Here is a 114,823-nt window from a genome sequence, read left to right as displayed (position 1 = left end):
GCCATGGGTGGCGTCATCAACATTATCACCCGTAAGGTCAGTCCACAGTGGACGTCCTCGTTAACCGCGGAAACCACGTTCAATGAAGACCGCGATTACGGTGACAGCCGCGCCTACAGCGCCTACACCACGGGGCCTCTGGTGGACAACCTGATCGGCTTGCAGTTGCGCGGGCGATGGTTTGAACGCGACGAATCCGCGCTGGAATACCTGGATCTGAATGGTGACCCGATGACGATCAGTACCCGGGGACCCAGCCCGGTCGAGTCGGAGCAATACACCGTGGGCGGTCGCTTGACGGTCACCCCCGGAGAGTCCAACGATTTCTGGCTGGATATTGAAAGCAGTCGCCAGGATTACGATAACTCAGAAGGCCAGCTGGGGACGCTCGGGGTCAAGGGTTATGGTCCCGAGCTGGCGTTTGACCGTGACCAGATTGCCGTGGGGCACACCGGTCGGTTGGCCATTGGCACACTGGAAACCTCCGTCATGAGGAATATCACCGAAACCAGTGGCCGGCTGATTCCAAAAGGCGTACCCGGGAAAACGGCCGGTTCCGACAGAGAATTGCTGGCCGAGAACCGGGTGATCGACAGCAAGCTGGTGATGCCCGTGGATAACCATATGGTGACTGTGGGTGGTCAGTGGTTCGAGGCCAGCATGACCGATGGTGTGGCCAGTGAGGAATTCAAACAGAAAACCCAGGCGCTGTTTGTGGAGGACGAATGGTTTGTTGCCGAAGATCTTGCCCTGACCCTGGGAGGGCGATACGACCATCATGATGCCTTTGGCGGCCAGTTCAGCCCCCGTGCCTATCTGGTCTGGAATTCCACCCCGGAGCTGACGATCAAAGGGGGCGTCAGTCGAGGCTATAAAACCCCGGGTCTGGAACAGCTGGCACCCGGAATCGTCGGCTTTACCGGTCAGGGCACCATCCCCATGTTTGGCAACCCGGCGCTGCAGCCGGAGAAGAGCACGTCCACCGAGCTGGCCCTGATATACGACAAGCCGGGCGTGTTTCGGGTGGGTGCCACCGTTTTCTATAATGACTTTACCGATAAGATTGCCAACGGTCCGGATCTGTTGAACTGCCGGTTTGCAGACGCCCCCAATCGTCCCGGTTGTGTCGACAAGGGCGACTGGCCCAAGGCGAATACCTTCGCGCAAAAGTTGAATATTGACGATGCGATCACCCGGGGCGTGGAGTTGCACGGCATGGTGCCGGTGGCCCGGCACTGGCGTCTGGGCATGAACTACACCTACACCGACAGCGAGCAGCAGTCCGGAGAAAACAAAGGGCAGCCGCTGACCGATACGCCCGCGCACATGGCGAATGTCTCGCTGAACTGGACGCCGTCCGTGCGCTGGTCGGCTTTTCTGAAAGCGGAGTACGAGAGCGAGCGTTACCGGGCCCGTGACCGTGTCCGTGGGGCGCCTTCGTACCACGACCTGGGAGATTTCAAGGCGTTCACCCTGGTGCATCTGGGGGGGCGCCTGCAGGCTACGCAAAACCTGGCGTTCAGCGCTGCGATCTACAACCTGCTGGACAAGGACTTCATTGATTATCAGGCCTATGAAAACGGCACGCTGTATGGCAACCGTTACGCCAACCCGGAAGAAGGCCGCCGGCTCTGGCTGTCGGCCAATCTGACCTTCTGAACCTTGCGCCACTCTGGCGCTATACTCTTTGAACACTGATCAAGGAGTATGCGCCATGAGTGATACCCCCCAGGATTCCCGTCGCCGTTACTCCGCCCCGGTGGTGGATGGCGTCAACAAGTCCGCCGGTCGCGCCATGCTGCGGGCGGTGGGCTTTACCGATGACGACTTCCGCAAGCCCCAGGTCGGTATTGCCTCCACCTGGAGTCAGGTCACACCCTGTAACAGCCACATCGATGAATTGGCCGAGGTTGCCTGTCAGGGCGCGGATCAGGCCGGTGGCAAGGGCGTCATATTCAACACCATCACCATTTCCGACGGCATCGCCAACGGCACCGAGGGCATGAAGTATTCGCTGGTGTCCCGGGAAGTGATCGCCGATTCCATTGAAACCGTGGCCGCTTGTGAGGGCTTTGACGGCCTGGTGGCCATTGGCGGCTGCGACAAGAATATGCCCGGTTGTCTGATGGGCATGGCCCGCCTGAACCGCCCCAGTGTGTTCGTCTACGGCGGTACCATTTTGCCCGGTGACGGCCACACCGATATTGTCTCGGTGTTCGAGGCGGTCGGCGCCCATGCCAAGGGCGAACTGTCGCTGATTGAAGTGAAGCAGATCGAAGAAACCGCCATCCCCGGCCCCGGTGCCTGCGGTGGCATGTACACCGCCAACACCATGGCGTCGGCGATCGAGGCTCTGGGCATGAGTCTGCCGGGCAGCTCGGCGCAGAATGCCGTGTCCAACGACAAACGCGCCGACTGTGCGGCCGCAGGTGCGGCGGTGCTGGAGTTGCTGGCCCAGGACATCAAACCCTCCGACATCATGACCCGGGCGGCGTTTGAAAATGCCATCACCCTGGTGATCGCCCTCGGCGGTTCCACCAACGCGGTGCTCCATCTGATCGCCATGGCCAATACGGTGGGCGTTGCGCTGACCCTGGAGGACTTTACCCGCCTCGGCAAAGGGGTACCGGTACTGGCAGACCTGCGCCCCAGCGGTCATTACATGATGAGCGAACTGGTGGCCATCGGCGGCATCCAGCCGTTGATGAAAACCCTGCTTGAGGCCGGCCTGCTGCACGGCGAGTGTCTGACCGTGACCGGCCAGACGCTGGCGGACAATCTGGCGGGCGTGGCACCTTATGCCGCCGGGCAGGACATCATCCGGCCGCTGGACAACCCCATCAAACCCGAAAGCCACCTGCGTATTTTGTATGGCAATCTGGCCCCCGAGGGGGCCGTTGCCAAAATCACCGGCAAGGAAGGTACCCGCTTCGCCGGCACCGCCCGGGTGTTCGGGTCGGAAGAGGAGGCGCAGGCGCGGATTCTGGATGGCACCGTGGTGGCCGGGGATGTGCTGGTGATCCGCTACGAAGGCCCGCGGGGTGGTCCCGGGATGCGCGAAATGCTGTCGCCCACCTCGGCCATTATGGGCCGCGGCCTGGGCAACGACGTGGCGTTGATCACCGATGGTCGTTTTTCCGGGGGCAGCCACGGATTCGTGGTCGGTCACATCACCCCGGAAGCCTTCGACGGCGGCCCGTTGGCGCTGGTGCAGGACGGCGACCCGATTGTGATCGACGCGGTCGCGGACCGCATCGAGCTCCAGGTGGATGATCAGGAGCTGGAGCGCCGTCGCCGCGCCTGGCAACAGCCGCCGCCCCGGTATCGGCGGGGGGTGTTGGCCAAATACGCGCGCACCGTCAGCTCCGCCTCCACCGGGGCGGTCACCGACCTCCCGGATACCGACTGACGGCGCGGACAGTGGTCCGCAGCCGGGTGTTTCACAGCGGTTCAAGGCCCTGATTTTACAAAAAAACACACCATTGGGGGGCAAACACTATTGACCTTGTGCGGCATTCGCTCAATGATCTGACTACGCTTTGGCCAGGTACAGGCCAAAAGTAGTCTTTTCAAGGAGTTGTTCCATGGGTTTTGTTTTGCCATTGCTGTTGGCCGTGCTGACAGTCGTCAACCCAGCTGCCGCGGTGGCCTCAGAAAAACTGTACGTGTACACGGAAAATTTTCCGCCCTACAACATGAGCACCCAGGGGCGGGAATACGAGCACGGCCGCGATTCCATCGATGGCATCTGCGCCGAAATGGTCAAAGCCCTGTTTGCCCACACCGGCTTTGACTACGCCATGAAGCTGCGCAACTGGGATTATGGCTATAACCGGGCGAAAAACCGGGCCAATCACGGCATATTTTGCACCACCTACACCGACAGCCGCGCGTCCGAGTTCAAGTGGGTGGGCCCCTTGACCCAAAACCTGTGGACAATTTTTGCGCCTGCGGGCAGCACCTTCACCATGGACACGCTGGAGGATGCCCGCGGCAAGACCATCGGCGGGTTCCGTAACGATGTTATGACCGAATTTCTGCTGGAGCGTGGCTACACGGTCTCGGCTCTGGAAAGCGACGATCTTAATCCGAAACGACTGGAGTTGGGGCAGATAGATCTGTGGATATCCGACGGTCTGGCCGGACCGTATTTTGCGGCTCAGCAGAATGTAGAAGGACTGGTACCGGTGTATTCATTCAATGATGTCGACCTGTACCTGGCCATGAGTCTGGAAACTTCAGACGACGTTGTCAACACGCTCAACCGCGCGCTGAACACAATAAAAACAACTGGCATGTACGACGCGATCGGAACCAAATATGGACTCTGATGGCTCGTCATGCGTTCACGCTCGGGTACGGTTCATGCCTGATGCCCGGGCATACTGTTGCAAGGAGCTGTTCCCATGGTTTTCATTCCACGACTGATACTGGCCCTGCTGGCGTTCGTCACCACCTCGGTTGTCGGTGCCTCAGAAAGACTCTACGTGTACACGGAGAACTACCCCCCTTACAACATGAGCACCCAGGGGCGGGCATTCGAGCACAGCGCCGATCAGATTGACGGCATCTGTGCCGAGCGGGCGAAAGCGGTGATCGAGCAGGCGGGCATCGACTATGTGATGAAGCTGCGCAACTGGGACTATGGCTACACCCGCGCCCAGCAAAAAATCAATCACGGCATCATCTGCACCACCTATACCGAAGCCCGGGCCCCCCTGTTCAAGTGGGTGGGACCCCTGGCCCAGAACGAATGGACGATTTTTGCGCCCCCGGGCAGCACCTTCAAAATGAACAGGCTGGAAGACGCCAAGGGCAAGACCATTGGCGGCTATCGCAATGACGTACGCAGCGAGTATTTGTTGGAACGGGGGTATAAGGTCTCCGCTCTGGAGAGCGACGACCTCAATCCGAAACGATTGGAGCTGGGACAGATTGATCTGTGGATTGCCGAGCGCTTGGGAGGGCCTTACTATGCCTCGCAGCAGAATGTGGAAGGCCTGGTGCCGGTCTACTCGTTCAACAACGTGGGCCTGTATCTTGCCATGAATCTGGACACGCCCGATGCCGTGGTTGAAAGACTCAACCAGGCGTTGGAAGCGATCAAAATCAATGGCATGTACGACGCCATTGGCACAAAATACGGGCTCTAACCAGGCCCGGTGAATACACCCCGGACAGGGTCCTGGTGCCTTGTCCGGCTTTTCTGTTTCAAGGAGTTGTTTTCATGGGTTTCATTCCACCGCTGGTGCTGGCACTGCTGGCACTGGTCAATACCTCGGCCGTTGCTGCTCCCGAGCGACTGTATGTGTACACCGAAAATGGTCCTCCCTATAACATGAGTACCCAGGGGCGGGCGTTCGAGCACAGCGCCGATCAGATTGACGGCATCTGTGCCGAGCGGGCAAAAGCGGTGATCGAGCAGGCGGGCATCGACTATGTGATGAAACTGCGTAACTGGGACTATGGCTATAACCGGGCCCAGACCAAGGTCAACCACGGCATCATCTGCACCACCTATACCGAAGCCCGGGCCCCCTGTTCAAGTGGGTGGGCCCCCTGGCGCCGTTCGAGTGGGCGATTTTTGCGCCCCCGGGCAGCACCTTCAAGATGAACAGACTGGAGGACGCCAAGGGTAAGGTCATCGGTGGGTACCGTAACGATGTGAGAAGCGAATACCTGCTGGAACAGGGCTACAACGTCTCCCTGCTGGATAGTGACGACCTCAACCCCAAGCGACTGGAACTGGGACAGATCGACCTGTGGCTGGCGGATCGCCTGGCGGGCCCCTACATTGCCTCCCAGCAGAATGTGGAGGGACTGGTGCCGGTGTTTACCTTCAACAGTGTGGACCTGTACCTGGCCATGAACCTGGACACCCCGGATGAAACCATCAACAAGCTCAACCGGGCGCTGGAAGAGATCAAGGCCAATGGCATCTATGACGCCATCGGCACCAAATACGGGCTCTGAGCGGGTCTGAATTCCCCACCCCGGGCAGGGTCACGGGACCTTGCCCACTCACACTGTTACAAGGAGTTGTCGTTATGGGTTTCATCCCGCCGCTGATGCTGGCACTGCTGGCACTGGTCAATACCTCGGTTGCCGTTGCCGCGGAAAAATTATACGTGTACACGGAGAACTACCCCCCGTTTAACATGAGCACCCAGGGGCGGGGTTTTGAACACAGTGCCGGCAATATTGATGGCATCTGCGCCGAACGGGCAAAAGCGGTGATCGAGCAGGCGGGCATCGACTACGTGATGAAACTGCGCAACTGGGACTACGGGTACACCCGGGCCCAGACCCGGGTCAATCACGGCATCTTCTGCACCACCTACACAGACGATCGCGCGCCCCTGTTCAAGTGGGTGGGCCCCCTGGCCCAGAACGAATGGACGATTTTTGCGCCCCCGGGCAGCACCTTCAAGATGAACAGACTGGCGGACGCCAAAGGCAAGACCATCGGCGGCTATCGCAACGATGTGGGCGCCGACTATCTGCAAGCGCGTGGCCACACGGTATCCCTGCTGGAGAGCGACGACCTCAACCCGAAGCGCCTCGAACTGGGACAGATCGATCTGTGGCTGGCGGAGCGCCTGGGGGGGCCCTATCTGGCGTCCCAGCAGGACGTCGAAGGTCTGGTGCCGGTATTCTCGTTCAACAGTGTCGATCTCTATCTGGCCATGAATCCGGACACGCCGGACCACCTTATCGCGACACTCAATCAGGCACTGGAAACCATCAGGGCCAATGGTCTGTATGACGCCATCGGCACCAAATACGGGCTCTGAGTCCGCCACCGCTGATACGGGAGAAACCTGATGGCGCTTGAGCCGGACCCGGCTGGATCACCGGTAACCACCCGTTACGCCCGTCTGGGGCTGTATCTGGTGCCGGTGCTGTTTGTCTGGCTGTGGAGTACCGGCTTCATCGGTGCCAAATACGGTTTGCCCTACGCCGAACCGTTTACCCTGCTGCTCTACCGCATGGGGTGTACCCTGGTATTGTTGCTGGTGCTGGTCTGGGTGTTACCGGTCAAATGGCCCTCCGCAAAAGGGGCGATGCACACCGCGGTCACCGGCTTGCTGGTGCACGGTTTGTATCTGGGAGGGGTCTATTACGCCATCTATGGCAACATGCCCTCCGGCGTGGTATCGCTGATTGTCGGCCTGCAACCGCTGGTGATGGCGGTGGCGGCGGTGCTGCTGTTGCGGGAAGCGATTAACCTGCGGCAGTGGGCAGGTTTGTTGCTGGGGCTGCTGGGTATTGGACTGGTGTTGCTGGAAAAAATGGGCGGCAGCGCGCAGGTCGACCGCTTCCCCGGGTGGGCCCTGCTGTGGGCGGTGATCGCGCTGGTGGGTATTTCCATCGGCACCGTCTATCAGAAACGCCACGGCGAAAGCATCGACCTGGTGGCCGGCACCTTCATTCAATACTGTGCCGCCAGTGTGTTTTTTGCCATCGGGGCCTTTGCCTTTGAAACCCGCGAGGTGGTCTGGCACATGCAACTGGTCCTCTCCATGGCCTGGCTGGTGCTGGGGGTATCCATCGGCGCCATCCTGTTGCTGATGATGCTGATCCGCCGCGGTGCCGCGTCCCAGGTGGCCAGCCTGTTTTATCTGGTGCCGCCGGTGACCGCTCTGGAAGCCTTTATCCTGTTCGATGAACGCCTGGGCTTGCTGGCGATTGCCGGGGGGCTGGTGTCGGTCACCGGCGTGGCGCTGGTGGTGATTAAAAATCAGCCCCGTCCGTCCGCCAAAGCGTAAATTTCAGGTTAAGCCTGCGGGCGCCCGGTGGCGCATTAATCCTGCCCTGGGGTATGGTGGCCTGATATCCTCAAGAAGTGATTGGACAGAGACAGCACTATGGTAAAGCAGTGGCTGGTAGCACTGGCTATCCTGGCATGCGTGGTTGCAGCGGCGTTGGTGTATCCCTATATCGGGGCGCCCGGGGCGGAGCCGTCAGCCCGGCAGCGTCCAGCCGCCATGGTCAACATTGTGCTGGCGCAAGCGCAGCCGGTGAACGACAGCCTGACTGCGGTGGGCAGTCTGCAATCCCGCAGGGCGGTGGCTTTGACCACGGAGGTCAGTGGCAAGGTGGTCGAGCTGAACCTGGCGCCCGGCGCTCAGGTCGCCCGCGGGCAATTGCTGGTGCGCCTGGACGACCGCCAGGCCCGGGCCGAATTGCAGGTGGCGGAAGCCGAGTTTGACGATGCCCGGCGCCAGTATGAACGGGCGTCCCGGTTGCACCAGAATAACAGCATCGCCCAATCCCAACTGGACCAGCTCAGAACCAATCTGGAGGTGGCCCGGGCCCGGCGAGTGGCCGCCCGGACCCAACTTGACCATCATCGCATCACCGCGCCTTTCGCCGGCATCACCGGCCTGAACAGCCTGACGGTCGGCAGTTACCTCAGTGCGGCCGAGGTGATCACCACACTGGACGATATTGCCCAGATGGAGCTGGAGTTTGCGGTGCCGGAGCGCTTTATCGGTCAGCTCCACGCAGGCCAGCAGGTGCAGGCGCGTACTCAGGCCTACCCGGACGAGGTGTTTACCGGTGAACTGGCCGCGTTGGGGGTGCGCATCAACGAACTGAACCGATCGCTGGCGGTGCGGGCGTTGATGGATAACCGCGATGGACGTCTGCGTCCCGGCCAGTTCATGTCGGTCGCCCTCATTCTGCAGACCCGCGAGGCCCTGGTCATCCCCGAGCAAGCGGTGCTGTTTCGCGGTAACGATGCCTATGTGTTTGTAGAAAGAGACGGCAAGGCGGTGCGGCTTTCGGTGACCCTGGGCAGTCGCCAGCCCGGTTCGGTCGAAGTGACCACCGGTCTGGCCGCACAGGAGCGGGTCATCATTACCGGCCAGGACCGGCTCTCGACCGGCGATGCGGTGCAGGTGATGGCTGATGATGCAGCCATTCCGGCCAGCAAATTCGCGTTGCGCCGGGAAGACTGACCATGGTGTTGTCCGATGTGTCGATCAAACGGCCGGTGTTTGCCACCGTGGTCAGTCTGCTGATCCTGGTGTTCGGGCTCGCGGCCTTGCTGGGGTTGCCGGTGCGGGAATACCCCGACATCGATCCGCCGATTGTGTCCATCACCACCACCTACACCGGGGCCGCCGCGGATGTGGTCGATACCCAGATCACCCAGGTGCTGGAAGGCGCCATCAGCGCGCTTGAGGGGATCCGCTCGCTGGAATCCAGCAGCGAACAGGGCCGCTCCCGCACCGCCATTGAGTTCAGAACCTCCCGGGATATCGACATCGCCGCCAACGATGTACGCGATGCGGTGTCGCGGGTGCTGAACCGCTTGCCGGCAGAGGCCGATGCACCGGTGGTGCGCAAGGCGGATTCCGACGCCCGGCCGATGATGTGGGTGACCCTGCGCAGCGACACCTGGGACCGGGCCGAACTCAGTGATTACGCCAGCCGGGTCCTGGTCGACCGCCTGTCGGTGGTCGACGGGGTGGCTGATGTGATTATCGGGGGCGAGCGCCGGTATGCCATCCGGGTATGGCTGGACCGGGAGCGTCTGGCCGCGCGGGGAGTGACCGTGGCGGAGGTGGAGCGGGCCTTGCGGGCCAATAACGTGGAGTTGCCGGCGGGTTCGGTGGGCGCCGTCAGTCGGGCCTTCGACGTGCGTACCGAGGGGCGGCTGCAGTCGGTGGAGGAGTTCCGTAATCTGGTGGTGCGCCGCGACGGCAATGATTTTCTGCGCCTGGGGGAGGTCGCCAACGTGCAGCTGGGGGTGGAGTCGGACACCGGGCGATTGCGGGCCAATGGCCAGACCGGGATAGGTCTGGGGATCATCCGCCAGTCCAAGTCCAACACCGTGGCGGTGTCCAATCAGGTGCAGGCGGAGATCGACAAGATTCGCCGCACCCTGCCGCCGGAAGTGACCATCACCGAAAGCTACGACGAATCGGTGTTCATCCGGGCCTCCATCAGCGAAGTCATGATCACCCTGGCAATCGCGGTGGCGTTGGTGATTCTGGTGATCTTCGCGTTTTTGCGTTCGTGGCGGGCCACGTTGATTCCGGCGGTCACCATTCCGGTCTCGGTGATTGGTGCCTTTATCGGTCTGGGGTTGCTCGGCTTTTCCATCAATGTGCTCACCTTGCTGGCGGTGATTCTGGCCATAGGGCTGGTGGTGGACGACGCCATTGTGGTGCTGGAAAACATCCAGCGCCGCATCGATGAGGGTGAGCCGCCGTTGCTGGCGGCCTATCGGGGTGCCCGACAGGTGGCGTTTGCGGTGATTGCCACCACCCTGACCCTGGTGGCGGTGTTCGTGCCCATCTCGTTCATGGGGGGCAACGTCGGCCGGCTGTTTGCCGAATTTGGTTTTACCCTGGCGGCGGCGGTCATCGTGTCCAGTCTGGTGGCGCTCACCCTCACCCCAATGTTGTGCTCCAAGTGGCTCCGGCGCTCTCCCGGCGGGGCTTCGGAGGGCGGGGGCGGGCGGGTCAGTGAGCGTCTGCTGACCGGCCTCAACCGGGGGTACGAGCGGTTGCTGGGACTGGCCTTGCGTCAGCCCGGGGCGGTGCTGGGAACCGGTCTGGCGGGGGTGGTGCTGGCCGCGGTGATCTTTCCCCAATTGCCCCAGGAGCTGGCCCCCATCGAAGACCGCAGCGTGGTGATCATGCCGGTGAAAGCGCCGCGGGGTGCGACCGTCGAGTACACCGACCATCACGTGGCCAAGGTGGAACAGCTGTTATTGCCTTATATAGAACAAGGTACCGCCCAGCGTCTGTTGGCGATTGTCGGCTTCCGCAACCGGGAAGACACCGCGTTCCTGATCATGGGGCTGACCCCCTGGGACACCCGGGACATCAAGCAACAGAGCGTTACCGCTGAACTCTGGCCGAAACTGGCGACCGTACCGGGAGTGCGCACCGTCGCCATTAACCCGCCGGGGCTGGGGCAGCGAGGATTCAGCCAGCCGTTGGCACTGGTGATCGGCGGTCCCGATTACGAGACCGTGCAGGCCTGGAGCGAGGAACTTTTGGAACGGGCCAAGGCCAATCCCAAGTTACTGAATCTGGACACCGACTTTGAGCTGACCCGCCCCGAACTGCGGGTGCAGGTGGATCGGGACCGCGCCGCCGATCTGGATATCACTCTGGAGGACATCGGGCTGACCCTGCAGACCCTGCTGGCGTCCCGCAAAGTGACCAGCTACCTGGACCGGGGCCGGGAATACGATGTGATCATGCAGGCCAACGACGCGGAACGGGCCACACCGGAGGATCTGGGCAAGGTGTTCCTTCGCCCCCGCAGCGGCGGGGAGTTGACCCCCCTGCAAGCCCTGGTGAGTCTGGAAGAGCTGGGTGCCAACCCCAGCTTGCGCCGGGTCGACCGCTTGCCCGCAGTTACCATCACCGGTTCCCTGGCGGAAGGTTACGATCTGGGGACCGCGTTGCAGGACCTGACCAATCTGGCCATGGACACCCTGCCGCCGGAAGCCCGGGTCAGCTACACCGGGTTGAGTCGTGAATTTGCCGAATCCACCGCGGCGGTCTACCTCACCTTCGGGCTGGCGTTTGTCATAGTGTTTCTGGTGTTGGCGGCCCAGTTTGAGAGCTGGATACACCCCCTGATTGTGATGCTGTCAGTGCCTCTGGCGGTGACCGGTGCCCTGGTCGCCCTGTGGGCCACGGGCATCAGTCTCAACATCTACAGTCAGATTGGCATGATCGTACTGCTCGGATTGATGGCCAAAAATGGCATTCTCATCGTTGAATTTGCCAATCAGTTGCGGGATCGGGGCTACCCGGTGCAGACGGCGATCTTGCAAGGGGCCATTCTGCGTTTCCGGCCGGTGCTGATGACCACTGTGTCCACCGTGTTCGGGGCCATCCCGCTGGTGATCGCCAGTGGCGCCGGTGCCGAGAGCCGGGCCGCCATCGGCGTGGTGATCATCGGCGGGCTGCTGTTTGCCACCACCCTGACGCTGTTCATCATCCCGGTGCTCTACAATCTGCTGGCGCGTTTTGCCAAACCGGCGAGTGCGGTGGCCCGGGAGCTGGGGCGGCTGAGCGCGGCCGAGACCGACAAGAGTTGACCACAATAACACCCAAAGGATATTTCCATGGCCGAACACAGCCAGCTCCGGTTATTGCAGCAACGCCGGTTTATGCCGTTTTTTCTGACCCAGTTTTCCGGCGCCTTCAACGATAATCTGTTTAAAAATGCTTTGTTGCTGCTGGTGACCTACACCGCCGGCGGATTGCTGGGGTTGTCGGTGGATGTGGTGGTTAACTTTGCCGCTTTTTTGTTCATCTTGCCGTTTTTCCTGTTTTCCGGGATCGCCGGGCAAGTCGCCGATAAATACGAAAAATCCCTGGTGATCCGGCGGGTCAAACTGATCGAGATCGGCATCATGCTGGTGGCTGCGGTGGGCTTGTGGTTCAGCTGGTACCCCCTGTTGCTGGTGTTGTTGTTCCTGATGGGCACCCAGTCCACCTTCTTTGGCCCGGTCAAGTACGCCATCCTGCCGCAGATCCTGTCGGACCGGGAGCTGGTCGGAGGCAATGCGCTGGTGGAAATGGGCACCTTCGTGGCCATATTGCTGGGCACCATTGCCGCCGGTGTGCTGATGGGCAGTGCTCATCCGCAACGGGTGGCCGCGGTGGCGGTAGTGGTGATGGCGCTGCTGGGCTACCTGGCGGCCCGGCAGGTACCGGTGACCCCGGCCGGTAACGCTGCCCTGAACGTCAGGCTGCGGCCGCTGCAGGAGACCTGGCGACTGATGGCGCTGGCCCGGGAACAGCACTCGGTGTTACTGAGCATCATGGCGGTGTCCTGGTTCTGGTTCATGGGCGCGGCCTATCTGACCCAGTTTCCCAACTTTGCCAAAACCGAACTGCTGGGTGATGAAACCGTGGTGACCCTGCTGCTGGCGATCTTCACCATCGGCATCGCGCTCGGGTCGCTGCTGTGTGAACGCTTGTCGGGCCATCGGGTGGAGCTGGGCATAGTGCCCCTGGGCTCGCTGGGGCTCAGCGTGTGTGGCCTCGACTTGTATCTGAGCATGCCGGCGCAGCCGGTGGCCGCAGATTGGCTGTTTGTGCTGACGGACGCGGGTTACCGGCGCATCGCCCTGGACCTGCTGGGAATAGGGGTGTTCGGGGGGCTGTTCATCGTGCCCTTGTACGCGTTTATCCAGCAACAGACAGCGAAAGACAAGCGTGCCCGCATTATTGCCGCCCTGAACGTGTTCAATGCGCTGTTCATGGTGATCAGTGCGTTACTGGCAATCCTGTTTCTGGGGGTTTTCGGATTGAGTATCCCCGAGTTTTTCCTGGTGCTGGCGATCATGAATCTGGTGGTGGCCGGGTTTGTGTATCAGCAGGTGCCGCTGTTCGCCCTGCGATTGGTGATCTGGATCCTGTCGCACACCATTTACCGGGTCCGGCATCGGGGGTTGGAAAACATCCCGGAAGCAGGACCGGTGTTGCTGGTGTGCAACCATGTGACCTATATGGATGCGCTGGTGATGGCGGGCGCGGTGCGCCGTCCGATCCGCTTTGTTATGGATTACCACATTTTCAAGACGCCGCTGCTGGGGTTCTTTTTCCGGCAGGTGCAGGCCATTCCGATCGGTCCCTACCGCAAGGTGCCCGACGTCTATCAGGCCGCCTTCGAGCGGATTGACCAGGCCCTGGATGCGGGCGAGGTGGTGTGCATTTTCCCCGAAGGCCGGCTGACCCAGGACGGTGAGATTGCGCCGTTTCGCAATGGGGTAGAGACCATCCTGAGGCGTCGCCCGGTACCGGTGGTGCCCATGGCGTTGCGGGGCCTGTGGGGCAGTTTCTTCAGCCATCGCGGCGGCCCGGCGCTGACCCGGCTACCGCGGCGGTTCTGGTCCCGGATCGAGCTGCTTGCGGCCGCGCCCATTCCCCCCGACCAGGCCAGCGCGCGAACCCTCGAGGAGGTTGTGAGCAAACTGCGGGGCGCGCGGGCCTGACCGGGATTGCAGGCCGCGCGGGGTGTGGATAAGTGCATGGATAATTATCGGATAAGGGTCGGGCGCACTTTTCTTTTAAACGACAAAACAATGACTTGCGTGCTGTTGGCAGGCCCGAAAAGCGGCTGAAATCTGTGGATAACTTTATTCAAAAGTTATTTCAATAGAGTGTCCCAAGCACCTGATATGCTTGTGTGTTTCATGGATTGGCATGTCCGGAATCGCAGACACCCGCCGCCCTGATCCGGGCAATTTGCCGGTTGGTCAAAAAATGCACATTCGGACTGCAATTTGCCGCCCGAAAGGGTATACTCGCCCGCCTGAATTTACCCTTTTCCCGAGGTGACGTGTGGATTTTCCAACCCGTTTCGATGTTATTGTGATTGGTGGCGGCCATGCCGGTACAGAAGCCGCTCTCGCGGCCGCGCGCATGGGCTCGGCCACGTTGCTGTTGACCCACAACATCGAAACCCTGGGCCAGATGTCGTGCAACCCCGCCATCGGTGGCATTGGCAAAAGCCATCTGGTGAAAGAGATCGACGCCCTGGGTGGCGCCATGGCGCTGGCCACCGACAAAGCCGCGATCCAGCTGCGCACCCTGAATGCCCGCAAAGGGCCCGCGGTGCGGGCCACCCGCGCCCAGGCAGACCGGGTATTGTACAAGGCGGCGGTTCGCAGCCTGTTGGAAAACCAGCCCAATCTGACCCTGTTCCAGCAGGCCGCCGATGACCTGATTGTGGAAGGGGAGCGGGTCACCGGGGTGGTGACCCAAACCGGTATCCGCTTTCATGCCCGCACCGTGGTGCTGACCACCGGTACGTTTCTGGGCGGCGTGATCCATATCGGCATGCAGCACCACGCCGGTGGCCGTGCCGGCGATGCGCCGGCCAACGCGCTGGCCCAGCGCCTGCGGGAGCTGCCGTTCAACATTGGCCGGCTGAAAACCGGGACCCCGCCGCGCATCGACGCCCGCACCGTGGATTTCTCGGTGATGCAGGAACAGTGGGGCGACCAGCCTGCGCCGGTCATGTCGTTTGTCGGCTCCCGGGATATGCACCCGCGACAGGTGTGCTGCTACATCACCCGCACCACCGAACAAACCCACGACATCATCCGCAGCGGATTTGACCGTTCGCCCATGTTCGCCGGCCATATTGAGGGCGTCGGCCCACGGTATTGCCCCTCCATCGAGGACAAGGTCAGCCGGTTTGCCGACAAAGACTCCCATCAGGTGTTTGTCGAGCCGGAAGGTCTGACCACCCATGAGCTCTACCCGAACGGTATTTCCACCAGCCTGCCGTTTGATATCCAGTTGGCGGCGGTGCGCTCGATTCCGGGCTTTGAAAACGCCCATATTACCCGGCCCGGTTACGCCATTGAGTACGATTACCTGAACCCACAGGATTTGCGCCACACTCTGGAAACCAAGTTTATCCAGGGGTTGTATTTTGCCGGCCAGATCAATGGCACCACCGGTTACGAAGAGGCCGGCGCTCAAGGCTTGCTGGCGGGCCTCAACGCCGCCCTGCAGGCGCAGGGTAAAGAAGCCTGGTACCCGCGTCGGGATGAAGCCTACATCGGCGTGCTGGTGGACGATCTGATCACCATGGGCACCACCGAGCCCTACCGGATGTTCACCAGTCGTGCGGAATACCGGCTGATTTTGCGGGAAGACAACGCCGACCTGCGGCTGACGGAAACCGGCCGCACGCTGGGTCTGGTGGACGACGACCGCTGGGCCCGGTTCAATCACAAGCGCGACAGCATTGCCCGGGAGCGCAACCGCCTGGACACCACCCGCATTCACCCGGGCACGGAGGCTGCCACCATCGCCAACGGTTACCTCAAGCAGCCGCTGGGGCGGGACGCCACCCTTGCCGATTTGCTGCGGCGGCCGGAAATCGGCTACGACCAGATTGCCGCCATCAGCGGCGCCCGTGCCGATGACCCGGTGGTGGCGGACCAGGTGGAGATCGAAATCAAATACGAAGGTTATATCTCGCGGCAGGAAGCCGATATCGAGCGGTTGCGCCGCAACGAGAACACCCGCCTGCCGGCCGATCTGAATCTCGATGGCATCGGCGGCCTGTCCAATGAAATCAAGCAAAAGCTGGAGGCGGTGCGCCCCGAGACCATCGCCCAGGCGTCGCGCATACCGGGGGTCACCCCCGCGGCCATTTCACAGCTGCTTATCCATCTGAAAAAGCGGGACCTGCTGCGTAATACACCGGCTTGATTCACGCTCCACCGACCCATGACGACGACCGTAATGACCGAAACCCTTTGGCGCGAGCAGCTCGGCGCCGGCCTCCAGCAGTTGGGGGTCACCCTCACGGCGCAGCAGCAAACGCGGCTGCTCGATTTTCTTGCCCTGCTGAACAAGTGGAACAGGGCCTATAATCTGACTGCGGTGCGTGAGCCCGCCGAGATGGTGTCACGGCAGTTGCTGGACAGTCTCAGTATCCTGCCCCGCGTGACCGCGCCCCATCTGCTGGATGTGGGCGCCGGGGGCGGTCTGCCAGGGATTCCGCTGGCTATTGCATGTCCGGACCGGCGCTTTACACTACTGGACAGCAACAGCAAGAAAACCCGGTTCCTGACCCAGTGTGTGCTTGAGCTGAACCTGGCCAATGTCGACATCATCCATGGGCGCGCCGAGCAGTGCCCGGCAGACGTTTTGTACCAGCAGATCAGCAGCCGTGCGTTCACCGCGCTGCGCAACCTGGTGGACTGGTGCGGGCATTTACTGGCGGAAGACGGTGAGTTTCTTGCTATGAAAGGCCAGTTTCCGGATGATGAAGTGGCGGCGCTGCCCGCGGGCTGGCGGATGCGCAGTCATCAGGCACTGGCGGTACCGGGGTGCTCCGGCGAACGGCACCTCCTTGTTATTGATCGTGATTCGAACCATTAAGAGCCCAGGGCAGGAGACCAACCATGGCGCGTGTGATAGCGGTGACCAACCAGAAGGGGGGTGTTGGTAAAACCACCACCTGCGTCAACCTGGCGGCCTCGCTGGCTGCCACCAAGCGCCGGGTGTTGCTGATCGACATGGACCCCCAGGGAAACGCGACCATGGGCAGCGGACTGGACAAAAACACCCTGACCCTGTCCGGGTACGACCTGCTGACCAAGCGCGCCAGCGCGGCGGAAGTGATCCAGCACCTGGAGGTGCCCGGCTTCGATATCCTCCCCGCCAACGGCGATCTGACCGCCGCCGAAGTGGAGCTGATGAATGAAATCGGGCGTGAACACCGCTTGCGGGTGGCGTTGGGCGCGGTGCGCAACAATTACGATTACATCCTGATCGACTGTCCGCCATCCCTCAGCCTGTTGACGGTGAACGCCCTGTCTTCAGCGGACAGCGTGCTGATTCCGATGCAGTGCGAGTACTATGCGCTGGAAGGGCTGGCCGCCCTGATGAACACCATCGAGCAGATTCAGGAGGTGGTCAATCCCAATCTGCAGGTTGAAGGAATTCTGCGCACCATGTACGACCCGCGCAACAGTCTGACCCTGGACGTGTCCGCCCAGCTGACTGAGTACTTTGGCGATAAACTGTATAAAGTCGTCATCCCCCGCAACGTCCGGCTGGCTGAAGCACCCAGCTACGGCTTGCCGGCGCTGGCGTATGACCGGACTTCCAAGGGAGCCATTGCCTATCTGGCACTGGCCGGTGAAATGGTGAGGCGTCACGGCACTCAAAAGACATCGTCAGCCGTGGCCGTGTAAGATGGCCTGCACACCGACTGATACACATAGGGACAGATGACTAGCAACATGGCGGCAAAAAAACGAGGATTGGGTGAGCGTGGCCTGGGCGCTTTGCTGGCTGGCTCGAAAGTGGATCTGGGGCAGGAGAGTAGCGCGCGGGACGGCGAATTGCGGGACGTGCCCGTGGACCTGATTCAACGTGGCAAGTATCAGCCCCGCCGTGACATGGATCCCGCGGCCCTGCAGGAACTGGCTGATTCCATCCGCCAACAGGGGGTGATGCAGCCGGTGGTGTTGCGGCCGCTCGCGGAAGGCCGATACGAGCTGATCGCTGGCGAACGGCGCTGGCGGGCCGCGCAAATGGCGGAGCTGGACCGTATCCCCGCCATTATCCGCACCGTGCCCGATGAAGCCGCCATTGCCATGGCGCTGATCGAAAACATCCAGCGGGAAAACCTCAACCCCATCGAAGAGGCGTTTGCCCTGCAGCGGCTTCAGGATGAGTTCGGGCTGACCCAGGCGCAGGTGGCCGAAGCGGTGGGCAAGTCCCGCACCACCATCACCAATCTGTTGCGCCTGATCGGGCTGACCGAGGACGTGCGCATCATGCTGGAGCACGGCGATCTGGAAATGGGCCATGGCCGGGCCATGCTCACCCTGCCACCGGAGCAGCAATTGCAGGTGGCCCGGCAGGTGGTGGCCAGGTCTTTGTCGGTGCGCCAGACTGAAGCGCTGGTGCGCAATCTGCAGCAGCAAGCCACTGCGCCAAAGCCCGAGCCGCGGGCGCTGGACCCGAACATCCGTGCCTTGCAGGACGACCTGGCCGAGCGACTCGGGGCCCGGGTGTCCATTGCCCACAACCAGCGCGGCAAAGGCAAGCTGGTGATCGAATACAGCTCGTTGGACGAGTTGGACGGCATTCTCGGCCACATCCGCTAACCGCGGGGAAAAAAATATTTGCGACGGCGGATGCCAGCCAACCACCACATGTCGTTACGGTAATCTGTCGCCAACACAAGTTGTGATAAACGAACCCGGCCGAGCGTAATTTTGGTCGATTTTTATCCAGAAATTCTGAACCATCCGGTTGAACACCTTCCGCTTAACACATATAATTCCGCGCGCTTGGAATGATGGCTGATGATATGAAATTGCAGCAACATAGAATCACCCGGCCACCGATAGCACAATGGTTTGCTGTTGACCTGCTGGTGTTGATCATTCTGAGCCTGGTGTGGGTGTTGGACGGACGTTTGGCCGGTTATTCCGCATTTTTGGGCGGTCTTATTGTGGTGGTGCCAAACGCGTATTTTGCGCATCAGGTTTATCGTTACGAAGGCGCCCGTCACGTGCGTCTGATGGTGGGGAATTTGTTTCGGGCGGAGTCCACCAAAATCGCCCTTACCGCAGCGTCTTTTGCGGCAGTTTTCACTTTAATGGAGCCGGTACATGTGCCGGCTCTGTTATTCACTTTTGCCGTGATGGTTGTAACGGGCAGCGCGGTGCGCTGGCTGATACGGCCGCAACCACGGCGATAACTGAATGAGAGCGGTATGGCTGATACTCCAGTAGAGTACATTAAGCATCACCTTCAGAACCTGACCTATGGAAAGCTTCCTGAAGGTTATGAGCGCGTCGCCACAGACGGCACGGTAACCCAACTTCAGGAAGCCACCTGGACCTTCGCGCACACCGCGCAGGAAGCGTCCGACATGGGCTTCATGGCGTTTCACGTGGACACCCTTGGCTGGTCCATCGCCATGGGGGTGTTGTTCCTGGGCCTGTTCCGGTTTGTGGCCACGCGGGCGACCACCGGGGTGCCTGGTGGGTTGCAGAACGTGGTTGAAGTGTGCATCGAGTTCATCGAAAGCATCGTGCGCGACGGTTTCCACGCCCGTAACCCGATCATTGCGCCCCTGGCCCTGACCATTTTCATGTGGATCCTGCTGATGAACGCGCTCAAGTTCATCCCGGTGGATTTCATCCCGGTACTGGCCCAGGCGCTGGGTCTGGAATATTTCAAGATCGTACCGACCACCGATCCCAACGCCACCTTTGGGATCTCCATTGGTGTGTTCATCCTGATTCTGTACTACAGCCTGAAAGTAAAGGGTGTGGGCGGCTTTGCCAAAGAGCTGAGTCTGCAGCCCTTCAACCACTGGGCCCTGATCCCGGTCAACCTGGTGCTGGAAGTCCTGGTACTGATCGTTAAACCCATCAGTCTGGCACTGCGTCTGTTCGGGAACATGTACGCCGGCGAGGTGGTGTTTATCCTGATCGCGTTGCTGCCCTTCTGGATTCAGTGGACGCTGAACCTGCCGTGGGCCATCTTCCACATTCTGGTGGTACCGCTGCAGGCCTTTATCTTTACCATGCTGACCATCGTATATCTGGCATCAGCGCACGAAGATCACTGATTTACGCTTTAAAAAACAAACCCTTAACCAAATGAAAAACTGAGGAGTTCTTGATGGATATGTCAATGGTGTACATGGCAGCAGCGGTCATTATCGGCTTGGGCGCACTGGCTACCGGTATCGGCTTTGGTATTCTGGGTGGCAAACTGCTGGAAGCAACCGCTCGCCAGCCCGAAATGGCTAACCAGCTGCAGGTTAAAACCTTCATCATGGCCGGTCTGCTGGATGCGGTACCCATGATCGGTGTTGGTATCGCGATGTACCTGATCTTTGTTGTTGCTGGCTAACACTGCCAAAAAACACGGGTGCTGTTCTGATCCTCAGAACCGGGCGCCCGGCTTTTTGGTTTCCAGCATGCAACGAATAGCAAGAGGTATATTGCCGTGAATATAAACCTTACGTTGATAGGGCAATCGATTGCCTTCGCTATTTTCGTCTGGTTCTGCGTGAAGTTTGTCTGGCCGCCGGTTACCGCAGCCATGGCAGCACGCCAGAAGAAAATTGCCGATGGTCTCTCCGCTGCTGACCGGGCTTCTCTGGACCTTGAGCTTGCTCAGGAGAACGCCGCCGCAAAAATGCGCACGGCCAAAGAAGAAGCTGCTGTCCTCATTGAACAGGCCAACAAACGCGCCGCTCAAATTGTGGAAGCGTCTAAAGACGAAGCCCGCAAAGAAGCCGAAAAGCTCATCGAGCAGGCCCGGGCGGAAATTCACCAGGAGCGTGTTCAGGCTCGGGATGCACTCAGGGCCGAAGTGGCGACACTTGCCATCGCGGGTGCTGAGAAAATCCTGGAAACCTCTGTCGATGCCAACAAGCACAGCGAAATGCTGGACAAGCTGGCGGCAGAACTCTAAACGACGAGGTTTATCATGGCAGAACCGAGAACGTTGGCACGCCCGTATGCAAAGGCCGCTTTTCAGGCCGCTCGAGACCAGCAGCAGCTGGCGGAGTGGTCTGAGCTGTTGACCTATGCAGGCTTTGTCGCCGCGAACGACGTAATAGAAAAGCTTCTCGCGAATCCGGGTATGGAAGAGGTGAAGAAGGCCGAGTTGATTCTGGACGTGACGGAGCAAACCGTCTCTGAGCACCAGCGCAACTTCTTCGAACTCCTTGCTGAGAATCGCAGACTGGCTCTGCTTCCCGAGATAGCAGCGCTGTTCAACACGTATCGGGCTGATCTGGAGCGTACGGTTGATCTAGAGGTAACCGCCGCTTACGAGCTGACGGCCGAACAACAGCAGAAGCTAACCCAGGTATTGTCAGCCAAGCTTGAGCGCAAAGTGTCAATCACGGCATCTTTGGACAAATCCATCATCGGTGGTGTGATTGTCCGCACCGGTGATCTTGTCATTGATGCGTCTGTACGTGGAAAGCTGGCCAAGATGGCCGACGCCATGGGCTCCTGATTTCAGCACAAGGTTTGAGGATAAAGGCATGCAGCAACTGAATCCATCCGAGATCAGTGACATCATCAAGAAGAGAATTGAAAAACTCGATCTCTCTTCCGAAACGAGAAATGAAGGCACCATCCTGTCCGTCTATGACGGCATTGTAGAGGTGCACGGTCTTGCCGACGTCATGTACGGTGAGATGATTGAATTTGCCAACGGTACCTTCGGCATGGCGCTCAACCTCGAGCGCGACTCCGTCGGTGCGGTTGTTCTGGGTGACTACGAAGATCTGGCGGAAGGTCAGAAAGTCCGGTGCACCGGCCGCATTCTGGAAGTACCCATCGGTCCGGAACTGCTGGGCCGGGTGGTCGACGGTCTGGGTAACCCGATCGACGGTAAAGGCGATCTGGGCACCAGCCTGACCTCCCCCATCGAAAAAGTCGCGCCCGGTGTAATCGAGCGTCAGTCGGTTGATGAGCCGGTCCAGACCGGTCAGAAAGCCATCGATACCATGGTACCCATCGGCCGTGGCCAGCGTGAGCTGATCATCGGTGACCGTCAGATCGGTAAGACGGCGGTGGCCATCGATGCAATCATCAACCAGAAGAACACCGGCATCAAGTGTATCTACGTAGCCGTCGGCCAGAAGCAGTCGTCGATTGCGGCGGTGGTGCGCAAGCTGGAAGAGCACGGTGCTCTGGATCACACCATCATCGTCGCCGCCGGCGCCGCCGATCCGGCCGCCATGCAGTTCCTGGCGCCGTACTCCGGCACCTCCATGGGTGAATATTTCCGTGACCGCGGTGAAGATGCCCTGATTGTTTACGATGACCTGTCCAAACAGGCCGTTGCTTACCGTCAGATTTCCCTGCTGTTGCGTCGTCCACCCGGTCGTGAGGCCTACCCCGGTGACGTGTTCTATCTCCACTCCCGTCTGCTGGAGCGTTCATCCCGCGTCAACGCCGACTACGTTGAGAAGTTCACCAACGGTGAAGTGAAAGGTAAAACCGGTTCTCTGACCGCCTTGCCGATCATCGAAACCCAGGCCGGTGACGTATCCGCATTCGTACCGACCAACGTGATCTCCATCACCGACGGTCAGATCTTCCTGGAGAGCAACCTGTTTAACTCCGGCATCCGTCCGGCGATGAACGCAGGTGTGTCGGTCTCCCGGGTAGGTGGTGCCGCGCAGACCAAGATCATGAAAAAGCTGGGTGGTAACATCCGTCTGGCATTGGCCCAGTACCGCGAACTGGCGGCGTTTGCGCAGTTTGCGTCTGACCTTGACGAAGCCACGCGCAAGCAGCTGGAGCACGGGCAGCGGGTTACCGAGCTGATGAAGCAGAACCAGTACAGCCCGATGACCGTGGCTGAAATGGGTACCGTGCTGTACGCAGCCAACGAAGGCTTCCTGGATGACGTTGATGTGGACAAAGTTGTGGCCTTTGAAGCCCAGCTGATTGACTGGATGCGCGCAGAGCAATCTGAGCTTCTGGCCAAGATCAACGAAAACGGCGATTACAACGATGACATCGCCGCCGGCCTGAAAGCTGCACTTGAGACATTCAAGACCACTCAGAGCTGGTAACAAGTCGGCCTGCGATCCGTCGCAGGCCGGTTTCGTCACAGCGGGTGTCTAACTTGAAAGGGCAGTGAGTTATGGCCATCGGAAAAGAAATACGTAACCAGATTTCGAGCATCAAGAACACGCAGAAAATCACCAGCGCCATGGAAATGGTGGCGGCGAGTAAAATGCGTAAAGCTCAGGAGCGCATGCAGGCCACGCGTCCCTATGCAGAAAAGATGCTGCAGGTTATCGGACACATTGCGAAGGCAAACTCTGAGTACCGGCATCCCTTTATGATCGAACGCGAGGTCAAGCGTGTCGGTTATATCGTGGTATCGACGGACCGGGGTCTGTGTGGTGGTCTGAACCATAACCTGTTTAAAACCCTCGCCGGTGAAATGGCGGTGTGGAACCAGAAAGGCGCAGGCATCGATCTCTGTGCAATCGGGCAGAAAGGCGCGTCCTTTTTCCGCAACTACGGCGGTAATGTGGTGGCTGCGTTGACCCAGTTGGGTGACAACCCGAGCGCCGAGCATCTGATCGGTAACGTCAAAGTCATGCTGGATGCCTTCACCGAAGGCAAAATCGACCGCTTGTATCTGGTGCACAACGAGTTTGTGAACACCATGACGCAGACCCCCCGGGTAGAGCAGCTGTTGCCGCTTCCCTCCGGTGACAAGGCCGATGCGGAGCTGAATGTCCGACAGCCGGACTATCTGTACGAGCCCGAGCCCCGGGAGATCCTCGATGGTCTTCTGCCACGCTTTATCGAATCCCAGGTATACCAGGGTGTGGTGGAGAACCTGGCGTGCGAACAGGCCGCCAGAATGATCGCCATGAAGAGCGCGACCGATAACGCGGGTGACATCATCGACGAACTGCAGTTGGTCTACAACAAGGCGCGTCAGGCGGCGATTACCCAAGAGATTTCCGAGATCGTAAGCGGCGCTACCGCGGTCTGATCCAGACCCACGATCCAACAGGTTTTAGAGACTATTAGATAACGAGGAACCGAGCATGAGTAGCGGACAAATCGTTCAGATCATTGGCGCGGTTATCGACGTGGAATTTCCACGTGACTCCGTACCCAACGTTTATGACGCCCTGCTGCTTGAGGGTGGTGAAACAACACTGGAAGTTCAGCAGCAGCTGGGCGACGGCGTTGTACGCACCATCGCCATGGGCAGCACCGAAGGCCTGAAGCGTGGCCTGAAAGCAGAAAACACCAACAAACCCATTTCCGTACCGGTCGGAGTGAAGACTCTGGGCCGCATCATGGATGTTCTGGGTCGTCCCATCGACGAACAGGGCCCGATTGGTGAAGACGAGCGCTGGGGTATTCACCGCAAGGCACCCAGTTACGCGGAGCAGGCCGCCTCATCCGACCTGCTGGAAACCGGAATCAAGGTTATTGACCTGCTGTGCCCGTTCGCCAAGGGCGGTAAAGTCGGCCTGTTCGGTGGTGCCGGTGTTGGTAAGACCGTCAACATGATGGAGCTGATCAACAACATCGCCAAAGAGCACTCCGGTCTGTCGGTTTTCGCCGGTGTCGGTGAGCGTACCCGGGAAGGGAACGACTTCTACTACGAAATGAAGGACTCCAACGTCCTCGACAAAGTAGCGATGGTCTACGGGCAGATGAACGAGCCCCCCGGAAACCGGTTGCGTGTGGCGCTGACCGGTCTGACCATGGCGGAGAAGTTCCGTGACGAAGGTCGTGACGTACTGTTGTTCGTTGACAACATCTACCGTTACACCCTGGCCGGTACCGAAGTATCCGCCCTGTTGGGCCGTATGCCTTCTGCGGTAGGTTACCAGCCGACGCTGGCCCAGGAAATGGGTGAGCTGCAGGAGCGGATCACCTCCACCAAAGACGGTTCGATCACGTCGATCCAGGCGGTCTACGTACCGGCGGATGACTTGACTGACCCCTCGCCAGCCACCACGTTCTCGCATCTGGATGCCACCGTGGTACTGAGCCGTGACATCGCCTCCAAGGGTATCTACCCGGCGATCGATCCGCTGGATTCCACCTCTCGTCAGCTGGACCCGCTGATCATCGGTCAGGAACATTACGACATCGCCCGTGGCGTGCAGAACAACCTGCAGCGCTACAAGGAACTGCAGGACATCATCGCCATTCTGGGTATGGATGAGCTGTCAGAAGAAGACAAACTGACCGTCTTCCGCGCCCGTAAGATTGAGCGTTTCCTGTCGCAGCCGTTCCACGTTGCTGAAGTCTTCACCGGTGCCCCCGGTAAGTACGTGCCGTTGAAGGAGACCATCAGCAGCTTCCAGGGCATTCTTAACGGCGACTACGATGATATGCCCGAACAGGCGTTTTACATGGTAGGATCCATTGAGGAAGCGGTCGAGAAAGCGAAGGCAATGAAGAGCAAGGGCGATAAGTAACCCCAAGCCACCATTACCGGATCGACCAGAGAGGCAACCGACATGGGTATAACCGTGCATTGTGATGTGGTAAGTGCCGAAGAGAAAATCTATTCCGGACTGATCGAAATGCTGATCGCGGCCGGTTCACAGGGAGACCTGGGGATAGCCCCGGGTCACACTCCGCTGTTGACCGAACTGAAGCCCGGCCCCGTGCGGGTGATCAAGCAGGGCGGTGAGGAAGAGATTCTCTACGTTTCCGGCGGTTATCTGGAGGTTCAGCCGAACCTCGTCACGCTGCTGGCTGACACGGCTGTTCGCGCCAAGGATGTGGACGAAGCGGCTGCGTTGGAGGCCCAGCGTGAGGCCGAGAAGGCGCTTGCCGACAAGACCGGTGAATTTGAATACTCACGGGCCGCTGCTGAACTGGCCGAAGCTGCTGCCCAGCTTCGCACCATTCAACAGCTGCGTCGCAAAATGCGATAAACCCTAACGGGTGACGGGTATTCTCACCACAACCGCATCTTTTGTGAGTCAGGTACGCCAGCCGATGAATGTCAGGCTGCCTGAATCACAAAGGCTGCGGTTTTTTTTGGGTAACTCCAGAGCGCAGGAGCACTGTACTGATATGAGTTCTTTACACGTTGTGGTTCTGGCCGCCGGCCAGGGCTCCAGAATGAAATCCTTGCAGCCGAAAGTGCTCCACGCCGTTGCCGGAAAACCGATGTTGCACCATGTGATCGATACCGCCCGGGCCCTGGGGGCGGCAGGCATCCACGGAGTGATCGGTCACGGCGCCGAGCAGGTGCAACAGGCCACCCCGGCGGCGGATGTCACCTGGGCGCTGCAGGAGCAGCAATTGGGCACCGGCCACGCGGTGGCACAGGCGTTACCGGCAATTCCCGACGACGCCCGGGTGCTGGTGCTGTACGGTGATGTCCCGTTGATCAAAGCGGACACCCTGCAACGGCTGGTGTCGCAAGTCAGTGACCACTCGCTGGCCTTATTGACGGTCACTCTGGATAACCCGGACGGCTACGGCCGCATTGTGCGCGCTGAAGACGGTGCGGTGGTGGCCATTGTGGAGCAGAAGGACGCCAGCCCCGAGCAACTGCGCATCACCGAAGTAAACACCGGCATTCTGGCGGTAAACGCGCGCCTGTTGAAATCCTGGCTGCCTCAGCTGGGTAACAACAACGCTCAGGGGGAGTACTACCTCACCGATGTGATCGCCATGGCCGCGGCCCATGAGGTCGCCATTCAGGTGGCCCAGCCGGACACCGGCTTCGAAGTGCAGGGGGTGAACAACCGGGTGCAACTGGCGGAGCTGGAGCGCTGGTATCAACGCCAGCAAGCCCAGCGGCTGATGCTGGAGGGTGCCACCCTGGCCGATCCTGAACGGGTCGATGTGCGCGGTCAGGTCACCGTGGGTGCCGATGTGTACATTGACGTCAACGCGGTGTTTGAAGGCGAGGTCACCCTGGCCGACGGTGTCAGCATCGGCCCGGGGTGTGTGATCCGCAACGCCCGGCTTGGCAGTGGGACCCGGGTTCATGCACACTCGGTCATTGACGGGGCCAGCGTGGGCCGTGACGCCCAGATCGGGCCCTTTGCGCGGTTGCGCCCCGGCACCCAATTGGCGGATCGCACCAAGATCGGTAATTTTGTCGAGACCAAGCAAGCGGTGGTGGGCGCGGGCAGCAAAATCAATCACCTCAGTTACGTGGGTGACGCCACCCTGGGCACCGAGGTGAACGTGGGTGCCGGCACCATTACCTGCAACTACGACGGTGTGAACAAGTATCAGACCCGGCTGGGCGATGGCAGTTTCATTGGTTCCAATACCGCGCTGGTGGCACCGGTAAGTGTGGGTGAACGGGCGGTGGTGGGGGCCGGATCCACAGTGACCCGTGACGTTGAGGCGGAAGAACTGGCCGTGGCCCGCAGCCGCCAGCGCAACATACAGCACTGGCAGCGTCCTGAAAAACAGAGCTGACCGTCCGTTACCGGGCAGCGGGCTCAGGAACCGGCTAATTTACAGACGAAATTGCAGCAATAGGTGACCAGCACATGTGTGGAATTGTAGGCGCAGTCTCGGAACGGGATGTGGAAGGAATCTTGCTGGAAGGCCTGCGGCGGCTGGAATACCGCGGGTACGACTCCGCCGGTATGGCGGTGCTCGGCAACAATGGCGCCATCCAGCGGGCCCGGGAAGTGGGCAAAGTGGCGGCCCTGGCCGACGCGGTGGCGCAATCGCCCTGCAGCGGCACGGTCGGCATCGCCCATACCCGCTGGGCCACCCACGGGGAGCCTTCCCGGGTGAACGCCCACCCACACATGTCCGGCGAGCGCCTGGCGATTGTCCACAACGGCATCATTGAGAACTACCAGGAACTGCGGGAGACCCTGCGGGCGGCGGGCTATGAGTTCAGCTCGCAGACCGACACCGAAGTGGTCGTCCATCTGATTCATCAACAACTGCAGACTGCGACCTCCTTGCTGGAAGCCGTCAAGGCCGCCATCAGCCAGCTGCGGGGCGCCTACGCCCTGGCGGTGATGCACGCCGACGAACCCGAACACCTGATTGTCTGCCGGGAGGGCAGCCCGCTGGTGATCGGTGTGGGCATCGGCGAGCACTTCATTGCCTCCGACCAGCTGGCGCTGTTGCCGGTGACCGACCGTTTCATGGTGCTGGAGGAAGGCGATGTCGCCGAGATCCGCAAGGACCGGGTCACCGTGTGGGATCGGGATGGCCGCCCCGGTGAGCGTCCGGTCAACCGCTTCGAGCATGGCACTGAAGCGGCCGACAAGGGTGAATACCGCCACTTCATGTTGAAGGAGATCTACGAACAGCCGCAGGTGATTCAGGCCACCATGGCCGGCCGTCTGACCCACAACCGCGTGCTGGAACAGGCCTTGGGGACCGCTGCGGAGCGCCTGCTGGAACAGGTTCGGCACGTGCAGATCATCGCCTGCGGCACCAGCTACCACGCCGGCATGGTGGCCCGTTACTGGATCGAAGAGCTGGCCGGCATCCCCTGTTCGGTGGAAGTGGCGTCCGAGTTCCGCTATCGCAAACACGTGATCCAGCCGGACACCCTGTTCCTGTGCATTTCCCAGTCCGGCGAAACCGCCGACACCCTGGCCGCGTTGCGGCAGGCCAAACAGGCCGGGTTCCGCGCGGCCTTGGCAATCTGTAACGTGCCCGGCAGTTCGTTGGTGCGCGAATCCGATCTGGTGATCATGACCCAGGCCGGTCCGGAAATCGGCGTGGCGTCCACCAAAGCGTTCACCACCCAGCTCACCGCCTTGCTGATCTTTACCCTGGCGCTGGCCCGCCATAACGGCCTGTCCGAGGACACCGAAGCCGATATCGTTGCGGCGCTGCATGAACTGCCCGGTCAGGTCGCCGCCGCTCTGGCGCTGGACGGTCGCATCGCCGAGATGAGCCGGGCGTTTATGGACAAGGTGCACAGTCTGTTTCTGGGCCGGGGCAGCATGTACCCGGTGGCCCAGGAAGGCGCGCTGAAACTCAAGGAGATTTCCTACATTCACGCCGAAGCCTACCCCGCCGGTGAACTCAAACACGGCCCGCTGGCGCTGGTTGACAGCGACATGCCGGTGGTCACCGTGGCGCCCAACAACGAGATGCTGGAAAAGCTGAAGTCCAACATGGAAGAAGTGCGCGCCCGCGGCGGCGAGCTGTTCGTGTTCGCCGATCAGGCCGCCGAGGTGAAGGCGGAGCCCGGCCTGCACGTGCTGGAAATCCCCTCGGTGCACCCCATCACCGCACCGATCGTGTACACCCTGCCGCTGCAGCTGCTGTCCTACCACGTCGCCGTATTGAAAGGCACCGATGTGGACCAGCCGCGCAATCTGGCCAAGAGTGTGACGGTGGAGTAACGCTCACCCCCGCCGGCCATCGCTCAGGTTGAACCTGTCAACCGTCGGTGGCTGGTGTTCGCACTGCCTGCCCGGCCCCGGGACTTCCATTAGTCTCTTTTCCTTTCCGATCCGGAACTGTTTTCGCTTCTCGACCCCCTTGTCAAGTTCAGGGATCAGGCCAGCTTGGCCCTGTTCTCTGGCCGTGCCATTGGCCGCTCGCAGGCCTGCCAGTATCCGTGGCGTCGTCTGCACTGTTGTAATCGAAAAAAAATATATTCGTTTTATTGCATATCTCGTTTTCGGTATGTATTGTCACCGAAAAGTGGCTTGGAGAGGGTGCAATGCAACGGGTACTGTTTGTGTGTACGGCCAATTCGGCTCGTTCGCAGATGGCGGAAGCCTTGCTGCGCCACCTGGCCAGTGACCGTTTCGAGGTGTTCAGCGCCGGCACCGAACCTTCCGTTATCGATCCGCGTACCCTGAAGGCGTTGCAGGATTACGGGCTGGCAACTACGGGACTGGCGTCCAAGTCCATCGGGAGTCTTGCGGATCAGCATTTCGACTTCGTGATCAGCTTGTGCGACAAGGCGCACATGGAGTGCCGGCACTGGCCTGGCCGCGGTGTGGTGATGGCGTGGGACTTCCCCGACCCCAAAATCAGTAGCGATCCCAAGGCGTTTGCGCGCACCCTGGAGGACATTGGTGAACGGATACGCCTGTTTGTGCGGGTCAACAGCAAGGACGTCAAGTCAGAGCTGAAGTCGATACAACCGGTGGATTTTTTTAAATCCCTGGCCGATGACACCCGTCTGCTGAGTTTGTTGCTAATCGAGCAGGAAGGGGAGTTGTGTGTCTGTGAACTGATGGCGGCACTGGAGTTGCCACAGCCCAGGATTTCAAGGCATCTGGGTCAACTGCGCAAAGTGGGCCTGTTGCTGGATCGACGCCAGGGGCAATGGGTGTTTTATCGCATTCATCCGCTGCTGAACGACTGGATGCGGGACATCCTGCGAACCACGCTGGAGCACAGTACGCCATTGCTGGAACTCCCCCGGGCCCGCCTGAGCGCCATGCCTGGCCGCCCCTCACCTCAGGGCAGCATCTGCGACCAGGAGCCGGTGCATGACCTTTGATACAAACGCTCAACCGACACGGCCGTCAAGCCGTTTCCTGCACAGAGGGAGTATGAAGTAAATGGGGATTTTTGAACGTTACCTCACCCTTTGGGTGGGCCTGTGTATGCTTGCCGGGGTGACATTGGGCAATCTGGTTCCCGGGCTCTTTGGGGGGATTGCCCGGCTGGAGTTTGCCCACGTCAATCTGGCGGTGGCGGTGCTTATCTGGGTAATGATCTACCCGATGATGGTGCAGATCGACTTCAGCTCGATCAAGGATGTCGGCAAGAAGCCGAAGGGGTTGGTGCTGACCCTGGTTATTAACTGGCTGATCAAGCCATTTACCATGGCCGCGCTGGGCTGGCTGTTCTTCCGCGTGATTTTTGCCGACTGGGTGGATCCGCAAACCGCCGGCGAGTACATCGCCGGCATGATCCTGCTGGGTGTGGCGCCCTGTACCGCCATGGTGTTCGTCTGGAGCCAGCTGACCCGGGGGGATGCCAACTACACTCTGGTGCAGGTCTCGGTGAACGACGTCATCATGATTTTCGCGTTTGCACCGATTGCCGCCTTTCTGTTGGGCGTCAGCGATATCCATGTGCCCTGGGAAACCCTGTTGCTGTCGGTGGTGCTCTATGTGGTGCTGCCGCTGGTCGCCGGGGTCTGGACGCGACACCGGATGGAGCGCAACGGCGATGGCGCCAGACTCGACGGACTTCTGCGTACCCTGAAGCCCTGGTCGATTCTGGGCCTGCTGGCTACGGTGGTGCTGCTGTTCGGTTTTCAGGCGGAAACCATTCTGGCCCAGCCGCAGACCATCGGCATGATCGCCATCCCACTGCTGATCCAGACCTACGGTATTTTCATGATCGCCTACGCGGCCGCCTGGTGGTTGCGCCTGCCCCATAAGGTGGCGGCTCCCGCCTGCATGATCGGCACCTCCAACTTCTTCGAGCTGGCGGTGGCGGTGGCAATCTCGCTGTTCGGCTTGCACTCGGGTGCGGCCCTGGCGACTGTGGTCGGCGTGTTGGTGGAGGTGCCAGTCATGCTGTCGCTGGTGTATTTCGTCAATAAAACGCGCCCCTGGTATGCCCATTAAGAGGATCGCTTATGACCGTCACCTCTCACTCACCTGAAGAGTGGGCTGCGGCCATGCAGGCGTTGCCGCCGAAGGCGTGCAGCCACTGGGCCAAGGTTTCTGTATTCTGAACTCAGCCCATCATCAACCGGAGCAATATCATGACCATTAAAATCGGAATCAACGGTTTCGGCCGCATGGGGCGTTTGACCCTGCGTGCGCTCTATGAACAAAAGGACGTCGAGCTGGTACACATCAACGACCCCGCCGGCGATGCGGCCACCCTGGCACACCTGCTGAATTTCGATTCGGTGCATGGACGCTGGCAATACGAGGCCACGGCCGACGGCGAAGTAATGCAGATCGGTGACCGGCGGGCCACGGTCAGCCGCAACACGGCCATCGCAGCAACCGATTGGTCCGGCTGCGATCTGGTGATTGAGGCCTCCGGCAAGATGAAGACACAAGAGGTGCTCCAGGCCTATCTGGATCAGGGGGTGAAACGGGTGGTGGTCACCGCACCGGTGAAGGAAGAGGGGGTGCTCGATGTGGTCATGGGGGTCAACGATCATCTGTATGACCCGGCAGTGCATTCGATCGTCACCGCGGCCTCCTGCACCACCAACTGTCTGGCACCGGTGGTCAAGGTGATCCACGAGCAGCTGGGCATCAGGCATGGCTCCATGACCACCATACACAGTATCACCAACACCCAGACCATTCTGGATGCGCCCCACAAGGATCTGCGCCGGGCCCGTGCCTGTGGCCTGAGTCTGATCCCCACCACCACCGGCTCGGCCACCGCGATCACCCGGATTTTTCCGGAACTGCAGGGCAAGTTGGACGGTCACGCTATCCGTGTGCCGCTGGCTAACGCCTCGATCACCGACTGTGTGTTTGAAGTCGAACGAACCACCACCGCGGAAGAGGTCAACGCCCTGCTGAAAGCTGCGGCCGGGGGGGAGCTGCGTGGCATTCTGGGCTATGAAGAACGCCCGCTGGTGTCGATCGACTACCAGACGGATCCGCGCTCCAGCATCATCGATGCGCTCTCCACCCTGGTGGTGCATGGCACCCAGGTAAAAATCTACGCCTGGTACGACAACGAATGGGGCTACGCCAACCGTACCGCGGAGCTGGCACTGAAGGTGGGACGCGCGTAAATGCTGAGCCAGCTCACCCCCGCCATCCGTCAGTATCTGGTGGTGACCGGCAATTACTGGGCCTTTACCCTGACCGACGGCGCGCTGCGCATGCTGGTGGTGCTGCACTTTCATGGTTTGGGCTATGCACCGCTGGAAATCGCGCTGTTGTTTCTGTTCTACGAAATCTTCGGGGTGATCACCAATCTGCTGGGGGGCTGGTTGGGGGCTCATCTGGGCCTCAACCGCACCATGAACGCGGGGTTGCTGCTGCAGGTGGCTGCCCTGGCCATGTTGCTGGTGCCCGCCGCCTGGCTGACCGTGCCCTGGGTGATGGCGGCGCAGGCGCTGTCCGGCATCGCCAAAGACCTGAACAAGATGAGCGCCAAAAGCTCGATCAAGCTGCTGGTACCGGCGGATGCGCAGGGCAAACTCTATCAGTGGGTGGCGATTCTGACCGGCTCCAAGAACGCGCTCAAGGGCGCGGGCTTTTTTCTTGGTGGGGCCTTGTTGATGGGGTTGGGGTTTGCCGGTGCCGTGGCATCCATGGCCACGGCCCTGGCGCTGGTGTGGCTGTTGAGTCTGGTGCTGCTGAAAGCGGAGCTGGGTAAGGCCCAACACAAACCCAAATTCCGCGACATTCTCTCCAAAAGCCCCGCCATCAACATTCTGTCGGCGGCGCGGATGTTCCTGTTCGGTGCCCGGGATGTCTGGTTTGTGGTGGCCTTGCCGGTGTTTCTGGCGCAGACCTTGGGCTGGAACCACAGCCAGACCGGTGGCTTTCTCGCCCTGTGGGTGATCGGCTACGGCCTGGTGCAGGCGCTGGCACCGAAATTGACCGGCAAGGCGGCGGGCAAGGTTCCCGACGGCCGTGCTGCGACCGGCTGGGCGGCGTTGCTGACCCTGTTACCGGGGCTGATCGCGCTGGGACTGCTGTTTGAGCTGGACCCCGCCACCGTGCTGATCGGCGGCCTGCTGTTGTTTGGCGCGGTGTTTGCCGTTAACTCCTCGCTGCACAGCTACCTGATTGTCAGCTATGCCGGCCGGGACGGGGTCTCGCTGGACGTGGGTTTCTACTACATGTCCAATGCCATGGGGCGCCTGCTCGGAACCTTGCTGTCGGGCTGGGTGTTTCAGCTGGCCGGTCAGGGCAGTGCCGGGTTGCAGGCGTGTTTGTGGATCTCCCTGGTGTTCCTGCTGCTGGCGACCCTGATTTCGATCAAGCTGCCGCGCCTGCAACCAGCGGTTTGATCGGTCGCCCGCGGTGCCTGACCCGCAACAGGGCGTCAATTGAATAAAGGGGGGGATTCGGCGGTAAGCAGATCCGACCGACTGCCTGCGTATTTCATAACAGCCAGCCTTTCCCTGAGTTGTGCCGCAAAGCGCGCGCTGGCGGCCTGGGGGATGGCGGCGGCGGTGGGAATCTCGGCGGTCAGGGGATCAACCGGGCGACCGTTGATGTGGAATTCAAAATGCAGGTGAGGGCCGGTGCTGCGTCCGGTATTACCCGACAGTGCAATGCGCTGACCGCGTTGTACCTGCACGCCTCTGCGGACCAGAATCTTGTGGAGATGGAGGTAGCGGGTGGTGTAGGTGCCGCCATGGTCAATGTCGATGTACTTCCCTGCATACGGATGGTTGCCAACACGCCGGACAATGCCGTCGCCGGTGCTGAGGATCGGGGTGCCTACCGGTGTGGCGAAGTCGACACCGTTATGGGGCGCCCGGCGCCCGGTGATCGGGTGTAACCGGTTCAGGTTGAAGTGTGAACTCACGCGGTAGGGCTTTTGGGTGGGCCAGCGCAGGAAAGCGGGGGTCACGCTCTCACCGTGTTCATTGTAGTAGTTGCCGTCATCAAACCGGAAGGCGTTGTGGGTTCTGGAGCTGCGCACCAGCGAGATGGCGTCGATCCGGGTGTTACCGGTACTGTGCTCGCCGGTCATTTCATGACCAAGGATTACGCTGAACTGGTCGCCGGCGCGCAGGTCTTTGCGAAAATTGAGCCCGTGCCCCAGCAATTGATCGATCAACAGAATCTGTGCCCGGCTCAGGCCCGCCCGCAGGGCTGATGCGTAAAAGCTGCCATTGATCGTGCCCCGCAGCACCTCGGTTACCCAATAGGTGTCGGCCTCGATGGCCTGGTGCACAAAGGATCCGTCCTGTTGCCGCGTATAAACGACTTTTCGCGCCGGGTCCAGGTGCAGGGTCAGCGCCGTGAATCGATCCTCTCCATCAAAGGTCAGGTCGAGCCGGGTTCCGGGCCTCAGGGTTTCCAGCGACAGGTATTCGGTGTCTGCCAATAAAATTTGCTGCAGATCCTCCAGGGGTGCCTGGTGGGCACGGAAGATGCGACTCAGAGCATCTCCGGGCCGCACCTGCCACGCCACGGTTTTATCCGCCGCGTGATCCGCTGTCTGACGGTTTTCTTCGACACGTGCCTCTTGGGCTGGCGGTTTTCCTGAATCCGGGTGCTCCCCGTCTGCCACTCCCGGTGCCGCCGGGCCTGACAGAGTTGATCGGGCTTTTGAGGGGGTCAGGCTGGTTACCAGCAGGACGGCCGCGCAGACTGCAAGCGTGAGTGTATGGAGCGCTGTAAAGGCGCGATATCGGTTCATCTTGGGGATCAATCCTGACGGTCCAAACAAGGTGTTGGGTGCTCGTGAGCCGCCCTCATGCGCCGGGTGACGGCATGGGCCGCATTCAAAACGACGAACAACAAGGCTACAACACAGACAATCGTCGGGCCAGTCGGCGAGTCGAAGTGGTAGGACAGCGTCAAACCGGACACGCTCGCACAGGCGCCAATGACGGCGGCCATCAGGGCCATGGCTTCCGGCGTTCGGCTGAAGCGGCGGGCGCTGGCGGCCGGTATGATCAGCATGGAGGCAATAAGGAGTACGCCCACCACCTTAATAGACACCGCCACCACAATGGCCAGCGCGATGGTCAGCACCAGCTGTTCCCGGCGCGGCGAAATACCGCTGGCCAGCGCCAGATCCGGGCTCAGGGTCGACAGCAGCAGGGCGGACCAGCGATAACCGACCAGCACAAGCACCAGCAAGGCGCCGCCCCAGATGATGGCCAGGTCGGTCCTGCCAACCGCAAGGATATCGCCGAACAGATAGGCCATCAGATTGATGCGCACGCCAGACAGAAACGACACGGCGACCAGCCCCACGGCCAGCGCAGAGTGGGCCATGACACCCAGCAGCGTATCCATGGCATAGCCCCGCCCGCTCAGGGTCGAGACGGTCACCGCCATCAGCAGGGAGATGAGCAGCACCCCGGCAAAAATGGGCGTGGACAAGGTCAGCGACAGGGCCACGCCCAGCATGGCCGCGTGGGCGGTGGCGTCGCCGAAATAGGCCATGCGCCGCCACACAATGAAGCAGCCCAGAGGCGCGGCGGCCAGTGACACCCCAACGCCGGCCAGCGCCGCCCTGATCAGGAAGTCATCCAGCATCACCCGGCCTCCCGCATGGCACCAGCGCAGTGGCTGTGCTCCCGGTGGTTATACAGCGCCAGTGCGTCCTCATCGTCTTCAATCCCGAACAACGCACGAAACTCCGCAGAGCGGCCGACCTCGGCCGGTTGACCCTGGCAACGGATATGGCCGTTCAGGCAGATCACCCGCTCGGACCGGCGCATCACCACCTGCAAGTCATGGCTGACCATGATCACCGCGCAATTCAACGCCTGCCTGAGCCGGTCTATTTGCCGATAGAAATCGGCCGAGCCGCGCCGATCCAACCCCTGGGTCGGTTCATCAAGCAGCAGCAGATTGGGCTCGGCCAGCAGCGCTCTGGCCAGCAAGAGTCTCTGCAGCTGGCCCCCCGACAAGGACATCAGTTGCTGGTCCTGCAGGTCGGGCACGCCGGCATTGGCCAGGCTGGACTGGATGGCGGCGGCCGGTGCCCGCTGGGGCAATTGCAGAAAACGCTTGACCGTCATGGGCAGGGTGTCGTCGATGTACAGTCGTTGGGGCACATACCCGATCGACAGTCCGGGCGCACGGATGATCTGGCCCGTGGACGGGGTCAGGGCGCCGATGAGCGTCCTCAGCAAGGTGGACTTGCCCGACCCGTTGGGGCCAATGATGGTCACGATTTCGCCGCACTGCACCTGAAGGTCAATATTGCGCAAGATCGGCACCTTGCCAATCTGCACGCACAGGTTGCGGGTTTGAATCAGCATTTAAAGCTCCTGTATCGACGGCGGTCACCCGCTTGGCCGCCGGCCGCTGGGTTAAGGCCTGGCCGCCGACGGGTTCTCAAAATACGAAGTATGTTATAACATAACGATTCTTGCGTCACCTACACCGACGCTGCAACCCCCAAAACCGTCCAGGAGATTCCGATGGTCCGTCCGATCTTGTTCGCAGGATTAACGCTCTGCCTTTTACCCGTTTACAGCTGGGCTGCCGCGCCCCGAGTGGTGGTCGATATCGCGCCGCTGCACTCCATCGTGAGCGAAGTGATGAGTGGCGTTGGCGAGCCCAAACTGTTGATTCAGCCGGAGGCGTCGCCACACAGTTATTCACTCAGGCCGTCTGAAGCCGGAGCCCTTGCTGAGGCTGAGGTGGTGTTCTGGATCAGCGAAGAACTGACACCCTGGCTGGAGAACCCGCTGGCCAATCTTGCCGGTTCGGCAACCAAGGTGGAGATGCTGGAGCTGTCGGCGACGGTCAAGCACGAATACCGGGAAGGTGCCAACTTCGAGGAGCACGACCACGGTGATGATGAACATCACCACCATGGAGACTATGACCCCCATGCCTGGCTGGACCCCATGAATGCAAAAGTATGGGCCGCGCAGATTGCCCAGGTGCTTTCCGGGGCGGACTCAGCCAATGCCAACGTCTACCGCCAGAACGCCCGGGCTTTTGCTGACGCCATGGATGAGCTGACGGCCTCACTGAACGAGCGTGCCCAGCGCCTCGAGGGCATCCGGGTGATCGTTTTCCATGATGCCTACCAATACTTTGAGCGTCGTTTTGGGTTGCCAGTCGCCGGCGCGATTTCGCTGTCGGATGCCTCTGATCCGAGCCCGGCCCGCATTCGGGAGATTCAGACCATGGCAAAAGAACTCGAGGTGACCTGCGCCTACAGCGAGCCGCAGTTCAATCCCGGTCTGATCAAAACCGTCTTTGAAGGTTCCGAGGTGACCACCACCGGCATTCTGGATCCGCTGGGTGTGGCCATCGAGCCTGGCAAGGGCTTTTACCCGCAGTTGCTGAACAGCTTGATGGCCAGCCTTGAGCAATGCCGCTCGTAAGTAACAGGTGAGTCAGTCGCTGGGGTCTGTGCGGGCCGTGGAAGAGGTATGCACAGCCCCTGGCCTGACCAGAAAACGTGAGAGTGGCTCTACTTTGAACCAACCAAAGCAGGCTTAGCATGAACCAAGACCTACCGGATGTAGCCCGTAATGAAACCCCGCACATCCACGCCCCGCTGGAGTGGGTCGGGATGAGCCGGATTGATATGCCCCTTCATCTGCACGAACCCGGTTGCGCGGGGCCTGTGCATGCCATTGTGGACGCTCAGGTTAATTTGCCTGCGGTGACGGTCAAGGGCATTCACATGTCGCGGATCTATACGATGCTCGATGACCTGTCTCGCCGGGAGGCGACAGGCCCCGGGGATCTCAACAGGCTTCTGGCACAGATGGTTGACAGTCACCGCGACTGTGACACCGATGGTGCGAGGGTGGTGATGAATTTCAGTCTCCTCGCCAGGCGCCCGGCACTGCGCTCACCGGAGCTGGCAGGCTGGAAGGCCTACCCGGTCCGGCTGGAGGCAAGGTTGGAGCGGCAGTTGTTCTCTTTGCGAGCGTCGGTTCAGGTGGAGTATTCCTCGACCTGTCCCTGCTCGGCCGCCTTGTCCCGGCAATTGGTGGCTGATGGATTCAGGAAGGCTTTCCCTGCAGGTCGCGGGCTGATGAGTGCGGATGTGGCCGCTTGGCTGGAACAGAATGCCACGCTTGCCACCCCCCACAGCCAGCGCAGTGAAGCCTCGGTCAGTGTCGATATTCCCGTCACCAAGGGGAATTTCGGCCTGATGACGCTCATTGAACAGGTGGAGAGGGTTCTGGCAACACCGGTGCAGACCGCCGTCAAGCGAGCGGATGAGCAGGAATTTGCCCGGCTGAACGGTCAGAATCTGATGTACGTGGAGGACGCCGCGCGGCGCATCCAGCACGCCCTTGCGGGCTGTTACGACAACCTCCATACCCACGTCCGCCATCTGGAAAGCCTGCACTCCCATGATGCCGTGGCATCCGCCGGTGCATGTTCTGTCGTTGCAATGTAACGCTCAGGAGAGCCAGTCAAGCCCCAACACCCGGCATGGCAAGTCGTCAGGCGCCGGCGAACAATGGACGAGGCCCTCATTATCTGCGCACCGAGGTCGAGCAGTCCTTTTCTAACACCATCAGTGACACGGACCTGATTATTGGTACCCGCAGTGGCCAACTCAATTTGCTGTTGTACACGGTGTTTCATATCGGCGACGCTACCAACAACCTTCGGTGGCCGACTTTCCAGGCGCTCCAAAAGGACAAGCGCATCGACTGGTTGATTCCCATCTCACGGGGTGACAGTTACAAGGGCTATCGGGTAGTCGCCACCGAGCAGGCATTCATCGCGCATTTCCGCTATGGCCGGGGGGAGCCTCTGAATCTGGCCGGTGGCCGCACCAGTATTTCGAACCACACAGACACTCCCGTTACGGTCACCGGCATTTTGGAGGCCACGGGCACGCCGGTGTATCCGCCAGAGCTACTGGGTTGTTCTGGCGGTCACGTTACGATCACAGCGGGTTGTTGCTATGCCCGCCGTCCACCACGATGACCGAGCCGGTCATGTACGAACCGGCGTCACTGGCTAGCAGCAGCAACGGCCCGCTCAGCTCGTCCAGAGTGCCTAATCGGCGCATGGGCACTTGCTGTTTGATATAGTTTTTACCGGCGTCGGCATCAAAGAACTCGCTGTTCATTTCGGTCTTGAAATACCCCGGCGCTATGCTGTTGACCCGTATCTTGTAGCGCGCCAACTCGATGCTGAGCGCCTTGGTCAGCTGTACGACACCGGCTTTGGCCACCGCGTAGTGACTGAGCCGGGCGGCCACCCGCAGCCCCAGAATGGAGGCAATATTGATGATGCAGCCGGGCTGGTCCTTTGCAATCAGTCGCTTGCTGGCCTCCTGAGCAATCCGCCAGGCGCTTTTCAGATTGGTGTCCATCATCGTATCCCAGGCCGCTTCGCTGGTGTCGAGAAAGGCCCGGGGATCGCCAATACCCGCATTATTGACAATGACGTCCACCGTGCCCAGCTGCGCCTCTGCCCGGTCAAAAGCGGCGACGATGGATGCGGCATCGGTGACGTCCATCGGTACGGCGAGTGCGGTACCGCCGTCCGCGGCGATGTCTGCCACCAGGGCGTCCAGCCGGTCCTGACGGCGAGCCGCCACCACTACCGCGGCCCCCCCTCTGGCCAGTACCCTGGCAAAGTGTTGGCCCAGCCCGCTGGACGCCCCGGTGACCAGCGCGACCTTGTTGTGCAGTGAAAAACAGTTGTCCATGTTCGGTACCCTTTTGTCTGGCTCACAGGTGGTTAACAGACGTCAAACAACCCGGCGGCGCCCATGCCGCCACCCACCCACATGGTCACCACCACGTACCTGACCTTACGGCGTTGACCTTCCGGGAGCGCGTGCCCGACCATCCGTGCGCCACTCATTCCGTAAGGGTGGCCAATGGAGATGGCACCGCCGTTGACGTTGAGGCGATCGTTATCGATGCCGAGGGTGTCGCGGCAATAGCTGATCTGGCACGTAAACGCCTCATTGAGTTCCCACAGTCCAGCGTCATCCACTTAGAGGCCATGCTGTTTAAGCAGCTTGGGCGCAGCAAGCACCGGGCCTATCCCCGTTTCTTCAGGGGCCAGGCCGGCGACGGCTATGCCCCGGTAAACGCCCAGTGGTTGCAAGCCCCGCTGTTCCGCGAGTGTCCGTTCCATGATGACACAGGCAGAGGCCCCGTCGGACAACTGACTGGCATTACCAGCGGTGATAGAACCTCCCTCAATCACCGGCCGGCGCGGTAACCAGCGTAACCCGTTTGCGCGGTGCCTCAGCCGCCAGTTCCGTGAGGAGTGGTCGCTCAATCGCCGTCTGAGCGGGTGTCGGGCAGGTAGGTTTGGATTTAATGGTCAGCATACCAGCCATCGAATGGCCTGCGGGCGGTGCAGCTTTGCCGGTAATAACGAGCCTAGGCACTCCGGCTACGCCAGTGCCATGGGACACCGTGCGTCAATATAATATCTGCGGACGAACAGACGTCCTTCCCCGGGTATCTTGCGATTAAAGAACGTCTGGCTTCTATCATGCGCTGGAATGCGCTTGCCATGGTAGTTCGTGCCAACAAGGTTTACGACGAGCTGGGTAAAGGGCAACGTCAATGAGGCCATCATCAAGGGCATGTACCACTTCAGCTCCCGTGTACCGGATCAGCCCCGCGGTAAAGCCCGTTTGTTAGGCTCCGGCACGATCATGCTGGAAGTGCTTGCGGCTGCCGAGCTGTTAGCCAACGACTGGGAGATTGAGTCTGAAATCTGGAGTGTGACCAGCTACACCGAGCTGGCACGGGACGCGCGCGACGTTGAGCGCTGGAATCGCTTGCACCCGGTCGGGGAGCAGCGGCGGAGTCATGTCAGCGAATGCCTCAACGGTGACATCCCGGTTGTGGCCGCTTCAGATTAAGTGCGCGCACTTCCTCAGCTGATCGCGTCCTATATCCAGCCCGGTTATACCGTGCTCGGCACCGACGGCTACGGTCGCAGCGATACGCGGGCCGCACTGCGGGACTTTTTTGAAGTGGATCAGCGACATATTGCTATCGCGACCCTTGCTGCCCTCGCGCAACAGGGGGTGGTCGGCCCCCAGATGTGTGCGGAGGCGATCGAAAAATACGGCGTGGATGTCGACGCGACACCATCCTGGGAGGCGTGAAAATGAGTGCAATGATAAACGTGCGGGTTCCTGATATCGGTGGTGCCGAAAATGTTGAAGTCATCGAGTTGATGGTTCAGCCGGGGGAGTCGGTAAAAACGGAACAGGGGCTTATCACGGTGGAGACCGACAAGGCGACCATGGAGATTCCCGCACCTCAAGCTGGACTGATAAAAGAAATCAAGGTCGAAATGGGTAGCAGAATCAGCCAAGGCGATCTGATTGCAATGTTGGCGATTGCGGAGGAAGCCCCCGTCCCCATCTCCGAGATCGATATGGGTGTGTCCGAAGAACCCTCGGTACCCAAGCGACAGTCCCGTGACCAGTCCCCACTGCAACCGGACATTATCAGCCAACCGGATTCAGGCGCGGCTGGCGCGGCCAAAGGATTGCCCTATGCGTCCCCTTCCATTCGCAAACTGGCGCGCGAACTGGAGGTGCCCTTGGCCAATGTCACTGGAACCGGCGTCAAGGGTCGCATCACCAAAGACGATGTCTTTGCCTACGTCAAAGAGTTGATGTCGGGCCGGGCGCCGGCTCCAGCGACGGAGCATGCCAGCACTGGATTTCCGGGGCTGCTGCCCTGGCCGAAAGTGGATTTTGAGCAATTCGGTCCGATTGAGCGGCGGGAATTGCCGCGTATTCGCAAAATCAGCGGGGCAAATCTGCATCGCAACTGGGTGACCATCCCTCACGTTACCAACCATGAAGATGCCGATATCACGGAGCTGGAAGACTTTCGTGTGCAGTTGAACGGGGAGCATGCGCAGGACGGGGTAAAGGTCACCCTGCTGGCCATGTTGATTAAAGCCAGCGTGGTGGCCTTGCAGAAATTTCGGAATTCAATGCAAGTCTGGATGGCGAGGAAGTCATCCTGAAAGGTTACTACCATATCGGCTTCGCCGCCGACACCCCCCAAGGCCTCGTGGTGCCTGTGGTCAAGAATGCAGATAGAAAGGGAATTCTCGCCATTGCCCAGGAGGTTCGTGAGCTCGCCGCACAGGCGCGGGAGGGCAAACTGAGTTCTGCCGACATGAACGGCGGTTGTTTCACCGTTTCTTCTCTGGGAGGTATCGGTGGCACGTATTTTACGCCGATTATCAATGCACCCGAAGTTGCCATCCTAGGCGTTTCACAAGCCCGGCACCAACTGGTCTGGAATGGCGAAGCCGCGGAGCCACGGTTGATCTTGCCCATGAGCCTGAGTTGGGATCATCGTGTTTTGGATGGTGCCGCCGCCGGGTGCGATAACCCTTTGCTTTTCAGACGCCAATCCATCAATGTCCGCGCTGGCATTCTTGGCTTAGCGTTGCTGTCCCTTGGGCTCTCGTTGTACTAATTTTTCAAGCTTCTGGTTTTAAATGGTTTTCTGAGTCTGTATGTAAGGACGTGTGGGCGTGACGCAGGTGCAGGCAAACAGACGCAGGTCAGGGTGTCTCTTGTTCCAGGCTGGGCCATAGAGGGCGGTTAATGGCCTGTTCCGCGAGCGTATTGGCGGTTTCACGGGGGACGTGCATGGGCTGGCGCGCGAAAGCGTGTGGAAGATCAGTTCGGCGCAGGAATATTGGCGCTGATTGGTCACCTTCGATTTTTAGCAGATCATTAGCATTGGGATCATGTCGTTTAAGAACCGGTCGGTGAACGCCAGCAAAGCGTTGCCGCACCATCGTGATCAACTGATCCCGCGCATGGAAGCACGGATTCGTGCTCAGCTCTCGCAGTTCTGGCTGGAGTCGCTGGAGCGCTGAGGGGTGCGCCGTATCGGTCCTCTTACCTATCAGTTTCCCTTTAAAAAATGATCATCAGTCCGCCGTAAAAATTGTAAATTCTCGATTTCCAGGGCAGTGCGATCGGAGGTGCCACAAGACAGTTTGAATCCAATTTGTATCCTGTGCATCCAATATCTCCTTTTTTGGCAATTATATGTTGAACTAGTGGTCGTTTTGGATACTATAGCCACAGAATAAATTCAAAAAGGGTTGATTTATGAGTGTAGTCGTACTGGTTACCGGTGCTGCCGGGGGAATTGGGCGAGCGGTATGTGAGCGTCTGGCTGCCGATGGGTTTGGCGTTCTGGCGGCTGACCTTGATATGGATGCGGTGCAAGACGTTGTCAGTCAGCTTCCCGGGGAAGGCCATCGTGCGACGACGCTGGACATCACCCAGGAAGAATCGGTTCAGGCGACGTTTTCCGACGCAGAGTCTTTGGGCGCGCCCATTGCCCACGTGGTGGCCGCAGCGGGCATTCTGCTCTTTGGTCCTGACGGCGACCGTCCCCCGCTCACCAGCATCACCCTGGGCGACTGGCAGTTGACCCAGAATGTAAACTCAACCGGCACTTTTCTCCTGCTGCGGGAATACCTTCGCAGTGCAACCCGCCACCCGATCAGCAACGGCCGTTTCATTGGCTTTTCGTCCGTCGCCGCGCAGCTGGGTGGCTACCGTTCCAGTTCCGCCTACATTGCCTCCAAAGGTGCCGTCATGGCACTGATCAAGGCCGGCGCCCGTGAAGCTGCGCCCCTTGGTATCACCGTCAACGCCGTCGCTCCCGGGCTCATCGATGCGCCCATGCTGAGGCAATCCTTAGACACCCGCAACGACGCTCAAGTCAGCGCCAACATTCCTTTGAACCGGATCGGCACACCGGAAGACGTGGCCGGCGCCATTTCGTTTCTCATTGGACCGGACGCCAGTTACATCACGGGCGCGGTGGTCGACGTGAACGGTGGCTATCGGATGCAATAGGGCCAAGCGCTCATTCTGCTGTGTGAACGGGAGAAACAACTATGAACGGCATTAGATATCTTACGCATGTGCTGGGTGTGTTGGCCGGAACGGCGGTGGCGCTGATGATGGTCCACATCATGGCCGACGTTTTGGGGAAATACCTCTTTAACCAGCCAGTTCCAAGCACCGCCGAGGTGGTCGCGAATTATTACATGATTGCGACAGTGTTCCTTTCGCTGGCTTACGTGGAGGCGCGCGGCACCGCGATCTCCGTAGACCTGGTTTACGACCATGTGGGCCCCGTCGCACAGCGATTGATGCGCAAGATCGGACAGATCGTGACCCTGGTGTTTTATGTTGGTTTCGGGTGGTTGTCATGGGAAATGGCCCAGCGCGCGTACCGGGTCAGCGAGACGGTGGACGGCCTGTGGCGAATCACGATTTGGCCTGCCAAATTTCTCCTGCCCCTAGGGTTGGCCGTCGCATGCCTGGTCCTGATTTTCAAAATTTTTGGCCGCGACCCAAATAGTAACGGTCACGAACAATCGCACGAACTGTGAAGGGCGTATCATGGAACGCATCGAAATAGGTTTTATTGGTATCGCCATTGTCCTCGGGTTAATCGGAATTCGTGTGCCGATCGGCGCGGCGATGGGTGCTACGGCGTTTTTCGGCATTTGGGTCATGATGGGCTGGAATGTCGCCGCGGGGGTGACCCGCGCAATCCCCTACAACCTGATCGGGGATTGGAATCTGTCGGCTATCCCCATGTTTTTGTTGATGAGCTTCATCGCCGTCGAGGCCGGACTGTCGCGGGGGCTGTTTGGGGCCGCACGCGTGTTGTTGAACTGGTTGCCGGGAGGGCTCGCCTCCTCCACTGTGGTCGGGGCCGGTTTGTTTGCTTCGGCCTCGGGGTCGTCCGTGGCTACGGCCGCAGCGTTTTCCCGCATCTCCTCTCCGGAGATGCTGAACGCGGGCTACAACAAGGGACTGGCGACCGGCAGTGTCGCTGCCGCGGGCACGCTGGGCGCGTTGATTCCGCCGTCGGTGCTGATGATCGTATTCGGGATCATCCTCAATACTCCGATTAATGCGCTGTTCATTGCCGGCATTATTCCCGGTATTCTGACCGCGGTTATGTTCATCGCGTTGATCACTGTCCGCTGCATCATCAACCCTGATCTCGCCCCCAAGACCAAGTTCGATGTCAGCGCAGAGGAAAAACGCGCGCTGATCGCCGATGCGTGGCCCTTGCCCCTGCTCATTGCAGCGGTCATGGGAGGCATCTTTACGGGTATCGTCACGCCCACTGAGGCGGGTGCCGCCGGCGCGTTCCTCGCCCTGTTGCTTGCGCTGCTGCGTCGGCAGATGAGCTTCGCCATCCTCAAAAAAACTGCGATCAGCACGGCAGCGGCATCCGCTGAGATTTTCATCGTGGTGTTGGGGGCGGCGCTGTTTTCCCGCTTTATCGGCCTGGCCACCATCCCGGACTGGGTGATCGGTGCCTTCGTCGGGTTTGAAACCTGGCAATTGTTGCTGCTGATCTGTGTGCTGCTGGTGGTTCTGGGCGCGTTTCTGGAGTCGATCTCCATCATGCTGTTGACCCTGCCTATTCTAGGGCCACTGCTGGGGGCTCACGACGTCAACTTGATCTGGTTCGCCATCATTGTGGTGAAACTGCTGGAAATCGGATTGATGACCCCGCCCATGGGCATGAACGTTTTCGTCATCAAGTCCGCTTTGGGTAATCAGGTCCGGCTGGGCGAAATTTTCAGAGGCGTCAGCTGGTTTGTGGTGATTGATCTGATCACTCTCGCTCTCCTGCTGATGTTCCCGATGATTACCCTGTGGCTACCCGGTTTGATGTAACGACAGATTCGTTACCCAACAATTCGAAATCGCATACTGCTTACTAACCAGAGGAGTCAAACAATGAAAACAAAACTGTTGTCCGCCATCTCGTTGCTCGCGATCACAACGTTTTCTCAGGCCGCCACCTACCAAGCCACTACCTGGCTGACGCCCGGCCATGTGCTCACCGAATACGGTTATGTCCCCTATCTAGAGGACATCCAAACCGCCACCGAAAACGATGTGAATTTCGAATTGTACACTTCGGGGGCTCTGGTGCCCGCGCGCACCACTCTGGGCAGCGTGGGCGATGGTGTGGCCCAGCTCGGCCTGGTGGCTGCGGCTTACACCCCGTCTGAATTGCCCTTGTCGGGGATGGTTATGGATCTTGCATTCGCGGCCACCGATGCCCTGGCGACGGCCATCGCCTTCACCGAATTGTCCATGACCAACGAACGTTTCCAGCGAGAATACACCCAGCATAATACGGTAACGCTGGGGGCCTACTCGACGCCGGTGTACCTGATTGCCTGTATGTCGGATGTGCTCAGCACCGACGACATTCGTGGTAAGAAAGTGCGCACCGCAGGGACGGCACAAAACGAATGGATAAGTTCGCTGGACGCGGTGCCCGTGGCAGTGCCCAGCACCGACATCTACTCCGGTCTCGAGCGTGGCTCGGTAGACTGCACCCTGCTGGACGCGACCAATCTGGAAAATGGCCCCAAACTCGGCGAGGTAGTTCGCAGCCTGACCATGCTGGATCAGGGCACAGCGATTGGCATGTCCTACGTGTTCAATCAGGATTTCTGGAGAGACATCGGCGCCGAGAATCGTCGCCGGATTCTGGATGTCACCGCCAAAGCGATTGCGGTGAAGCAAATCAACTATGAGACGCAGGTCGAGGCGTCCCTGAAGAAGACCCGGGCTCGCGGCGTGAGCGTCAACCAGCCGGACCAGAGTCTGGTCGATGCGTTGGACGCGTTCCGCACCCAAACCCTGGCAACAACACCTCAGCGCACGGCCAAAGAACGTCGCATCGCTGACCCGAGTGACGTGGCGCAGGAGTACCTGACACTGGAACAAAAGTGGAAGGACCTGCTGGACGATGTTGACCGCAATGACGTCGAGGCGGTCGCGAACCTGATGCATCGAGAAATATTCGACAAAATTGACGAACACAGCTACGGACTTTGAGCCACCGGGCTCCGTGGGTACGCTCACGCCCAAGGGGGACCGATTTAGACTCCAGATTCAGCCCCAGCTCTCCTTTTGCCCCCCCGGACACGGTGTTCGCGGGCCAGCGGGAGCGACAACGACAATCAAAGGCGAAGACATCATGCCAGATTTACCCCCATCGACCGCCATTGTGACCGGCGCAGGCTCCGGCATTGGCCGTGCGGTCGCCCAGCGATTGGCCCTGGAGGGCCATGACATAGTTGTGGTCGACCGGACCGCCGAATGCGCTCAGGAAACGGTGCGCCTGCTGACCGACGCCGGTTACACCGCACGTGCAGTCGTCATGGACATCACCAACGAAGCGGACACACAGGCACTCATCAGCGAAACGGAAAATCTGCGCGTGCTGGTGAACAACGCGGGCATTTTCAACACCCGTGATTTCGACGAACTGACCACCGATGACCTGCGCACCATGAACGAGGTCAATCTGGTGGCCATGTTCACCCTTTGTCAGCAGGCGTCGCGGGTTTTGCCGGAGGGGGGACGCATCGTGAATCTGGCCTCCCGCGCTGCGTTCGGGGCCCGCAACTGCGCCCATTACGTGGCGTCAAAAGCCGGTGTGGTGGGCCTCACCAAAGCTCTGGCCCTTGAACTGGCGGAGAACCACATCACCGTGAACGCTATTGCCCCCGGTGTCATTGCGACCGACATGCTGCTGGAGCGCGCGGAGGGACTTGAGGGGCTGCGCGTTCAACAACCAACCGGAAAGCTCGGAACCCCTGAGCATATTGCGCACGCGGTTGCCTTTTTTGTCGATGCTCGTGCTGACTACATCACCGGCCAGATTCTGGTGGTGGATGGTGGCCGTTCGGTAGGCGGTTCTGCAACCTTTTAAGGAGATTGTGATGAAGCTTCAACTCAAAGACCTGTCGGACCGTACCGCCATTGTGACCGGCGCGGGACAAGGCATAGGCGCGGCCATCAGTGAAGCCCTGCTGGCGGTAGGTGCCCGCGTTGTCGCAGTGGACCGGGACAACACGGGGATCGATGCGATGGCTGAGGCCCACCCGGGAGTGATCGCCGTCCAAGGGGATGTGACGGACGAAACCCTGCCGCAGCAGATCGAAGCCGCCCTCGACGAAATAGGGTTGCAGGTCGATATTCTGGTCAACAACGCGGGTGTGGCACGGGGTGCCCACGCCGTGGATACCAGCGACGAAGATTTCACCCGCTTTTACGAGATCAACGTGTTGGGTCTGTTTCGGCTGTCCCGTTGGGCGGTTACTCGCATGATGCAGTCGGGCGGGGGCTCCATCGTCAACACTGCGTCCATCTTCGGAGAGATCGGCGCCCAGAATTCGTGTGGCTATTCCGCCTCCAAGGCGGCCGTCATCGGGCTGACCCGGCAGATGGCCAATGACTTCGGCCCCAACGGCATCCGTGTGAACGCCGTGGCCCCCGGGCTCATCGAAACCCCGCTAACAGCCGAGCGTATTCGCACCGAGGCCTGGCGTCGCCAAGTGATGATCGAAGGCGCGCCCCTGCGACGGGCCGGTCAACCCGATGATGTTGCGCGCGCGGTGCGCTTCCTGGCGTCGGAAGAAGCCGCCTTTATCACCGGTCAGGTGTTGGCGGTAGACGGTGGCTGGGCGATGGGTCGATATCCACGTGAAGAGGCCATTCATGCGTCGAATTGATCGCCCCGACCTGCCCGAGCGCTGCGACCTTCTGGTCGTTGGCTCAGGCGCGGCCGGCATGGCCGCCGCCATATCCGCTCACCATCATGGGCTCAAACCGGTCATTATTGAAAAAGCCGGGGTGTTCGGAGGCTCCACCGCCGTCTCCGGGGGCGCCATCTGGGTGCCTTGCAACCCGATTGCCGCCGCCGACGGGGTGCAGGACACCCCCGAATCCGCCCGGCAGTACCTGCAGAATATGATCGGCGACGGGTTCAATGCCGAACTGGTGGATGCGTTTCTCGCCAAGGGCCCGGAGGCGATCGGTTTCTTCCATGAGAAGACAGCGCTGAAAATGTCCTACCGCGAACTGTCTCCCGATTACCATTCGGACGCCGAGGGCGCGGCCGAAGGGGGCCGGGTCCTGGACGCGCTGGATTATGACGGCAAAAAACTGGGCAAAGAACTCTACCGGATGCGCCCGCCCATCGCCGACTTCACCATTCTGGGGGGCATGCCTTTGGGGCGGCCGGACATTTTCCACTTTCTGCGCTTGACGAAGTCGCTGGAATCGGCGGTCTATGCCACCAAAACCATTGCCAAGTACGTCCTAGATCGCTTGACCTGGCGTCGCAATACGCGTCTGGTGATGGGCGCGGCAGTCTCCGGCTGTCTGGCCGAAACCGTATTTACACTGAACATCCCGGTGCTGACCGACCATGAGCTGATCAAACTGGATCAGGACGAGAACGGTCGGGTGCACGCCGCTGAGGTCAAGACGCCCAAGGGGCTACGGCGCATCGAGGCAAGCCACGGGGTGGTGCTGTCCGCAGGCGGCTACCCACAAAATGCCGCCCGCCGCGCTGTCACTTTCGAACACGCCCGCCACGGGCTGCCGCATTACTCGATGTCGCCGTCCGCGTCCACCGGAGGCGCCATCAACGCGGCCGAAGCGGTGGGTGCGGCCTTCGTCGACAGCAACACCAACGGCGGCTTCTGGACGCCGGTGTCGCTGCTGCGCAATAAAGACGACTCGGTGCGGCCATTCCCGCATCTGTTTTTGGATCGAGCCAAACCCGGGGTCATAGCGGTCGGTCATGACGGCCAGCGCTTCGTGAATGAAGCGTCCAGCTACCATGACTTTGGGCAGGGCCTGATCGCTAAATTGATGGACAGTGGCCAACACTCGGCCTGGCTGATTGCCGATCAGCGCGCTATGCGTCTCTACGGGCTGGGGGCCGCGCATGCCTATCCGGCGCGGATTGGCAAGCATATCGACAGCGGTTATCTGAAACGCGATACCACTCTGGAAGGACTGGCGAGCCAGTGCGGGATTGCCCCCCAAGGACTGGCCACTACGGTGGCCGAGTTCAACGCCGCCGCGGTGCGGGGCGAGGACCCGGCGTTCGGCAAAGGCTCGACCAGCTATCAGCGCTATCTCGGCGACCCAGAGAACACCCCCAACCCCTGTTTGAGAGCCCTGGAAGGTCCCTTCTATGCGATCGAAATTTTTGCGGGGGATATCGGCACCTCCATGGGACTCGATGTCACGGCACAGGGCGAGGTGAAGGACTATCAGGGTCAGGTCATTCCCGGGCTGTACGCCTGTGGCAACGACGCGAACTCGATCATGTCGGGTTCGTATCCCGGGCCGGGAATTACGCTGGGCCCCGCACTGACGTTTGGCTATATCGTCGGTCAGACGGCGGCAAAGGAGCGCAATTAACGCAGAAACGGGGATACCAAGCGGACCTACTGAGCTATGACGCGTCTGACGCGCCATAGCGGTAGCATTTCGCTAATCAAAAATGATTAAAACAACTACGTGCTTACTCTAAAAAAGGCATCATATAATGAGAAAAACAGTGTTTTCCGCCGTCTCACTACTGGCATTCGCCACCGCCACTCAAGCGACTAACTATCAGGCAACCACCTGGCTTGAGCCCAGTCATGTACTGACCGAATACGCGTATGTGCCCTACTTGGAGGCGATCAAATCAGCGACCGACGGCCGCGTAGATTTTGAACTGTATACGTCTGGGGCGCTGGTGCCCGCAAAAACCACACTGAGCGGCGTGGGAGATGGTGTGGCCCAGCTGGGTCTAGTGGCCGCGGCCTATACGCCCTCCGCCTTGCCTCTGTCGGGTCTGATCAACGATCTGGCCTTCACCGCCACGGACCCAATGGCGACGGCGCTGGCGTTCACCGAATTGGCGATGACTAACCCGCGATTCCAGAGCGAGTATGCGCAGCATAACACCGTCACCCTTGGTGCCTATTCGACCCCGGTTTATCTGGCCGCGTGTATGTCGGATGTGGTCAGCACCAACGATATTCGCGGTATAAAAGTGCGCACAGCGGGGACGGCGCAAAATGAATGGATCAGTTCGCTGGGGGCGGTGCCCGTTTCAGTCCCCAGTACCGACATCTATTCGGGGCTTGAGCGGGGCTCGATTGAGTGCACCTTGGGGGACGCGACTAATCTTGAGAATGGCCCCAAACTCGGGGAAGTTGCGCGCAGTTTGACCCTGCTCGATCAGGGCACCTCGCTGGGCATGACCTATGTCTACAACCAGGATTTTTGGCGTGATATAGGTCCCGACAATCGTCGTCTGATTCTGGACGTGACCGCCCGGGCGATTGCCGTGAAGCAAATTAACTACGAGGCTGAGGTTAACGATTCACTGGCTAAAACCCGGGCTCGTGGTACCCGATTCAATGAGCCGGATCAGAGTCTAGTCGATGCCCTCGCCGAGTTTCGCGCCAACATTGTCGAAACCTACCCGAAACGGACCGAGGTCGAGCGCCGTATCCCTGACCCTACCGACGTGGCACAGGAATACCTGAAGTTGATGGAAAAGTGGCAGGGGCTGCTGGTCGACATCGACCGCAGTAACGTTGATGCGCTAACGAAACTGATTCATGACGAAATTTTCGTCCAGATCGACGAAAAGACCTACGGCATCTGAGGTGCCATACCCCCGAAGACGCTGAGTCATCTTCGGGGTGTTTCCCTTTCCTGTTTCCCTTCCGTTTGACCCGGTTCGTGCGTCGCTTTCCGGGACCGTAGTATCCAAAAAAAAGGGCACGGTCTCCCGGCTTAGTGCCAGGAATCCGTGCCCGCTTCCTTAAAGCGTTTTTACTGGGGCGCGTCTGTCTGCGCCTCCGGTGCCGCCTGCGCAAAAGCGGGCAACGCCCGACAATTGGTCGCAATTTCCTGGATGCGCGGGTAGGGCGTCAGGTCACACTCGAAACGTTCCGCGTTATAGACCTGGGGCACCAGACAGAGGTCTGCCAGGGTAGGGGTATCCCCATGGCAGAAGTCACCACTGCCGGCCTCACGGGACAGCATCGCCTCGAGGGCGGTGAATCCCTCGGCGATCCAGTGACGATACCAGGCCAGCTTGGCCTCTTCGGTCGCGTTCATTTCCCCCACCAGGTACTTAAGCACCCGCAGGTTATTGAGAGGGTGAATTTCACAGGCCACGATCTGGGCCAATGACCGCACCCGGACCCGCCCTTCGGCGTCGGCCGGTAGCAGGGGCTTTTCAGGGTGCTTCTCGTTCAGGTACTCGCAGATCGCCAGCGACTGGTTGAGCACCTGGCCGTCCTCGACGACCAGGCTGGGCACCAGGCCCTGGGGGTTGCGCGCCCGGTTGGCGTCGCCGTGTTGCTCGCCCTTTACAAGATTCACCGGAACCTGATCGTAGCTCAGGCCCTTGAGGTTAAGGGCGATACGCACCCGATACGCCGCCGACGAACGGAAGTAACCGTAGAGTGTGGTCATCTTGCCTCCCTTACTTGGGCTCGTATTTGACGACTTGCTGGTCGATGGTACCGAACACGTTGTTGCCGTCGCGGTCAAACATCTCGATACGCACCCGGTCGCCGAAACGCATAAACGGCGTCTTGAATTCGCCGTGTAGAATTTTCTCAACCATACGCACCTCGGCCAGGCAGCTGTAGCCTACGCCGCCATCGACCACGGGCTTGCCGGGGCCGCCGTCGGGGTCCGGGTTGGAGACCGTACCGGAACCAACGATGGCGCCAGCACCCAGGTAACGGGTCCGCGCTGCGTGAGCCACCAGCTGCGGAAAGTTGAACACCATGTCGGGGGCAGCTTCGAGCTCACCGAATTTTTCGCCGTTGAGGTGCACAGTCAGGGGCAGGTCAACCTTACCGTCGGTCCAGGCGTCGCCCAGCTCGTCCGGAGTCACCGCGATGGGCGAGAAGGAAGATGCCGGCTTAGCCTGGAAAAAACCAAAGCCCTTGGCCAGTTCGCCCGGAATCAGACCGCGCAGACTGACGTCGTTCACCAGCATCACCAGCTTGATGTGCTTGGCCGCCTCTTCGGGGGTCACCGCCATGGGCACGTCGTCGGTGATCACGGCAATTTCACCCTCGAAATCGATGCCGTGGTCCTCGCTGACTGCTTCGATGTCTTCAGTCGGTGCCAGGAACCGGTCGCCACCGCCCTGATACATCAGTGGGTCGGTCCAGAAGGACTCGGGGACTTCGGCGTTACGGGCCTGGCGCACCAGCTTAACGTGGTTGAGGTAGGCGGAACCGTCGGCCCAATTGTAGGTGCGGGGCAGGGGGGAATGTAGAGTGCTATGGTCCAGATCGAACGCCTCGTCGGCATTGCCCTCGTTGAGCTGGGCGTAAAGCGCCTCCAGCTTCGGGGCGAGGGCGTCCCAGTTTTCAATGGCCTGCTGCAGGGTGGCAGCGATGCCGGTGGCACGCACCGCGCGGGTCAGATCTCTGGAAACGACGAGAAGTTCGCCGTCGCGGCCGGTGTTGAGGGTTGCTAGTTTCATGCTTGATCCATCCTTCTTTTCATGGGAAACAGGTTACGGACAAGGAGCTGCGGAGGAGCAGAACCCCTCCGGTGCACGTTGCCGGCGTGTTCTTTACGGTGTGCTCGGGTCAAAATGGGCGCTCAGGGAGGCCCAGACATCCACGTAATCGCGCTGGCGATATTCCGCCTCAAGCGCCGCCTCGGAGGGGTGGAAGACGTAACGGCTCTCAAACATGAATGCCAGGGTATCGCCCTGATACTGTGGAGTGAGCTCGGAATTGGAAGCCTTCTCAAAGGTGTCGGCGTCCGGGCCGTGGGGCGACATGCAGTTATGCAGACTGGCACCACCGGGTAAGAAACCATCGGCTTTGGCGTCGTACACCCCATGCACCAGCCCCATGAACTCGCTCATCAGGTTGCGGTGGAACCAGGGGGGGCGGAAGGTGTTCTCGGCCACCATCCAGCGCGGCGGGAAGATGACAAAGTCCAGGTTGGCCATCCCTGGGGTGTCGGACTGTGACGTCAGCACGGTAAAGATCGACGGATCCGGGTGGTCGAAGCTCACCGTGTTGACGGAATTGAAGTGGGCCAGGTTGTATTTGTAGGGCGCGTAGTTGCCGTGCCAGGCCACCACGTCCAGCGGTGAGTGTCGCAGGCGGGCTGTCCAGAAGCGACCGGAGAATTTGGCCACCAGTTCGAAGTCACCGTCAAGTTTTTCGTAAGTAGCCACTGGGCTCTGGAAATCGCGGGGGTTGGCCAGACCGTTGGCGCCGATGGGCCCCAGTCCCGGCAGTTCGAGGGGGGCGCCATAGTTTTCACAAATATAACCGCGGGCGGCGTCGACACCGGCGGCGCGGCGCGCCTGGAATTTGACCCCGCGCGGTATCACCGCAATCTCGCCATTGGCCACGTCCAGTTCACCAAACTCGGTGCGCAGTCGCAGAGTACCCAGCTGAGGAACGAATAACATCTCACCGTCGGCGTTATAAAAGAAGCGTTCGGTCATGTCTAGGTTGAACGCGTAGACATGCACACCCACACCTTTCTGGGTGTGCGCGTCGCCGTTGACGGCAATGGTTTGCAGGCCGTCGATGAAGTCGGTGGGCGTGGTTGGCAGTGGTGCCGGGCCCCAACGCATCTGGTTGGGGTCGGCGGCGGGGCTGGCCAGAGGTGAGGTGTGTACCCGATGGTTCTCAACCGGTTGGTAATTGCTCTGAACCACTGACGGGCGGATCCGGTAGAGCCAGCTTCTCAGATTCTGATGACGGGGTGCAGTAAAGGCCGAACCGCTCAGCTGCTCTGCGTATAAACCATAAGCACACTTTTGCGGAGAGTTCTGACCCTCAGGAAGCGCACCGGGCAAAGCCTCGGTGGCAAAATGATTGCGAAAGCCACTCTGGTAGTCGAGTGTTTCGGTTGTCATGGATGTGTCCCCTTTTTCTGAATTCTTTGTCGTGGTTATTGCGGTGCAGGGCTGGCCGCCGAGTCGGCCTGGCGCTAATCGCAGATGGCCGACCCTTCCCTAATTGTTTCAGCGAGCCTCGCATTGTAGTTTCAAATGAAACAGTATGTCTAGCGGGGACTGCTTGAAATGGACGGTCGGGTGGTTGGTAAATTGTGCTTGGTAGGCTGCATTGGTGACAGTTTGCTGACTTTGAACTGGCGCTTCACGTTTTTATGGTTGGTTGTTAATGAGAGTAGTTGTGGCGCAGGTGGCTTTGGATGCTGTGATTGGACGTTTTTTCAGGAGTTGAGTTGTGCGTGCCACAATGACTCAAACAATGGCTGTAAAAATCAAGAGGTGGAATGTGAGTGCAGATGACGCGGGCACGATAAAAGCTGATGACCAAGATGAGAGCGCTGCTGTGCCTCAGGCTGAGTTGGATCTCGACCAGTTCTTACCTTACCGACTCAATCGCCTGGCCGATAGCATCAGTCAGGCCATGGCAGATTTTTACGCCCAGCGATACCAGATCAACATCGCCCAGTGGCGTATTCTTGCCTGGCTCAGCCACAGCGACGATCTGACCGCGAAGAAAATCTGTACCTACACGAATATGGACAAGGCCAGGGTTTCCCGAGCCTTACAGGCATTGGAAGAGCGAGGATTGCTTGACCGCTTTCCCTCTTCTCACGATCAGCGACAACACCATCTGACGCTGACAGGGAAAGGAAGAAAGGTCCTCGCAAAACTGATACCTGAGGCCCAGGATTGGGAGGCGAAGCTTGTGGCTTCACTGAGCGCCAGCGAATACAGGGATCTCTTCAACTTGATGCGCAAACTGGAAAGGCAGGTGGAGCGGATTGGGGTAGAGCAGGCTGCTGGTTCCTGATTAAGGTTAAGCAGCCAGTGGACATTTACATTTTGCATCCAAACCAGGGGTAGTACAGCGTAAATCAGAGGGTAGCGGGCAAATAAACAATTAGTTGGATGCAATATTGCGGTTCCGGTAGGTCTGTGCAATGATTCGCAGCAGGCTTTTCGGGAGGGTTCACGGTGTCGACAACGAGCACTGAGGAAGTAACAACGATCCTGCGGGAGCGTATTATGTCGGGTGAGATTCACTCCGGTGTGAAGCTCCAGCAACAACGTCTATCGCAAATGCTGGGCGTGTCGCGCACTCCGCTGCGCACGGCCTTGGCTAATTTAGCCAAAGAGGGACTCCTGCGATACGAATCTAATCGTGGGTACACCGTGCGCGAGTTCAGTCGCCAAGATGTGGTGAATGCCTATGCCGCCCGGGCGGTGCTGGAGGGGTTGGCGGCCGCAACTGTGGCGCGCCATGGCCTATCAGACGAGATCTTAAATGAGCTGAACGCGATGCTGGAGATCGGCGATCGGGCGTTGAGCAAGGGGCGCCTGGATCCAGACGATTTGGACGACTATCGCTCCATGAACGTCGATTTTCACAATCGGATCGTCGCAGAAGCACAGAACCGCTGGGTCGAGGATCTGGTGCGCCAGACGCAAATGATCCCCTTCGCCTCGAATCGTATGATCGTGTGGCAGGATTACCCGGTTATGGTGCGCAGCCATGACGACCATCATCGCTTAGTGGATGCCATTAGCAAGCGAGATGTCACACGTGCCGATTTCTTGCTTCGAGAGCACATTTACTTCGCGGGCGAATATTTGGCGGAGTGCCTCGAAGACGGTCGCATTCCGACAAATTCTTCAAATACAAACAAGGAATAAATAATGATGAAAGTGTTTTTTTCGCCGGCCTCTCCCTATGTGAGAAAAGTCATGATGATCGCCCACGAAACCGGGCAGTCGGTCGACAAACTGGACAGCGCTGCCAGCCCAATCACTCACGACGCAACTATTGTGGAACATAACCCGACCGGTAAAGTACCCACCGCGATCCTTCCAGACGGCTCGGCTCTCTATGACAGTCGGGTGATTTGCTGTTGGCTGGATGCTCAGCACGAGGGTACCAAGATGTACCCTGAAGGGGACTGGGACGTGCTGCGGCGCGAAGCACTGGCGGATGGTTTGTTGGATGCGGCTTTGCTGGCACGCTACGAGACCGTGATGCGCCCTGAAGACAAGCGTTGGCCAGAGTGGTTGCAGGGGCAGATGGACAAGATTGCCCGTACCCTAGACCTGATGGAGACGGAATCAAGCCAATATACGACTGTGGATGCAGGTGCCGTGGCGATTAGCTGTGCGCTGGCTTATCTGGACTTCCGTTTCGCCGACTACGACTGGCGCGAAGGTCGAGCTAATCTGGCGAGCTGGTTCGAAGGCTTTTCGCAGCGCGCATCCTTCCAGCACAGTCTGCCCGAGGGTTAGGGGCGTTTGTCAGCCCCCCTGCTCATTTGGCCGCCGGTCGCTTACACTGCATTACTGGCCAGTATTTTCTTGAGGAAATCCCGGGTGCGGGGGTCCCGGGGGTGGGAGAAGATTTCACCGGGTGGCCCCTGTTCCACAATCCGGCCGCCGTCGATGAAGATCACCCGGTCGGCCACATCCCGGGCGAATGACATTTCATGGGTGACCACCAGCATGGTCTGGCGCTCGGCCGCCAGTTGTTTCATCAACCCCAGCACTTCTTCCACCCACTCGGGGTCCAGGGATGAGGTGGGCTCATCGAACAGGATCACCTCGGCCCCGGCGGCCATGGCGCGGCCGATACCCACCCGTTGTTGCTGGCCACCGGACATGGAGGCGGGGTAGGCGTCGGCCTTGTCGGTCAGGCCGATCTGCGCGAGGATCTCGCCGGCCCGACGGTGGGCCTTGTCTTTGGGCCACCTGTCCACCACCAGCAGACGTTCGGCGATGTTCTGCAGCGCGGTCTTGTTGGTAAACAGCGCGTAGTTCTGGAACACAAACGCGGTGCGCCGGCGCATCGCCAGGATCTCCGCCCGGCTGGCACGGGTGGCGTCCACCGTCAGATCGCCCACGGTGAGCGTACCGGCCGTGGGTTGTTCGAGGAAGTTGATGCAGCGCAACAGGGTGGACTTACCCGTGCCCGAAGGACCGATGATGACCACGATTTCGCCCTTCTCGATGGTCAGGTCGATGCGGTCGAGCACCACAGTGTCGCCGAAATGCTTGCTCAGGGAGGTCAGTTTGATCATCGGTTATAGGCCTTGTTCAGGCGGGTTTCCAGGTGGTTCTGCAGCTTGGAGAGCAGTTCCACCACAATCCAGTAAATGATCGCGGCCACGATGAAGGCCTCAAAGTACAGGAAACTGCCGGCCGCTTCTTTCTGGGTGGCCCCCATCAGTTCGGTCACCCCGAGGGTGAACGCCAGGGAGGTGGCTTTGATCATGTCGATGAAGTAGTTCATCAGCGTGGGCAGCGCCACCCGGGTGGCCTGGGGCAGCACGATGCGCCGCATCAACTGGCTGTTGGTCATGCCGATCGACAGCGCGGCTTCGGTCTGGCTGCGGTCCACCCCCACGATGGCGGCGCGGATGGATTCGGCCATGTAAGCGGAAAAATGCAGGGTCAGCCCCATGACGGTGGCGGTGATGCCATCGATCACCGTCAGCGCACTGAACAGCTGGGGCAGGCCGTAATAGAACAGAAACAATTGCACCAGCAACGGCGTACCCCGGAAGAACGAGATGAACACGATGGTCAGTTGATTGAGCACCGGTATGCGCAGCACCCGGACGACGGCAAACAGGCAGGCAAGGACCAGCGCAAACAGCATGCCGGCGCCCGCCAGTTGCAGGGTGAGGGGCAGGTAGCGGAGCAGCACCGGTACCAGCCCGAGCATGTAATCAACGTTCAATACATCCATAGCGCTTCAGACCTTGGCGTGCCCCTCAGGGCTGGGTGATATCCGTGCCGAACCACTTCTCGGAAATGGACGCCAGGGTGCCGTTGTCGCGCAGGGCGGCCAGGGCCTGGTTGATCTGGTCCCGCAGGGCTCGTCCGGCTTCCGTGTCACGGAACGGGTAGGCATTGGTGATTTGTGAGAAGGGAGGCCCCGCCAGTGCCAGCGGCAGAGGTTTTTCCTTGATGATCTGGCTGGCGCTGACCCGGTCCATCACGAAGGCGTCCACGCGCCCGAGGGCGGTGTCCCGTTCCAGATTGCTTTCATACGTCTTGATATTGATCTGGTCTGCATAGGGCAGCTCCCTCAGCAGGGCTTCGAAATTGGAGCCCAGATTCACGGCCACGGTTTTCCCCTTCAGGTCTTCCACACCCTGCACCTCGGTGTTGCCTTTTTTGATCACCACCTGGGCGCCGTCATAGACGTAGGGCTCACTGAACACATAGGCTTGCTGGCGCTCGGCGGTGATGGTGATCTGATTGGCGACCGTGTCGATACGACCCGCCTCCAGCATGCCAAACAGCCCGGAAAAATTGGCGGTTTCGTACTGGATACTGCGCCCCAGTTGGTCGCCCAGGGCGTTCATGACATCGACCTCGAAACCTTTCAGCTCATCCTGTTCGACAAAGGTAAACGGGAAGTACTGGCCAGACATGCCCACCCTCAGCGGCTCGTCCTGGGCCAGCACCGGTGCGCTTGCGAACAGGGACAGGATTAACAATGCGTTGATCAACAGGGTTTTCATATAGCCTCCATCCGGCGTGCGTTCTACCTGAAGCATAGTCGGGGGAGGCGATTGGGCAATGAGCCCCTCACCTCTCAGACTTTGAGGTGGGCCAATAATTGCTCGGTCATGTCCCGGGCGTCGCCAAACAGCATCCGGGCGTTGTCTTTGTGGAACAGCGGGTTTTCGACCCCGGAATAGCCGGCGGCCAGACCCCGCTTGAGGATGACCACCCGGCGGGCTTTCCACACCTCCAGCACCGGCATGCCGGCAATCGGGCTGTGGGGGTCTTCGGCGGCGCTGGGGTTGACGGTGTCGTTGGCCCCGATCACCAGCACCACATCGGTCTGCGCAAAGTCGGCGTTGATTTCCGCCATCTCGAACACGATGTCGTAGGGTACCCGGGCTTCCGCCAGCAGCACGTTCATGTGGCCCGGCAGGCGGCCGGCCACCGGGTGAATGGCAAAGCGCACCGGCACACCCTTGTCCCGCAGCAGCGCACAGATTTCACTGACCGCGTTCTGAGCCTGGGCCACCGCCATCCCGTAGCCCGGCGTGATGATCACCGACTGGGCGCTGAGCAATTCCTCGCTGACCTGCGCGGCACTGGTTTCCTGTATCGGGCGCTCGGTCGCCGCGCTGGCGTTGGGGGCGGACTGGCCAAAACCGCCCAGAATCACCCGCACAAAGGAGCGGTTCATGGCTTTGCACATGATGTAGCTGAGAATGGCGCCGCTGCTGCCCACCAGCGCACCGGTGACAATCAGCAGGTCGTTCTGCAACAAGAAGCCAATAGCCGCCGCAGACCAGCCGGAATAGCTGTTGAGCATGGACACCACCACTGGCATGTCGGCGCCGCCGATGGCCAGAATCAGGTGCACGCCCAGCAGAAGCGCCAACAGGGTCATGACGATCAGCAGGGTGACCCCGAGGGCGGTGCTGGCGGTGGCCAAAAAGAATGCCCCGAGCACCAAAATGAGCAGCAAAATGCCCAGATTGAGCCAGTGGCGACCGGGTAACATCACCGGTTTGCTGGTGAGGCTGCCGTGCAACTTGCCACAGGCCACCACCGAACCGGTGAAGGTTACCGCACCGATGAATATGCCCAGGTACACCTCCACCAGTTTGATGGTGTGTTCGGCACCGGCGGTGGCCACCAGCGGTTCCAGGTAGCCGGCAAAGCCCACCAGCACCGCCGCCAGACCGACAAAGCTGTGCAGCATGGCCACCAGCTGCGGCATTTGCGTCATCACGACTTTTTGCGCAATGATCAGACCGGCAAGCGCACCAAGAACGATCGCCACCACCGTGGCAGTGACGTTGCTGCGGCCGAGATGAAACAGGGTGGCGGCCATGGCAATGACAATCCCGGCGATCCCGTACAGGTTGCCGCGCCGGGCGGTTTCCTGATGGGCGAGTCCGCCCAGGCTGAGAATAAACAGGATGCTTGCGGTGACATAGGCGACGGTGACCAGACCTGAGTACACGGTGGCGGCTCCCTATTTGCGAAACATGTTGAGCATGCGCTGGGTGACGCGGAAACCGCCGGCCAGGTTGATGCTGGCAATCAGCACGGCGACAAAGGACATCACCGTGATCAGTGCACTGTCACTGCGCGCCAGGTGCAGCATGGCGCCAATCACAATGATGCCACTGATGGCGTTGGTGACACTCATCAGCGGGGTATGCAGCGCCGGTGTTACCTTCCACACCACCTGCCAGCCGATGAAACAGGCCAGTACGAACACGGTGAAATGGGCCAGAAAACTCGGCGGCGCATAGGCGCCCACTCCGATCAGGGCGGCCGCGGCCAGCAGGACCAGCAGGGCGCGGCCGAGGTGCTTGCGCGCAGGCGCGGCGGGTTGCTGCTGAGCCCCTGGCAGTGGCTCCTCGGGGCCGGGAGTGGGCGGGGCGGGCGGCGGCGTTGGCCGGTCGGGCGGTGGCCGGTCGGGCGGTGGCCAGGTGATGCGGCCGCGGTGAGTGACGGTGACCCCGCGAATCACCTCGTCGTCCAGGTTGATCTGGAACTGGCCGTCTTTTTCCGGGGTCAGGGCGGCCACCAGATTCAGCAGGTTGGTGGCATAAAGTTCACTGGCGACCGTGGCCATGCGACTGGGCAGGTCGGTGTAGCCGACGACGGTCACCCCGTGGTGCACTACCACGGCGCCGGGCTGAGTAAGCTCACAGTTGCCGCCCCGCTCGGCGGCCAGATCGACGATGACGCTGCCCGGTTGCATCGCCTCGACCATCTCTGTGGTGATCAGGGTGGGCGCGGGTTTGCCCGGAATCTGCGCGGTGGTGATGATGATGTCCACCTGCCTGGCCTGGGCGAGAAACAACGCCCGCTCCTGACGGATGAATTCATCGCTCATGGCTTTGCCGTAGCCACCGCCGCCGGAGCTCTCCTCCGCCATGTTCACCGCAAGAAAATCCGCCCCCAGACTGGCCACCTGTTCGCGGACTTCCGGTCGGGTGTCGAAAGCCCGCACTACGGCGCCCAGGCTGCGCGCGGTGCCAATGGCGGCCAGACCGGCCACGCCGGCACCGATCACCAGCACGGTTGCCGGTGGCACCTTGCCGGCGGCGGTGACCTGGCCGGTGAAAAAGCGGCCAAAATGCTGGGCGGCTTCGATCACCGCCCGGTAGCCGGCGATATTGGCCATCGAGCTCAGGGCGTCCATGGGTTGGGCCCGGCTGATGCGGGGCAGGCTGTCGATGGCAAACGCGGTGACGCCCCGGCCCGCCAGCGTTTGCAGCAATTCCGGGTGCTGTGCGGGCCACAGATACGCGAGCAGGTGGCCCCCCTCCGGGAGCCAGTCCGCTTCGTCCACGCCATATTGGGGATGGTGTCCCGGAGCGCGCACTTTCAACAGGCACTCACTGCGGGCGTAAAGAGACTGCGGGGTATCCACCAGAGTCGCGCCGGCCTGCTCGTACGCCCCGTCCGCAAACTGCGCGGCCATCCCGGCGCCGCGTTCGACCGCCACTTCGTGCCCCAAAGCGATCAGTTTGCGCACCGAGGCGGGCGTTGCCGCCACCCGGTGTTCATTGTCATGCACTTCCCGTGGAATCCCCAGTTTCATCAGACGGCCCTCTGTGGCAGCGGTGGTCATCGGCGCAAGCGGGCAATTTGAGCGTTGACACCCCTCACTATAGTCAACTTATGGGCCGGCTGCTGGCGGGGCTTACGGGCATTCGAACGCATTCGTATAGGCATTTTTGTTCATAAGACCTTGGGCCAATTGCGGTTGATACCCTTAATCAATCAAATCAACGCACGTCGATCGGTTGATCCAGATCAATTCACATATGAAGTGCTGTGCATAATTGATCGGGCCGTCGACATCTCAAACAACAATGACAACAACAGGGGTGCAGTTATGTCCGAGTTAGCCGCAGATCGTTTATACGGCGATGCAGAGGTCGGTCATAAGCCCGGGTTTTTTGATCGGGAAAACATCATTGCCGGGCCAAAGTTCAACCGTTGGCTGGTACCGACAGCGGCGCTGGCGATCCACCTGTGTATCGGCATGGCCTACGGTTTTTCCGTGTTCTGGCTGCCCATGTCCACCCTGCTGACCCACGCCGACCCGGTTGCCTGTGCCGACATGGGCTTCATCCAGGCCTTGACCACGACCAGCTGTAACTGGACCGTCAGTCACGTTACCTACACCTTCAGTATATTCTTCGCCATGCTGGGTATTTCGGCGGCCCTGTGGGGTTCCTGGCTGGAAAAAGCCGGTCCCCGGAAAGCCGGCATGATCGCTGCGATCTGTTGGGGCGGTGGCATGATCCTTGGCGGGGTGGCGGTGATGACCCATCAGTTGTGGTTGCTGTATCTGGGCTGTGGCTTTCTGGGCGGCATCGGCCAGGGGCTGGGCTACATCACCCCGGTTTCGACGCTGATCAAATGGTTCCCGGACCGTCGGGGTATGGCCACCGGGTTTGCCATCATGGGCTACGGCGGCGGCGCCATGGTCGGGGCACCGTTGGCGGTCTGGCTGATGGGGCATTTCTCGGCCGGGGGCGGCACCGGTGTGGCCAGCACCCTGATCGTGATGGGGGTGATCTACTTCTTCGTGATGAGCTCCGGTGCCCTGGGGTTCCGCGTACCGCCTAACGGCTGGCAGCCCAGCGGCTGGGAACCGGCCAATGGAGACAATGGCAACGCGATGATCACCCAGGGGCACGTGCACGTCAGTCGCGCCTGGAAAACCCGACAGTTCTGGTTGATCTGGGGGGTGCTGTTCCTCAATGTCACGGCGGGCATCGCGGTCATTTCCATGGCCAGCCCGATGCTGCAGGATGTGTTCGGCGGGGCGCTGCTGGGGCTGGACGACAGTTCGGTTGCGCTGACCGCAGCGCAGCAGGCTGCGGTGGTCGCGGCAGCGGCCGGTCTGGTGGGGCTGATCAGTCTGTTCAACAGTGTCGGCCGGCTGTTCTGGGCGTCACTGTCCGATAAGATCGGCCGCAAAACCACCTATCTCACCTTCTTCCTGCTGGGGGTCATCCTGTACTGCCTGCTGCCCACCTGGGGGCACATGGGCATGGCCGGCATGTTTATCGTGTCCATCTGCATCATCATGAGTATGTACGGCGGTGGTTTTTCCACCGTGCCGGCGTATCTGGCCGATATTTTCGGTACCCAGATGGTGGGCGCCATCCACGGCCGGCTCCTGACCGCGTGGACCGCCGCCGGACTGGTGGGGCCGGTGGTGATTGCGCTGTTGCGCGAAGCGCAGCTGGATGCCGGCATTGATCCGGCGCTGGTGTACGACCGTACCCTGTACATTATGGCGGCCCTGCTGGTGGTGGGCCTGATCTGCAACAGTCTGGTGAGGCCGGTGGACGCGTCGTTGCATATGACCGCCGACGAGCTGGATCACGAGCGCCGCCTGCAGCGGGACAACGGTGTTTCTGCCGATGCCCAGACCGCCGCCCGCGGCCGGTTCGGTCCGCTCGCGGTGGTGGCATGGCTGGCGGTGGGGGTGCCCTTCCTGATCGGGCTCTACATCGCGCTGGCCAAAGCGGCGGCGCTGTTCTGAAGCCGCTCAGACATCCCCGGCAATCAGCTCCTCAAGGGTGGTGATGGTGCCGGGGGTGTCTGGCGCGTAGCCCGGCACGCGGTGAATACGTTCCTGAAACGCGGCCGACCCCATCAGCGCAAGCAACCGGGTAAGGGCCTGAGGGTGTACCCGGTCCTTGCGGAACAGGAACAGGTAGTGTTCCCGGGCCAGATCGGTGAACCTGAGGTCGAACTGGTCGGCGGCGGTTTGCACGCCAAACCCGGCATCGGCCATTCCCGAGGCCACAAAGGCCGCTACCGCGCTGTGGGTGAATTCCTGTTGCGCGGTGCGGTTGATGTTGTCTTCAGCCAGGCCCTGTTGCCGCAGCAGCAGATTGAACAGAAGGCGGGTACCGGAATGACGATCGCGGCTGATAAAGCGGAGCTGGGACGCGCTCAGATCTCGCAGGGTGCGAATGTGGTCGTGGGCCCCTTTGCGCATCATCAGGCCCTCGCGCCGGGTGACAAAGCGAATCACCCGGTGGTTGTCGGTGCTCAGGTGCGGGTGGTAGTGCGCCAGCACCTGACGGGCAAGCACCGGGCAAGTGGGGATGTGGAAACTGGCGAGATCGCATTCGTCCCGGTTAAGCGCCGCCAGGGCTTCGGCCGGATTGCGGTACTGCAGGTTGATACTGACCTGATCGGAAAACTCGGCCAGCAACGCCACCGCGTAACCATGACTGGCGTGCAGCCGCAGCATCGGCTGGGAACCCGCCAGCAACTGCTGGATCTGGTCATTGAGTTCGGAGGCCATGCTGTCGATCTGCGGCCCCAGCCGCGCCTTGACCCGTTGATCCGCCCACAGCAGCTTTTCGCCCAGGGCAGACAGCTGACTGCCGCGCCCCTTGTGCATCTCCACCAGAGGCAAGCCGAAAATCTCGCTGCCCCGGTTCAGCAAGTTCCAGGCGTGCCGGTAGGAAATACCGGCGGCGCTGGCGGCGCTGGTGAGCTTGCCGGTTTCGCGAACGCTGTCCAGCAGGCGAAACAGCACCGGTTCGAACAGTTCGTCGGTGTTGGTGCGAAAGACCCACGCCGGGGCTATGGTGAGCTTCTTGTTATGCATTCGGGTTCATATTCCGTGTGGGGTGATTGGGTGTTAGCGTAGGCTATTACTGTATCGAATAATAATAGGTAGGAACAGTTATGCATATGTCGGAGCAAAACAACCCACAGCCGGAGGCCTCCCTGGCGGCCGGTGACTGGACACCTGACATGATCCGCGCCGAGGTTAATGCGCTGAAGCACAAGCCGGGCGCCTTGTTACCCATCCTCCATGCCATTCAGGACCGCGTGGGCTACATCCCCGAAGGCGCCGTGCCGATTGTTGCCGAGTTGATGCAACAGACCCGCGCCGAGGTGCATGGGGTGATCAGTTTCTACCACTATTTCCGTACCCGGCCGGTGGGCAGTCACGTGCTGCAGGTATGCCGCGCGGAAGCCTGTCAGGCCCGCGGTGGCCGCGAGCTGGAACGCCACATCCAGACCCGTCTGGGGGTGGCCTACCAGGGCACCACCAGCGACAACGAGTTTACCCTCGAGCCCGTGTATTGCCTGGGCAATTGTGCCTGCGGGCCTTCCATCAGTGTCAACAACGAGGTGCACGGCCGCATGACCCCGCAAAAGTTCGACCGGCTGACTGACACCCTGACCACCACTGTTCTCGAACTGAAATAACCGCAGGAGCAATGACCATGACAACAATTTATGTGCCCTGCGACACCACCGCCCTGTCTCTGGGGGCGGATCAGGTCGCCCGGCAGATCCAGCAGCGCGCCGACCAGCAGGGCGTGGAGATCCAACTGGTGCGCAACGGTTCCCGCGGGTTGTTCTGGCTCGAGCCACTGGTGGAAGTGGACACCGGCCAGGGCCGGGTCGCCTACGGTCCGGTGGTGCCGGAACAGGTAACAGAGTTGCTTGAGTCGGGCTTGCTGGCCGGGCAGCCCGGGCACCCGCTGTACCTGGGCCCGATTGAGCAGCACCCGTACCTGCAACGCCAGCAGCGGCTGACCTTTGCCCGCATCGGCATCACCGACCCCCTCAGTCTGGCCGATTATCAGGCCCACGACGGCTTCGCCGGATTGGAAAAGGCCGCCCGGCTGACCCCGCAGCAGATCGTCGATGAGGTCAAAGCCTCCGGCCTGCGGGGCCGCGGGGGGGCGGCCTTTCCGGCGGGCATCAAGTGGCAGACCGTGCTGGATGAGCCCGCCGGGCAGCAAAAATACGTTGTCTGCAACGCCGACGAAGGCGACTCCGGCACTTTTGCTGACCGGCTGGTGATGGAATGCGACCCTTACATGCTGATTGAAGGCATGGCCATTGCCGGTCTGGCGGTGGGCGCGACCCAGGGATACATCTACGTGCGCTCCGAATACCAGTTGTCCCAACGCATGCTGGACGAAGCCATACTGCGCGCCGAGGCCGCCGGCTATCTGGGTGACGACGTCTGCGGCAGCGGTCAAACCTTCCATCTGGAAGTGCGGCTGGGGGCCGGTGCGTACATTTGTGGCGAAGAAACCTCGTTGCTGGAAAGCCTGGAAGGCAAGCGGGGTCTGGTGCGCTCGAAACCGCCCCTGCCCGCCATCGAAGGGCTGTTCGGTCAGCCGACGGTGGTTAACAACGTGCTGTCGCTGGCGGCGGTGCCCTACATTCTGGATAAAGGCGGCAACGCCTACGCCGAGTACGGCATGGGCCGTTCCCTGGGCACCCTGGCCATACAACTGGCGGGCAACATCAAGCAGGGTGGGCTGATCGAAATGGCGTTCGGGGTTACCCTGCGGGAAATCCTCGAAGACTTCGGCGGTGGCAGTTTTACCGGCCGGCCGATGCGCGCGGTGCAGGTCGGCGGCCCGTTGATGGCCTATATGCCGGCCAGCCAGTGGGACACCCCCATGGACTACGAGGCCTTCGCCGCGCTGGGCGCGGGCATCGGCCACGGCGGCGTGGTGGTGTTTGACGACACCGTGGACATGGGTGAACAGGCCCGCTTTGCCATGGAGTTCTGTACCGTGGAATCCTGTGGTAAATGTACCCCCTGCCGGATCGGTTCCGTGCGCGGCGTGGAAGTGATCGACCGGATCCGGGCCGGCGACAACCGGGACGACAATCTGGTGTTGCTGGCGGAGCTGTGCGAAACCATGGTGGACGGCTCCCTCTGTGCCATGGGCGGCATGACCCCCTTCCCGGTGCAGAGCGTGATGAAGCACTTTCCTGAAGATCTGATGGCCCGGCCGGCCCCTGTGGAGGCATGATATGTTGCACTATTATGATCCGAGTACCCAAAGCTATGAGCCTGGCAAGACCGGCCTGAACCCGGACTTCGATTACGGCACCCCGGCCAGCGTGTCAGAAACCCTGGTGTCCATGTCCATTGATGGCCGCGCCATCACCGTGCCGGAAGGCACTTCGGTGTTGCGCGCCGCTGCCCTGGCGGGCATCAACATTCCGAAACTGTGTGCGTCCGATAACCTGGAAGCCTTTGGATCCTGTCGCCTGTGTGCGGTGGAGATCGAAGGGCGCCGCGGCTACCCGGCCTCCTGCACCACGCCGGTGGCCGAGGGCATGGCAGTCACCACCCAGACCGGCAAACTGGCCAAACTCCGGCGCAACATCATGGAGTTGTATATTTCCGACCACCCGCTGGACTGTCTGACCTGCCCGGCCAACGGCAACTGCGAACTGCAGGATGTGGCCGGCGTGGTGGGACTGCGGGAGGTGCGTTACGGGTTTGACGGCGAGAACCATCTGGACGCCGAAACCGACGACTCCAACCCCTATTTCAGTTTTGATCCCAGCAAGTGCATCGTCTGCTCCCGCTGCGTGCGCGCCTGTGAAGAAGTGCAGGGCACCTTTGCCCTGACCATCGAAGGCCGCGGCTTTGATTCCGTGGTCTCGGCGGGGCAGGGGGAAGCGTTCATGGATTCGGAGTGTGTGTCCTGCGGCGCCTGTGTGCAGGCCTGCCCCACCTCCACCTTGATGGAAAAAAGTGTCATCGACGCCGGCCAGCCGGAACACAGCGTGGTCACCACCTGTGCCTATTGCGGTGTGGGCTGCTCGTTCAAGGCGGAAATGAAGGGCGACCAGCTGGTGCGCATGGTGCCCTACAAGGGCGGTGAGGCCAACCAGGGCCACTCCTGCGTGAAGGGCCGCTTCGCCTTTGGGTACGCCACCCACGACGACCGCATCAAGGAGCCGATGATCCGTGACTCCATCAACGACCCCTGGAAAGTGGTGTCCTGGGAAGAAGCGCTGGCGTTCTCGGCCGACAAGATCAAGGGCATTCAGGCCCGGTACGGCCGGGAAAGCGTGGGCGGGATCACCTCGTCCCGCTGCACCAACGAAGAAACCTACCTGGTGCAGAAACTGGTGCGGGCGGCGTTCGGCAACAACAACACCGACACCTGTGCGCGGGTGTGCCATTCCCCCACCGGCTATGGCCTGAAAACCACCCTGGGTGAATCCGCCGGGACCCAGACCTTCGAATCGGTGATGAAGGCCGACACCATCGTGGTGATCGGAGCCAACCCCACCGACGCCCACCCGGTGTTTGGATCGCTGATGCGCCGGCGCTTGCGCCAGGGGGCCAAACTGATCGTTATCGACCCCCGTCGCATCGACATTCTGGAGACGCCCCACGGTGGAGAGGGCATCCACCTGCCGCTGCGCCCCGGCACTAACGTGGCTATGGTCAACGCGCTGGCCCACGTCATCGTGACCGAAGGGCTGGAAGATCAGGAGTTCATCAGCCACCGATGCGACAGCGACGCTTATGATACCTGGCGCCGCTTTATTGCCGAAGAGCGCCACTCGCCGGAGGCGATGGAAGCCATCACCGGTGTACCGGCAGACAAGGTGCGGGAAGCCGCCCGTCTGTACGCACAGGCCGGCAACGGGGCCATTTATTACGGCCTGGGGGTGACCGAACACAGCCAGGGCTCCACCATGGTGATGGGGATTGCCAACCTGGCCATGGCCACCGGCAACATCGGCCGGGAAGGCGGCGGGGTGAACCCGCTGCGCGGACAGAACAACGTGCAGGGCTCCTGCGATATGGGCTCCTTCCCCCACGAATTGCCCGGTTACCAGCACGTCAACGACGCCGCGGTCCGGGCGCGTTTCCAGGCGGTGTGGGGCGTCCCCCTCGACGACGAGCCGGGCCTGCGCATCCCCAACATGTTTGACGCGGCCATCGCCGGTACCTTTAAAGGGTTGTACGTGCAGGGCGAAGACATCGCCCAGTCTGACCCCAACACCCAGCACGTGGAAGCCGCGCTGAAATCCCTGGACTGCCTGATCGTGCAGGACATCTTCCTCAACGAAACCGCCAAGTTTGCCCACGTATTGCTGCCGGGCTCCACCTTCCTGGAGAAAAACGGCACCTTCACCAACGCCGAACGCCGCATCAACCGGGTGCGCAAGGTGATGGAGCCGATTGCCGGCATGGAAGACTGGCAGGTGACCATGGCCCTGTCGAATGCCCTGGGCTATCCGATGGCGTACAGCCACCCGTCAGAAATCATGGATGAAATCGCCCAGCTGACCCCCACCTTTACCGGTGTCAGCTACGACAAACTGGAGCAGCTGGGCAGCATCCAATGGCCCTGTAACGACGCCAGCCCCGAGGGAACACCGACCATGCATACGGTCGATTTCCCCATCGGCAAGGGTCAGTTTGCGGTCACCGAGTATCTGGCCACCGAAGAACGGGCCAGTCGCAAGTTCCCGCTGCTGTTGACCACCGGCCGGATTCTGTCGCAGTACAACGTCGGCGCGCAGACCCGGCGTACCGATAACAGCGAGTGGCACGCCGAAGACGTGCTGGAAATCCACCCCAGCGATGCCGAGCTGCGCGGAATTCACGACGGCGACTGGCTGGGCATCAGCAGTCGCGTAGGGCAAACGGTGTTACGGGCGCAAATCAGTGACCGGATGATGCCGGGCGTGGTCTATACCACCTTCCACCACCCGGGTAGTGGCGCGAACGTCATTACCACCGACAACTCCGACTGGGCCACAAACTGCCCGGAGTACAAGGTGACGGCGGTACAGGTGGAGGTGGTGACCCAGCCCTCGGAGTGGCAGCGTAACTTCCAGCAGTTCGACCAGCGGCAGCAGGCGTTGCTGGAACCGGCCATGCAGGGTACGGATCAGGCCGATGCGCAGCCCGTCAGGTAGTGCGCCGTCCCGCGGCCCGGCGGCTGCATCCACCGCTGATGCGGTGTGGCCCGAGCCGGTGTGCACGGTCGGGGTCGAGGTGGGCGGCGGCGACGACCGGGTACCGCAACACGATCGGGTCGCGGAAGAGATTCCCGTGGCGATGGTCTACAACGGCGTGTCCCACGCGGTGATGATGGCCTCACCCGGTGATCTGGAGGATTTCGGGCTGGGCTTCAGCCTGACCGAAGGCATACTGCAGCGCCCCGACCAGCTGTTTGGTGTGGATGTAGTGAACAGGGCCGAGGGTATTGCGGTGGAAATGAACATCGCCGGCGAATGTTTCGCCCGCCTGCGTGAACAGCGCCGCAACCTGACCGGGCGCACCGGCTGTGGGCTGTGTGGCACCGAGTCGCTGGCCCATGCGGTGCGCCCGATATCGCCGGTGCCGGGCCGGCCGCTGCCCGGTGATGCGGTGGTGCAGGCCGCCCTGGCGGGATTGAAAGAGCACCAGCCGCTGCAGGCGCAGACCGGGGCCACCCATGGTGCGGCCTGGTGCGATGAGGAGGGCCGCATCATGCTGGTGCGGGAAGATGTGGGGCGTCACAACGCCCTCGACAAACTGATCGGTGCCCGGGTGCGTGCTCACGGTGATCAGGCGTTTGCGCAGGGCTTTGCGCTGATATCCAGCCGGGCCAGCTTCGAGATGGTGCAAAAAAGCGCCAGCATGGGCATTGGCACCCTGGTGGCGGTCTCTGCGCCCACCGCCCTGGCCATTCGCCAGGCCCGCTCCAGCGGCCTGAATCTGATTGGCTTTGCCCGCCCGGGCCGCCACGTCATCTACACCCAAGGGGGTGAACGTCTCACGGCAGACCACCCTGAGCAGGAGAACGACTTGTGAGTGACCAGCAATTAACCAACCTGATAAAGATGCTTGAGCAAATCATCGCCAACAACCTGCACCATGGAGATGACGACCGGGTGGCGGCGGTGGCCGCCGACCATCTGCACAAATTCTGGGCGCGCAGCATGAAACAGCAGATTCTCGCCTGCGTCCAGGAACACCCGGAGCGGTTATCGGCGGTGGCCCGGCTTACCCTGGCAAAACTGGACCCGGAGGCCGCAACCCCGGCCGAGGTTTAATTCCGCATAGAGCGCTGCCAGCATGGCCGCTGTAAATAACATTCACGCCGTTGGCAAACCGGTCACTCTGACCGGCGGGGAGGCCGTGGTCACCGCAAGTACTGGTCTGATCGAAACAGAGCTGGTCGTCAGCCAGCAGGGAGGGGGCCGTGTCGGCGGAGCGTTAAGGAAGGCTCATAAAAAAGTCATCCCCGACCGGCTACGCACCAGCCAAGGATGACCTTCTTCGTGTATTAAAGCGTCTCCGAGACCCCTACCAAATGGTGACACCGACCACAGTGGCGATCACCAGGCCCGATACTACCGGGACAAACAGCGCGCGCACGGCCTCAAGAACAGGCACTCGAGCGAAACCGGCCACGGCGATCAGGGAGGACCAGGCAACCAGAGTGCCGCCGCCCGTCCAGATGGCGCCCATTTGGCCGATGGCGGCAAGGGTGGACGTTTCGATACTGACGGTGGCGCCCAGAGCGCCGGCAAGCGCCCCGGTAAGAGGCAGACCAGAGAAACCGGAACCGTCTGCACCCGTCACCATGCCGATCAGCAATATGCCGATGCCCATGAACAAGGAGTTCTGCGGAATCAAGTGTTGCACAGACTGCACCAGGTCGAACAAGAACCCAGGTGCACTGGCGACGCCCAGAATCGTGCTGGCGGTTTCGCTGTTACCCATAAAGAAAAAACCAGCGATGGGTAACACCGCACCCATGGCTTTGAATGCAAACACCAGACCGTCAGTGATGTGATCAGCAGCGACGGTGAGGCATTTGCGACCGGTTCCGGCAAAGCTTGCGAACAACAGCATCAACGCCGCAACCCCCCCAACCAGGGCTGCGCCATCACCACCCTGCAGCGCTGGCAGTACGTCAAAATACTTGGCAACCACCATGTAAGTAATGATTGCCAGAAAGGCGATCGGCACCAGAACCGCAAAAAATCCGGCCCAGCGTTCAACGGCTGGCAGTGCGGTAGCATCGACGGTGGCGCTTGCTCCTTGCTCGACTCGAACGACGGCGCGGGCCAGTTGAGTCTTTTCCCTGTCGCTGCGTGCACCCACTTGGGCCAATTGAGACTTGTTTCCAAAGGAGCCCATTTGACGGCTCTTGTTTTCTGCTTTTTCCTTTTTGAGCGCTTCGGGGCACTCAAGCGGCCCGCCTTTTTCCCATATTTGGACCCGGTCCTGATCCGGAAGCATGATGCTCTTGCGAAAGCCGAAGAAGGCAATCAGCAATGCAACACCGCCAGTAATCAGGGACAAGGCAAAGGCGCGATCCGCCACCTGACTTACATCCAGTCCCGCGGCGCCGGCGCTAATGCCCGGGGCGACCTGGATAATGTAGTCTGACGACAGTGCCATCCCCTGACCCGCGATGGCGATGGCAGCCACCGCGCCTATGGCCGGGAGCCCGGCGGCAATGGCGGCAGGTATCAGAATGGCGCCCACCAGAGGCACGGCCGGGGTGGGCCAGAAGAAGAGTGAGATCAGATAAGTCACCGCAGCCAGCACAAGGTAGGCAACTTTCCCGTTCACCATGACCTTCTGGAAGGGCATGATCATTTTCAGATCAGAGCCAAGGTGGCGCAGGGAGCCCAGCAGGGCCGTCATCAGTGCAATGATCAGAAAGATATTGAACAGTTCGCCGGCAGCGACGATGCTGGCATTGAACACGGAAGTAAAAGCCGTGGTCAGGCTGCCGGTATGAGCCAGTGCAACCAGGAACGTTGCCGCTATAGCAGGCACAACGACGGTGGTACGAAAGACCATCGTTACAAAAACTGCAAGCGCACCCGCCAGGTACAGCCAGTGGGCCAGAGTCAGAGGTATAGCTTCAGTCATGGTGTCACCTATTTACGCTCTATATATTATTGTTATTTACCAGTGCGAAAATGCCTTCGATTTCCACAGTGGCCCCTCCGGGCAGGGTATTGGCACCCACGGCTGAGCGAGTGTGTTTGCCCTTGTCCCCGAAAAGTTCATGCATTAGGTTCGACGCACCGTCCGCGACCTGGGACAGTTGTTCAAAATCCGCGGTACAGTTGACGAAAACCGTAAGTTTCAGACACTGTGCAAGATTGCTCCAATCTCCGTTACAGGCGTTATACAGCTGTCCAACCATATTGAGACCGCACAATTTTGCCGCCTCGACTCCCTGGCTCAGGTCCAGATCCGATCCAATCTTGCCGCGATAGACAAGCTGGCCGTGCTTCTTGCAGGTTTGGCCAGAAACCACCACAAGACCGTTGTGGGTAAGGTGAGGTACATAGCTACCAGCCGGGGGGTTGGTTCTTTTCAGGTCAAGACCCATGGCTTTCAATGTTGCGTCGACGTCTTGCATTCGAGCTGCCTTTTTCATTTTGTTAGAGTTATTTGGTTTGGAGGCCGGTCAGTACCCGTTGTTATTTTTTTCGGTACTTTTTCGCCATCTCAATAAGACACTGATTCAGATTTTGTTTGTCGCTGCCTCTGAAGCTTTGGGCTAGCCTATAACTTCTCTCCAATTGCTGACCCCAGCATTTCTTCGTGTCCCGATCGGTGGCGGTAGGCTGGCATCACCGCCACCGATCCGTTGTCAATTGCTATGTGACAACGCTATTACTATCAGGTCGTGACTAACCCAGAAACAGGGCGCCATAAAACAAAGACGATGACACGACCAGCGCCGGATGGATCTTGAAGCGCACAAGTGCAATGGCCGCCGCGACCGCCAATATAGCGGTATGGTAGGCACCTGCAGCCGCCATGCTTTCTTTGAAGAAGGACAGCACCAGGATGGCCATCAATACGGTGATTACCGGGCGCACCCAGCTGCTCATTCTTTTGACCCGTGGCGAGTCCTTGAACTTCAGAATCACACCCAGTGCGGCCAGCATCAGCAACAAAGATGGTGCTGCGGTGGCGAACAGTGCGACCGCAGCGCCGGGGAAGCCGGCGACGTCGTAACCGATCTGACCGGCCATTTTGGTTGCTATAGGGCTTGGCAACGCGTTACCGATGGCGAGTGTTTTGGCAAATTCGGACGCCGTCATCCAGCCAAACCGGCCAACAACCTCGGCTTCAATCAATGGGATAATCGCCGGCCCCCCGCCATAGCCGATCATGTTTGCCACGAAGAAGGCAGAGAAAAGACTGAGATAGATCACAGCTCCTCCCTCCTGAATATTGAACCGAAGCCAGCACCGGGCAGTGCAATGGCAGCTATAAGCAGCGTCAGAATCAAGAACGCGGGGTGGATAGACAAACCATAGATCAGTACCGCCGAGATCGTGATGAGCAACAGGGTGGAGATCCAGCCCAGCGAGCTGTGGGACTTCTTGAAAAAATCGTAGGTAAGCTGTGCCATCATGACGAGGACCACCGGAACGACGCCCATGGCCATGCCTCGGATCCAGCTGATGTCGCGGTATTTGGAAAACACGCTCAGTAACAGAATCATGGCAGCAATCATCGGTATGGTGATCGCCAGCACTGAGGTAAGGCAGCCCGCCACCCCAGCTACTCGGTAACCGACATAGCCAGGCAGTTTGGTCGCTATGGGGCCGGGCAGGGTATTGGCAATCGCAAGGACGTCGGAGAAGTCGTCGTCACTCATCCACCCCCGACGCTTGACCACTTCATCGTGAATCAATGGGATCATGGACGGACCGCCACCAAAACCTAACAGACCTGTTCTAAGAAAAGAGACCAGAAGATCGCCCTGCTCTTGCCATTTCATAACGTTGTTCTACCTGTGTGTGACATCCGGCTCGCGCTGTGGCCTGATGTCGTCGATAATTATTGTTACGTTAGATAATTTCCGTAAAATCGATTTTTTCAAACCATAGAGCAAGGCGCGAAGTGGCGTCAAGAGAAATTTGGCATTTGGTATTCCAAAGTCTTAGTGGTGAGGTTTTTTTATGTCCGAAGAATTTGTTCAGAAAGAAGCAAACTCTAACGCCGGACGGGTTTTTGCGGCGTTGCGGGAGGATCTGTTAAATGGCCAATATCAGGCTGGCGAGAAGCTTGCTATCGCCTCGTTGCGAGACAATTACCAGGTCGGATTAAGCCCCTTGCGGGAAGCTTTGAGTCGTCTGGCAGCCGTCGGTTTGCTTGAGCAGGAAGCCCAGCGTGGTTTTCGGGTGCCGAAGCTCTGCCGGGAGGAGTTACAGGATATCGTCGACCTGCGCGTCGAGTTGGAGGGCATGGCGATTAGTCGGGCACTCCGGTATGGCGACTCCACATGGGAATCGGAAGTTCTGGCGGCCGGGCATCGGCTCAAGAGAGCTGACGGGGAGGGCGTTCCCCTTGCAGACTGGGAACACTTGCATACTCAATTCCACGCAGTTCTTTTGTCGAGTTGCCAATCGGCCTGGATGCTGAAATTCATACGTCAACTGCATGAACAGTTCGACCGTTACCGCCGACAGGCACCCCGTAACCTGGCTATGAGGAAAGTCCTGAACGCGCAACATGAGGACCTGGTTACCTTGGCATTGGCACGAAACGAGGTCGAGATCCGGCAATTACTGGAACGGCACATCCGCTTGTCCCACGAAGTCGCTTTACCCAGTTGCTCTTGAATTGCTCACGGGTGTCAATGGCATGCCGGTGATTTCAGCAGGTGTCCTGGCGGATGATTGTCGGGCTTTGTATCAGGCCAGTGATTGCGCCTTGAAAGGCTAGATGGTATACCAAGTGGCGAAAGCGGAGGCCAGAGTTTGTAACTTATCCGTTGCACGGCATGCGAAAAACGCTGGCGGCATACTTCACACTTGGAGAGACGTTTATGTTGTTGACCTGGTCTGCTGTATTGGCCGGATTGGTTTTACTGGTCTGGAGCGCCGACAAATTTGTGGAAGGTGCCTCGGTAACGGCCAAGTACGCCGGTATGTCGCCCTTGTTGATTGGTATGGTGATTATCGGCTTTGGTACTTCCGCGCCGGAAATGGTGGTCTCGGCGATCGCCTCGCTGCAAGGCAACCCCGGTCTGGCACTGGGTAATGCATACGGGTCGAACATTACTAATATCGGTCTGGTTGTCGGCCTGGTTGCGCTTATCTCTCCGATACGCGTGCAATCCCGTATTATTTCCAAAGAGCTTCCCCTGCTGCTGGCGGTCACCCTGTTAGCCGGTTACCAGTTACTGGACGGAGCGCTCAGTCGACTGGATGCCCTGGTGTTGCTGGTCGCCTTTTTCGGTCTGATGGGTTGGTCACTGATGCAGGGGCGTAAACAACCGGCCGACTCGCTGGAAGCCGGTTACAGCGAAGAGATCGATTCACACGCCATGAGTCTGGGGCGGGCCCTTGGCTGGTTGGTCGTGGGGCTGGTGGTGCTGGTGGTCAGTTCCCGGCTGCTGGTCTGGGGCGCCGTTCACATTGCTCAGAGCTTTGGTGTGAGCGACCTGATTATCGGGTTGACCGTGGTGGCCATCGGCACGTCCTTGCCGGAGCTGGCCGCAGCGATGGCGGCCATACGCAAGAATGAACACGAACTGGCTCTGGGTAACGTGCTGGGTTCCGGCCTGTTCAATACCCTGGCCGTCGTAGGCATAGCTGCGGGGATACATCCGCTTGTGATTGATCCGGTAGTTCTGTACCGCGACTGGGTGGTCATGGCCGCGCTGACCATTGCGCTGCTGATAATGGGTCTAGGCTGGCGTGGGCGCCAGGGTCGTATCAACCGCCTCGAAGGCAGCCTTTTACTGCTGGCCTACGCGGGTTATACCGGCTATCTGGTCTCACTTGTAGTGGGTTGATCAGACGCGTGATGAGTGGTTCGTGCCGTTGGCGATAACTAGCACAAAGTAACCGCCGTAGTGCGCCAGCTCAGTGGAAACTTATTGGCATTCCGGGACGGTGCCGCCGTTGATTGGGGTGTCTGGCACCGGTGAACCCCGTCCATATTTTAATCGGGCGGTGCTGCTGGCAAGGGCGACCAGGGTGAACGCGAAGGCGACCCAGAGAGTGAGGTCGATACGCCTGCCGTAGAAAGCCCATGCGAAAGCGAATGCAGCGGACCCAAAGCTTTGACCAAGGGTTCTGACCGTTGCTAACACGCCAGAAGCGGTCGAACTCAATGCAATTGGAGCATTTGTCATGATTTCATGGTTGTTTGGCGCTTGAAAAAAACCGTATCCCAACCCGCACCAGAGCGAGCCTGTAACCAATGCGGGTAGACTCTGGACGTGACTCCCCCAGGCCAACACTGTCAATCCACTAAGAAATGCCAGCAGTCCAACCGATGACAGCAACGCCGGGTTGATGCGATCAGACAGACGACCTGCCAATGGGCCCGATAACAGGAGTGACACCGGCCAGGGCGCGAATAACAGGGCGGCCTTGAGTGGCGAGAAGTTGAATTGGGACTGGTACAGAAACGACAGTGTTACAAACACCAGGCCCTGCGCGGTGAACGCCAGCAAGGTTGTGATGATAGAGAGCGAAAACCGGGTCTGGCTGAAAATTTCCAGTGGCAGTAAAGGTTGAGGGGCCTTACGTTGCCGATAAACAAACAACACACTGAAAATAACCGCAAGGGCAGTCAGAACAGCCGGGAAAACCGCACCCGAGCCATGTCCCAGGCGCTCCAGTGCCAGCATCAGTGCGGCCATCACAAGCGCTGAATACAATGCCCCTTGCCAGTCGAACCGACTTTTTCTCAGCGACTCAGCAGTAAACGAATCCTGCGTAAGCCAGATCGCCATCAGGCCCACAGGTAGATTGAGCGCGAAAATCCACCGCCAGTCGGCGAAAAACAGCACGATGCCGCCAAGACTAGGCCCGGCAGCCAGCCCGCCGGCGACCACAAGGGCGTTAAGTGCCACTGCTCGACCCAGTCGGTTGGGCGGATAAATAGTACGCAGCAGCGCCGGCCCCAAGGCCAGCAGCGCGGCGGCACCGGCTCCTTGCAGCACTCGACACCCCATCATCACCGCGAAATCGGGCGCAAGCGCCGAGCCGAGTGAGCCCAGTGTGAACAGCAATAAACCCGCCAGATAGACGCGCTTGCTACCCAATATATAACTCAAGGCTGAAGCAACCATCAATGTCGCTGCGCACACCAACTGATAAGTAGTGGAGATCCAGACCGCCTGGGATTCAGCAATGCGCAAGCCTGCTGCCAGGCTGGGCAGGGATATATTGGTCAAGCCAAGATCCAGGACCGGCAATAGAGTGCCTAATACTACCGCCAGGCTGGCACGAGGGTTGATAGGTGAATTGCGCGTAGTGGTTTGGGTCGTCACGTAGCAGGCGTCTCTGGGTGTCGGCCGGTTGGCCGTGAATGCGTGCAAGAGCCTTCATGGTATACCATTTGGTATTGGCATCACAATAATAGATTCGTTAGACGAGTTGCACTTCATCGTATTCGCAGCAAGGAAAAACCAGCCATAAAAACCTATTAGTTATTGATTTTAAAGAAATAAATAGGGTTAAAACTTTTGCGGATTAGGTTTCATGAGCGGTATTTTCAAACAAAAGTCGACTTTCATCCTTGACATCGTTTTCTGGTGTGGCTAATTTGGATATCGGCACTTGGTATACCAGGTGCCGGCTTTGTCAGGGCCAGGTCTTACGAAACAAGGCTAGATAATCACTCGCACAACACAGCATGCCCGCCCTCAACAGGTGGCATGAATACAATAAAAAGGTGAATGCAATGGCTGAACTAATGAACCGGGAAGACTTCCGCGCTGCGCTGGAACAGGCGGTCAAAGGCAAGAGCGCAAACAAGGCGCCGTTTAGCGTGGCCTGGGCCAGCGGTAAGCTGAGCCGTGAACACTTGGCGCGCTGGGCAGAAAACCATTACCACTATGTTGGCCCCTTCGCAGGCTATCTGGCATACATTTATGCGAACACGCCGGAGGAGCATGTTGAATCCAAGGACTTCTTGCTGCAGAACATGTACGAAGAAGAAATTGGCGGCGATCGTCACACCGATCTGCTGATTCGTTTCGGCGAGGCCTGCGGCACCACCCGCGAGCGCATCGAGAACCCGGACAACATGTCACCAACGACCCGCGGCCTGCAAGCCTGGTGCTACGCCATGGCGATGCGTGAGCATCCGGTTGTAGCCGTAGCCGCCCTGGTGGTGGGGCTGGAATCACAAGTCCCTTCGATTTACCGCAAGCAGACACCGATTCTGCGTGATCAGTACGGCTTCACAGATGAGGAAGTCGAGTTCTTTGATCTGCACATTGTTTCCGACGAGATCCACGGTGAGCGTGGCTATCAGATTGTTCTGGAGCAGGCGAACACCGTCGAGCTTCAGCAGCGTTGCCTGAAGATCTGTGAAATCGGTGCCGAAATGCGTCTGCTCTACACCACGGCGCTGTACTACGACTACGTCGCCGATGACCTGCCGCTGGAAGAGCTGGATATGAGCGAAGCTGCGTAATCGGGTTATCGAAATCAGGTTACCAAGCAAAATCCGAGGTTCCGCACCGTGTTCGCCAGCTGTTCAGCGGCACGGTGTGCGGGCCTGAATGATCGACGCCATTGAGGGGTTCGACAGTGACTCAATATTTTAACTACATCGATGCACAATGGACGAAGGCTTCCTCCGGCAACGTCTTCGAGAGCCGGAACCCGGCCAATTACGAAGAATTGTTGGGGCAGTTTCAGGCGTCCACCGAGGCGGACGCCCGCGACGCGCTGGAAGCTGCGCATCGAGCCTTCCCAATGTGGAAGAAGACACCCATGGGCCAACGGGCCAAGATTCTCAACGCTGCCGCCGATTATCTGGAAAAGAACGTAGATCAGTTCGCTGAGGAGCTGACCCGTGAGGAAGGCAAGCTCCTTTCCAACAGCAAGATGGAAATCATGCGGTCGGCGCAAACGTTTCGTTTCTACGCCGTGGAAGGCACCACCTTCACCGGTGAAACCTACCCTTGTGACGATCCGGGCATGCTGGTGTACAGCCAGCGAGAGCCACTGGGTGTGGTCAGTGTGATCACGCCCTGGAACTTCCCGATATCGATCCCGGCGCGCAAGATCGCCCCGGCCTTGATCACCGGCAACACCGTGGTATTCAAGCCGTCGTCGGACACACCACTGATTGCTTTGCGGCTTGCGGAAGCACTGCATCACGCAGGCGTCCCCAAAGGTGTGTTCAACTTTATCACCGGCAGTGCAAGTGATATCGGTGCCGAACTCACCACGAATGAAGTCGTTCGTGCCATTACCTTCACCGGTTCTACCCGTGCTGGCGAACGCATTCATCAGGCCGCAAGCCTGACCACGCGTACGCAGATGGAGTTAGGCGGGAAAAACCCGATGATCGTGTTGGACGATGCGGATATCGACACCGCGGTTGATCTGACGGTGCAGGGTGGTTTTGCTCTCACCGGTCAAGCTTGCACCGGTACCAGTCGGGTATTGATCACAGCCGGTGCCAAGGAGCGCTACTTGGACGCCCTGGTTCAACGCATCAAAAGCATCAAGATTGGCAATGGCATGGGCGCGGGTGTTGAGATCGGGCCTCTGGCTAACCAGCGCCAGTTGGACTCCGTCCTCAATTATATCGACATTGGCAAAACCGAAGCCACGCACGTGTACGGTGGTGAGCACCTCACCGGCCCCGGCTTTGACGGCGGCTATTACGTCCAGCCAGCCGTATTCACGGACGTCACCCAGCAGATGCGGATTGCCCGTGAAGAGATTTTTGGGCCGGTGATTGCAGTGATCGACGTGGAGGATTACGACGACGCCATTGCCAAGGCAAACGACACCGAATTCGGGCTGAGCGCCGCTCTGATCACCAATGACATTCGTTACATACAACGATTCCCTCTCGAAATCGAGGCCGGCACCGTCAAGGTGAACCGGACCACCACCGGCAATCTGGTCAATGCCCCTTTCGGGGGGTTGAAGCGGTCCAGCACGTCAACTTTCCGTGAGTCCGGCCGTGCCGGACTGGACTTCTACACCCAAATAAAAACCGTTTACATTGGCCGCTAAGTAGCGGTTCTGGAGTCTATTATGAAATCTTTTTATCGTCTTGAGTTGTCCGAAGCAAAACTGATGGTCGAAGCCGCCAAGAAAAAATCTGAGGAAATCGGCGTCCTGGAATCCATCTGTATCTGTGATGAAGGCGGTTACCCAATGGCCCTGGAGCGCATGGATGGCGCTCGCATTACGGGCCCGCAAATCGCCTGGAACAAGGCGTTCACCGCCGCGGGCCACAAACGCTCCACGCACCTGTTCAACACCGCGCCAAACGGTCCTGGCCTGCCCGGGAACGAAGCTTTCGGTATTCAGTGGAGCTTTGAAGGCAAGTTTGCTGCGTTTGTTGGTGGGTTTCCCATCGTGGTCGACGGAGAAGTGGTTGGCGGCGTGGGCCTGAGTGGCGGCAATGGTGAACAAGACACCACGGCCGGGTTGGCCGCACTGCAGGCATTGAGTGATGTTCTCGTTGAGCAAGGCCACGAGGTGATGGTGGCAGCGGATATCAAGAAATAATGTCACGACGGCCGGCTCTATGCCGGCCGGTCCGGTCGACGAGACAAGATGAGACATCATCGGAGGCAGCTATGACCTATAAAATAACAGTAACAGAAACGTCGGACTGCTTTGAGGTAGCCCCGGGTGAAGCCTTGTTGGATGGGGCCGAGCGGGCGGGAGTGTCATTGGCCCACGATTGCCGCTTCGGTGGCTGTGGGACCTGCAGAGTCAGACTGCTGGAAGGGAAGGTTGAATACGAAGAGCAGCCGTTTGGCCTGAGCGAAGAGGAGGCCGCCCAGGGGTATGCACTGGCCTGTCAGGCGCAACCGATGTCGGATCTGACCATCAGTGCCACGGTACGGGCCGCCGATTACATACCACCGGAATACCACACTGCGAGAATCGAGGGCTTGGACCAGTTATCTCACGACGTGACACACCTGGTGTTGCGTATACCCTCAGCGCAAGACGTCCGCTTTCACCCCGGTCAATATCTGAACATTATGCTTGAAGACGGCACGCCCCGCAGTTTCTCCATGGCATCGCCCCCGAGCGGTGACCTGTTCGATCTGCACATCCGGCGTGTCCCGGGGGGGCGTTTTACCGAGCGCCTGTATGACCACTACCGGGTGGGTGACGCGCTGGATGTGGAGTTGCCTCTGGGCGAATTCAGGTACCAATCTGAGGAGCGCCGTCCCTTGCTATTGGTGGCGGGAGGCACGGGACTTGCGCCGATCAAGGCGATCATCGAGTCGCTGCGCGAACGCGAGGATGTGCCGGAAATCGCGTTTTACTGGGGCGTTCGTGGCCAGCACGACTTGTACATGGACAGTGCGTTGCGAGAGCTGGGACAAGGATTTCAGGGCTTTCATTATGTACCGGTCCTGTCCCAGCCAGAATCGGACTGGGCAGGTCGCAAAGGGTACGTGCACACAGCGATCTGTGAGGACATCAGTGACTTCTCGCGCTTCGATGCTTATCTGTGTGGGCCGCCACCGATGATCGAATCGGCGAAAAATGCCTTCATCAAGCGGGGACTGCCTGTGGATCGGATTTTCTCGGACAGCTTCAACTTTACTCATGAGATAGCGGCAGCATAGGTTGGTATTTTATGATCAATATCGTGTTTGTAACTAACGACAGAAAGACAGTCTCCGTGGCTGAAAACTCTAACCTGCTGCGGGTTTCGCTGAGGGAGCAGTGCGGTCTACCGTTCAAGTGTGGTGGCGGTAATTGCGGCACCTGCAAGTGCCTCATTGAAAAAGGGCTGGAGAACACCGACCCGGTGAAAAAGAAGGAGCGGACTCTCCTGAGTGCCGAGGAGCTTGAGGACGGCTACCGGTTAGGTTGTCAGACCTTTGTGCTGGGCGATGTGGAGGTATCCTGGGAAGTAACCTGACAAGTCACGCTGTAACGAGTGTGCGGTGCTGAATAGGAGACGAACACCTTCACGGATCCATGGGCTTACTCTCGTTAGAAGGGTGTGCCCGTGGCGTCCGTTAAGGTGTTTTTAATTCCAGAACCATTGGTGGGGTAGATATTGCCGCCGAATTGCCTGATATTTTAACATCGGCCGTAAGCACCCGGCGCGTGGTTGTCCTGGCCTCGCGCCTGGTGAGTTGGAAGGTCCCTCTGATTTTGAAACGCCGGATCACTTCAGCGGAAAGCGCGGAGCCTCAAGCCTGAGAAAGCTCCAAGTCGGCGCTGATCCACAGCTGGCACGCGAGTCTGTACCCCTGTTCGAGTTTCGATCCCAGTATTTTCTTTTCTTTCCAGTTTGGCTCCGGCAGGCTGGTTTCGCCAGTGATGATCTTGCACATGCATTTCGCGCACTTGCCCATGCCGCACCCGTAAGTGAGGTGGGGGTAGGGAAACTGGCGAATACCGGCTCTGACAACCATGTTCGAGTTATCGGGAATCTCCCCTTCGTGTGCTTCACCATTCTTATGAATCTTAATAACTGGCATATGTCACCTGATTATTATTTTAAATGGCATAGGCTTGGTATACCACGCCTGTATGATGTGTTGGCTATCCAAACAAGGCCCGTTAAGACAACCCTAACCATAAGGCAGGGTGTAAAGTGGCGTCAAGCAATTTTCGGCATTTGGTATACCTTGTTGCGCGATATGGTGAGTTCCCGATCAGAAGGGTGGGCGGTACCGATCGGAAGGAGCGTGGCTTGAGTGGGCGGATCAGTCCAACGCGTCCGATTTGGCTGGCGCCATGAAATCGAGCTTGATAATAATTTAACGTGTTGATAATAGGGTAATTGTCGCGATTGTCGGGGAGGGTGGTGTACCTGTTTTTGGGCGCCGCAACTGCTCACTTTGAGTTGATTTGGGTTGTCGGGATGCAGGTTAAGCTGAACAGTGGTGATTGCAGTATTTTTAAACTATGGTATACCATGCGAGGTGGTGGAATTGAACTTGGGCCCGAGCGTTTTGGGCGATTTAAACCGCAGCCAGAATAGGTAATAACAATGAACGCATACATCTTGGCGGATATGACTTGGCCGGAAGTAAAGGACGCACTGGAGACTGTAGAGGTCGCCATTATCCCGGTGGGGGCACATGAACAGCACGGCCCGCACATGGCCGAGAGTTGTGATGCGGTGTTGGCAGAGGCCATGTCAAAAAAGTTGGCAAAACGGCTTTATCCGAGCGTCATTGTGGCGCCGACTATTGCGATGGGCATATCGCCGCACCATATGAATTTCCCGGGAACGATTACGTTGCGTCCGGACACTCTGATCAACCTTCTGCGGGACATGGTGACCTCTCTGAAGCAACACGGCATCAACAAGTTCTTGTTCATGAATGGCCATGGTGGGAACCAGCCAACGCTCAGTGTCGCCTCGACCACGTTGACCCAGGAGCTGGATGTGGAGTGTTATTACGCCAAGACCACGGCGACGGCCAAGGAGGCTTTCAAAAAGCACGTCACGTCGAAACTTTACGGTCACAGTTGTGAGCGGGAAGTATCCGAAGCTCTCTATCTGGCACCGCACATCGTGCGCAAAGAGCTACTTGAGAGAGGTGACATCGTTGAGGGGGGCCGTTGGGAAGGTCTGCGACCAGGGCAACCGATACAAGGCTACTACGCATACGATGAAATGACGCGCAATGGCTGTATTGGTGACGCTACAAAAGCGAGCCTGCAGGCGGGCGAAGACATCGTAGAGGAAGCGCTCGAGGGTTTAACTGGAGCCATGCGTCGAATTTTAAAACAACAATAGAGGATCTGTGATGTTTATCATCCTGACGAGCAAGACCAACGAGTACAACGCCTTCCCAGAAGAGGGTCTGACCGTAATGAAAAGCTTCGAGTACTATTTTTACAATCAAAAGAAGGCGGTATTCAGTATCGCGCGAGTGGACTCCGACAAGGCGCGTGTCAGTATCGTGGACGAGGGAGACAAGAGCAGCAACAACTCCATCCCGGTCAAATTTTTCGAAGCCTTCGACAGCCTGGGCTCCGCTGAAAAGGAACTCGCGCACCTGACCCAGTCCGAGGTGATGGACGTAAGCTTGCGGCCAGTCACTCTGGTTTAACCTAACCAAACAGCGCCTCTCAGGCCAATACACTGTGGGGCGTTGGGAGTAATCAATAGCTAGCGTGTTTGAGGCGGCTGAATTCCGTAGACATATCAATCTCCAGAGGCGTTTTCTAGCCCAGGCTCCGGCTCGGACACACTGCTCTGCACGTAGGCTCGCTTTGCTTTTTCGATGTGTACGCGGGCGTAGCTTTCGGCGAGATCGGCCTGGCCGTTACGAACTGCAACCAGTATGTCCAGGTGCTCGTTGAGGGCTTCCAAGGCACGGCCAGGCGTGTGTTTGCTCATGTTGGAAAATGCCCTGACGTAATCCTTCAGGTCGACCAGCATTTCATGCAGTCGGAAGTTCTTGGATGCTCTGCCAATCAGATCGTTGTATCTCAGATTGACTTCAAGGTGCAGCTCTTGTTCGCCCAGCTCTTCCGGGTTTTGCTGGATGCGTTCCAGCGTTTCAATCTCACGGTCAAACTCTGCAATGGTTTGTGCATCGATTTTCTGTGCCGCCAGCCGAACCGCCAGAGATTCGAGTGACGACAGAATCAGGAAAACCTCCAGAATTTCGTCTCGCGAAATTTCGTTTACGACAACGCCTTTTCTGGGCACCGTTGAGACGAATCGTTGGGATTCGAGCCGGAACAAGGCTTCCCGAACCGGTGTTCGGCTAATGTTCAGTGTTTGTGCAAGGCTGCGCTCAATAAGGCGGTCGCCCGCCTTGAATTCGCCTCGAAGAATGGCGTCTTTTATATAAAAATAAACCTTATCCCTGATTGGCGATAGCTCTTCATCGGTCCAGGGTGGATTCGTCGTTTCAGAAATCATCATGCGGGCCTGGTTGTGTTTGAGTGTGGTCTGGCTGGTGGCCGTAACATCATGCCATAAATCCCGTCACCGGGCCGATTGCCAGAACAAGTATACAGGTCTGGCAATCGCCCTGTTGGCGGTGATCTTGATGGCCAACGCCCCAGACTTTCGTATTCCTTGCAAGGACTTGCACGGAATATAGCGGGCAGAATTACCTTCAAACTGGGTGATCAAAAAAGAATCAAAACGGTGTTGACTTGCTCCTGCTTGATAGGTAGTGTTACTAATTAGCTCAGTATGGTATACCATAAAAAACGATAAAAAATCTACCACCTTCGCCGACTGAGGGTTGCTTGAGTCTCATGCAATTAAATCATCACTACAACATGAGCTCTCTTGGGGATTTTAAGCAAGAGCTCATAAAAGACTACAATATCATCAATAACAAAGTGTTTGGGAATGGTGTTGTACGTCAACGAGTAGATATTGTCGGAGATAAACTGCTTATATTTGCGCTCAACAAGCGAGTGCACTCGTTGTCCTATTTGAAAGCAACGGACAGTCATGTTGGTGAGCTTGCTAATCATTGTTTGGTCGAGGGGCTGAAAAAAGAGTTGTTGGAAGTTCTCACCAACAAGTATAGATTCGATGTTAAGGCTATATTTAAAGACTATGATGTGAATGCGGAGTTGTCATGCACGGTGGTATTGCTGGAAAAGAACGTGGGAGAGTATCTGGCACCAAAATTGTGAGCTACGCTTAAGAGTATTGTCAGCTTGGTCTGGCTGTATTGACCAAGCAAATGAAAACGGATGGCCGACGCGCTGCTGCTGACTCCAGTTTGGGTCAAAGTCTTGCTAGTAAGCCATTGCTGAAAAGTTGACTGGTCAATTGAACTCCCACCACTGGGGTGGAAGTGCATAAAAACCGTCAGCTCAATCCAGGGTTAACGCCCGGGGTTGTGCTGACGGTTTTTTTTTGGAAGAGGGAAAACCAATGAAGACGGTAGAAGACATAGTAAATGCGCTCGGCATCATCACGGGGGGCCGCACAGTCTCATCCATGGATGAGGTGAAAAGCGGTGACCACCCGTTTGTGATTCTAAAATCTTCTGGAATCTACGGAAAAGAGGTTCTGGAGATTCCAGGCTTGGTTTACGGGAGTCCTGCAAAACAAGTCAAGAAAATAGCCGTGTGCATGACCATGACCGAACTGGTCATAGAGCTTGCCGGCGCTACAGGGGTAGACGCCATTGTGGCGCATCACCCAATGGCAGATGCGGCGAGTTGTGGGGGGGTCACTCTGAAAAATTACCTCGACCTTTACAATATCGCCGGGCTTGAGTGCCACGAAGCTTTCCATGGGCTTCACCCGGGCATTGCCTTCCTGCATGGTCACAAGATCACCGGAGTCGACATCAGTTACGGTGGCGTCCACGGTAATATCATGTTTGTTGGGAAAGCCCTTGAAGGGGTTAGCACTCTTGGCGATATTCTGGACAGGCTTGACGCATTCATGGCGCTGGACCAAGACCGGCAGCTACTGGAGCAAGAGCAAAGAATCCGGGGTGTCGCCTCAATTCAGGAAACCACATTGGAAACAAAGGGGTTCATACACATAGGGAATCGCAGTGATCAAGTAAAGAATGTCTTGCACATCTTTCCCCACACGGGCTTTTCAGCCGAAAATCTCATAACGGCGGTCAGAGAAAACCCTCAAATCGATACGGTCATTGCATCGATAAGCCGAGTCTATAGTGGCCATCCTTTGGTCGAAACTGCAAAGGATTTAGGTGTCAACTTTATTGTTGGCAATTGCCATGTGATGGAAATTTTAGAAAATGGCCTGCCCCTTGCTTATGCTTTGGAAGAGTTGTTGGAAGGCGTTGAGGTTGTGCTCTTCCGGGATCGGGTTACTTCTACTCCTGTAAAGAGTGTGGGCAACAATGCCATGCGGGACTACGCCAAGCGTATCTCTGAGGCGCACCTGTTAGGCAAAAATGCAACCGATATAGACTGATAAATAAATACAAATATAAATATAAATATAATGAGGGTCTTGCAATGAGCCAAGAACTACCACTCGAAACGCCGAAACAGCCCGCTATGCCTCTGACCAAGAGAAAGTGGGATAAAATCGAATACGTAGGCATGTCTCTCCTCGCAGTCTGTATGCTGTTTTTATTGATCTCGCCCACAAGTTTGTCAGGTTTGTTTAATGCTATATTGAGCACGGTACGCCCGGTTGTTGTAGATGTGTTCTTAACAGGCGTCGTTGGGACTGCCATTATTGCCAGCGTTATTGTAGGGCGATTACTTGAGCGACTGGGCTTTACGGATGCTCTCGTAAGGATATTCGTTCCGGCGATGAAGCTGATCCGGGTCAACCCCGCCGTTATAATACCCAGTATTTATAATATATTTGGCGATATCAATGCGGCTGGGAGGATTGCGGGGCCCATCCTGAAAAAGGCCAATGCGACCAAAGATGAGCAAAAAATCGCTGTGGCAACCATGGTGCAATCACAGCAGTCGTTTTCTACCTTTATGCTTGGCCTGATGGCGCTGACCTTTGCTGGCGTGAATGTGTTCGCAGTCGTTATAGTGGCCGTATTTGTCCCGCTATTTGTTTCACCGCTGATCTTGTCCAAACTGCTGTTCAGAAAAGTCAAAACAGTCGAGCTTGGCAAGCTGCCCAGGTTCACTCCGACAACTGAGTTCATGCCCATGCTGTTCGGCGCCGCTCGGGAAGGGGTAGAGCTGTTGCTGCTCATTCTGATTCCGGCGGTCGCACTGGTCTTTGCCGTTATTGGAACACTGGACTATATCGGCGTCTGGAAGCCGGTAGAGGCGTTCTTGGGTGAAGCCATGTTGTTGTTGAACATTCACCCCGAGACCGGCGTGCTCTCCATCCTGGTAAGCCCCACTCTTGCTATGGGAACACTGCAGGAAATCGCGGCAGACCTGGATCCCGCCCTCGTCATAGGTTCGTTTGTACTTGCGTCATCAGGGCTTCCCCTATCCGCTGTTTTTGGTCAAATACCCGTGGTGTGGGCAGAGTGCTCAGATCTTAACGAGCGCGAAGCCATGGGTGCAGCGGTACTGGGTATCTGCATGAGGCTGGTTACAGCGTTCATCATTGCGTTTTTCTTAACCCCCTTTTTGGTTTGAATGACATGAGGGCATTGCCGTAGATATGACGCCACTTAAAAAGCAAGTACGCAGTTTGCTTTTTAAGTGGTTGATACGGCGTACACCCCAATAGCCTACAAACAACACGCCTTGAATTTCCTGCCACTGCCACAGGGGCAGGGCTCATTGCGGCCCGGTTTCAGCGTGCCTTCCTGAGGGTTGCCGCTGTGGTAATACCACTGGCCGTCTTCACGGATGAAGTCGGAGGTTTCCTCCAGATAACCCCAGCCGTTGTTCAGCCGGTAGACCGCGCGGAAGTGGACGCTGCCCCGGTCACCCCGTGCCTGGCTGTCAAGGATCTGCAGTGAAACCCAGGCCGGATTGTCGTCCAAGGCCAGATTTTGGGGGCGGGTGTCCGGGTGTCAGCTGGCTTGCAGGTAGTCGCGCAGCGCCAGCACAAAGGCGCTGTAGCGGGAGCGCATCAACGCCTCAGGCGTGGGCGCGGGCAGGCGCTGCTGATGGTAGGGCTGGCAGCAGTCCGGGTAAGGCCTGAGGCTGCCGCAGGGGCACAGATTGAGCAATGGCGTTGGCATGTTAACGTGTCTATATTTGTTACATACTAGAGCGTATCGACCGGAATTTATGGTAGCATTTTTTGAGGAGGATCAAGCGCAACGGGCTGATTGTGCTAAGCTGACAGCCGGCCTTGGCCGAAGTGGTTTGCAGGACGGATCGGCACGTTGTATTAATTGTACATCGATCACCTGTCGCAGTTCCGGCCCACCTTCAGGGTGGCCGAGGGGCGATAAAGACCGTTATTCGCAGTTGTTAGAGGGCGTAGGGAATGCGCAGCACTTACAGTGAGCTCGTTGAGACCCAGGTAGACGTGTTCGATCTGCAAATTGGCATGCATGTGGTGCGGCTGGATCGGCCCTGGGAAGAGACCGATTTTCTCCTGCAGGGTTTTGTCATCGAGGATCCGGCCGATCTTCATGCCCTGCGCAGCCAGTGTGAGTATGTGTTTGTTCAGGGACGGGTGACCAAACGGCGGGAGCCGAAGGAGAGCATTCCGCGTACGGGGCGTCAGACGGGCTGGTTCAGACGCAATAAAAAGCCCGCGACTCCGCCACCCGCCAGCGCCGCCCGCCGCCTCCCCCGCCGGCGCGTGTCTTATATCAACCAGGTGAGTGTCGGCCGGGAAATACCCGTAGCGACGATGCGTTTTGAGGAGGCCCGGCACACCGCCAAAACCCTGATGTCAGGATTGCGGCTGAGCCGGACCCTCGACGTGAATCACGCCCGGACCGTGGTCAATCATTGTGTTGAGAGTGTGTTGCGCAACGAAAACGCGCTGATGCTGCTCACCAAAATCAAGAATCAGGATGAGTACACCGCCGAGCACTGCATCAACGTCTCCATCCTGGCCGCCGCTTTCGGCAAGCACCTGGGGCTGCTGGAGGGGGAAATCCGCAATCTGGCGTTGTGCGGCCTGCTGCACGACGTGGGCAAGACCCGGGTCCCCAATGAGGTGCTGAACAAACCGGGAAGCCTCACCGACGAAGAATTCGCGCAGATGAAAGACCATGCCACCCACGGGCGCGACATTCTGATAAGCACCGGCAAATCACTGCAAACCGCCGTGGACGTGGCGTTCAGTCACCATGAGCGCCTCGATGGCAGCGGCTACCCCCGAGGGTTGACGGGCGACAAGATTCCCTACTTTGCCAAGATCATCGCCCTGGTAGACACTTACGACGCCATCACCAGCATGCGCGTGTACAAACGGGCCCAGGCGTCCATGCGCGCCCTGGAAATCATCCACAAGAACCGCGGCACCCAGTTTGATCCGGATCTGGCCGACGCGTTTATCCGTATGATCGGTATCTATCCGCCGGGCTCCATCGTGGAAATGCTCAACGGCGAAGTGGGTATCGTCATCGAAAGCCATGACACCCATAAACTCAAGCCCAAGGTGCTCATGGTCAGGGAGGCGGACAAATGGCCGGTGTCGGAACATTGGGTCCTGGACCTGCAGAGCGCACCCGAAGACCGCAACGGGGTGCCCTATCAGATCGCCAAAGAGGTGCCAGACGGCACTTATGGTGTTATCTTGCGGGACTTTGTAAAGGACGGGTTGATCGTAACCGCACCTTTGCCGTCGTTTGAAACAGAATAACTGAGAGGATGTTTGCATGCGTAACACAGGACTGCTGACCGCCGCGTTGGTGAGTGTGGCCTTGGCCACCCCGGTTGCAGCGCAGATGAGCGCGGAAGATCAGATTACGGCCCGCCAGGGTGCGTTTCAGTTTGCGGCCTGGAACATGGGTAAAATCAAGGCGCAGGCCGTGGATGGCGACGTGGCTTACAACCAGCAACAGATGCTGGCGGCGGCGAACGCCATTGCTGCAGTGGCGAACTCTGGTCTGGGTGCTCTGTTCGGCCCGGGCACCGGAATGGACCAGAGCGAAGGCACCCGGTTGAAGCCGGAGTTCTTCGAGCAGCCGGACAAAGCCCGTGAAGTGGCGATTGGTTTCGCCCAAGCCGCCACCAAACTGCAGGAAGTGGCCGCGACCGGCGACCAGGCCGCGCTGGCGGCGCAGTTCGGTGCTGTGGGCAAATCTTGCAAGGCCTGCCACGACGCGTTCCGCGCCGAGAAGTAACCTGACTCCCGCGCCCGCCTCCGTTACCAGCCCAGATCCGGTGCGGGTGGCGGAGGCGGTGCCAGCAAGCCTCCATTGGCCGCCCACAGGGCAAAGGCGGCGATTGCCAGCGCAATCACCAGCGCCGGCAAGCCTCCGCCTTTACGGCCAACGAGGGTTTTATCCGTAACGGTCTTTTGGCCCGTGATCATTGGCTTGATCAGATTGTCTTTTTTGACCAGCGTGTAGAAAAACACCATCACGATATGCAGGGCGATCAGGGCGTATATGTACCATTCTGTGCGCTTGTGCCAGCTGGTGATCGTATCGTTCCAGCTGGATGAGACTGCCCGGTACAGGGGGCCGTTGAAGGCAATGGCATCGGTGGCGAACAATCCGGTAACGGCCTGAAAACCCAATAATCCCAGCATCGCCACTACCGACAGGGCACCGACCGGGTTGTGGCCCACGCCGCGCCACTGCCCTCGCATATAGGCCAGCACGGTGCGCGGGCCGCGCACGAATTGCTGAAACCGGGCGTAGGTCGACCCCACCAGCCCCCAGGCCAGGCGAAAGCTGAGCAAAGCCACGGTCGCCAGACCCAGGCGTTCGTGCCACACCATCCAGGTGCCGCCCAGTTTGACACTGATCAGGGCGCCGCTCACCGTCACCACCAATAACCAGTGAAACAGCCGTGTCGGCAAATCCCAGACTCGAATGGTTTTCATCGTCGGTCTCCAGCCCTTTGTTGCGAAAATCTGCGCAAGTATACCCCGTCACCGGCCGGGGCCCCAGTAGAACCACCTAGTGGGAGGCCGACAGACTACTTACTGGCCGCTATATGTTTTAAACTCCCCGCTCTCTGTGTTTTCGTGTTTCCTCAGACTTTCCGGAATTATTAATGCTGACAAATATTAAAAGTGAGTGGTTTTCCAACACTCGCGGTGACCTGCTATCGGGCACCGTGGTGGCTCTGGCGTTGATCCCGGAGGCGATTGCCTTCTCCATTATTGCCGGCGTCGACCCCAAAGTAGGGCTGTACGCCTCTTTCTGTATTGCCATCATCATCGCCTTTGCCGGCGGCCGTCCGGGCATGATTTCCGCCGCCACCGGCGCCATGGCGCTGCTGATGGTGACCCTGGTCAAAGAACACGGGCTGGAATACCTGTTAGCGGCGACCCTGCTGACCGGGGTGATCCAGATCATTGCCGGCTACCTCAAACTGGGCAGCCTGATGCGTTTTGTGTCCCGCTCGGTGGTGACCGGGTTTGTGAACGCCCTGGCGATACTGATCTTTATGGCGCAGATGCCGGAGTTGATCGGTATGGGCTGGCAGGTGTACGCGATGACGGCCGCGGGCCTGGGCATCATTTACCTGTTCCCGTTGCTGCCCCGGGTGGGCAAAATGCTGCCGTCGCCGCTGGTGTGCATCATTGTGCTGACCATCATTGCGGTATTGCTGAATCTGGATATCCGCACCGTGGGTGATATGGGCGAGCTGCCGGACACCCTGCCCATCTTCCTGTGGCCCGATGTGCCGCTGACCTGGGAAACGCTGATGATCATCCTGCCGTACTCCCTGCCACTGGCGATCGTCGGCCTGCTGGAAACCATGATGACGGCGACCATTGTGGACGATCTGACCGACACCACCAGCGACCGCAACCGGGAATGCCGGGGGCAGGGGATTGCCAACATCGGTTCCGGCTTGCTGGGTGGCATGGCCGGGTGTGCGATGATCGGTCAGTCGGTGATCAACGTGAAATCCGGCGGCCGCACCCGCTTGTCCACCTTCACCGCCGGGGTGGTGCTGCTGATCATGGTGCTGGTGCTGGACAACATTCTGGTGCAGATCCCCATGGCGGCGCTGGTGGCGGTCATGATCATGGTGTCCATCGGTACCTTCAGCTGGGATTCGATCCGTAACCTGCGCACTTACCCGTTATCCACCAACGTAGTGATGGTGGTCACAGTGATTGTGGTGGTGGCCACGCATAATCTGGCCTACGGTGTATTTGCGGGGGTGTTGCTGGCGGCCCTGTTCTTTGCCAACAAAATCGGGCACTTCATGCGGGTGCAGTCGGAGCTGGACGAAGCCAGCAACACTCGCACCTATCAGGTGGTTGGACAGGTGTTTTTCAGCTCGGCGGAAAAATTCACCGACGCCTTTGATTTCCGCGAAGGGCTCAACCGGGTGGTGATCGATCTGCATCGCGCCCACTTCTGGGACATCACCGCGGTGTCGGCGCTGGACAAAGTGGTGATCCGCTTCCGCCGGGAAGGTGCCGAAGTAGAAGTGATTGGCCTGAACGAGGCCAGCGCCACCATCGTGGACCGGTTCGGCGAGCACAACAAACCCGGCGCCGTTGATCAGCTCATGGGACACTAGAGGGGTAGTTATGTCACACGTTGTAGGATGCATTGACCGCTCCCGAGCGGCCGTTTCGGTGTGTGATTACGCCGCCTGGGCGAGTTTGCGCCTGGCGGCACCGCTGATGTTGTTTCACGTCACCGATCAGGAGCGTTACCCGGCTCCCACCGATCTGGCGGGCAACATTGGTCTGGGCAGCCGCGAACACCTGCTCGAAGAACTGGCCTCGCTGGACGAGCAGCGCGGCAAACTGGCGCTCGAGCACGGCCAGCATCTGCTGCAGGCCGCCGAACAGCGGGTACGGGAAGCGGGGGTGAGGCAGGTGCATCAGCGCCAGCGCCACGGCAGCCTGAGCGAGTCCCTGCTGGCCATCGAAGCCGACACCCGCTTGCTGGTGATCGGCCTGCACGGCGAAAGCAGCAACGACGGCAAACTGCAGGTGGGCAGCCAGCTGGAAACCGTGATTCGCAGCGTAACCCGGCCGGTGATGGTGGTCCCGGACGAGTTCACGGCACCCCGCAGCGCCATGCTGGCGTTCGATGGCAGCGACACCGCGCTCAAAGGCGTGCAGGTGCTGGCCGCCAGCCCGCTGCTTGAGGGCCTGCCGTTGCATCTGGTGATGGTGGGTGAGGACTCGGCGGAGCGCCAGCAACAGCTTGAGAGCGCCCGCAGTGTGCTGGCTCCATTGGGGTGTGAGCTCCACGTGGCCATTCGCGAAGGGGAGGTGGAAACCGCTCTGCACCAATATCAGGCCGAGCACCATATCGACCTGCTGATCATGGGCGCTTATGGCCATTCCCGCATTCGCCAGTTTCTGGTGGGCAGCACCACCACCAACATGCTCAAAACCGCCACCACCCCGCTGATCATCCTGCGTTAGCGGCCGCTCCAACCTCAGCGGTGCGGGTGCAGCAGCACGATGTCGCCGTACCAGGCGGTGGCGGCCTCGCCGGTGTTGTCCGCATCCGACATGATGCCAATGCCGACTATGGCGGGCGGCTCGCCGCCAAAGGCGCGGCGGTAGTCGGCCGCGAGGTTGCGGGTTACGGTCACCCACTGGTTGGCCCGGGCGTCACCGGAATTCACCGCCACCATCACCGTTTGATCGGTGTACGGATTGGCGATGAATTCACCGGGTGGCAACTTGTTGGCCCAGATGTAATTCAGCGCCTTGCCCGGCAATTCCTCCCCGAACAGCACCCGCACGGTGTTGCGCTTGAACTTGTCAAACCACCCCGCCCGGTCCGGCTCAAACGCGAACGCCACGTAGATGCGCGCCGGGTAGTCGTCGCCGGCTTTGCGGCGGGCGTCGCCCTGGCGGTACACCCCCGACACCTTCCAGCGCCAGCGTAATTGCAATTGATCGTCTGGTAGCAGGTTGAGCCGGGCGATCAGCCCGGAGGCGCCGCCACGGGTCTGCGCCTCCATCACCTGCACCCCGGCGTCGGTCACCAGCCGGTAGTTGCTGTGCTGGTCAATGCCGGGGAACACCAGCGGTTCCCAGCCGTCGTCCGGGCTGGCCATCACCGAGAAGGGTTTGGGGGAGGGCAGTACCGGCTGTGCCGGCACCAGTGACGGCAGCAGCACCAGCAACCACGCGGTAACAGAGGCGATGATCCAGGGCATGGGCAGTCTCCAGGGTCGACGGGCGGTGTCGGTTCACCAGTATAGCGCAGCAACGGTCACCGGCAGGAACCGTCTTGCTACCGCAACGCACAGTGTATATAGTGTCTCCATCCTCGGCGATCTACCAGATATTGTGGTCAAGACGTGATCAACGCACCACCCTGTCTGGTCTGGAAATCCGGTTAGAATCCGGAACTGACGCGCAGCGGTATTGGGGAACAAGCATGACACGGTGCCCAGGCACCAGACACTGACAGCGGCCGCTTTGGCCGGTTGGGAAGTCGTCATGCAAGGCCGGCATTTGCCACGCCCCTGAGTCCGAACACCCGCCGGGAACACAACTGCACCTTCGCGACACAGGTGAGCAGATTCGGATTCAGTGGTAGCAGATGCGCTGCGCACTCAGGGGACTGGCTTCAGCCTGTCCCGTCGTATGTGCCCTCGGCGTACCTGCATTTGCACCCCCGATCTCCTCCCCACGCGAATACCTGCATTAACGCGTACTCAGGAGATCATTATGACCACCGCCACGGCGACCCGGCCAGCACCCAGCGGCCAACCGGCCAACACCCGCTCCCTTCAGGTTATCAAACGCAACGGCAACCTCGTCAGTTTCGACCCCGGCAAAATCAGCGTGGCGGTCACCAAGGCGTTTCTGGCCGTGGAGGGCGACGACGTCATTGGCTCCGCCCGTATTCACGACAGTGTGGAGCGGGTAACCCGGCAGGTGGTCCACGCCATCAGCCGCCGTCTGCGGGCCGGCGGCAAAGTCCACATCGAAGACATTCAGGATCAGGTGGAACTGGCGCTGATGCGCGCCGAAGAGCAGCAGGTGGCCCGGGCTTACGTGCTCTACCGGGAAGCCCGCAGCCAGCAGCGTGCCCAACAGCAGCCTTTGGAAGCCCACCCCAGCCTCACCATTACCCGCTTCGACGGCAGCACCGCGCCGCTGGACGTGGGCCTGATGAAAACTCAGGTCGAGCAGGCCTGTCACGGCCTGTCGGGCGTGGATGCCGCCTCGGTGGTCGAAGAAACCCTGCGCGGTCTGTACAACGGCATCCCCGAACAGGACGTGCTCTCAGCGCTGGTGATGACCGCCCGCAGCCGCATCGAGCAAGAGCCCGACTACAGCGCGGTCACCGCCCGCCTGTTGCTGGCACAATTGCATCTGGAAACCGGCGCCATCCTCGAACTGCCCATGGAACAGTCGCTGGCACAGGTGTACCCACAGGCCCTGAAAGCCTGCATTGAAGCCGGTATCCGTTACGAATTGCTCGACCCCGCATTGGCGGCGTTTGACCTCGACCGCCTGGGTGCTGCGCTGCAACCGGAGCGCGACCACCTGTTCGGCTTCCTCGGCCTGCAAACCCTGTACGACCGGTACTTCCAGCACTGGCAAGGCCAGCGGCTGGAGCTGCCGCAAGTGTTTTTTATGCGCGTGGCCATGGGCCTGGCGCTGCGCGAAGACGACCCCAACGGCCGCGCCATCGAGTTTTACCAGCTGTTGTCGTCGTTTGATTACATGGCCTCCACGCCTACCCTGTTCAACAGCGGCACCCGTCATTCCCAGCTGTCGTCCTGCTACCTGACTACCGTCGGTGATGATCTCGGTGACATCTACAGCGCCATCAAAGACAACGCCCTGCTGTCCAAGTGGGCGGGTGGTCTGGGTAACGACTGGACCCCGGTGCGGGCGTTGGGCGCCCACATCAAGGGCACCAACGGTCAGAGCCAGGGGGTGGTACCGTTTCTGAAAGTGGTCAACGACACCGCCGTGGCGGTCAACCAGGGCGGCAAGCGCAAGGGTGCGGTGTGCGCCTATCTGGAAAGCTGGCACCTGGACATTGAGGACTTTCTGGAACTGCGCAAAAACACCGGTGACGAGCGCCGCCGCACCCACGATATGAATACCGCCAACTGGGTGCCGGATCTGCTCATGGAGCGCCTGCGCAACGACCAGCACTGGACCCTGTTCTCCCCCAACGACGTGCCCGATCTGCACGACCTGTACGGCAACGCCTTCCGTGAGCGCTATCAGCACTACGAGGCCATGGCCGCGCGGGGCGAGATCGAGCTGTTCAAAACCATCCCGGCGAAACAGCTGTGGCGCAAAATGCTCACCGTGCTGTTTGAGACCGGCCACCCGTGGATCACCTTTAAAGACCCCTGCAACCTGCGCTCCCCGCAGCAGCATCAGGGCGTGGTGCATTCCTCCAACCTGTGCACCGAAATCACCCTGAACACCAGCGCGGACGAAATCGCGGTGTGCAACCTGGGCTCCGTCAACCTGGCGGCGCACATCCACAACGGCGAGCTGGACATCAACCAGCTGGAAACCACCGTCAACACCGCCGTGCGCATGCTCGACAACGTCATCGACATCAACTTCTACGCGGTGCCCCAGGCCCGGGAGTCCAATCTGCGCCACCGCCCGGTGGGTCTGGGGTTGATGGGCTTTCAGGACGCGCTCTACAAACTCAAACTGGCCTACGCCAGCCCCGAGGCGGTGGAGTTTGCCGACCAGACCATGGAGCAGATCAGCTACTTTGCCATCCGCGCCTCCGCCCAACTGGCGGCCGAGCGGGGGGTGTACCCCAGCTACGAGGACTCCCTGTGGCACCGGGGCATCCTGCCCATTGATTCCATCAACCTGCTGCAGGACGCTCGCCTGGACGGCGACCTCACCCTCAACACCGACGCCCGGCTGGACTGGACCCCGGTACGGGAGCTGGTGGCCCAACACGGCATGCGCAACTCCAACGTCATGGCCATTGCCCCGACGGCGACCATCTCCAACATCGTCGGCGTGTCGCAATCCATCGAGCCCACCTACCAGAACCTGTTTGTGAAATCGAACCTGTCGGGGGAGTTCACCGTGGTTAACCCGGCGCTGGTCGCCGAGCTGAAAACCGCAGGCCTGTGGGACAACGTCATGGTCAACGACCTGAAGTACTACGACGGCTCGGTACAGCAGATCGACCGCATTCCGGACGAACTCAAGGCCCGCTACGCCACCGCCTTCGAGATCGACGCCCGCTGGCTGGTGGAAGCCGCCGCCCGCCGGCAGAAATGGCTCGACCAGGCCCAGAGCCTCAACCTGTACATGGCCGAACCGTCCGGTAAAAAACTCGACGCCCTGTACCAGTTGGCGTGGGAGCGGGGCCTGAAAACCACCTACTACCTGCGCTCCCTGGGCGCTACCGGCGTGAACGCCCAAGCCGCCCCGGTCGCCGCCCCGCAACCGCAAGTGTGCAGCATCGACGAACCCGACTGCGAAGCCTGTCAGTAAAAGCACAAACCTGGCGGCCAACATCCCCTCTTCCCCTGTGGAAGAGGACCGCACTGTTAATTCCCTCTCCCCTCGCGGGAGAGGATTGCACTGTAAATTCCCTCTCCCCAGGTGGGAGAGGGCCAGGGAGAGGGGGAATCTTTGCCCCTTTCGGGAACAGGCTCAAGTCTGTCCCCACCTCAACGAATCTATAGGAGTACCCCATGCTCGATTGGGACGACAACCCCGCAACATCCGCCGCCCCCACCAACTCCGATGGCCCGCGCCCGGTCAATGTTGATGACAAGCGCGTCATCAACGGCGACACCGACATCAACCAGCTGGCGCCGTTCAAGTACCCCTGGGCGTGGGAGTTCTTCATGAACGCCAACAAGAACCACTGGACCCCGCTGGACGTCAACATGACCCAGGACGTGCACGACTACCACCACCGCCTGACCCCGGCGGAGAAGCACGTCTATGAAAACGTCATCGCCTACCTGACCACCTCCGACATCATCGCCATGCGCAACATCGGTCTGGCGGTGATGGAAAAGATGAGCGCCCCCGAATTGCAGATCTACCAGGCCCGCCAGGTGTACGAGGAAGCCCTGCACACCTGGACCTACCAGCACTGCATCGAAACCCTTAACCTGGACCAGAGCGAAATCTACAACCGCTACCGGGTGGTGCCGGAGATCAACACCAAAATCCAGGTGGCCAACCGCCGTCTGGACGCCGCCATGCGCCCGGACATGAACCTGCGCAACCCGGACGATCTGCAGGAATTCATCATGTCGTACCTGTTTTTTGCGGCGGTGTTCGAAGGCTGCTGGTTCTACAACGGCTTCAGCCCCGTGTTTGCCCTGCAACGCCGTGGCCTGATGCGCGGCACCGGCGAACAGTTGCAGTACATCCTGCGGGACGAAGCCATGCACTTCGCGTTCGGCCTGAAAGTGGTCAACCAGATCCTCGAAGAAGAAAACATCAGTTTCGACCCCCAAGCGGTGCGCGACATGTGGGACGAATCCGAAGCCGCCGAGCGCGACTACGCCAACTACATTCTGCGCGACCCCATTCTCGGCTATTCCGCCGAATACCACGTCGAACAGTTCCGCTTCGTCGCCAACCGTCGCGCCCGCACCGTGGGCCTGGCAGAGCCGTTCCCCGGCGCCAAAAACGTGTCCCCCTGGCTGGACGAGCAGGCCACCATGCGCAAAGAAAAGAACTTCTTTGAGAGCCGGGTGATCGAATACCAGACCGGGACGCAACTGGAATGGTAACCACTCACTGACCGCTGAACTACACTGTAGGGGAGGGCCAAGCGCCCGCACCCACTCCTCACCCAGGGCCGCCAGTGACGCCGGCCCTGGGTAGCCGCAGGTGAACCACCATGAAAGTGGCCGTGTTCAGCACCAAGCCTTACGACCAACGCTTTCTCACTCTGGCCAACACCGGGGAGCGCCCGCACCAGCTGGAGTTTTACGAACCCCGCTTGAGCGCCGCCACCGCCACCCTCGCCCAAGGCTTTGAGGCGGTGTGCGTGTTTGTGAACGACGAGGCCAGCGCCGGCGTACTGGCCCGGTTGGCCGCCGGTGGCACCCGGGTGGTGGCGTTACGCTGCGCCGGCTTCAACAACGTGGATTTGCCCGCCGCACAGAAGCTGGGGATCGACGTGGTGCGGGTGCCCGCCTACTCGCCTTACGCGGTGGCCGAACACACCGTCGCGCTGATGCTGACGCTCAACCGCCAGATACATCGCGCCTACCACCGCATCCGCGACGGTAATTTCTCCCTGGAGGGTTTGCTTGGCTTCGATCTGCGGGGCCAGACCGTCGGCATTATCGGCACCGGCCGCATCGGTATGGAAGTGGTGCGGATCATGCGCGGCTTTGCTTGCCGGGTGTTGTGTAACGACCCGGTACCGAATCCCGAGGCCCGCAAGCTGGGAGCCGAGTACGTCAGTCGGGAGACGCTGCTCCGCAGCGCCGACATCATCACCCTGCATTGCCCGTTAACCCCACAAACCCACCATCTGATCGACGCCGGCGCGGTGGCCAGCATGAAAGCGGGGGTCATGGTGATCAACACCAGCCGGGGCGCCATCCTGGACACCAGCGCCATCATCCAGAGCCTGAAGGCCGGCCACATTGGTTACCTTGGGTTGGATGTGTACGAAGAGGAGGGCGACCTGTTTTTTGAAGACCTGTCCAACCAGGTGATCCAGGACGACGTGTTCGCGCGCCTGCTGACCTTCCCCAACGTGGTGATCACCGGCCACCAGGCGTTCTTCACCCGCAACGCCATGGAAAACATCGCCCTGACCACGCTGGGCAATCTGAATGAGCTGGAAACCACTGGGCAGTGTGCCAATCAGGTCAGCGCGTCTGCGTGAGCCGAAGGCATCCCCGGAAAGTAATCGGTGGGAATTGGGCAAACTGGCGACTCTGTATATAAAATGATCAGGTGGCGCGTGGTTTTCATTCATGAGAATTCGAACTGTATGGCCTGAATCCTGTGTTTGGTGGTTGTACGCGCTCAATGCACAACCCAACTGACGAGATAGGTATCACACAATGAAAAACACGACGCTGGTTCTCATGGTTATTCTTTTTGCAATGTGTGGGTACGTCAATGCGCAAGACAAAGCATTGATCATTTCCCATAAGGATGAAGCCCTGCAATGGGGGCCCTGTCCTGATTTCATACCAAGCGGCTGCGCAATTGCCGTTTTGCAAGGCGACCCGGCCGACCAAAACGCAGACATTTTCTTTAAAGTGCCTGGTGATTTCGAGATACCGCATCACTTCCACACCTCCCAGGAACGCATGGTATTGGTGTCTGGAACTCTGGATGTGCAATACGACAATCACGAGAAGGCGACGATAAAAGAGGGCGAGTTTGCCTATGGCCCAGCCAAACTGCCCCATTCAGCCTATTGCCACAAGGGCGACGATTGCGTGTTGTATATTGGCTTTGTCGAGCCCGTGGACGCCATGCCCATTGAAAGCACAGACGTTGAATAGCAGGGGCTTATCGCCAGGGGAAAAGACAAGGGTGTTTTGAGCCCCAGGTCGAGGTTGTTCCGCAGGGCTCACCTGCTCATGCGATACAGCCGCAACCGGACGGTGGGGGCAATGAGCTGACCTTGAACAAAGAACGATTCAGCGGGTTGATCCCGGGCATTCAGGCGCCTCGGGGGGGGCAGGGCTCGCGAATAAACCTGGCGGCGATCCGGGGTTTGTCGCGCAGCCCCGTTGAAGGCGGACGAGGGCCGGCTAGTCAGCCTGTCAAACTCTGGGCGCTGTGCGGGGTCTCGTCTTCGCTCTCGGGCTTGGCAAACCAACGGGCAATGCCCGAAGCAGCTCTGCTGAACCATGCGATTAAATCAGTCAGCAAAGCACTCGCTGGAACAAGTTTCAGTGTGCGGCCGTTGTTGTACGCAATAATCTGACCGGTGCTGTCGCTGGCGTTGATCCGGGCCGCCATAGAGGCCGCTTTCTCGGGGGTTTCGTAGTCAATAGAGAAAAGTCTTCCGTAAGTCATATTTTCCTTAACGCGTTCGTGAAGTAGCAAATCAAATGCAGCTTTTAAGTGTTACTTAAAGTATCACTAAGGCTCTGCGAATGAAACCCGGGCAGCGATTTACCTGTAGGGAAAAACCGAAGCGTCGGGTATTTCTTGTATATCAATCAATTATTACGTTTTAAGGAAAGGTCGCGAAATACGAAAGGTGTTACCAAAGTTCACGCATGGTGTTGGTTGAGCTGATTTCATCCTCTCTGTCTTGGGTTTATCCGGGTAGTCGTCGACAAAAGCCAGCAGGGCTGGGGTGACCGGCTGGCCGACACGGTTGGTAGCCTCAGCATCCGCACCAAGCCGGTGCGCTTCCCGGCAGGCGCCAGTGGCGTGCCGGACTAACCCAGCGGGCTGTGCACCCCGGCAAAGCCCTGCCCCAATACGTGGGTGTAGATTCGGGTGGTACGCAGATCGGCGTGGCCGAGCAGTTCCTGCACCGTGCGGATGTCGTTGCCGCGACGCAACAACTCTGTAGCGAAGGTATGCCGAAGTGTATGGCAGCTGGCAGGTTTACCAATATTGGAGGCGGCTACGGCGGTTTTCACCGCCTTTTGTACTGACGAGATATGAACATGGTGGCGAACAGCGTTGCCTGAATCGTCAACACAGAGGCCGTGGGAAGGAAACAGCCATTGCCATTCGAGTGAGGTATTGGCATTGGGGTATTTTCGCGCCAGTGCAAACGGCAGGCTGACCGGTGCCTGGAATGCCGTATCCCTTTCCTTCCAGCTTTTACGAATATTGTTCACATGAACTTGAAGCTGTAAAAGCAGCGGGCCTGGCATTAGCGTGGTTCGATCCTTTGCGCCCTTGCCATCACGCACGGCGATTACCTGCTGGTTAAAATCGAGATCCTTGATACGCAGCCGGCAGGCTTCTGTAACCCGCAAGCCGGAGCCGTACATCAATGATGCAATGAGCTGATAAGGCGGTGACAGTTTTGTTATGAGGGACATGGCCTCCTCATGAGATAGCACAACCGGAAGCCGCCGGGGCTTTTTCGCACGAGTAACTTCACCAATTTCACCCAGCGGGATGCCTAACACCTTGGCATAAAGAAACACTAACGCATTCAGTGCCTGGGCCTGAGTGGCTGCGGCGACATTGCGATGAACAGCAAGCCACGTAAGGAACTCGTTCACTTCCTGCGGCCCCATATCACGCGGGTGCTTCATTTTATGAAACCGAATGAAGTAGCGGGTCCAGTACCAATAGGACTTTTCAGTACGGATGCTGTAACGATTGACGCGAATCACCGCGCGGAGCTGATCCCTTAGCCGCGGTTGAGGTTGGTTGCCGTCCATGTTGGCCCCCTCGATCTTTGGTCTGTATGTTTATACAGTAGTATTGGTCGGGGAAAATGCCGAAGTCAAGCGATTACGTGGTGTTGCCCTAAAGGTTGGGCTAACCTGTTGTTAAATTGCAAAAATAAAATGGCGTGGAGAAGCCTAAATTCGGAGTTTTAGAGAATCGGCTTTTTCGCAATATCGCGGAACGCGCTCTAATAAGCTGTTATGTTGATCGGGGTAGGTCGTGCTCTCAAAGGTCATAAGTGGTGGACAAACTGGTGCTGACCGGGCGGCGCTAGATGCGGCTCTTGAGTCGGGCTTTCCAATTGGAGGAAGCTGCCCTGTAGGGCGTATGGCTGAAGATGGGCCAATCAATGACACATACACTTTGACTGAAATCGGCGGTGGTTATCGCCAGCGAACGAAGCAAAATGTTATCGATTCAGACGGCACGGCTATTTTTTACGAGTCGTATCTTCATGGGGGAACGGAAGCAACCGTTCTCTTTTGCATTCGGCAAGGCAAACCCTACAAGCTTATTGATATTGCGCTGGTTGAATCATCGCGTGCAGAAGAAGTTCTTAGCGGGTTTGTCCAAGAATTTAACGTAAGTGTATTGAATGTTGCAGGCCCTAGATCAAGCAGTTGCCCTGCAATATACCGCTATGTGAAGCAGGCGATCGGCCAGCTGATACAGCGATCAACATAACCAGGCCAGGCACGGCGACGCCATTTTCGTTGCGGCTTCGCCTCCACTACAAAGTCGCGCATGCTGGCGGCGTTAGGCAACACTTATGAGCGATTGGTACGAAATTAGGCGACAATCGGAAGCACTACTTGGCCGTGCGTATGAAGGCGTATTCAACGCTATGGGGGCCATCAATTTCGATTCTAATAATCCCCAACACGTCTTGGGGGTATCGCTGTACTGCTCGGTAGTTGAGCTTTGCCCTTCTGTACTTCTGATTGTTCAAAAGGGGCAGTTTATTGCGGTTCCGCACCTTGTCAGAGCAATGATTGAAGCTAACGTGGACCTCATCAATACTCTCAAGGACGCAGACTACCATAATCACTTGTGCGCAAATTACATTCAACGAATGATCGGGATCGTCCAGCGAGCTCACAATACTAAAGACGTGCCGTTTTTATCCGCAGCTGGCGGAATCGATGAGATCAGAAAGTGTTTAGGCCAGAAGCGCAAAGAGCTCGCTGACCTAAAACGTAAAGGATTCCCGCCACTAAATGTGGGCGAGCGCTTTGACAAGGCCAATCAAAGCTCTGAGTACGTGTCCGTTTACTCATACCTGAGCGGGTTCTCCCACAACGACATCAGTGCACTCGAAGATCGGCACATGAGGACTGAAGGTGATGGTTACAAGATAGTCCTCTTTGAGGAATTGGGTGAAAAGAACGAAGTTCATCTCCTTGATCTTGTGATAACCGTGCTCATCGGATCATCAGGTAGGGTTCATGAGTTTTTCGGCACGGGAAAGTTCGCGGAAATCAATCAGTACATGGAAGAGTCCAGTAAACTCAGACAAGCCTGGCCAATGGAGGAGACGTGAGGCCTAACAATGCCATCAAACTTGCTCCCTGCGGTCGCCGGACGCCCTTGTCAGGGCGCCGTTTATGGCAGGCGTTGGGCGGCACCGTAGAGGTCGAACACTAGTCGATCTGGAGCACAGTGATGATGGACTCACGGGCACCCGAAGGAACGATCTAACGTGAAGTTGAACCTTACGAACGAGGATAGCACCGATAGCAAAGGAAATTATATGTCAAATTCAAGTACAGCAGTTCGAACCGCGGGGGCCTGGTTCGCCGTCGCTTCCCTTTTGTTACTTGCAGCGCTAATTGTCCATGGCCCGCTCGCCCATGACCACGGCGAACAAATGAAAGATATTGCGGGTCGTGCATTAGCATGGGCCGCGATCCACTGGATTTCGGCTGCATCCTTATCCCTGTTTGCAACGGCCGGACTTATTGCGCTGACCTCCGGATCACGCCTAACTGTAAGTGCGTCGACCTTGACCGCATGGGCGGTGTTGATTTTGAGCGCCATTTGGACCATGACGACAGCCGTGGCGGAAGCGACGGTCGTGACCGATGCGGCGGTGGCCGGGAACACGGAGATGTTCGTGACGTGGTGGGCCTTCGCCGAAGGCAAGGCCGCTGGAATCGCCTTCTTTGCCTTGGCGGTTGCCGCAATCGCCGGAAACGAGGCTCAATGTTCCGAACGCGCCGTTCCAGCATGGTCCGCCTGGGTTGCTACAGGCGCTGGCGTTGCGTCCTTCGCCGGCTGGGCGCTGGGACGGTGGTTCGGCATGGATTTCGGAAACCTCCTTTGGGTGGCATCCTCAGTGCTCATGAGCGTGTGGATGATCTGGTTCGGCTACGCGCTGACGCGCTCTCGGGGTGACGCCCAACAAGGCGCTTCAGCCGACGCGGCAAAGCCGCGCGGCTGAGCTTTATCGTTAGGCACTGGTCATGATGAGTTGGATCGCTGTTCTTTTACTGACTTTTCCTGCCGCTGCATCGGCTGAAACTGAGCAGGCGTTTTATCTTTGCTCGGCCTACGTGGAGAAATCTGTAGTTGGGGAGCAGACAGATCATGGCTGGCCGGTGTTCGTCAAATTGACAGGAATTGGTACCAAAAGTTTGGGAGTTCTCACGGAAGCAAATATCGGCAAAACGGTCCGCATTGTTGTCGGTGATCGTGAGTTTTCGAGGTCGAGAATCTGGGTGCCAATTCCTAGCGGGGATTTACACGGGACATTCAGTTCCAAGGAAGTTGCTACCGATTGGCAGCGAACTTTAGCAGGCCAACTGCCTGTCGCCCCGTGCGGTGCTGGAAATTGAGTAATGCCTAACCAGTTGTTGCAGTTCGTTCCGGGCCATGAGGCCCTCCACCGGATGCCCTTTTCGCTGCGCTACAAGGGCACCGCTGAACAAAAGCGTTACGTTCTCAAACACTCCAAAAAAGGAAATAATAATGAGTGAAGCGAAAATTGAAATAAAGATAGGAGAAATCATTTTCTCCGGGGAAGGCGATCAAAATTGGCTTTCAGAGCAATTAGATAAAATCATGGACAAGGCTGAAGACCTTGTTGCTCTTGCGCCATCCAAGGTTCCACAACAACCTCAAGTAAACGAAGCTTCCCATCAGCCAGCGGACCTTTCTGATCACACTGAGATAGCTTCACAGACATTGCCTTCGTGGCTACGTTCGAATAACGCGGATACGGTACAAAATACTAAATTTCTTGCCACTGCTATCTGGATAGAAGCGAAAGGTCAAAAACGCTTACAAACAAAAGACGTTACTTCCGCATTGAGTAATGCTAATCAAAAGCGCCTTCGCAATGCTTCTGAATGCCTTAATCAGAATGTTAAGAAGGGGTACTGTGAAAAAGAAGGCAATCAGTTCTACGTCACTGAGGAAGGGAAACGCTCGTTAGGAATCAACTAGTATGGCTGAGCTAGAAAAATTACTGGGCTCGCTACCAACTGGTCTTCGTACGCCTTTGGTTAGTGAGTACAAAAAGCTAACACAAAATTACATGGAACACCGTTGGGAACCTGCTGAGTTAAGCGGGGGTAAAATCTGTGAAATTGTTTATTCAATAATAAAGGGGCATGTTGATGGGAATTACCCATCATCACCTTCTAAACCAAGAAATATGGTTATTGCATGTAGACAACTGGAAAGCGAAAGCTCTCTGCCGAGAAGTTTTCAAATATTGATCCCTAGAATGCTCCCAGCATTGTATGAAATAAGAAATAATCGAGGTGTTGGTCATGTCGTGAGTGAAATAGATGCCAATAACGTAGATGCGACCCTGGTGCTTACGATGGTTAACTGGATTATGTCTGAACTCGTCAGGGTATTTAATACGGGTAGCTTAGAAGATGCTCAGTTAGCAGTTGATGCTTTGGCTCAAAGGAATACGCCACTTGTGTGGGATAGTAAAGGCTTCAAAAAGGTTCTTTCACCAACAATGAACTTGAAAGATCAAATTTTGTTGCTGGCATCATCAACCGACGAAGATGTAACTATCCAAGAGTTAATGGAGTGGACAGAATCAACTAACAAGACCCATTACATAAGAATCTTAAAAGCACTCCATAAAGAAAAACTCATTCACTTTGACAACTCAGAGCAAAAGATTACTCTTCTGCCTGCTGGTAGCAACAACGTAGCAAGTATTGTTGAGTCTCATGCATGAACGTAACAAGCGCATTTTGTCGGACTGGTTTTCCGCTGCGCTCCAAACCAGCCGCAAATGCGAGCGTTAATTTCTAAACCAAAACCAACCTGAGAGGAGGAGAAGTGTGCTGTACCTCATAGCATTGATCATGGGTTACTTTGCCGGTACGAATGCTCTTGTTCAAAAACAGGCAATGAGGTTTGCCGGCACTAGATTTGCGAATCCTGTAATGGGCACGTTATCTGCGCTAGGTGCTTTGGGGGGCTGGTTCTGTATTCTACCCGCCGCTTATTTCGTCGGCTCCGATTACGGAAATGGCTTTCTTGAGGGTTTTTACTTTGTGATGGCCTCGCTTGGTGGCGTGTTGGTGTCAGGCATGCTTCAGATAGCAGGGTTGAACTACCTTCTGGCCGCGATCACGGTTTTTGTAAATATTGGCCTGGCTATTCTTGTGTACACGATGACCTAAATAAACGTTAAATGCTAAGGGCGATACAAATCTGATGTTGAGAACGTTAATAATCATATTGGGCATAATCGCTATTAGTGGTTGTGCTAGTAGTGGCAGGGTTGTTCATATTTCAGACGCCCCGGTTGTAGGCCCAAAGATGATTGCACTTGATGCGCCGAGCGCCCCTTGGGTAATAGAAATACAAAACAAACTCAAGCAGAAAGGCTTTAAGGTTTTACGCTGGAGTTCTCGTACAAGGGTCTCAGAACAAACTGCAAGCAATCGAGTAGAGACATTCAATGAGGCTGAAACTCGTTATGTCTTGGTCATAGATGGGTACGCTCCCTATGACTGGGCAAATAGATGCTTTGGAGGCGGCTACCGATTTGGCTATATAAGTACAGATCTTGTAGATGTTGCTACGAATGAAACAATATTAAACGTAAATGGCTCGGGATATTCTGAGAACTGCCCCCCAATGAGTGGAACTATATTTTCAGATATCGCGAGCGCTGTTAATGGGGCATGGGAACAATAGCATTTAACAAGTCAATCAACTTCGCGCCTCCGGCGCCGGACGCAGCATAGCTGCGCCGGTTATTGAGGCGTTAGAAGTATTGGCGCCAATGTCTGAGCTGGCCTTTGAAGTGGAGGGAAGATGAAAGAAGGGATCTCTAGATTTGATGATTTTTGGGCGCTCCACGTGAATGGGTATATTTTCCTGCTCTCGGGCAAAGATTTTTCTGAAGCTACCCAAACCGCCAAGAAAAAGTTCGGAGAGACGGTGTGGGCGCAATTTCTCATGGCAGTTTCGAGCTTTTCAAGACTGTCGGATGCGAAGCGCCATGCCAGCATTGAACGTGACACAGTTAAAGCCATTCAAAACTTCTTTCAACAGAATCCAAGATCAATCCCGCAATACAAGTTCGTGGGCAAAGAGGCTGTAACCGTCGCATCCACATTCATCGAGGCTTGCACCACATGTCCCGCATCCAAGGGCTTGTTTACATGGGAAGAAATCCAGATCGATGGTAAAAACCAATGGACTCTCCGCGAATATTATTCTCAAAGCCTTGTTGAGCGCTTAAGCAACAAAAAAAGATTAGCGAAGACGGTGCCTATCACTCCATCGAAGATTGAAGAGCTGAATGGTAACTCAACTGATTTCACAATCCGCGTAGCTGGGGATTGGCTCCGGATATGTCACGAAGGAGTTCGTGCTCCATGAGTAATCGCGTCACTCGGGAGGATCTAAACACTTCTAACCAGGCCATGCACCGGATGCCAAACCCTCCGCTTCGCTGCGGTTTTGTCACCGGTGATGGCGGGCGTTATAAGTCACCAGGATTGAGAGCATGCCTAGAATTTTCAGTATCGGAAACCTGAATGCCATCAGCGTCTATTGCGCTTGGGCGATGCTATTGATTGGCGGTTTTTATTTTGTTTATACACTGGCCACTGAGGGTGGAAGTGGCAGCACTTTGATCCGGCTGTTTTATGGTTTTTTCGCCTTTGTCTTAGTGCATTTTGTTTTAGCATTTTTCGTCCGCTGCCCACATTGCGAACGGTGCCTCACGATTCAAACTTCTAAGCAGCCACATTCAGGTTCAAGCGGAAATTGGGCATCGGTCGTCGCAAACTGGTTCAGCGGTTCAGTCATGTGCATCCATTGCGGTAATCGTGTTGATACAAAAAACTTATAACAATACGCACCAGTACGCGGCCGATGGCCGCCGGACGTCCCTGACGGGCCGCCGCTGTGCTCTGCGTTGAGGCTGTAGAAAAACCCCAAACCAGACGGGTTTTGGTAGCATTGAGCAAACTGACAAGGAGCCGTCGGCATGCCCCGCTTCAAGCACTACAACTACGACCAGGATGCGATGGTCGTGATCAACTACCAGGAACAGCTCCAGCCCGGCACCTTCGAACACGCCGTTCATTACCTGATTGAACACAAGCTGGATCTGTCGGTTTTTCACCCCAAGTACCGCAACGACGACACCGGCCGCACGGCCTACGATCCCGCCATTCTTTTGAAGATCATTCTGTTCGCCTACTCCAAAGGCATCACCTCCAGCCGCGAGATCCAGTGGTGCTGCGAGACCAACATCATCTTCAAAGCCCTGTCTTGCGATACCGTCCCGCACTTCACCACCCTGGCCAAGTTCGTCAGCCAGCACGCCGATGAGATCGAGGCGCTGTTTGAACAGGTGTTGCTGGTGTGCCACGAACAAGGTCTGCTGGGCAACGAGCTGTTCGCCATCGACGGCTGCAAAATGTCTTCCAACGCCGCCAAAGAATGGTCGGGCACCTTTAAAGAGCTGGGTGAAAAGCGGGACAAGTTGAAACGCCTGATTCGTCATCATCTGCGTGAACACCACGAACGGGATGAGGCTGAAACCGAAGCGGAACTGGACCGGGATATCCGCCGCGCCAAAACCATCCTGTCACTGGATGAAGCGATGAACAAAGTAGACCGCTTCCTAAAGACGAGCAGCCCAAGGATGGGCCAAGGGAAACGGCGCAAGGAAGTGAAGAGCAACATCACCGATAACGAAAGTGCCAAAATGACCACCAGCAAGGGTACGATCCAGGGCTATAACGGCGTAACCACGGTGGACAAAAAACACCAAATCATCATCGATGCCCAGGCCTTCGGCGAAGGGCAAGAACACCACACCTTAAAGCCGGTGTTGGAGGCAGTTCAGCAGCGCTATAAAAAGCTGGGCATCGCCGACAACATCTATCAAACCGGCGCCATTGTCACCGCCGATACCGGCTTCGCCAACGAAGCCAATATGCAGTATCTACACGAACGAGGGATCAACGGTTATGTGCCGGACAACAAGTTCCGAAGCCGGGACCCGAAGTTCGCGCAGCAGAAAGACAAGTACGGAAAACGGCACCAGAACCAGCCGAAGACCGGCTGGAAACAGGTAATCCCGGCCAGTGAATTTCAGTTCGACCCCGTCGCGATGACCTGCATCTGCCCCGCTGGAGAACCCTTGCATTACGAAGGAACTCGGAACGACCAAAGTGGCGTACCAAGAGCCCACTTCCAAGGGCGATTGCTGCAGTGTCGCCCTTGCCCCAAGAAGCACCAATGTATGCAAAACCCCAGCTCAGCGGATCACCGAAAAGGCAAAGGAAGACAGGTCTCTTATACCTTGGACATTAGGCGAGGCCCGACCTTTACCGACTGGATGAAACGCAGGGTGGACAGCCAGCACGGCAAAGAAGTCTACAGTCATCGCATGTCGGTGGTGGAACCCGTGTTCGGCAACATCGGCACCAACAAAGGCCTGAATCGCTTTAGCGTGCGAGGCAAAAAGAAGGTGCAGGGTCAGTGGCAATTGTATTGCCTGGTGCACAACATTGAGAAACTGGCGAACTACGGGCAGTTAGCGGCATGAGGCTGGGCTATGATGCAGCCAGGAATGGTCCTCAGGGCGCAAAATGAGCGATTTGTGAGGCTGAATATCCATAACGGGCCGGTGTTGCCGAAAAATTAACAAACTTGCGCCAGTTGATCGCGAGTGATGAAAAATAACAAAGCGGCTGTGGATCTGGCTCTATGAAGGGTTTTTCTACAGGCTCGTTATACGGCTTAACATAAACTTCAGTAACAAGATTGGATGGTAACATGACACACTATATCGACGGATTCGTACTTCCCGTGCCTCGCGACCATCTAAAGACATATGAAGAAGTTATTGCAAAGGTTGCGGAGATTTGGAAGGAACATGGCGCACTCGATTACTCAGAATATGTTGGTGACGATTTTAGCTTGGAGGGCACCCGATCTTTTGCTGATGTCGCAAACGCAAAAAAAGATGAAGCCATCATCTTTGGGTGGATCGTATTTGAATCTCGTGAGGCGCGCGATCTTGCAAATGAGAGAGTCGCAGCTGATCCAAGGATGGTGGATTTGATCAACCCACTGACTAATACATCGAGGCCGATTTTTGACGCTAAACGGATGATGTATGGAGGGTTCCGGTCGCTCGTTCAATCATCTAATTAGAGCGCTGTATAGTTGCGGCGTTATGTGGCTTTGTGAAATGCGGCGACTAGAATGAGGTTTGGGAACAATAGACGCCCAAAGGAGACAGCTATGGCTAAAGGTGGTAGCGGTTCAAAAAGCGGTGGACGAGGCCCATCCAGTCATCCAGGGCCGGGGGGAAATTGGCCTAGCACCACAGGCAATCCATCAGGTGGCGGACGGGGTAACGGCCCATCAAAAGGCAAGTAAATGTAGTTTTGGCGAGTCACTTAAAAAAAGTCGCGGGTGGCTCGCCTACATAACCATTCATTCCAGTCTGTTCCGGCCCTGAAGGGCCTGTACCGGACGGCCTCTTCTCCGCTTCGCTGCAAAAATGCCGCCGCTGAATTTTGGCGTTTAACCCTTTCACCCGTCACCTTGCAACAGTCCGTCAATGACGTATATTGGTGGTCATGTTTACTATGATTGAAACCCCTACATTCGAAACAGATGCCAGAAAAATCTGGAGCGAGGAAGAGCGGAATGCGTTCTTCGCTTGGTTGGCAGCCAACCCAGAAATCGGCGATCCCATTCCGGGAAGCGGTGGATGTAGAAAGGTTCGATGATCGGTAGCGGGTTCAGGGAAGCGTGGTGGAGTGAGAGTCATCCACTTCACCAGATTGGCAAATGGCGAGATCTGGTTGTTGGCGTTCTACAAGAAAGCCGTTAAGGAGAACATACCCGCGCATACCCTGAAGTCAATTCGTGAGGTATTGGAAAATGAGTAATGAGACTCTGAGTGCTGAAGGACTTGGTAACAAGCTGCTCCAATCTGTCAAAGAAATGAAAGCGGGCAAAGCCGCACGGGTCAGTCGTGTGAAACCAAACGAGGTCGCAGAGGCGCGTGGCAAAACTGGCCTCTCGCAGCGAGAGTTTGCAGAGGCACTCCATATTTCTCCGCGCACTCTACAGGAATGGGAGCAGGGGCGACGTAAACCTTCCGGGCCGGCAAAGGCGCTCATCGAGATTGCTCTCCGCCATCCGGAGGTGATTCGGGAAGATCTTGAACTCAGGGGTTAACAAGGTGGTCAACGGGAAGCCAACTACGCTGCGCTCCGTTGCCGCCCATTACCACTGACGTCAGAGCGCACGTGCGCCAATACGCCACCGTATTCTCCTCCATTCTCCTTGGTTGCGGAGGGAAACCTTCCGGCAC

Annotated in this window: 109 protein-coding genes, 4 pseudogenes and 1 riboswitch (1 of these 114 running past the window's edge); of the genes and pseudogenes, 86 read left to right on the top strand and 27 right to left on the bottom strand. The window is 58.6% G+C overall.

Annotation, left to right across the window (positions count from 1 at the left end; all coding sequences use genetic code 11):
• The 30 genes from BG841_RS06195 to arsJ form a co-directional block, all read left to right on the top strand.
• Positions 1 to 1,659, top strand: the 3' portion of a protein-coding gene (locus tag BG841_RS06195; protein WP_070056860.1) for a TonB-dependent receptor domain-containing protein. The gene continues 456 nt to the left of window position 1, outside the view; 1,659 of the gene's 2,115 nt are visible here — the last part of the coding sequence; its start codon lies off the left edge, out of view; its stop codon occupies positions 1,657 to 1,659.
• Between the two features lie 55 nt (positions 1,660 to 1,714).
• Positions 1,715 to 3,409 carry a dihydroxy-acid dehydratase gene (gene ilvD, locus BG841_RS06190; protein WP_070056859.1) on the top strand — a complete coding sequence of 565 codons (1,695 nt, stop codon included), beginning with the start codon at positions 1,715 to 1,717 and terminating at the stop codon, positions 3,407 to 3,409.
• Between the two features lie 175 nt (positions 3,410 to 3,584).
• On the top strand, positions 3,585 to 4,331 hold the full coding sequence (locus BG841_RS06185; protein WP_070056858.1) for a substrate-binding periplasmic protein: 747 nt from the start codon (positions 3,585 to 3,587) through the stop codon (positions 4,329 to 4,331).
• A gap of 75 nt (positions 4,332 to 4,406) precedes the next feature.
• On the top strand, positions 4,407 to 5,153 hold the full coding sequence (locus tag BG841_RS06180; protein ID WP_074454295.1) for a substrate-binding periplasmic protein: 747 nt from the start codon (positions 4,407 to 4,409) through the stop codon (positions 5,151 to 5,153).
• A 74-nt stretch (positions 5,154 to 5,227) separates the two neighbouring features.
• A complete protein-coding gene (locus tag BG841_RS17325) occupies positions 5,228 to 5,614 on the top strand; it encodes a hypothetical protein (protein ID WP_228141610.1) in 387 nt (128 codons plus the stop codon).
• Positions 5,611 to 5,973, top strand: a complete 363-nt coding sequence (locus BG841_RS17320; protein ID WP_228141609.1) for a substrate-binding periplasmic protein — start codon at positions 5,611 to 5,613, stop codon at positions 5,971 to 5,973. Before BG841_RS17325 ends, BG841_RS17320 begins: the two co-directional genes overlap by 4 nt.
• 74 nt (positions 5,974 to 6,047) lie before the next feature.
• Positions 6,048 to 6,794 (top strand): substrate-binding periplasmic protein, encoded by a 747-nt coding sequence (locus BG841_RS06170; protein WP_070056857.1) that lies wholly within the window; start codon positions 6,048 to 6,050, stop codon positions 6,792 to 6,794.
• A gap of 30 nt (positions 6,795 to 6,824) precedes the next feature.
• Positions 6,825 to 7,769, top strand: coding sequence for a DMT family transporter (locus tag BG841_RS06165; protein ID WP_083260193.1), 945 nt, complete (start codon positions 6,825 to 6,827; stop codon positions 7,767 to 7,769).
• Between the two features lie 99 nt (positions 7,770 to 7,868).
• A complete protein-coding gene (locus tag BG841_RS06160) occupies positions 7,869 to 8,963 on the top strand; it encodes an efflux RND transporter periplasmic adaptor subunit (RefSeq protein ID WP_070056856.1) in 1,095 nt (364 codons plus the stop codon).
• 2 nt (positions 8,964 to 8,965) lie between these two features.
• On the top strand, positions 8,966 to 12,073 hold the full coding sequence (locus BG841_RS06155) for an efflux RND transporter permease subunit (protein ID WP_070056855.1): 3,108 nt from the start codon (positions 8,966 to 8,968) through the stop codon (positions 12,071 to 12,073).
• 27 nt (positions 12,074 to 12,100) lie between these two features.
• Positions 12,101 to 13,978 (top strand): MFS transporter, encoded by a 1,878-nt coding sequence (locus tag BG841_RS06150; RefSeq protein ID WP_070056854.1) that lies wholly within the window; start codon positions 12,101 to 12,103, stop codon positions 13,976 to 13,978.
• A 349-nt stretch (positions 13,979 to 14,327) separates the two neighbouring features.
• A complete protein-coding gene (mnmG, locus tag BG841_RS06145) occupies positions 14,328 to 16,214 on the top strand; it encodes a tRNA uridine-5-carboxymethylaminomethyl(34) synthesis enzyme MnmG (protein ID WP_070056853.1) in 1,887 nt (628 codons plus the stop codon).
• Positions 16,215 to 16,247: 33 nt separating this feature from the next.
• Positions 16,248 to 16,889, top strand: coding sequence for a 16S rRNA (guanine(527)-N(7))-methyltransferase RsmG (rsmG, locus tag BG841_RS06140; protein WP_070056852.1), 642 nt, complete (start codon positions 16,248 to 16,250; stop codon positions 16,887 to 16,889).
• Positions 16,890 to 16,912: 23 nt separating this feature from the next.
• Positions 16,913 to 17,707 carry a ParA family protein gene (locus tag BG841_RS06135; protein ID WP_070056851.1) on the top strand — a complete coding sequence of 265 codons (795 nt, stop codon included), beginning with the start codon at positions 16,913 to 16,915 and terminating at the stop codon, positions 17,705 to 17,707.
• Between the two features lie 48 nt (positions 17,708 to 17,755).
• On the top strand, positions 17,756 to 18,628 hold the full coding sequence (locus BG841_RS06130; RefSeq protein ID WP_070056850.1) for a ParB/RepB/Spo0J family partition protein: 873 nt from the start codon (positions 17,756 to 17,758) through the stop codon (positions 18,626 to 18,628).
• 206 nt (positions 18,629 to 18,834) lie between these two features.
• Positions 18,835 to 19,227 (top strand): ATP synthase subunit I, encoded by a 393-nt coding sequence (locus tag BG841_RS06125; RefSeq protein WP_070056849.1) that lies wholly within the window; start codon positions 18,835 to 18,837, stop codon positions 19,225 to 19,227.
• A 15-nt stretch (positions 19,228 to 19,242) separates the two neighbouring features.
• Positions 19,243 to 20,106 (top strand): F0F1 ATP synthase subunit A, encoded by an 864-nt coding sequence (atpB, locus tag BG841_RS06120; protein ID WP_070056848.1) that lies wholly within the window; start codon positions 19,243 to 19,245, stop codon positions 20,104 to 20,106.
• A 59-nt stretch (positions 20,107 to 20,165) separates the two neighbouring features.
• The gene (atpE, locus tag BG841_RS06115) at positions 20,166 to 20,393 is read left to right on the top strand and encodes a F0F1 ATP synthase subunit C (RefSeq protein ID WP_070058711.1); all 228 of its coding nucleotides are present in this window, start codon (positions 20,166 to 20,168) and stop codon (positions 20,391 to 20,393) included.
• 96 nt (positions 20,394 to 20,489) lie between these two features.
• On the top strand, positions 20,490 to 20,960 hold the full coding sequence (locus tag BG841_RS06110; RefSeq protein ID WP_070056847.1) for a F0F1 ATP synthase subunit B: 471 nt from the start codon (positions 20,490 to 20,492) through the stop codon (positions 20,958 to 20,960).
• A 15-nt stretch (positions 20,961 to 20,975) separates the two neighbouring features.
• Positions 20,976 to 21,512 carry a F0F1 ATP synthase subunit delta gene (locus BG841_RS06105; protein ID WP_070056846.1) on the top strand — a complete coding sequence of 179 codons (537 nt, stop codon included), beginning with the start codon at positions 20,976 to 20,978 and terminating at the stop codon, positions 21,510 to 21,512.
• 28 nt (positions 21,513 to 21,540) lie between these two features.
• On the top strand, positions 21,541 to 23,085 hold the full coding sequence (gene atpA, locus BG841_RS06100) for a F0F1 ATP synthase subunit alpha (RefSeq protein WP_070056845.1): 1,545 nt from the start codon (positions 21,541 to 21,543) through the stop codon (positions 23,083 to 23,085).
• 71 nt (positions 23,086 to 23,156) lie between these two features.
• Positions 23,157 to 24,026 (top strand): F0F1 ATP synthase subunit gamma, encoded by an 870-nt coding sequence (gene atpG / locus BG841_RS06095; RefSeq protein WP_070056844.1) that lies wholly within the window; start codon positions 23,157 to 23,159, stop codon positions 24,024 to 24,026.
• A 55-nt stretch (positions 24,027 to 24,081) separates the two neighbouring features.
• A complete protein-coding gene (gene atpD / locus BG841_RS06090) occupies positions 24,082 to 25,476 on the top strand; it encodes a F0F1 ATP synthase subunit beta (protein ID WP_070056843.1) in 1,395 nt (464 codons plus the stop codon).
• A 42-nt stretch (positions 25,477 to 25,518) separates the two neighbouring features.
• Positions 25,519 to 25,941: a F0F1 ATP synthase subunit epsilon gene (locus BG841_RS06085; protein WP_070056842.1), complete on the top strand. Its 423-nt coding sequence runs from the start codon at positions 25,519 to 25,521 to the stop codon at positions 25,939 to 25,941.
• A gap of 142 nt (positions 25,942 to 26,083) precedes the next feature.
• On the top strand, positions 26,084 to 27,451 hold the full coding sequence (glmU, locus tag BG841_RS06080; protein WP_070056841.1) for a bifunctional UDP-N-acetylglucosamine diphosphorylase/glucosamine-1-phosphate N-acetyltransferase GlmU: 1,368 nt from the start codon (positions 26,084 to 26,086) through the stop codon (positions 27,449 to 27,451).
• 74 nt (positions 27,452 to 27,525) lie between these two features.
• The gene (gene glmS, locus BG841_RS06075; protein ID WP_070056840.1) at positions 27,526 to 29,358 is read left to right on the top strand and encodes a glutamine--fructose-6-phosphate transaminase (isomerizing); all 1,833 of its coding nucleotides are present in this window, start codon (positions 27,526 to 27,528) and stop codon (positions 29,356 to 29,358) included.
• 323 nt (positions 29,359 to 29,681) lie between these two features.
• A complete protein-coding gene (locus BG841_RS17600) occupies positions 29,682 to 30,473 on the top strand; it encodes a metalloregulator ArsR/SmtB family transcription factor (RefSeq protein ID WP_070056839.1) in 792 nt (263 codons plus the stop codon).
• Between the two features lie 61 nt (positions 30,474 to 30,534).
• Entirely contained in the window at positions 30,535 to 31,554 is a 1,020-nt protein-coding gene (arsB, locus tag BG841_RS06065) for an ACR3 family arsenite efflux transporter (RefSeq protein WP_070056838.1), read from the top strand.
• Positions 31,555 to 31,694: 140 nt separating this feature from the next.
• Positions 31,695 to 32,696: an ArsJ-associated glyceraldehyde-3-phosphate dehydrogenase gene (locus BG841_RS06060; RefSeq protein ID WP_070056837.1), complete on the top strand. Its 1,002-nt coding sequence runs from the start codon at positions 31,695 to 31,697 to the stop codon at positions 32,694 to 32,696.
• Positions 32,697 to 33,926 (top strand): organoarsenical effux MFS transporter ArsJ, encoded by a 1,230-nt coding sequence (gene arsJ, locus BG841_RS06055; RefSeq protein WP_070056836.1) that lies wholly within the window; start codon positions 32,697 to 32,699, stop codon positions 33,924 to 33,926.
• A 35-nt stretch (positions 33,927 to 33,961) separates the two neighbouring features.
• Here arsJ and BG841_RS06050 read toward each other — a convergent pair whose 3' ends face one another.
• From BG841_RS06050 to BG841_RS06040, 3 genes are read right to left on the bottom strand one after another with little or no spacing between them, the layout of a single operon-like run.
• The gene (locus BG841_RS06050; RefSeq protein ID WP_083260192.1) at positions 33,962 to 35,290 is read right to left on the bottom strand and encodes a peptidoglycan DD-metalloendopeptidase family protein; all 1,329 of its coding nucleotides are present in this window, start codon (positions 35,288 to 35,290) and stop codon (positions 33,962 to 33,964) included.
• An 8-nt stretch (positions 35,291 to 35,298) separates the two neighbouring features.
• On the bottom strand, positions 35,299 to 36,138 hold the full coding sequence (locus BG841_RS06045; RefSeq protein ID WP_070056835.1) for a metal ABC transporter permease: 840 nt from the start codon (positions 36,136 to 36,138) through the stop codon (positions 35,299 to 35,301).
• Positions 36,138 to 36,869: a metal ABC transporter ATP-binding protein gene (locus BG841_RS06040; RefSeq protein WP_070056834.1), complete on the bottom strand. Its 732-nt coding sequence runs from the start codon at positions 36,867 to 36,869 to the stop codon at positions 36,138 to 36,140. The genes BG841_RS06045 and BG841_RS06040 overlap by 1 nt, the downstream gene beginning before the upstream one ends.
• A 162-nt stretch (positions 36,870 to 37,031) precedes the next feature.
• Here BG841_RS06040 and BG841_RS06035 point away from each other — a divergent pair, with 162 nt between their 5' ends.
• The 3 genes from BG841_RS06035 to BG841_RS06025 all read left to right on the top strand — a co-directional run bounded on the left by BG841_RS06035 (position 37,032) and on the right by BG841_RS06025 (position 39,522).
• Positions 37,032 to 37,949 carry a zinc ABC transporter substrate-binding protein gene (locus BG841_RS06035; RefSeq protein ID WP_070056833.1) on the top strand — a complete coding sequence of 306 codons (918 nt, stop codon included), beginning with the start codon at positions 37,032 to 37,034 and terminating at the stop codon, positions 37,947 to 37,949.
• Positions 37,950 to 38,068: 119 nt separating this feature from the next.
• Positions 38,069 to 38,983 carry a GTP cyclohydrolase FolE2 gene (folE2, locus tag BG841_RS06030; protein WP_070056832.1) on the top strand — a complete coding sequence of 305 codons (915 nt, stop codon included), beginning with the start codon at positions 38,069 to 38,071 and terminating at the stop codon, positions 38,981 to 38,983.
• A gap of 35 nt (positions 38,984 to 39,018) precedes the next feature.
• Positions 39,019 to 39,522 carry a hypothetical protein gene (locus tag BG841_RS06025; RefSeq protein ID WP_070056831.1) on the top strand — a complete coding sequence of 168 codons (504 nt, stop codon included), beginning with the start codon at positions 39,019 to 39,021 and terminating at the stop codon, positions 39,520 to 39,522.
• On the opposite strand, the gene BG841_RS06020 is transcribed toward BG841_RS06025, so the two are convergent.
• Together BG841_RS06020 and BG841_RS06015 are read right to left on the bottom strand one after the other, a co-directional pair.
• On the bottom strand, positions 39,482 to 40,252 hold the full coding sequence (locus BG841_RS06020) for an SDR family NAD(P)-dependent oxidoreductase (protein ID WP_070056830.1): 771 nt from the start codon (positions 40,250 to 40,252) through the stop codon (positions 39,482 to 39,484). The two genes, BG841_RS06025 and BG841_RS06020, sit on opposite strands and share 41 nt — an antisense overlap.
• Positions 40,253 to 40,284: 32 nt before the next feature.
• Positions 40,285 to 40,767 (bottom strand): annotated as a pseudogene (locus BG841_RS06015) (acetyl-CoA C-acyltransferase); the annotation flags it as partial.
• Positions 40,768 to 41,125: 358 nt separating this feature from the next.
• Here BG841_RS06015 and BG841_RS17305 point away from each other — a divergent pair.
• From BG841_RS17305 to BG841_RS05950, 11 genes and pseudogenes are all read left to right on the top strand, one after another.
• Positions 41,126 to 41,680 (top strand): annotated as a pseudogene (locus tag BG841_RS17305) (transketolase-like TK C-terminal-containing protein); the annotation flags it as partial.
• 2 nt (positions 41,681 to 41,682) lie between these two features.
• Positions 41,683 to 43,019: pseudogene (locus BG841_RS16705) on the top strand (2-oxo acid dehydrogenase subunit E2).
• A 277-nt stretch (positions 43,020 to 43,296) separates the two neighbouring features.
• Entirely contained in the window at positions 43,297 to 43,428 is a 132-nt protein-coding gene (locus BG841_RS17540) for a hypothetical protein (RefSeq protein ID WP_265733883.1), read from the top strand.
• A gap of 238 nt (positions 43,429 to 43,666) precedes the next feature.
• Positions 43,667 to 44,425, top strand: coding sequence for an SDR family NAD(P)-dependent oxidoreductase (locus BG841_RS05985; RefSeq protein ID WP_070056824.1), 759 nt, complete (start codon positions 43,667 to 43,669; stop codon positions 44,423 to 44,425).
• A 41-nt stretch (positions 44,426 to 44,466) separates the two neighbouring features.
• Entirely contained in the window at positions 44,467 to 44,967 is a 501-nt protein-coding gene (locus BG841_RS05980) for a TRAP transporter small permease subunit (protein WP_070056823.1), read from the top strand.
• 10 nt (positions 44,968 to 44,977) lie between these two features.
• Complete coding sequence (locus BG841_RS05975; protein ID WP_070056822.1) at positions 44,978 to 46,276, top strand: TRAP transporter large permease; 1,299 nt, start codon at positions 44,978 to 44,980, stop codon at positions 46,274 to 46,276.
• A gap of 63 nt (positions 46,277 to 46,339) precedes the next feature.
• Entirely contained in the window at positions 46,340 to 47,455 is a 1,116-nt protein-coding gene (locus BG841_RS05970) for a C4-dicarboxylate TRAP transporter substrate-binding protein (RefSeq protein ID WP_070056821.1), read from the top strand.
• A gap of 142 nt (positions 47,456 to 47,597) precedes the next feature.
• Positions 47,598 to 48,335: an SDR family NAD(P)-dependent oxidoreductase gene (locus tag BG841_RS05965; RefSeq protein ID WP_070056820.1), complete on the top strand. Its 738-nt coding sequence runs from the start codon at positions 47,598 to 47,600 to the stop codon at positions 48,333 to 48,335.
• A gap of 10 nt (positions 48,336 to 48,345) precedes the next feature.
• Complete coding sequence (locus BG841_RS05960) at positions 48,346 to 49,137, top strand: SDR family NAD(P)-dependent oxidoreductase (RefSeq protein ID WP_070056819.1); 792 nt, start codon at positions 48,346 to 48,348, stop codon at positions 49,135 to 49,137.
• Positions 49,124 to 50,842: an FAD-dependent oxidoreductase gene (locus BG841_RS05955; RefSeq protein ID WP_070056818.1), complete on the top strand. Its 1,719-nt coding sequence runs from the start codon at positions 49,124 to 49,126 to the stop codon at positions 50,840 to 50,842. Before BG841_RS05960 ends, BG841_RS05955 begins: the two co-directional genes overlap by 14 nt.
• Positions 50,843 to 50,969: 127 nt before the next feature.
• Complete coding sequence (locus tag BG841_RS05950) at positions 50,970 to 52,085, top strand: C4-dicarboxylate TRAP transporter substrate-binding protein (RefSeq protein WP_070056817.1); 1,116 nt, start codon at positions 50,970 to 50,972, stop codon at positions 52,083 to 52,085.
• Between the two features lie 170 nt (positions 52,086 to 52,255).
• On the opposite strand, the gene maiA is transcribed toward BG841_RS05950, so the two are convergent.
• From maiA to hmgA, 3 genes are all read right to left on the bottom strand, one after another.
• Positions 52,256 to 52,903, bottom strand: a complete 648-nt coding sequence (gene maiA, locus BG841_RS05945) for a maleylacetoacetate isomerase (protein ID WP_070056816.1) — start codon at positions 52,901 to 52,903, stop codon at positions 52,256 to 52,258.
• A gap of 10 nt (positions 52,904 to 52,913) precedes the next feature.
• Positions 52,914 to 53,933 carry a fumarylacetoacetate hydrolase family protein gene (locus BG841_RS05940; RefSeq protein ID WP_070056815.1) on the bottom strand — a complete coding sequence of 340 codons (1,020 nt, stop codon included), beginning with the start codon at positions 53,931 to 53,933 and terminating at the stop codon, positions 52,914 to 52,916.
• 93 nt (positions 53,934 to 54,026) lie between these two features.
• On the bottom strand, positions 54,027 to 55,337 hold the full coding sequence (gene hmgA, locus BG841_RS05935; RefSeq protein ID WP_070056814.1) for a homogentisate 1,2-dioxygenase: 1,311 nt from the start codon (positions 55,335 to 55,337) through the stop codon (positions 54,027 to 54,029).
• 334 nt (positions 55,338 to 55,671) lie between these two features.
• Here hmgA and BG841_RS05930 point away from each other — a divergent pair, with 334 nt between their 5' ends.
• The 3 genes from BG841_RS05930 (at position 55,672) to BG841_RS05920 (ending at position 57,710) form a co-directional block, all read left to right on the top strand.
• Positions 55,672 to 56,247, top strand: coding sequence for a MarR family winged helix-turn-helix transcriptional regulator (locus BG841_RS05930; protein WP_198929161.1), 576 nt, complete (start codon positions 55,672 to 55,674; stop codon positions 56,245 to 56,247).
• 164 nt (positions 56,248 to 56,411) lie between these two features.
• Positions 56,412 to 57,110, top strand: coding sequence for a GntR family transcriptional regulator (locus tag BG841_RS05925; protein WP_141737068.1), 699 nt, complete (start codon positions 56,412 to 56,414; stop codon positions 57,108 to 57,110).
• A 3-nt stretch (positions 57,111 to 57,113) separates the two neighbouring features.
• Entirely contained in the window at positions 57,114 to 57,710 is a 597-nt protein-coding gene (locus tag BG841_RS05920) for a glutathione S-transferase family protein (RefSeq protein WP_198929160.1), read from the top strand.
• 41 nt (positions 57,711 to 57,751) lie between these two features.
• Here BG841_RS05920 and BG841_RS05915 read toward each other — a convergent pair whose 3' ends face one another.
• The 5 genes from BG841_RS05915 to BG841_RS05895 all read right to left on the bottom strand — a co-directional run bounded on the left by BG841_RS05915 (position 57,752) and on the right by BG841_RS05895 (position 63,012).
• Positions 57,752 to 58,498 carry an amino acid ABC transporter ATP-binding protein gene (locus BG841_RS05915; RefSeq protein ID WP_070056811.1) on the bottom strand — a complete coding sequence of 249 codons (747 nt, stop codon included), beginning with the start codon at positions 58,496 to 58,498 and terminating at the stop codon, positions 57,752 to 57,754.
• The gene (locus BG841_RS05910) at positions 58,495 to 59,169 is read right to left on the bottom strand and encodes an amino acid ABC transporter permease (RefSeq protein ID WP_070056810.1); all 675 of its coding nucleotides are present in this window, start codon (positions 59,167 to 59,169) and stop codon (positions 58,495 to 58,497) included. The genes BG841_RS05915 and BG841_RS05910 overlap by 4 nt, the downstream gene beginning before the upstream one ends.
• Before the next feature lie 25 nt (positions 59,170 to 59,194).
• Complete coding sequence (locus BG841_RS05905; protein ID WP_070056809.1) at positions 59,195 to 59,950, bottom strand: amino acid ABC transporter substrate-binding protein; 756 nt, start codon at positions 59,948 to 59,950, stop codon at positions 59,195 to 59,197.
• 74 nt (positions 59,951 to 60,024) lie between these two features.
• Positions 60,025 to 61,416 (bottom strand): NAD(P)(+) transhydrogenase (Re/Si-specific) subunit beta, encoded by a 1,392-nt coding sequence (locus BG841_RS05900; protein WP_070056808.1) that lies wholly within the window; start codon positions 61,414 to 61,416, stop codon positions 60,025 to 60,027.
• A 12-nt stretch (positions 61,417 to 61,428) separates the two neighbouring features.
• A complete protein-coding gene (locus BG841_RS05895) occupies positions 61,429 to 63,012 on the bottom strand; it encodes a Re/Si-specific NAD(P)(+) transhydrogenase subunit alpha (protein WP_070058709.1) in 1,584 nt (527 codons plus the stop codon).
• Between the two features lie 297 nt (positions 63,013 to 63,309).
• On the opposite strand from BG841_RS05895, the gene BG841_RS05890 reads away from it, so the two are divergent.
• Complete coding sequence (locus tag BG841_RS05890) at positions 63,310 to 64,974, top strand: OFA family MFS transporter (protein WP_070056807.1); 1,665 nt, start codon at positions 63,310 to 63,312, stop codon at positions 64,972 to 64,974.
• 6 nt (positions 64,975 to 64,980) lie between these two features.
• Here the strand turns inward: BG841_RS05890 and BG841_RS05885 are convergent, their stop codons facing one another.
• On the bottom strand, positions 64,981 to 66,057 hold the full coding sequence (locus BG841_RS05885; RefSeq protein ID WP_070056806.1) for a substrate-binding domain-containing protein: 1,077 nt from the start codon (positions 66,055 to 66,057) through the stop codon (positions 64,981 to 64,983).
• Between the two features lie 80 nt (positions 66,058 to 66,137).
• Here BG841_RS05885 and BG841_RS05880 point away from each other — a divergent pair, with 80 nt between their 5' ends.
• The 6 genes from BG841_RS05880 to BG841_RS05855 are packed head-to-tail and all read left to right on the top strand — an operon-like array spanning position 66,138 to position 72,507.
• Complete coding sequence (locus BG841_RS05880; RefSeq protein ID WP_083260191.1) at positions 66,138 to 66,668, top strand: formate dehydrogenase subunit gamma; 531 nt, start codon at positions 66,138 to 66,140, stop codon at positions 66,666 to 66,668.
• 17 nt (positions 66,669 to 66,685) lie between these two features.
• Entirely contained in the window at positions 66,686 to 68,242 is a 1,557-nt protein-coding gene (locus tag BG841_RS05875; protein WP_228141607.1) for a formate dehydrogenase beta subunit, read from the top strand.
• A 1-nt stretch (position 68,243) separates the two neighbouring features.
• Positions 68,244 to 71,165 carry a formate dehydrogenase subunit alpha gene (gene fdhF / locus BG841_RS05870; RefSeq protein WP_070056804.1) on the top strand — a complete coding sequence of 974 codons (2,922 nt, stop codon included), beginning with the start codon at positions 68,244 to 68,246 and terminating at the stop codon, positions 71,163 to 71,165.
• Complete coding sequence (gene fdhD / locus BG841_RS05865; RefSeq protein WP_070056803.1) at positions 71,146 to 72,045, top strand: formate dehydrogenase accessory sulfurtransferase FdhD; 900 nt, start codon at positions 71,146 to 71,148, stop codon at positions 72,043 to 72,045. The genes fdhF and fdhD overlap by 20 nt, the downstream gene beginning before the upstream one ends.
• Complete coding sequence (locus BG841_RS05860) at positions 72,042 to 72,287, top strand: formate dehydrogenase subunit delta (RefSeq protein ID WP_070056802.1); 246 nt, start codon at positions 72,042 to 72,044, stop codon at positions 72,285 to 72,287. Before fdhD ends, BG841_RS05860 begins: the two co-directional genes overlap by 4 nt.
• 22 nt (positions 72,288 to 72,309) lie before the next feature.
• Positions 72,310 to 72,507, top strand: a complete 198-nt coding sequence (locus BG841_RS05855) for a hypothetical protein (protein WP_070056801.1) — start codon at positions 72,310 to 72,312, stop codon at positions 72,505 to 72,507.
• A gap of 33 nt (positions 72,508 to 72,540) precedes the next feature.
• On the opposite strand, the gene BG841_RS05850 is transcribed toward BG841_RS05855, so the two are convergent.
• From BG841_RS05850 to BG841_RS05835, 4 genes are all read right to left on the bottom strand, one after another.
• On the bottom strand, positions 72,541 to 74,124 hold the full coding sequence (locus tag BG841_RS05850; protein ID WP_070056800.1) for a hypothetical protein: 1,584 nt from the start codon (positions 74,122 to 74,124) through the stop codon (positions 72,541 to 72,543).
• 19 nt (positions 74,125 to 74,143) lie between these two features.
• Positions 74,144 to 74,623, bottom strand: a complete 480-nt coding sequence (locus BG841_RS05845; protein ID WP_070056799.1) for a RidA family protein — start codon at positions 74,621 to 74,623, stop codon at positions 74,144 to 74,146.
• Between the two features lie 274 nt (positions 74,624 to 74,897).
• The gene (locus tag BG841_RS05840) at positions 74,898 to 75,428 is read right to left on the bottom strand and encodes a chromate transporter (RefSeq protein WP_070056798.1); all 531 of its coding nucleotides are present in this window, start codon (positions 75,426 to 75,428) and stop codon (positions 74,898 to 74,900) included.
• The gene (locus BG841_RS05835; RefSeq protein ID WP_070056797.1) at positions 75,425 to 76,000 is read right to left on the bottom strand and encodes a chromate transporter; all 576 of its coding nucleotides are present in this window, start codon (positions 75,998 to 76,000) and stop codon (positions 75,425 to 75,427) included. The genes BG841_RS05840 and BG841_RS05835 overlap by 4 nt, the downstream gene beginning before the upstream one ends.
• 181 nt (positions 76,001 to 76,181) lie before the next feature.
• On the opposite strand from BG841_RS05835, the gene BG841_RS05830 reads away from it, so the two are divergent.
• A complete protein-coding gene (locus BG841_RS05830) occupies positions 76,182 to 76,844 on the top strand; it encodes a GntR family transcriptional regulator (protein ID WP_070056796.1) in 663 nt (220 codons plus the stop codon).
• Positions 76,845 to 77,050: 206 nt separating this feature from the next.
• Positions 77,051 to 78,022 carry a calcium/sodium antiporter gene (locus tag BG841_RS05825; protein ID WP_070056795.1) on the top strand — a complete coding sequence of 324 codons (972 nt, stop codon included), beginning with the start codon at positions 77,051 to 77,053 and terminating at the stop codon, positions 78,020 to 78,022.
• 81 nt (positions 78,023 to 78,103) lie between these two features.
• Here BG841_RS05825 and BG841_RS05820 read toward each other — a convergent pair whose 3' ends face one another.
• On the bottom strand, positions 78,104 to 79,510 hold the full coding sequence (locus BG841_RS05820) for an MFS transporter (protein WP_228141606.1): 1,407 nt from the start codon (positions 79,508 to 79,510) through the stop codon (positions 78,104 to 78,106).
• Between the two features lie 413 nt (positions 79,511 to 79,923).
• Here BG841_RS05820 and BG841_RS05815 point away from each other — a divergent pair, with 413 nt between their 5' ends.
• From BG841_RS05815 to BG841_RS05795, 5 genes are all read left to right on the top strand, one after another.
• A complete protein-coding gene (locus tag BG841_RS05815; RefSeq protein ID WP_070056793.1) occupies positions 79,924 to 80,661 on the top strand; it encodes a TenA family transcriptional regulator in 738 nt (245 codons plus the stop codon).
• Between the two features lie 116 nt (positions 80,662 to 80,777).
• The gene (locus tag BG841_RS05810) at positions 80,778 to 82,223 is read left to right on the top strand and encodes an aldehyde dehydrogenase family protein (protein WP_070056792.1); all 1,446 of its coding nucleotides are present in this window, start codon (positions 80,778 to 80,780) and stop codon (positions 82,221 to 82,223) included.
• 21 nt (positions 82,224 to 82,244) lie between these two features.
• Entirely contained in the window at positions 82,245 to 82,724 is a 480-nt protein-coding gene (locus tag BG841_RS05805; RefSeq protein WP_070056791.1) for a GlcG/HbpS family heme-binding protein, read from the top strand.
• 71 nt (positions 82,725 to 82,795) lie between these two features.
• A complete protein-coding gene (locus BG841_RS05800) occupies positions 82,796 to 83,806 on the top strand; it encodes a 2Fe-2S iron-sulfur cluster-binding protein (protein ID WP_070056790.1) in 1,011 nt (336 codons plus the stop codon).
• An 11-nt stretch (positions 83,807 to 83,817) separates the two neighbouring features.
• Positions 83,818 to 84,105: a 2Fe-2S iron-sulfur cluster-binding protein gene (locus tag BG841_RS05795; RefSeq protein ID WP_070056789.1), complete on the top strand. Its 288-nt coding sequence runs from the start codon at positions 83,818 to 83,820 to the stop codon at positions 84,103 to 84,105.
• Between the two features lie 277 nt (positions 84,106 to 84,382).
• On the opposite strand, the gene BG841_RS05790 is transcribed toward BG841_RS05795, so the two are convergent.
• On the bottom strand, positions 84,383 to 84,673 hold the full coding sequence (locus BG841_RS05790) for a 2Fe-2S iron-sulfur cluster-binding protein (protein ID WP_070056788.1): 291 nt from the start codon (positions 84,671 to 84,673) through the stop codon (positions 84,383 to 84,385).
• 515 nt (positions 84,674 to 85,188) lie between these two features.
• Here BG841_RS05790 and BG841_RS05785 point away from each other — a divergent pair.
• Positions 85,189 to 85,944 (top strand): creatininase family protein, encoded by a 756-nt coding sequence (locus BG841_RS05785; protein ID WP_070056787.1) that lies wholly within the window; start codon positions 85,189 to 85,191, stop codon positions 85,942 to 85,944.
• Between the two features lie 10 nt (positions 85,945 to 85,954).
• Entirely contained in the window at positions 85,955 to 86,260 is a 306-nt protein-coding gene (locus BG841_RS05780; RefSeq protein WP_070056786.1) for a hypothetical protein, read from the top strand.
• A gap of 95 nt (positions 86,261 to 86,355) precedes the next feature.
• Here the strand turns inward: BG841_RS05780 and BG841_RS05775 are convergent, their stop codons facing one another.
• Positions 86,356 to 87,084 (bottom strand): GntR family transcriptional regulator, encoded by a 729-nt coding sequence (locus tag BG841_RS05775; protein ID WP_198929159.1) that lies wholly within the window; start codon positions 87,082 to 87,084, stop codon positions 86,356 to 86,358.
• A 341-nt stretch (positions 87,085 to 87,425) separates the two neighbouring features.
• Between BG841_RS05775 and BG841_RS05770 the strand changes: the two genes are divergently transcribed.
• The 3 genes from BG841_RS05770 (at position 87,426) to BG841_RS05760 (ending at position 90,233) form a co-directional block, all read left to right on the top strand.
• Positions 87,426 to 87,815 carry a Na-translocating system protein MpsC family protein gene (locus BG841_RS05770; RefSeq protein ID WP_083260189.1) on the top strand — a complete coding sequence of 130 codons (390 nt, stop codon included), beginning with the start codon at positions 87,426 to 87,428 and terminating at the stop codon, positions 87,813 to 87,815.
• A 244-nt stretch (positions 87,816 to 88,059) separates the two neighbouring features.
• On the top strand, positions 88,060 to 89,082 hold the full coding sequence (locus BG841_RS05765; protein WP_070056784.1) for a Nif3-like dinuclear metal center hexameric protein: 1,023 nt from the start codon (positions 88,060 to 88,062) through the stop codon (positions 89,080 to 89,082).
• A gap of 44 nt (positions 89,083 to 89,126) precedes the next feature.
• Entirely contained in the window at positions 89,127 to 90,233 is a 1,107-nt protein-coding gene (locus BG841_RS05760) for a hypothetical protein (protein WP_141737067.1), read from the top strand.
• Positions 90,234 to 90,328: 95 nt separating this feature from the next.
• Here BG841_RS05760 and BG841_RS17300 read toward each other — a convergent pair whose 3' ends face one another.
• Both BG841_RS17300 and BG841_RS05755 read right to left on the bottom strand, forming a co-directional pair.
• Positions 90,329 to 90,397, bottom strand: a complete 69-nt coding sequence (locus BG841_RS17300; RefSeq protein WP_228141712.1) for an SEC-C metal-binding domain-containing protein — start codon at positions 90,395 to 90,397, stop codon at positions 90,329 to 90,331.
• A 78-nt stretch (positions 90,398 to 90,475) separates the two neighbouring features.
• Positions 90,476 to 90,787, bottom strand: a pseudogene (locus BG841_RS05755) (YchJ family protein); the annotation flags it as partial.
• A 251-nt stretch (positions 90,788 to 91,038) separates the two neighbouring features.
• Between BG841_RS05755 and BG841_RS05750 the strand changes: the two are divergent.
• A complete protein-coding gene (locus BG841_RS05750; RefSeq protein WP_070056783.1) occupies positions 91,039 to 92,370 on the top strand; it encodes an HD-GYP domain-containing protein in 1,332 nt (443 codons plus the stop codon).
• 16 nt (positions 92,371 to 92,386) lie between these two features.
• Positions 92,387 to 92,854, top strand: a complete 468-nt coding sequence (locus BG841_RS05745) for a c-type cytochrome (RefSeq protein ID WP_070056782.1) — start codon at positions 92,387 to 92,389, stop codon at positions 92,852 to 92,854.
• A gap of 23 nt (positions 92,855 to 92,877) precedes the next feature.
• Here the strand turns inward: BG841_RS05745 and BG841_RS05740 are convergent, their stop codons facing one another.
• On the bottom strand, positions 92,878 to 93,561 hold the full coding sequence (locus tag BG841_RS05740) for a cytochrome b/b6 domain-containing protein (protein WP_070056781.1): 684 nt from the start codon (positions 93,559 to 93,561) through the stop codon (positions 92,878 to 92,880).
• Positions 93,562 to 93,734: 173 nt separating this feature from the next.
• Here BG841_RS05740 and BG841_RS05735 point away from each other — a divergent pair, with 173 nt between their 5' ends.
• Together BG841_RS05735 and BG841_RS05730 are read left to right on the top strand one after the other, a co-directional pair.
• Positions 93,735 to 95,222 (top strand): SulP family inorganic anion transporter, encoded by a 1,488-nt coding sequence (locus BG841_RS05735; RefSeq protein WP_070056780.1) that lies wholly within the window; start codon positions 93,735 to 93,737, stop codon positions 95,220 to 95,222.
• A gap of 10 nt (positions 95,223 to 95,232) precedes the next feature.
• On the top strand, positions 95,233 to 96,084 hold the full coding sequence (locus tag BG841_RS05730) for a universal stress protein (protein ID WP_083260188.1): 852 nt from the start codon (positions 95,233 to 95,235) through the stop codon (positions 96,082 to 96,084).
• 14 nt (positions 96,085 to 96,098) lie between these two features.
• Here BG841_RS05730 and BG841_RS05725 read toward each other — a convergent pair whose 3' ends face one another.
• Entirely contained in the window at positions 96,099 to 96,830 is a 732-nt protein-coding gene (locus BG841_RS05725; protein WP_070056778.1) for a DUF3047 domain-containing protein, read from the bottom strand.
• A 128-nt stretch (positions 96,831 to 96,958) separates the two neighbouring features.
• Positions 96,959 to 97,179: riboswitch (cobalamin riboswitch) on the top strand.
• Between the two features lie 168 nt (positions 97,180 to 97,347).
• On the opposite strand from BG841_RS05725, the gene BG841_RS05720 reads away from it, so the two are divergent.
• From BG841_RS05720 to BG841_RS05705, 4 genes are all read left to right on the top strand, one after another.
• Positions 97,348 to 100,119: a ribonucleoside-diphosphate reductase subunit alpha gene (locus BG841_RS05720; protein WP_070056777.1), complete on the top strand. Its 2,772-nt coding sequence runs from the start codon at positions 97,348 to 97,350 to the stop codon at positions 100,117 to 100,119.
• A 203-nt stretch (positions 100,120 to 100,322) separates the two neighbouring features.
• Positions 100,323 to 101,381, top strand: a complete 1,059-nt coding sequence (locus tag BG841_RS05715; RefSeq protein ID WP_070056776.1) for a ribonucleotide-diphosphate reductase subunit beta — start codon at positions 100,323 to 100,325, stop codon at positions 101,379 to 101,381.
• Positions 101,382 to 101,491: 110 nt separating this feature from the next.
• Positions 101,492 to 102,493 carry a 2-hydroxyacid dehydrogenase gene (locus BG841_RS05710; RefSeq protein ID WP_070056775.1) on the top strand — a complete coding sequence of 334 codons (1,002 nt, stop codon included), beginning with the start codon at positions 101,492 to 101,494 and terminating at the stop codon, positions 102,491 to 102,493.
• A gap of 181 nt (positions 102,494 to 102,674) precedes the next feature.
• Entirely contained in the window at positions 102,675 to 103,124 is a 450-nt protein-coding gene (locus tag BG841_RS05705; protein WP_070056774.1) for a cupin domain-containing protein, read from the top strand.
• Between the two features lie 256 nt (positions 103,125 to 103,380).
• Here BG841_RS05705 and BG841_RS05700 read toward each other — a convergent pair whose 3' ends face one another.
• Positions 103,381 to 103,644, bottom strand: coding sequence for a hypothetical protein (locus tag BG841_RS05700; protein ID WP_070056773.1), 264 nt, complete (start codon positions 103,642 to 103,644; stop codon positions 103,381 to 103,383).
• Positions 103,645 to 104,015: 371 nt separating this feature from the next.
• Complete coding sequence (locus BG841_RS05695) at positions 104,016 to 104,981, bottom strand: integron integrase (protein ID WP_070056772.1); 966 nt, start codon at positions 104,979 to 104,981, stop codon at positions 104,016 to 104,018.
• 229 nt (positions 104,982 to 105,210) lie between these two features.
• Between BG841_RS05695 and BG841_RS16425 the strand changes: the two genes are divergently transcribed.
• The 12 genes from BG841_RS16425 to BG841_RS05645 all read left to right on the top strand — a co-directional run bounded on the left by BG841_RS16425 (position 105,211) and on the right by BG841_RS05645 (position 114,687).
• A complete protein-coding gene (locus BG841_RS16425; RefSeq protein ID WP_074454290.1) occupies positions 105,211 to 105,675 on the top strand; it encodes a YpsA SLOG family protein in 465 nt (154 codons plus the stop codon).
• An 85-nt stretch (positions 105,676 to 105,760) separates the two neighbouring features.
• Positions 105,761 to 106,531, top strand: coding sequence for a DUF5677 domain-containing protein (locus BG841_RS05690; RefSeq protein WP_141737066.1), 771 nt, complete (start codon positions 105,761 to 105,763; stop codon positions 106,529 to 106,531).
• A gap of 159 nt (positions 106,532 to 106,690) precedes the next feature.
• Positions 106,691 to 107,431 (top strand): hypothetical protein, encoded by a 741-nt coding sequence (locus tag BG841_RS05685; protein WP_070056770.1) that lies wholly within the window; start codon positions 106,691 to 106,693, stop codon positions 107,429 to 107,431.
• A gap of 22 nt (positions 107,432 to 107,453) precedes the next feature.
• A complete protein-coding gene (locus BG841_RS16835) occupies positions 107,454 to 107,825 on the top strand; it encodes a hypothetical protein (protein WP_141737065.1) in 372 nt (123 codons plus the stop codon).
• Positions 107,826 to 107,958: 133 nt separating this feature from the next.
• Entirely contained in the window at positions 107,959 to 108,435 is a 477-nt protein-coding gene (locus BG841_RS05680) for a hypothetical protein (protein WP_070056769.1), read from the top strand.
• 1 nt (position 108,436) lies between these two features.
• Complete coding sequence (locus BG841_RS16830) at positions 108,437 to 109,192, top strand: hypothetical protein (protein WP_141737064.1); 756 nt, start codon at positions 108,437 to 108,439, stop codon at positions 109,190 to 109,192.
• A gap of 106 nt (positions 109,193 to 109,298) precedes the next feature.
• The gene (locus BG841_RS05670) at positions 109,299 to 109,643 is read left to right on the top strand and encodes a hypothetical protein (RefSeq protein ID WP_070056767.1); all 345 of its coding nucleotides are present in this window, start codon (positions 109,299 to 109,301) and stop codon (positions 109,641 to 109,643) included.
• A gap of 640 nt (positions 109,644 to 110,283) precedes the next feature.
• Positions 110,284 to 110,853 (top strand): hypothetical protein, encoded by a 570-nt coding sequence (locus BG841_RS05665; protein WP_070056766.1) that lies wholly within the window; start codon positions 110,284 to 110,286, stop codon positions 110,851 to 110,853.
• Between the two features lie 127 nt (positions 110,854 to 110,980).
• Positions 110,981 to 111,328, top strand: coding sequence for a hypothetical protein (locus BG841_RS16820; protein ID WP_141737063.1), 348 nt, complete (start codon positions 110,981 to 110,983; stop codon positions 111,326 to 111,328).
• Positions 111,329 to 111,466: 138 nt separating this feature from the next.
• Positions 111,467 to 113,038, top strand: coding sequence for an IS1182 family transposase (locus BG841_RS05660; RefSeq protein ID WP_070056765.1), 1,572 nt, complete (start codon positions 111,467 to 111,469; stop codon positions 113,036 to 113,038).
• A 230-nt stretch (positions 113,039 to 113,268) separates the two neighbouring features.
• A complete protein-coding gene (locus tag BG841_RS05655) occupies positions 113,269 to 113,649 on the top strand; it encodes a DUF1428 domain-containing protein (RefSeq protein ID WP_070056764.1) in 381 nt (126 codons plus the stop codon).
• A 738-nt stretch (positions 113,650 to 114,387) separates the two neighbouring features.
• Positions 114,388 to 114,687, top strand: a complete 300-nt coding sequence (locus BG841_RS05645; protein WP_070056763.1) for a helix-turn-helix domain-containing protein — start codon at positions 114,388 to 114,390, stop codon at positions 114,685 to 114,687.
• The last annotated feature ends 136 nt before the right edge of the window (positions 114,688 to 114,823 follow it).

The organism is Marinobacter sp. X15-166B (assembly GCF_001752365.1).
Taxonomy (GTDB): Bacteria; Pseudomonadota; Gammaproteobacteria; order Pseudomonadales; family Oleiphilaceae; genus Marinobacter.
Note: the sequence above shows the minus strand (reverse complement) of the source record. Positions and strands in the feature narration are given on the sequence as shown.

Bases quoted from the DNA above. Each gene is read 5' to 3' on its own strand.
- ilvD (WP_070056859.1), top strand. From the start codon at position 1,715: ATGAGTGATACCCCCCAGGATTCCCGTCGCCGTTACTCCGCCCCGGTG.
- BG841_RS06185 (WP_070056858.1), top strand. From the start codon at position 3,585: ATGGGTTTTGTTTTGCCATTGCTGTTGGCCGTGCTGACAGTCGTCAAC.
- BG841_RS06180 (WP_074454295.1), top strand. From the start codon at position 4,407: ATGGTTTTCATTCCACGACTGATACTGGCCCTGCTGGCGTTCGTCACC.
- BG841_RS17325 (WP_228141610.1), top strand. From the start codon at position 5,228: ATGGGTTTCATTCCACCGCTGGTGCTGGCACTGCTGGCACTGGTCAAT.
- BG841_RS17320 (WP_228141609.1), top strand. From the start codon at position 5,611: ATGAACAGACTGGAGGACGCCAAGGGTAAGGTCATCGGTGGGTACCGT.
- BG841_RS06170 (WP_070056857.1), top strand. From the start codon at position 6,048: ATGGGTTTCATCCCGCCGCTGATGCTGGCACTGCTGGCACTGGTCAAT.
- BG841_RS06165 (WP_083260193.1), top strand. From the start codon at position 6,825: ATGGCGCTTGAGCCGGACCCGGCTGGATCACCGGTAACCACCCGTTAC.
- BG841_RS06160 (WP_070056856.1), top strand. From the start codon at position 7,869: ATGGTAAAGCAGTGGCTGGTAGCACTGGCTATCCTGGCATGCGTGGTT.
- BG841_RS06155 (WP_070056855.1), top strand. From the start codon at position 8,966: ATGGTGTTGTCCGATGTGTCGATCAAACGGCCGGTGTTTGCCACCGTG.
- BG841_RS06150 (WP_070056854.1), top strand. From the start codon at position 12,101: ATGGCCGAACACAGCCAGCTCCGGTTATTGCAGCAACGCCGGTTTATG.
- rsmG (WP_070056852.1), top strand. From the start codon at position 16,248: ATGACCGAAACCCTTTGGCGCGAGCAGCTCGGCGCCGGCCTCCAGCAG.
- BG841_RS06135 (WP_070056851.1), top strand. From the start codon at position 16,913: ATGGCGCGTGTGATAGCGGTGACCAACCAGAAGGGGGGTGTTGGTAAA.
- BG841_RS06130 (WP_070056850.1), top strand. From the start codon at position 17,756: ATGGCGGCAAAAAAACGAGGATTGGGTGAGCGTGGCCTGGGCGCTTTG.
- BG841_RS06125 (WP_070056849.1), top strand. From the start codon at position 18,835: ATGAAATTGCAGCAACATAGAATCACCCGGCCACCGATAGCACAATGG.
- atpB (WP_070056848.1), top strand. From the start codon at position 19,243: ATGGCTGATACTCCAGTAGAGTACATTAAGCATCACCTTCAGAACCTG.
- atpE (WP_070058711.1), top strand. From the start codon at position 20,166: ATGTCAATGGTGTACATGGCAGCAGCGGTCATTATCGGCTTGGGCGCA.
- BG841_RS06105 (WP_070056846.1), top strand. From the start codon at position 20,976: ATGGCAGAACCGAGAACGTTGGCACGCCCGTATGCAAAGGCCGCTTTT.
- atpA (WP_070056845.1), top strand. From the start codon at position 21,541: ATGCAGCAACTGAATCCATCCGAGATCAGTGACATCATCAAGAAGAGA.
- atpG (WP_070056844.1), top strand. From the start codon at position 23,157: ATGGCCATCGGAAAAGAAATACGTAACCAGATTTCGAGCATCAAGAAC.
- atpD (WP_070056843.1), top strand. From the start codon at position 24,082: ATGAGTAGCGGACAAATCGTTCAGATCATTGGCGCGGTTATCGACGTG.
- BG841_RS06085 (WP_070056842.1), top strand. From the start codon at position 25,519: ATGGGTATAACCGTGCATTGTGATGTGGTAAGTGCCGAAGAGAAAATC.
- glmU (WP_070056841.1), top strand. From the start codon at position 26,084: ATGAGTTCTTTACACGTTGTGGTTCTGGCCGCCGGCCAGGGCTCCAGA.
- glmS (WP_070056840.1), top strand. From the start codon at position 27,526: ATGTGTGGAATTGTAGGCGCAGTCTCGGAACGGGATGTGGAAGGAATC.
- BG841_RS17600 (WP_070056839.1), top strand. From the start codon at position 29,682: ATGCAACGGGTACTGTTTGTGTGTACGGCCAATTCGGCTCGTTCGCAG.
- arsB (WP_070056838.1), top strand. From the start codon at position 30,535: ATGGGGATTTTTGAACGTTACCTCACCCTTTGGGTGGGCCTGTGTATG.
- BG841_RS06060 (WP_070056837.1), top strand. From the start codon at position 31,695: ATGACCATTAAAATCGGAATCAACGGTTTCGGCCGCATGGGGCGTTTG.
- arsJ (WP_070056836.1), top strand. From the start codon at position 32,697: ATGCTGAGCCAGCTCACCCCCGCCATCCGTCAGTATCTGGTGGTGACC.
- BG841_RS06050 (WP_083260192.1), bottom strand. From the start codon at position 35,290: ATGAACCGATATCGCGCCTTTACAGCGCTCCATACACTCACGCTTGCA.
- BG841_RS06045 (WP_070056835.1), bottom strand. From the start codon at position 36,138: ATGCTGGATGACTTCCTGATCAGGGCGGCGCTGGCCGGCGTTGGGGTG.
- BG841_RS06040 (WP_070056834.1), bottom strand. From the start codon at position 36,869: ATGCTGATTCAAACCCGCAACCTGTGCGTGCAGATTGGCAAGGTGCCG.
- BG841_RS06035 (WP_070056833.1), top strand. From the start codon at position 37,032: ATGGTCCGTCCGATCTTGTTCGCAGGATTAACGCTCTGCCTTTTACCC.
- folE2 (WP_070056832.1), top strand. From the start codon at position 38,069: ATGAACCAAGACCTACCGGATGTAGCCCGTAATGAAACCCCGCACATC.
- BG841_RS06025 (WP_070056831.1), top strand. From the start codon at position 39,019: ATGGCAAGTCGTCAGGCGCCGGCGAACAATGGACGAGGCCCTCATTAT.
- BG841_RS06020 (WP_070056830.1), bottom strand. From the start codon at position 40,252: ATGGACAACTGTTTTTCACTGCACAACAAGGTCGCGCTGGTCACCGGG.
- BG841_RS17540 (WP_265733883.1), top strand. From the start codon at position 43,297: ATGTCGTTTAAGAACCGGTCGGTGAACGCCAGCAAAGCGTTGCCGCAC.
- BG841_RS05985 (WP_070056824.1), top strand. From the start codon at position 43,667: ATGAGTGTAGTCGTACTGGTTACCGGTGCTGCCGGGGGAATTGGGCGA.
- BG841_RS05980 (WP_070056823.1), top strand. From the start codon at position 44,467: ATGAACGGCATTAGATATCTTACGCATGTGCTGGGTGTGTTGGCCGGA.
- BG841_RS05975 (WP_070056822.1), top strand. From the start codon at position 44,978: ATGGAACGCATCGAAATAGGTTTTATTGGTATCGCCATTGTCCTCGGG.
- BG841_RS05970 (WP_070056821.1), top strand. From the start codon at position 46,340: ATGAAAACAAAACTGTTGTCCGCCATCTCGTTGCTCGCGATCACAACG.
- BG841_RS05965 (WP_070056820.1), top strand. From the start codon at position 47,598: ATGCCAGATTTACCCCCATCGACCGCCATTGTGACCGGCGCAGGCTCC.
- BG841_RS05960 (WP_070056819.1), top strand. From the start codon at position 48,346: ATGAAGCTTCAACTCAAAGACCTGTCGGACCGTACCGCCATTGTGACC.
- BG841_RS05955 (WP_070056818.1), top strand. From the start codon at position 49,124: ATGCGTCGAATTGATCGCCCCGACCTGCCCGAGCGCTGCGACCTTCTG.
- BG841_RS05950 (WP_070056817.1), top strand. From the start codon at position 50,970: ATGAGAAAAACAGTGTTTTCCGCCGTCTCACTACTGGCATTCGCCACC.
- maiA (WP_070056816.1), bottom strand. From the start codon at position 52,903: ATGACCACACTCTACGGTTACTTCCGTTCGTCGGCGGCGTATCGGGTG.
- BG841_RS05940 (WP_070056815.1), bottom strand. From the start codon at position 53,933: ATGAAACTAGCAACCCTCAACACCGGCCGCGACGGCGAACTTCTCGTC.
- hmgA (WP_070056814.1), bottom strand. From the start codon at position 55,337: ATGACAACCGAAACACTCGACTACCAGAGTGGCTTTCGCAATCATTTT.
- BG841_RS05920 (WP_198929160.1), top strand. From the start codon at position 57,114: ATGATGAAAGTGTTTTTTTCGCCGGCCTCTCCCTATGTGAGAAAAGTC.
- BG841_RS05915 (WP_070056811.1), bottom strand. From the start codon at position 58,498: ATGATCAAACTGACCTCCCTGAGCAAGCATTTCGGCGACACTGTGGTG.
- BG841_RS05910 (WP_070056810.1), bottom strand. From the start codon at position 59,169: ATGGATGTATTGAACGTTGATTACATGCTCGGGCTGGTACCGGTGCTG.
- BG841_RS05905 (WP_070056809.1), bottom strand. From the start codon at position 59,950: ATGAAAACCCTGTTGATCAACGCATTGTTAATCCTGTCCCTGTTCGCA.
- BG841_RS05895 (WP_070058709.1), bottom strand. From the start codon at position 63,012: ATGAAACTGGGGATTCCACGGGAAGTGCATGACAATGAACACCGGGTG.
- BG841_RS05890 (WP_070056807.1), top strand. From the start codon at position 63,310: ATGTCCGAGTTAGCCGCAGATCGTTTATACGGCGATGCAGAGGTCGGT.
- BG841_RS05885 (WP_070056806.1), bottom strand. From the start codon at position 66,057: ATGCATAACAAGAAGCTCACCATAGCCCCGGCGTGGGTCTTTCGCACC.
- BG841_RS05880 (WP_083260191.1), top strand. From the start codon at position 66,138: ATGCATATGTCGGAGCAAAACAACCCACAGCCGGAGGCCTCCCTGGCG.
- BG841_RS05875 (WP_228141607.1), top strand. From the start codon at position 66,686: ATGACAACAATTTATGTGCCCTGCGACACCACCGCCCTGTCTCTGGGG.
- fdhF (WP_070056804.1), top strand. From the start codon at position 68,244: ATGTTGCACTATTATGATCCGAGTACCCAAAGCTATGAGCCTGGCAAG.
- fdhD (WP_070056803.1), top strand. From the start codon at position 71,146: ATGCGCAGCCCGTCAGGTAGTGCGCCGTCCCGCGGCCCGGCGGCTGCA.
- BG841_RS05855 (WP_070056801.1), top strand. From the start codon at position 72,310: ATGGCCGCTGTAAATAACATTCACGCCGTTGGCAAACCGGTCACTCTG.
- BG841_RS05850 (WP_070056800.1), bottom strand. From the start codon at position 74,124: ATGACTGAAGCTATACCTCTGACTCTGGCCCACTGGCTGTACCTGGCG.
- BG841_RS05845 (WP_070056799.1), bottom strand. From the start codon at position 74,623: ATGCAAGACGTCGACGCAACATTGAAAGCCATGGGTCTTGACCTGAAA.
- BG841_RS05835 (WP_070056797.1), bottom strand. From the start codon at position 76,000: ATGAAATGGCAAGAGCAGGGCGATCTTCTGGTCTCTTTTCTTAGAACA.
- BG841_RS05830 (WP_070056796.1), top strand. From the start codon at position 76,182: ATGTCCGAAGAATTTGTTCAGAAAGAAGCAAACTCTAACGCCGGACGG.
- BG841_RS05825 (WP_070056795.1), top strand. From the start codon at position 77,051: ATGTTGTTGACCTGGTCTGCTGTATTGGCCGGATTGGTTTTACTGGTC.
- BG841_RS05815 (WP_070056793.1), top strand. From the start codon at position 79,924: ATGGCTGAACTAATGAACCGGGAAGACTTCCGCGCTGCGCTGGAACAG.
- BG841_RS05805 (WP_070056791.1), top strand. From the start codon at position 82,245: ATGAAATCTTTTTATCGTCTTGAGTTGTCCGAAGCAAAACTGATGGTC.
- BG841_RS05800 (WP_070056790.1), top strand. From the start codon at position 82,796: ATGACCTATAAAATAACAGTAACAGAAACGTCGGACTGCTTTGAGGTA.
- BG841_RS05795 (WP_070056789.1), top strand. From the start codon at position 83,818: ATGATCAATATCGTGTTTGTAACTAACGACAGAAAGACAGTCTCCGTG.
- BG841_RS05790 (WP_070056788.1), bottom strand. From the start codon at position 84,673: ATGCCAGTTATTAAGATTCATAAGAATGGTGAAGCACACGAAGGGGAG.
- BG841_RS05785 (WP_070056787.1), top strand. From the start codon at position 85,189: ATGAACGCATACATCTTGGCGGATATGACTTGGCCGGAAGTAAAGGAC.
- BG841_RS05780 (WP_070056786.1), top strand. From the start codon at position 85,955: ATGTTTATCATCCTGACGAGCAAGACCAACGAGTACAACGCCTTCCCA.
- BG841_RS05775 (WP_198929159.1), bottom strand. From the start codon at position 87,084: ATGATGATTTCTGAAACGACGAATCCACCCTGGACCGATGAAGAGCTA.
- BG841_RS05770 (WP_083260189.1), top strand. From the start codon at position 87,426: ATGCAATTAAATCATCACTACAACATGAGCTCTCTTGGGGATTTTAAG.
- BG841_RS05765 (WP_070056784.1), top strand. From the start codon at position 88,060: ATGAAGACGGTAGAAGACATAGTAAATGCGCTCGGCATCATCACGGGG.
- BG841_RS05760 (WP_141737067.1), top strand. From the start codon at position 89,127: ATGAGCCAAGAACTACCACTCGAAACGCCGAAACAGCCCGCTATGCCT.
- BG841_RS05750 (WP_070056783.1), top strand. From the start codon at position 91,039: ATGCGCAGCACTTACAGTGAGCTCGTTGAGACCCAGGTAGACGTGTTC.
- BG841_RS05745 (WP_070056782.1), top strand. From the start codon at position 92,387: ATGCGTAACACAGGACTGCTGACCGCCGCGTTGGTGAGTGTGGCCTTG.
- BG841_RS05740 (WP_070056781.1), bottom strand. From the start codon at position 93,561: ATGAAAACCATTCGAGTCTGGGATTTGCCGACACGGCTGTTTCACTGG.
- BG841_RS05735 (WP_070056780.1), top strand. From the start codon at position 93,735: ATGCTGACAAATATTAAAAGTGAGTGGTTTTCCAACACTCGCGGTGAC.
- BG841_RS05730 (WP_083260188.1), top strand. From the start codon at position 95,233: ATGTCACACGTTGTAGGATGCATTGACCGCTCCCGAGCGGCCGTTTCG.
- BG841_RS05725 (WP_070056778.1), bottom strand. From the start codon at position 96,830: ATGCCCTGGATCATCGCCTCTGTTACCGCGTGGTTGCTGGTGCTGCTG.
- BG841_RS05720 (WP_070056777.1), top strand. From the start codon at position 97,348: ATGACCACCGCCACGGCGACCCGGCCAGCACCCAGCGGCCAACCGGCC.
- BG841_RS05715 (WP_070056776.1), top strand. From the start codon at position 100,323: ATGCTCGATTGGGACGACAACCCCGCAACATCCGCCGCCCCCACCAAC.
- BG841_RS05710 (WP_070056775.1), top strand. From the start codon at position 101,492: ATGAAAGTGGCCGTGTTCAGCACCAAGCCTTACGACCAACGCTTTCTC.
- BG841_RS05705 (WP_070056774.1), top strand. From the start codon at position 102,675: ATGAAAAACACGACGCTGGTTCTCATGGTTATTCTTTTTGCAATGTGT.
- BG841_RS05700 (WP_070056773.1), bottom strand. From the start codon at position 103,644: ATGACTTACGGAAGACTTTTCTCTATTGACTACGAAACCCCCGAGAAA.
- BG841_RS05695 (WP_070056772.1), bottom strand. From the start codon at position 104,981: ATGGACGGCAACCAACCTCAACCGCGGCTAAGGGATCAGCTCCGCGCG.
- BG841_RS05690 (WP_141737066.1), top strand. From the start codon at position 105,761: ATGAGCGATTGGTACGAAATTAGGCGACAATCGGAAGCACTACTTGGC.
- BG841_RS16835 (WP_141737065.1), top strand. From the start codon at position 107,454: ATGATGAGTTGGATCGCTGTTCTTTTACTGACTTTTCCTGCCGCTGCA.
- BG841_RS05680 (WP_070056769.1), top strand. From the start codon at position 107,959: ATGAGTGAAGCGAAAATTGAAATAAAGATAGGAGAAATCATTTTCTCC.
- BG841_RS16830 (WP_141737064.1), top strand. From the start codon at position 108,437: ATGGCTGAGCTAGAAAAATTACTGGGCTCGCTACCAACTGGTCTTCGT.
- BG841_RS05665 (WP_070056766.1), top strand. From the start codon at position 110,284: ATGAAAGAAGGGATCTCTAGATTTGATGATTTTTGGGCGCTCCACGTG.
- BG841_RS16820 (WP_141737063.1), top strand. From the start codon at position 110,981: ATGCCTAGAATTTTCAGTATCGGAAACCTGAATGCCATCAGCGTCTAT.
- BG841_RS05660 (WP_070056765.1), top strand. From the start codon at position 111,467: ATGCCCCGCTTCAAGCACTACAACTACGACCAGGATGCGATGGTCGTG.
- BG841_RS05655 (WP_070056764.1), top strand. From the start codon at position 113,269: ATGACACACTATATCGACGGATTCGTACTTCCCGTGCCTCGCGACCAT.
- BG841_RS05645 (WP_070056763.1), top strand. From the start codon at position 114,388: ATGAGTAATGAGACTCTGAGTGCTGAAGGACTTGGTAACAAGCTGCTC.